The following is a 115343-nucleotide window of genomic DNA, read 5'->3' as shown; positions in this document are numbered from 1 at the left end:
CCCGCAGGCGCAGGCACAGGTCCACGTCCGCCCAGCCGTTCTGGTCGAGGTCGAACCTACCGAGGGCGGCGAAGTTCTCTGCCCGGATCGCCATCGCCGCCGCCGTGACGGCAGGCACCTCGATGTGGGTGCCGACCCGCCGCGCGTCCTCCGCCGGGTGGCGATCGAGGAAGTGGACCGGCAACGTACCGCGACGCGGAAAGACCATGCCGGCGCTGCGGACGGTGTGGTCCGGATGGACGAGCAGGGGTTGCGCCGCCAGGACGTCTGGCGCGTCGAGCGCCCGGAGCACGGGCGGGAGCCAACCAGGCTGGACGATCGCGCTGTCATCGAGGAACACCACGATGTCACCCGTCGACTGGGCGTACGCGAGATTGCGGGTCAGTGTCGCGGACTGGTGGATGTGGTGGCGTACGACGTGGATGCGCGGGTCGGTGGCGCCGGTCGCCGCGAGAATGGTGCCGACCGAGCGACGGGACGCATTGTCCACCACGATGATCTCGAGATCTCCCGCGTCGGTCTCGGCCAGGAGCGCGGCAAGGCACTGGCGCGCACGCTGCCAGTCGCCCGTGGCCCGGACCAGGACGCTCACCCGGCCCACCACTCGCTTCGTCTCCTGAGCCGTCCCATTGGTGAGGTCGCCGTCTCGGCGGCCCTCCCGCCGTTCCCCGCCGAGCAGGAAGTCACGCGCCTCGCCCCAGGTGATCGGTGTCGGCGTGTGCTCACCATGCATCGGGACGACAGGCAGCGGTGTACCAGAGTGCGCTGTAGCGGCGAAGTGGCCCAACGGCCCGTACGGATGGGATCGGGCGGCGGGCGTGCTTGCCAGATAGGCGCCCCCGTCGAACCAGGGGTGGGTCGCCGTCGTCCAGTTCTTCGGGTCGCGAAGATACCTGGTCAACGGATCAACGGGATTCGTCCGCCAGCCGGTCGGATCGACGTACTCGGGCTCGAAGAGCGGATGCGGCGACAGGTCTCGGACCCGGCCGGCCCACACGTAGTGTGCGGTCGCCTCCATGCGTGACATCGTGCTGGCGCGACCCAGCTGCCGGCTGTACCAGACAGGATCGACCAGCCCCGACCGCGCGATCACGGCAAAGGCCAACGACCGCTCCGCCTTGCTTCTGATCCGGTGAAGATCCTCTAACGGCCCGAGTGATCGAATTCGCGGGAACATCCAACCCTCCCCACGACGACAACCCGCTCTGCCAAGCCAATGATGGCGAGCGATACGCAGACGGCTGTGACCTTTCCTTCCCACTCCTTATAGACACCAATCCGATGGCCATCCGCCCAGTTGTTTAGTCTGCCCCCGGGTGAATCGCTGGATAGCGAAGGCGGAAATGGTCCTGAGGGCGGGGTTCGGGCAAGTCGGCGCACTCGCCGCGCGGCACGCTGATGATCGAGATCCGTGATCAGCGTACGCAATCCAGCAGCGCGACAGTACGCACCTGCGTCACCCACAGCACGCACACGTCCGCAAAACACGCGCGCAAGCGTGCAGGGGTCGGCGTTGGAGTATCCGCCTGCGGCCAGCGTGCCGTCCCAGATCCAGGCAAGCCTGCCGCTGGCAAGCGGATCCTGGGACAGGATCGCACCATTACGACCACGGCGAGAAACCCGAGAACTGAGGTGTCAACGATCTTGGACAGGTCCTCGTTGTTGATCATGCAGCGGGTGCTGCGGTTTCGAACTCGGTGAGGGCTTCGTGTGGGTGCGGTAGCCGAGTGTGGAGTGCAGCCGTTGCCGGTTGTAGGGGACTTCGATGTACTCGGCGACGGCGAAACGTGCCTTGGCCTTGGGGGTGAACCTCTGCCGGTGGCGCATCTCGTTCTTCAGTGCGGCGAAGAATGACTCGGCGGCGGAGCCCAGCCGGCCCAGCGCCGAGCACAACAAGATCAGCCGAGGTCCCGACAGTGCATTCGCCAGCCACAACAGCTTCTCCTGTCGTCAGTTGTCGAAGGCGTCGATACCCACGGATGCGAGTCGGTAGGCTCGCCCTTATCCTTCTTTAGGAAGCTTGGGAATGGCCGATCAACAGGCCCATGCTGCCGGCTCCCTTCGAGCGAAGTCGAATGTGCCGTAGAATCTAAAGAGGCGCGTTGCCAAATCTCGATGGCCGTTCCGAACACCGTGTGCCGCGTCCAAGTTGGTCCAGGGCGGCACCATCATGGCCGACGCAGAGGCGCTGCGACGGCTGCGCTTTGTCGACCTGCCATCCGGGGTCGACACGGACGTGCTGCGGCGCGCACGATCTGCTGGGCGCGAGATCTCGTGCACTGTCGAGGCTGGCAATCCGACCGCCGGTTTGATGCGCTGGGCAGGGGGAAGGTGACACTCCTGGCATCCTCAGCGAACAGTCGATCTCGATGGGCGGGGAGCCCGCAGCCGTGGGTCGAGTAGCCGATTGTTGGGCCTGTCGGCCTTCTGAGCCAGTGCCCAGATTGGGTCGCACTCAGTGAGAGGTAGGGTAGCCATGGACATGGCGAACCTGCAATGTCCCGAGACTGGCCTTCCATTACGTCGTCTCAGGCGCGCGGATGCCGAACAGATCACCGGCCAGCTGCTTGCACGGAGAGGTGCCTTGTACGAGAAGGCCGATGATCTCCTCGTGCGTATCGACAACAAAGCTGCCTACCCGGTGATCAAGGGAGTGCCGCTCCTCTTGGTGCCGGAAGCTCAGACACCTTTGCGGAGGGACGTTGACCTCAGCGATCCCCGATGGGGTGAGGCGTATGAGGAGATGGATTTCTACAGCCGCTCTGCCACTGCTCACCTCGAGGCGATCGATGGGCATATAGCCGCACTGGAAAGTCTTCGCAACATCACTTGGCCGTCGCTACGTCATGTTGACGCAGCGTATGACGCCGCCTCGCAATGGGACGCGTATAGTCACCTAGGCGCATTGTCCGGTCAAGTAATGATGCAGCTCGGCGGATCGGGGTTCGCGGCCATGAAGACTCTGATTGCGGGAGGCGGGGAGTCGTGGCTCGTGACACCAATGTTGTCAGAAGCGCTCTACGCTCGTGAACTGAGTAGAAGACTGGGAGTCCCTGATCGCTTCCACGCTGTGGTCGCTGTCGCTGAGCAGCTCCCGTTCGTCGCGGGCCGGTTCGATGCTATCTATTCCGGTGGCTGCTTGCATCATATGGCCACAGAGTTTGCCGGTCCTGAGATAAGCCGTGTGCTTGCGGTAGGTGGCCGTTTCGCGGCCGTTGAACCATGGCAGACACCTCTACACAAGTTGGGGACCAAGGTCCTCGGGAAACGTGAGCCAAATGCCTATTGTCGGCCGCTGACCATGGAACGGTTGGCACCGATGCGTGGTAGCTTCGGGAGCTTTGAGGTCAGGAACCACGGGCCGCTGCTCCGCTACGCCGCCTTGGCTTGGTTGAAGCTGTCAAAGTGGGAGATCAAACCGGAAACTGGCATGCGTATGACATGGCTCGATGACCGCCTGCCCCTGCCGAGGAGGCTTGGCGGATCCGTAGCGGTGCTGGCCACCAAGGGCGCTGAGGCCGTATCCTCCAGCCTGTCTGCCTGTGAAGTGTTGGAGCGGGAAGCTCGGAGCCGTTGAGTCCCAGCGTCTGCGTCATCATGCCGGCGACGCACCTCACGAGCGCTGCGCCCAGGGGCACATGAAGAAACCGCGATTGAGGGTGAGCATCTCGATGCTGGCCCGCCACGACTGGACTCCCTCGACCTGAGCGAGCGTGGATGTCGTGAAGGTGAACAGGGAGCGATCTCGAGCCACAACAACACCTCGGTCTCATAGCCCAGCAACGCGGCAGGCTCCAGCGTCACCATCTGCAGGCAGCCGCGCGAGGTCAGCGTCTCGTGGCGTCCGCGTACGGTCGACTCGTTGACGCCCAGCACCTGCGCCACAAACCTCCCGCACCCGCTGCATGGCGACTACCTGCGCGGCGAACGCATGGACACCCTCGAGGGCGCCGTCTCGGCCCATCTGAACAAGGGCGACGCCCTGCTCTTCGTCGACGGAATGATGCACGGCGGCAGCAGTCGTACGAACGAGGGGCGCCGGATCCTCATCTACGACGTCGGCATTCATTCCGGGGAGCGGTTCAACTTAATCTCGGCTCGAAGGAGCGACCCCAACAGCCACACCTGGAAGATCACCAACGACGAGCTCATGCGGAACCGTTAGACAGTGCTCGACGGTGAACCAACCAAGCAAGTCCTGTTCTGATGGCGACGGCGTGCAATACGCGCTGTAGACGGCCATGATGCGTACATTTCCGCAGAGCGCAGAGCGTTCTGTGGAAGGTACACGAAGATCATCAGGTGATGGCCGCGCCAGCTGACAGCGACACGCCGAACAAGATCAGACTCCGCCATCACTCCCAACGACGGAGGTCAAACGACAAGCTAAGATTCGAGAAAAGGTCCCAATTCGGCAGGACTCGGTAGTAGTCTTGGTTCGGTTCTGCTCTCACCCCCCGAACGACGATCTCGTCAACTCTTATGCACCTCATCGGAGAGGTCATGCTCACTCGGACCTGGCGTGGACGGATTATTGGCAGTGCTCCGCCGGTGGTGCGGAACCTGGCGAGAACGGTACGCCTGCGCCAGATGCGCAAGGTAAACGCCGCGAAATCGACAGGTGAAGTGTTCTCCGAGATCTACGCGACGGGTCGGTGGGGTGAGCCGTACAGCTCTGGGCCTGGCTCGTCCGGACGCGTCGCTGCCGCGTACGCGGACTACGTTCGCGAGCTACTCAGGACGACCGGCGCAAGGAGGGCGGTCGATATCGGCTGCGGTGACTTTGGCGTGGCCGCTCAGTTCGTCGACGCGCTAGAGTCCTACCACGGCCTGGATGTAGTGGCAGCCATGATTGACCGAAACACCGCACACCATGGGGGACCCGGCATTAACTTCGAGGTCCTTGATGCCAGCACCGGTGTCCTTCCTCCAGCAGACATCTGCTTCGTCAGGCAGGTGCTCCAGCATCTGTCAAACCAGCAGATCGCCAAGATTCTCGACCGTTGCGCGGCGTACCCAATGGTTGTCGTGACCGAGCATTGGCCGGCCTCCGAGGCGCAGTCTCGCCCCAACTGTGACAAGTCACATGGCGCCGACACCCGGCTGGACCGTGGCTCCTGGGTGGACATCACGGCCGACCCATTCCGATGCCATCCCGTCGAGGAGGTGTTGCGGGTTCAGCCGGAGCACCATCTGTACCAGGCTGGTGAGACCATCCGGACGCATCTGTGGCGCCCAACCCAGCGCGACAGCACGGCATAACGCGACGTGTCACGAAGGTGGAGGCCCGCGTCGTGCGGAAGCATACGAGACGCCTACTCGTAACCTCAGGTCATCGGGGAGGCCGGCGGGCGATAAGCAAGTGTTGGCTGCCAATGTCGTCGTCACTCGCCCCACGTCCGGCTACGGGCTCGATCTGCACATCGGTGAGCCCCGCCTGACCGACCATGGCCCGTACAGACGCCTCGGTTCGCGCGAAGCAGCGCAGGCCGACCCGCATGCGCATCCGACCGGGGAGGCTAGTGTCGGCACGCCAGCTCGCCTCCTTCCGCCAGCCTGGAGCATCCAGCACGATGTGCAGGTACAGCAGGCCGTTCGGGCGCAGTGACCGCGCGATCCTGGCAAGAACAGTTCGTAGCACGTCATCGGTGAGGTGCTGGGCGACCGCGAATGAGTACGCGAAGTCCACCATTGCCGCCGAGGTCGCGAACCCGTCCGGCGTGTCGTATTTGACGTTCGGAGCCGGGTTCAGAACGCGGGCACAGGCGAGAGCTCCTCGGGAAATGTCGACCGCGTGTACGGTCCTGACGTGGGGAGCGACGGCGTGCGCGAGGTAGCCGGGTCCGCAGCCGTAGTCGAGTACGTCAAAGTCCGGATGCAGCTTGGGAAGCAGGATCTCATTTGCGAGTTGCTGCCGCGAGGTCCGGTTGCGCTCCGACTCCGCCTCCCGGTCGCGGCCATAGAAGTAGTGCGGACTCAACGACAAGAGCCAGAGTGCGACCGGCCGGCGCAGCGGGTTAGGCGCATGCTCCGCCAGAGCAGAGGTCCACCGTGCCCCAAGAAAGTTCTGGTCGCCAGCCATCGTGATGGCGTTCCTTATCAATCCGATACCTTTGAAGTTCATCACTGTCCTCGGGTGGCTGCTCGTGGCACTAGCGGTACCGGGCCGGGCCATGCGGCGTCCGCGGCGTCGGGTTCGTCGTTTGGTGGAAGACGCGACGTCGATCACCTCAACCGCGAGCGCCATCTGTCTGGGCGCAACCGCCGGCGCCTTGCCGTAATGCATAGAACATTCCACGTGGGATGCTCGACAAACAGAGAACGTTCCCGCCATGGGCACACAGCAGCGGCGCGGATGAGGTTCGCAGATCCGGCGGTTCGGTGTACAGCTGCGACAGGCTCCTGGCCGGACAGCGAGCGGAGCGAGCTTGCCGGCGGGCGTTGGACGGCACCTGCCGGTCGTTTCAGTGTGGGTCGCCGTGGCGGATGTGCCGGTTGAGCATGGTGCGTGGGACTCCCACCCAGGGTGAGTGCTGAGGCACGGAGCTCGATGGGCTTCGTGGGTGCCGGCGACCCATTAAGCAAACGACACGACACGGTGCGCCGACGCTTGACGACCGTCTGTCCTACCTGTGACGCTGCAACGACCAGTCGACTACCAAGGGTGCACGTCGACGTTCCGCCCACGGAGGGCTGGCATGACAAACGGAGTGTACAGGGCGCTGTTCTGGACGATGGTGTACGCAGGCCGGCCAATCGGTGGGATCCGGCCGCGCCGGATCACCTATTGGCTGCAGCGCAAAGCGTTTCCCCGTGAGGCGTTCTCATCCGCGGGCGCCAAGTGGCGGAAGGACCGCTGGGGTACCGAATTGCTGGTCAATCCCTACTACCTCCTCGATGCCAGCGTGATCGCCTTCGGGGCCTTCGAGCCGGACCTACACCAGTACCTCGAGAGGCATGTGCGGTCGGGGATGATCTGCTTTGACGTGGGCGCGAATATCGGTGTCGTCTCGGTGCACCTGGGGCGCCTCGTCGGACAGTCTGGGCGGGTGCATGCCTTCGAGCCAGTGCCAGCCATACTGGAGCGCCTGGACCAACATGTGGAGCGCAACGGCATGACGCAGGTCGTCAACGTACATCCGATTGCACTGTCGAATCAGACGGGGACTGCCTCCTTCGCAGTCGCGGACAGCGATGCCTCCAACCAGGCGCAAGGTTCGCTCGTGACGCGAAACAACCCTTCACTGACAAGACTCCTGGACGTCACGACCGTCACGCTCGACGAGTTCGTCGAGCAACAGAAGGTCGACCGGATCGATCTGATGAAGATCGACATCCAAGGTTCCGAGATCTTCTTGCTGGAGGGTGGCAAGCGGACGTTCAGCGAGCTCGGTCCGGATCTGCTGATGGAAGTCTCGCCAGAAGACCTCGTCAACATTGGAAAGAGCAGTCAGGATCTGCTTGAAATGGTCGAGTCATACGGATACTTCGTCTTCGAACTGGCCCACGGGACGCCTTCGAAACGCGTGACATCCGCCAGCGTGCCGCCGGACTATTATAACCCTCACGTCCTTTGCACGAAGCGACGAGTCGAAGTATAGAGTCATCTGCGACACGATTCTTTGCCGCTGTACTGGTGCCTATACCGTGTACCCCGGCAGCGGGGCGGCTGCGACTGCCGTGTCACCGCCGCGTAGACACTCAGCCGAGAGAGTTCGCCCAAGATCGCCCGAACTCCTCAGCCAAGACAGTCCAGCCTGGATCATGCCGATCGACTGCGGTGGACTGGAACGGGGCTGCGTTCCGCTCCGAGGTAGTCGTCGCAGCACTTCAGACTAGGCACTACTGATCGGTTGGAGCGACCGTAAATCGGACCGACGCCTGTTCCCCTGGTAACGACCGACTGACCGGTGGATCCTCGCTGAGCAGGGAAACATAGCTCCACCAACACAGCGCGGAGCCGAACAATGCCACTACAACCATTGCGTATGCGGCCCCATATGCCTGGAAAGCCAAGCCGCCAGCAACTACCAGGACAACGTACGCTCCGCCGATGAGGGCTCCTATCAGCAACGCCCTGCGGCCAGCTTGCTGTATCCGGTGCCCGTCAAGGCCTACGCGAGCGGCCATCGCAAGCATGCTCTCCACGGCGAGAGCTGCCAGAAGCGGCTGCGCAATCTGCCAGTTCGCCGCCAAGAGGGCCGTGCCAACGCTATCTGGCAGCATTGGAAGAATGAGCGCCAGGGGCAAGATCAGACCCGTCGCTAGGCCTGTCACTCGGAGCGAGGCCTGTAGCCGAACACGCTTGCTCGCTGCCTTACGTCGCGCAAGGTACGGGATCACGAGAGATGACGCAGCCACCTGCAACAGGGTTACGGGTGCAAGTACTGTGCGTGCAGCGGCGAGTGCCCCCACGACACCCGCACCGACCGTTACGGCCAAGGCTGTTGTGGCAAGCTGCACAGCCCCTGAAGTGAACATGAAGAGCAGACCGAAACTGGCGCATACCTTGGTCTCAGCGTGCCGAAGGCCCCACGCTGGAAGGATCCGACACCGTCGAAGGCGGGCTCCAACGAGCCCCAAGGCTGCACCCGAGCCCGCCCAGACCGTGAACAGAGCACATGGACTCACAGACAAGAACAGGCAGAGCAATACCGCTATGGCGGTCACGCCCACCCAGATGATCGCTTCGGCGAGCGCAGTCCCGGCTCTCCCCACGCCAAGACTTATCATCTTGTTGTAGTCGTACAGGACCAGGCCGGGCAACATCACACCTGTGATCGTGATGTATGGTGATCCCACGCAAGATCCAACAATCACGACCGCGGGCGCCACGGCGACACCAATTGCGCACGCCCTACCTGAGCCTTGGCGGAACGGCTCATTCGATGACTGAGCCGCGAGGACTCCATCCGTGACAATCGCCCGCGCTAGCCCGGTCACTAGAACGTAAATCGAGAACGCGACTGCAAACTCACCGACGACCGATATCGCTTCTGTACGCACTACCGCAAGCGACATCAGAAAGCTTCCCAGGCCGGCTAGTGCAGTGACGACTACAGCCGATAGGGCACGCCCCCTGGCGATGCGGCGAGCCGCTTGGAAAGCCACCAGGCCGGCCGCTCTGACTCGAGGCCGCGATGGAAGTGGCCGGCGTATCAGCACTTCTCACGACCGGCCGTGATTTCAGTACGGTCGGACTCACCGCCTGGTCGGGTCGACCGCGCCGTTGCGTGGAGAACTACAAACACTGGCACTGCCGCTACAGCATATTGCAGAACCATGATCATCGACTCTGGATACATACTTATCCAGGACAGAGGTTCGGCTATCACAAGAGAGAGCATGCACAAACGTAATGGCCCTGGCGCTCCTCTGATCCAGATCAATAGGGATGCGAATAGTGTCCAACCGGTATAGAACAGGGCCACTCCTGTGTCGCCCTCAAAGAAATATACGGTTCCCAACGCAAGGAAGGAGTAGGACGTGTTCTCAGCGCCCCCTCGAAACGCGTTAATTTCCATGCCCGTGGACAGGCGCGGGCGTTCCGGATCCAGCACCCGCGGTATCAAGCCGTACCGGACGATCTCTCTCAACCCAGCATGCTCAAGGGCCACTGGTACGTCGTACCAACTTGCCTCGGTGAGGAAGGTATCGAAACGAAGACGGCTGGTAGCGGTTACGTCCGCTGATACGTCGATACCGTTTGCCTCCCTCACCTCGTTGCGAAGTTCGAACATGGCCGGCCATGCAATAAGTACGATGGCAGCCACTGCAACGACCTGCTTCACTCGGATAACGCCAACAATGACGCCGAGGCAAATGACAAAGGAGAGGTACTGGACGAAGGGCGCCGTAATGGCATTCAGGAGTGCTGTGTAAACCTGGACCCCCACCAGTGCCGCTGACCACCCAAAGAAGCTCCGACGTCGCGAAATCCCTCCTATGTAGGAGGCGACGAGGAGGGCGAACGCCAGGTATCGCCATCCCTGTACACATGCAGTCAATGTGGCCAACGGTGATGTCGCGATCAGGCCGTCCACCTGCGTGGTAATCCTACCTCGACCAGCATAGCTTCCAATAGTGTCCGCCAGCATGCTTGCCGTCGCCACGACTCGGGCTATCAGAAATAGTCGGCAATCTCTGGAATTGGCTTGGACGAGTGCTCGTAGCCAATGGACCGAGGAAGGGACGGCTCTACGACGAACGATGGTCTCCACAACAACCGGCCCGATTGCCGCGAGTCCCAAGCAGTAGAAGATGAATCCAGTATCAGGATTGCCGTATATTAGTGCGACCGGGATAATGAACAAAAGGTAGGGCGCCGAGACGATTGCGGTAATCGGGTAGTACCTCAATAGCCTATGGGCCGCCAGCCTGGTATGCGGTGTGGCGGCATTGGCCGTCCCCAGACTACGGTGCGTCAATGCCATGAGACGCTCTCTCTGTCGCTCGCCTGGGGCTCCTGCCTACGAGCATGGCGCGATAGGTGTCGGTAAAGCGGTGCAGTGCGACGTCGGTGGAGAAGAGTGCCACGCAGCGTTCTCGGCCACGTGCACCCATCTCCTGGCCAGTTTGGTCAAGGACGTCCAGCACGCGCGCCACGAGCAACCTCCTGAGCGCTTCTGGAGAGGCATGCTGCACCAGCCATCCGGTAAGCCCTTGATCGATACACTCCTCCGCCCCGTGGGTTGCCGTCGCCACGACGGGCAGGCCACACGCCATCGCCTCCAGGACCGACAGTCCCAAGCCCTCCTCATAGGACGTCTGCAGGAACACCGAGGCACCGCGGTACAGATCCACCAGTTGCTCGGTGGACACGTTGGGGCGAACGAGCACTCGATGATTCAGTCCTTGCTCCACGATTAGCCTCTGCACGGACCGGGGGAGGTCGCCCCGGCCGGCCAGGACCAGGCGGGGCGCAGATGATCTGAAACGCACCAGGTCGCCATAGGCAAGGATCATCCGCTCCAGACCCTTACGGGGATCCCCAAGTCGGCACACCGAGAGCAGGTAGCCGTCACGGTGCCAGCCGATTGGCGACGGTGAGAAGGCCGTCGTATCGACACCCGGATGCGCGACGGCGACACGCGCCTGACCGATGGACCGCACCGCTCGAAGAATCGCACTGTTCTCGACAAGCACTACATCCGCCGCACGCAGGGCCGATCGTTCGACCCTGCCGGTACACCGGGTCATGACGCTCCGCCATGCGGTAAGCGGCGACACCGGCAAAGAAGGGTGCGATCCTCGTTCCCACGAGGCTAGAGATGCCATCTGCAGAACTACGGGCACACCAATCCCTACCACCACGCCAGCCCAGGCGGGTGAGCCGCAGACGACTTGCACCAGGTCGTAACTCCGAAGGCATTCAGTTATCTCTCGGCGCGGCCGGTACCGCATGAACTCGACCTCGACTGCGTTGGCCCCCCAGTGACTGCCGTCGAGGCCGTCACCGTCGCGTGTATGTAGACTCGACTTGAACCAGGTGGCAGGTCGGAGAATCCGGCGACTGGCGGCGTCCGCACTAGAAGTTGCCAGATCGTGGATGTCGACCGAGTAGTCCGCGGCGGACTCCAGCCCCTTGCACAGCCACTGGGCCAGGGATGGCACTCCACCGCCGGCACTAAGCCCATGAGTGACCAGTGCGATCCTCAACCGTGGCGCGGCGCCTTTGCCGTCACCCTGCGATTCCGTCACCACTTTTAACCCCTCCCTTCCATCGTGCCATTGATCGCAGACCTAACACCGCTACCGCCGGGATTCGGGATCTCCGCCAGGCGGAGCCGATCTAGAATATTGAGCTCAGAGCAATCCGAACGCCAGGCCATGTAGCAACGTCCCGCGGACTCCTTGGCCTGGCGTCGCTCCCTCGTCGACATTCCGGCAACCACCTCTATGCGAGCTGCGAGCGCAGCGGCGGACAGCTCGGGTAGCACTACCCCGCCACCTGACTCGAGGATCGACGACCATGGAGTCTCGTTCGAGCAGATGACTGGGCAACCCGCAGAAAGGCTCTCGAGAATCACATGGCCGAAGTTCTCCCCCAAGGTGGGAAAGACAAAGGCGTCATAATTTGCGAAGGTTCGACGGACATTCTCTGGTTGAATCTCTCCGCAATAAGCGACGGAGACATTCCTAGGCATTTTATTGACAAGACGCTTACACTTTTGCCAGTAAGCCACGTCCTCAATCGGCCCGTAGATGTCGAATTCTACGTGCCGTCGGACTTGGGAAAGCGCCTCTAGAACCAGCCGCAGATTCTTCTTCTCACTGATCCGCCCGATGAACACGAGCCTTACAGGCCCGCCATGAGACTCTGCTGTCGAGATTGGACTGGCTGGCACGGCACTACGTATGAAGTCGGCGCCACCAATCGCCACTTCCGCGTCTGGGAAGTGGACTCTGATGTGTCCGGCCTCTTGTTCAGTTGTAGGATTCCACACTATCGGCAGACCTTGCAGAACATGCCGCCAGATTGAGAGAAAGAACTTCTTCTTCGCCGCCTTCAGTGAAATGGCACCCGGTGAAAACTCCCCCCTCGGCGCGAGCAGGATTTTCCTCGCTTTGATCACTCGGAGTCGTACTGCCAGGATCGGCACTATAGAGAACTGTGACCAGACACTGTTGACGTAAAGTACGTCGAATGGCGTCGGGCCAAGCGTCCGCCTGAGTCGCATCCATTGCCCGAGTCGTCGAGCGTTGAAGTAGAAGACCCGGGCTCCACTGCGCTCGACGCAACGACCCGACAGGCCCGGGTATGGCGTACGAACTCCGAGGTCGCGGTCCTGGGTAACCAAGATCGCGTCGACATGTCGAGAGAGACCTTCAAGAATCTGCACAAGTGAGCGTATCGCCCCGCCGCCGCGGAACCCGGGCTCAAAGTAGCTAGACGTTATGAGAACCCGGAATTGCCGACGACTGTCTTGGAGATCGCCGAGGTTGGGACTCTCGGCAATACCAGGCTGCGGACGTTCCTTCACTCAGAAACTCCTACCCTGAGATGCGCTCCGATCTGACGAGTGAGCTCGCCTCGTCTAGACCGACACTAAATGGCTCGTGGACAGCAACTCGTATGCTCATCCGACGCACAGTCGGAGCGCCGTCGAGTGATCGGCATGGCGCCCATCACAACTCCGAGGTGCGCCACAGCTTCGGCCGAAGGCCAAGCCAGGTGGCGTGGACAGTGGAGAGACCCCGGATTAGTCGGCTGACCCGCACGGAGCAGTCCAGGACCTGGTAGCTACGAGGTATTCGCTGCCGCTCTCCTGCGTCCCACTGACGCACCACGAGGTCGACCGATTGTCCGATGTTGCCCGGCTCAATTCCGGTGAGGACAACCGTGCCGGTATCAAGAGCCTCCGGGCGCTCCATCGAGTTGCGGATCGTCACGGCGGGGAAGCCCGTAATCGCAGACTCCTCACTAATTGTCCCGCTGTCTGACAGCACACAACGCGCGCCACGTTGGAGTTTGTTGTAGTCGAGGAAACCGAATGGCTCCATGAACTCGACCAATGTGCTGTCTTCAACACCGCCGCGCTCCTCCAACTGTTTCCGCAATCGGGGGTGCCTGGTAACAATCACGCGGAGCCCCGATCGACGGGAAAGGTCCTCGATCGCGCGGAGCAGGATGTCGAGGTTGTCGGGGTCGTCGATGTTCTCCTCTCGGTGCATCGAGACAAGGAAGTATTGACCGGGTTGGAGCCCGAGCCGAACGAGTGCGTCTGATTGCTCAATCCGATCGTTGTACGCGGCGAGGACCTCGGCCATCGGTGAGCCAGTCACGAAGACACGTCGAGTCGGGAGGCCTTCTGCAAGTAGGTTGTGCCTGGCATGTTCGGTGTAGCAGAGATTGAAGTCGGCTACGTGGTCTATGACGCGTCGGTTTGTCTCCTCTGGAACGTTCTCGTCGAAGCACCGGTTGCCAGCCTCCATGTGGAATACCGGTATACCCAGCCTTTTGGCGATCAACACGGCTATGCAACTGTTGGTATCGCCCAAGACGAGGACAGCATCGGGGCGTTCCTGCAACAGGATGGGTTCGATGCCCGCAAGTACGCCACCCAATACGGCGCCGAGCGATGTTGCCGGGACGTCTAGCCAGTGGTCCGGTTGACGGAGGTCCAACTCCTTGAAGAAGACGTCACTGAGCTGGGGGTCCCAGTTCTGTCCCGTGTGAACCAGGCAATGGTCGACCTCCGCTTCAAGACGGTTGATCACGCGCGACAGCCGAATGATCTCGGGCCTGGTTCCAACGATCGTCATTACCTTGGTCATGCGCCCACCTCGGCGACCACGCCATCCCGGTCCACCTTCTCGGCGTAGGTGTCCGGGTTGTCGGGGTCGAAGATCGTGTGCGTCCAGAAGAACGTCACGAGCTCGTCAGCGCCGGTGTTCGTGATGTTGTGCACCCACATCGTCGGCATGTCAATCACCGCTGGTTCGTCGCCGGCCACGTCGAACGACACGACTTCATCGTGGAAGAGTCGCCGGAGCGAAATGCGAGCCCGCCCGCGGAGCACGAGGAAACGTTCGATCTTGCCCAGGTGGAAGTGCTCGCCTCTCGTCACGCCAGGAACCGTCTTGGAAATGAAGCTCTGCCCCTGGCCCCCGTGTGCGCGTACGCACTCCACCAGGTCACCACGGTGGTCGCTCTTTGTTGGGAGCGAGACTGGGTACGCGTGCGGGAACATCGCCGCCCGTAGCGTGTTGAAGAGGTCCACGTCGAGCTGCGTGGCCAACGGCGGGATGTCGCCCGATCTGTAGAGGCTGTGCGCCTCGCTCAGTGTCTGCCACACAGCCGCGACCGAAGTAGGTTCACCCTGGGGTCTGATCGTCGCGGCGCTAGCCACATCGATAGCGTCCATCAGCGCCTTCGCGGCCTGCTGGACGTGCAACAATTCGACCTGGCGGTCGTTGATCTCCGGGACCACACGGTTCGCCGCCGCGTGGGCGAACGTGGCGACGAACGAGTTGTATCTTGGCCGGCCGTGCTCTCCGAAGAGGTTGGGTAGGACGACATCGACGAACGGCGATCCAACGGATGTCGCGGCCGCCGCCAGGATGTCCCGCCCCTCGGCCTTCCCTCGACCGTACGGCGAGTCGTTTCCGCACATGATCGAGTTGGCAAATGCTAGCCGTGGAGCATCCCAGCTCTTCCGCACGGCATTGGCGACGGCATGGGCAAGTTCGACGTTGCCCTTCTCGACCTCGCTGTCGGATCCACGGTTCACACCGGCGACATGGAAGATCACGTCGGCGTTGCGCACCTGCCGATCGATGGTATCGAAGTTGCGCCGGTCGATGGGAACGATCTCGTGGCTGGTCAATGCGTGCAGACGCGCCCTCAGGTGCCAACCGAGAAATCCGCCAGCGCCCGTGACGACGACCTTCATTCGACTGCCTCCTCGAGTAGCGCTTGCATTTCAGGTAGCATCAGCAACAGGTCCTGCACTTCGTCGATGTCGAGTTGACTGGTGTTGTGGGACGTGTAGTCGTCCAGGCTCCGCTCCTCCGCCATCCCCTCGTCGAAGAAGAGCTCGTACTGCAACGAACGGGCGTCGAGCGGGACCCGGAAGTAGTCGCCCTTGTCGACCGCCCGGATCCGCTCCTCGCGGCTCAGGAGGGTCTCGAAGAGCTTCTCTCCATGGCGGACGCCAATCACTCGGATCTCGGGCTCGTCGACCTTCAGCAGCCTTGCGACCGCTCGGGCAAGAACCTCCACCGCGCAGGCCGGCGCCTTGCGGACGAAGAGGTCTCCGTTGTCGGCGTTCGCGAATGCGTACTCGACCAACTCGACCGACTCGTCCAGGCTCATCAGGAACCTCGTCATCTGCGGGTCGGTGACGGTGAGAGGTTGTCCGCGCCTGATCTGGTCGACGAAGAGCGGAATCACCGATCCCCTCGAGTACATGACATTCCCGTACCTCGTGATGGAGACTGTCGTCTGCGACTGTGCGTGCTGACGCGCTGAAGCCTGTGCAACCTTCTCCATGAGGGCCTTCGACATGCCCATGGCATTGATCGGGTAGACGGCCTTGTCAGTGCTGAGGCACACGACCGACGTCACCCCGGCCGAGATGGCCGCCTCCACGACGTTCGCGCTGCCGAGGATGTTCGTGCGCACCGCCTGCGCTGGAAAGAACTCGCAGCTGGGCACCTGCTTGAGGGCGGCCGCGTGGAAGACGAAGTCGGCGCCACGGACGGCGTCCTGGACGCTGTCCAGGTCGCGGACGTCGCCGAGAAGGAACCTCAGCCGCTGGTCGGACAGACGCCTGCGCATGTCGTCCTGCTTCGTCTCATCCCGGCTCAGAACCCGCACCTCACCGACCCCGGTGCGGAGCAACCGACGCACCATCGTCGAGCCGAACGACCCCGTGCCGCCGGTTACCAGCACGCAGCCCGAGTCCATCGGCGAGGGTGATTGGCTCATCTCGTTTCCCAGCTCGGTCACGAGCCGTCCCCCACTCGTACGTTCGAGTGCACCGTCGACGCCAATCGGCGCCAACCTTCCTTGCCCACAGGCGGCTGCCAACCCTTCGTCGCCAGCCAGCCCCTCTCCTGGTCCTGGCCGAACCACACCATCTCGAGCCTGCGTGCGTGACCCGCGATCCTGACGTGCTGCCTGCCGGCCCAGCTGGCCGCTGTCACCAGCCTTCGGGCGACACCTGTCGGGACGCGGCGCGGCTCGCGGCCGCCAAGAACTCGGAGCAGTCCGGCCGTCGTCAACCCTTCCCACGGCTGGAGGACGATCGGTGGCGGTGTTTCCAAACAGGTGGCGACAAACGCGACGGCAGCGCCCACGTTGTCGACCAGGACCTGTGGAGTCGGACTCTGGCCCTCTCCTGCGACCGATGCGGCCTTCGATGCGGCCAGGCGGGCCAGGCTTTGCGTGACGGACCGGCTGGGCCCGTGCACCGATGTGGGCCGGAACAGCACCGTGTGCGGGCGGGGACCCATGCGCTGCAGGCTCTCCTCGGCTAGCACCTTCGATCGGGAGTACGCGGAGAACGCATGCCGGCCGTCCGACTCATCGAGCCTGTGGCGTCGTCCCTGCACTGCGGCCGAACTCACGTGGATGAGTCTCTTCACCCCGACTTCACGGCACGCGCGTTGGACGACCAGTGGAAGTAGCGCATTTGCGCCGCACAGCGAATGCCAGTCGCCGCCAGTAGCATCCGCGACCCCGGCAGCGTTGACCACGCAATCAGCTCCGTCCAGGCAGCGACTGAGCTCGTCTATCAGGTCGTCTCGGGCTGACAGTTGCGCGAGCAGGTCATCGCTGGTCGTACCGCTGGAGGTCAGTCGTGGCGCCAGCACTCTGTGCACGTCGATTCCCGACTCGCGGAGATGTTCAGTGATCGCGGTGCCGACGAATCCGGTCGCGCCAAGGACAGCGACCGCCGTCATCGCAGCGCTCCTCGGTGAGCCCTTCGGGCAGCCTTGCGACCATGCCGGGCCGTGCTTGCCCTGGCCAGCGTGTCGGCCAAACGCGTGGCGCCCACCGATCGCGACAGGTGCCGGTGGTAGTAGGCGAAACCGTTGTCTCCCATGGCCGAACGCTTCTGCGTCGAGGCCGACGCCATGTCCGCGATCGCTCCTGCGAGTGCGTCCGGCTGGCCGGGACCAACCGAGATGCCGGCGTCTGCCTCGGCAACAAGCTGTGCCGCGGCTCCGGGTGCGGCGCAGACAATCGGTGCGGCACACGCCATCGCTGCCTGCACCTTGCTGGGCAGCGTCGTGGCCAGGAAGGGATCTCCGCGCAACGACACGAGCTGGGCGTCCGCCGACGCGATCACCTCGGCCATGTCGGACAGGTTCCGTGCAGGAGCGAACTGCACGGTCTTTTCCAGGCCGAGGTTCTCGACCCGACTGCGCAGCCCGGATTCGGCGACGCCTCGACCGACGAAGGTCAGGCGGACGTCGTCACGATCGCGCAGGAGATGCATCGCGTCGATGGCGTTGCCGAGGCCCTGGACCTCGCCGAGACCGCCGGCGTACATCAACTCAAACCGAGAGCGATCAGTGCGCTGATGTGGTACGGGCCTGAACACCCCTTCGTCCACCCAGTTGTAGACCGTGACCAGCTTGTCATCGTCGACCCCACGGTCCAGGAGCAGGTCGCGCATTGCGGGTGAGATTGCCACGACCGCACTGGCCAGGCGGTAGATGCTGTCGCAGTAGCGGGAGAGTTGGCGGGTCATGAAGCGGTTCGCACGCTGGCTACCGACGAAGCCGCTTGCGGTGACCGAGTCGGGCCAGAGGTCCTGCACGTACACAACGAACGGCACCCGAGCCAGCGCCTTCAGGAAGACGGCAGGAATGGCAACGGTCGCGGGCGTGCAGTAGACGAGGCAGACGTCGCAGCCCGCCAGCGCCAGCGACGCCGCGGTCGCCGACGCAGCGAACGACACATAGCTCGCGATCCGCTTCTTGGCAGAGTCATCGTGGTTCGGATAGTGCAGGACTCGGGTCAGGTGCGCCCCGTCGACAGCCTCCCGCCGGACCAGCCCACGCGGCCGAGGCTCGAGGAAACGCCCGGTCGGATAGTTGGGGAACGCCGTCAGGACGGTCACGTCGTGACCGGCATCGACCAACGCGTTCGCGACTGCGGTCGGATGAGCGGCCGCGCCCGGCTCGGGGCTGTACCACTGGGTGAGGAAGCCGATCTTCACTGCCTGGTCAACTCCCTGCTGCCAGGTTGGGCGGATCGGCTGTGGCGACCAGGCTCACTCCCTGAAGCCGGCATCATTCCGTGGACCGAGCGCGGGGACAGAACGACGCCATCCGGTTGGACCGAGGGAACAACCGGTGGTGGCAGGGAGGTCTGCGGGCCGTGGATCGCCTGCGGCAGGAGGAGGTAGCAGACGGCACCGATGACAAGGAGCAGCAGCCCGACCGCCACGTCCACACTGTTGGCCACCATCGACACCGCGCAGCACGCGAGCGCCGCGAACGCTGACAACATCGACGACTGAGTGTGGCTCCAGCCCCCGTCGACGAGGCGCTGGTAGACGTGGTCGCGGTGCGCCTGGCGCCAGGGCCGACCGGTGGCAATTCGGCGGGTCAGCGTCCAGCCGGTGTCGACGACGTACACGAGAAGCGGCGCGGCCGCCGACCACAACGGCACGCCTGCCACGGCCGCCCACAGGGCGAGACCGGCGAGCGACATGCCGATGGCGTACGCACCTACATCGCCGAGAAAGACCCGGGCCCGCGGCAGGTTCCACGGAAGGAACCCGGCGCCGGCGCCAGCGACGGCCAGGCCGAGGACGCCAAGCTGCTCGACCTGCCACTCCCAGCCGACATAGACATACCAGGTGCCGGCGACCACAGCGGTGAACGCCGAAATGCCGTTGATGCCGTCCATGAAGTTGTACGCGTTCGTGAAGCCAGCGAGCCAGAGTGCAGCGAGGAGGATCAGCGGGCCGAGCTCGAGCCCTGTCAGTTCCGGTGCGCCGGACCGGAACACCCACAGCGCGAGGGCAAGACCCAGCGCGAGCTGGATCGCCAGTCGAGTGAGTGCACCGACGCTCCGAATGTCGTCGGCGAGACCGAGCAGAGCGGAGAGGCCGAGAGCGACGGCGACGACCGCCCAAGGTATGGGCAGTCCGACGAGCCAACCGGCGATGACGCCCAGCCAAACGCCGCCCACCACCGCGATGCCTCCGCCGCGGGCCGTGGGCGACCGGTGTGAGGAACGCCCGTTGGGGACGTCGACAACGTACCGGCGCAGCACTGGCAGCAGCACTCCCTGCAGACTGATACAGGCCAGCCCGGAAGCCAGGACGATCGCTGCCGTGGTCACCGTGCCACCCCCTGTACACAACACCCACGCGTCACCAGACGAGCCCAGCGACACACTCCAGCGTGTAGTTGATTAACCACAATATGTAACCATTAAACGCCCGCACGGGGCACCAGGTTGCGAAAGGCGATCCGCACACTTCAGGCCAGTGCTCCCGATCGCTTTCAGCCGGTTGAGAGAGCTGCCGCTTTGGTGGTGCCTAGGGGAACGTCGCTGGGCACTCCGGTGCCGTCGACCATCTCCATGCAGGTCGCCCGAAGCGTCGAGGTCGCTGCCTGGGGTCCGCCGTTCACGTCGATCTTGCGAAGCGCCACGGGTGGAACCGGTGGCACGGTGACATGCGACACCAACGGGTGCATCGGGCGGTGGTCGCGCTCTCCGCCACCGAGCAACTCCTCATGCAATTTCTCGCCGTCGCGCAAGCCGGTATAGACGATCTCAATGCGCCGGCCCGACGCCTCGATCAGCTGGCGGGCAACGTCAGCGATACGGACCGGCTCACCCATGTCGAGAACGAGAGCCTCGCCGCCCGACCCTATGGCGGCCGCCTGGATCACCAGTTGCACAGCCTCCTGCACGGTCATGAAGTAGCGGGTCACGTCGGGGTGGGTCACAGTCACCGGTCCACCTGCCTCGATCTGTGCGGTGAACGCCGTGAGGACCGAGCCCCGACTCCCGAGCACATTGCCGAACCGGACACTGACAAAGCTGCCGTACGAGTCCCTCGCCGCGCCCGCCGTCAGCCCTTCGGCAATCCGTTTCGAGTAACCCAGCACGCTACTCGGGTTCGCCGCCTTGTCGGTCGATATGTTGACGAACCGCGCGACTCCCGCTGCCTTCGCCGCCTCCAGGACCGCGAGAGTTCCGCAGACATTCGTCTTGACTGCTTCAACGGGGTACTGCTCGAGCATCGGCAGGTGCTTGAGCGCGGCCGCGTGAAAGACCACCTCTGGGCACCGCTGCCGGAAGAGCCCCATCATCCGCTCCGCGTCGCGGATGTCGGCGAGGACAACGTCGGGCGTGTCCAGGAGTGCCACCCCCTTGACGGCGAGCTGGACCGCGTGCAGGGCCGACTCGTCATGGTCAACCATGATCAGCTCAGCGGGCGCGAACTGGCCGATCTGCCGGCACAGTTCCGAACCGATCGAACCTCCTGCGCCGGTAACAAGGACCCGTCGTCCTGCGAGGTATCCAGCGACCGCGCCGACGTCGGTGTCGATCTGGTGACGGCCGAGCAAGTCGGTCGGCTGGATCTCGCGGACGTCGGTGACCCCGACTCGGCCATCGAGGAGCTCAGCGACCCGTGGCACCACCTTGAGGTCAAGCCGGAGTTCCGCCGCTCGCTGCCCGATCGCCCGGATCAGCTCACTACTCGCACTCGGGATCGCGACGATCACGGTGCGGCAAGCTGTCTGCGACACGACGTGGTCCAGATCGCGGGAGGTACCAAGAACGGGAACACCGCGGATCCTCAGGTGCCGCAGCTGCCGGTCGTCGTCAATCAGACCTACCGGGAACCATCCGCTGGCGGGGTCTCGCATCATGGAGTCGACGAGCTGACGTCCACCATCACCCGCTCCGAGAATCAGCGCGGGTATGCCCCCCGGGCGTCGCAGCCGGAAGATGCCGAGTTCACGCAACCAGCGCCAGCCCGCCCTGCCCGCCGCTCCGAGAGCGAGTGCCATGAACGTAGCGGCAACCGGTACCGAGCGCGGCACCAGAAGTTCCTCCGCGAGCGCGTTGACAGTGACGATCACTATGCCAACTGAGCCTGTCACTGCGCCGAGAACGACCATCTCCTCGAAGCTGCCCAGCATGCTCCGGCCCTGATGAAGTCGTACGATCCAGCCGATCTGCACCTGAAGCGCGGCCGCGAGCCCGGCTAGGCCAAGTGTGCCGACCCACGGAAGGGGCAAGTCGACAAGGTCCACTCGCAGCGCCGCAAACGCCACCAGCGCGATCAGCCAGGCTATGCAGTCCAGCGAGGCGAGGACGACGACCCGCCATTTCCGTAGTAGTGCGTCGAGCTCGCTCGGCATCCAGCTCTCCCCCGTGTTACCGCGAATCAGTTCCCCGTACTACCCATCGCCTGGGGACGCCAGGCCAATGTAGCCGTGTTCGGCCTGTGCGTAGCCAAAGTCTCAAAAGCTTCAGAAGCCCGCGTTTAGCACGGAGGAGGATGCAGAAAACTCAAGTGGACCGGCGGTGTGCCGGACTACGGCAACGGGAGATCGGACGCCGCCCAGTGGACCTACGCGACTACCTCAAGGTGCTCAGGCGCCGTTGGATACTGATCGCCCTCAGCGGTCTGCTCGCTGTCGGCGCCGCCGCTGTCGTGACCATGCAGACGACACCGCAGTACGCATCGACCGTGCGGCTCTTCGTCTCGGTCCCGGAGTCCGACGCGGCAGCTGCGTACCAGGGCGGGTTGTTCTCCGAACAGCGCGCAGCCTCCTACGCCGACCTGGTGACCGGGCCCGAGCTTGCCGATCGCGTGGTCGACAGGCTCGACCTCGACCAGGATGCCGAGTCGCTGGGCAACCAGATCACGGCGACCGTGGTTCCCAAGACGGTGATCCTCAACGTCACGGTCACCGACCCTGACCGCATCCGCGCGAGCATGCTCGCCGGCGCCGTGGGCAGGGAGTTCGTCGCCTTCGTCGGCGAGCTCGAGACCTCACCCGGTGCCAAGAGCTCACGTCCAGCGATCAAAGCCAGCATTCTCGGCACTCCCCGCACACCAGATCAGCCAGTCTCACCGCAACCGGTCCGCAACATAGGCATCGCCGCATTGCTCGGCGTTCTCCTGGGCGTGGGCATTGCTGCACTGCGGGAGAGCCTCGACACAACGTTGCGCAGCGCGGACGACCTGGCCGAGCTCACCGAGGCGCCCGTGCTGGGCTCCATCCCGTTCGACCCGGAGGCGAAGGAGAAGAAGCTCATCACCTCCCTCGAGCCACACGCTCCGAGGGTGGAGGCGTTCAAGGTTCTCCGCACCAACCTGCAGTTCGTCGGCATCGACCAGCCGAACAAGATCTTCGTCGTCACCAGTTCCGTGCCGGGCGACGGCAAGACCACCAACGCGTGCAACCTCGCCGCCACGATGGCCCAGGGGGGTCAACGAGTCGTGCTGGTCGAAGGCGACCTACGCCGACCGCGGGTCGGCGAATACACCGGCCTCGAGTCGGCCGTCGGACTCACGACCGTCCTCATCGGCCGCACCCGGCTCGAGTCAGCCATACAGAGATGGGGACCGGACGGCATCCCCGTCCTCACCAGCGGTGCCCTCCCACCCGACCCGGCCGAGCTTCTGCAGTCCCGCGCACTCGCCGAACTCCTCGCGAAACTGCGGCAGCACTTCGACTCGATCATCATCGACGCCCCGCCGCTGCTCCCGGTGACCGACGCCGGCATTCTCGCCACCCAGGCCGACGGCACCCTGCTCGTCGTCCGCTACGGCAAGACCACGCGCGACCAGATCCGCGGATCCGTCGCCCGCCTGAACTCGGTCAGCGCCCGACTCATCGGCACCCTGCTCAACCGGAGCCCGCAGAAGGGCGACGGTGGAAGGTATGGCTACGGCTACGGCTACGGCACCGGCTACGCCCCAGTAACCCGCCGCCGACGAGCCGACAGTGACTACGTACGGCAGCTCGCTCGACCGTGGACCGGCTCTCCCGATCGGACGAGCGCCCAGAAGGGCGGCGCGCGGTCCGGCGCCAGCTGACCCTCATCAGTTCCCGCCGACGCCGCATGTGTGTTGGCCCTCGTCGAACGCTGTCCCCGCCGGGCGGGTGAGGGGATAGCCACCCGAGGGGTACAGATGTACCCTGCGGTGAAGCGATCACGAGGGGACATCCGCCATGACCGACGACATGTCACCTGGAGCCCGCCTCCGACTCTTCCGCGAAGCCGCCGGCCGATCCCGCCCCCAACTCGCCGGCCTCATGGGCTGCTCTCCCGAATCAGTCAAGGCCATCGAGACCGGCCGCCGCGAACTCACCCTCACCATGGCCGTCCGCGCAGCCCGCGCACTCAACATCAAAGACCTCTCCGCACTCTTCGGCGCCGACGTTGCCTACACCGTCCTCGAACGGCCCAGCCACGAAGCACTCCCCGACGTCCGCCGCGCCCTGCTGCTCCACCACCCCGACGACGGCTCGCCCCAGGCCACCGACTACATCCGCACAATGCTCGACTCCGCCTGGCAGACCTGGCACTCCTCGGCGAAACAGCGCACCGAGACCGGCAAGGTGCTGCCCAAGCTGATCCGCGACGCCCGCACCGCCGCCGCCGTCGGCGACGACCGCCGCGAAGCAAACCGGTTACTCGCCGAGGTCTACCACCTCACCCAGGCCTGGCTCGCCTGGCACGGCGACCGCGAACTCTGCTGGATGTCCGCCGACCGCGCGGTCGCCGCTGCCCAAGCCGCCGACAATCCACTCTCCCGGGCACGGGCATCCTGGTACTACGCCCACCTGGTCCGCGCCATCGGACACAACGAAGACGCCATCACCGAACTCGGCCACGCCATGCCACTCGTCCGCGACCGGATCGACTCCGACCGCGACTACGCAGCCGCCTACGTCGATCTCGAACTGTGCGCCGCGCTCACCCTCGCCCGTGCCGGCGACGAATCCGCGTGGTCCCACTGGGACGACGCCAAGCTCGCCGCCGAACGACTCCTGCCCGACGGCTACGCCCACCCCTACACGCGCGTCGGCCAAGCGATTGTCGACGTCTATGCCGTCATGATCGCCGTCGCCATGGGACGCGGCGACGAAGCCCGCCGACACGCCGCCCACCTCGACCCCGCGTCCATCCCCTCCACCGAACGCCGCGCACGCCACCTGCTCGAACTTGCACGCGGCTACCGGCTGGCCGGCGAAGACATCGGTGCTGTCCACCTGCTCGCGCAGGCCGTCGACGCCTCCCTGGAGACCGTGGTCTACTCGCCACCGGCGAGGTTGCTCACCCGTGAGCTGCTGCGGATCGTGCCGCCGTCGACTCGGGAAGATGTCGAGCGGATCGCGTCACGGATCAGCCTCCGCGACTAGGGGTACTCGCCGTCACCGGGGACAACGAGTACCCCGAAATCTGCTGAACCGCCTTTAGCGTCTCTCCCGTGACGCGGCGGTCGGATGTCCCCAGCATCACATCCCACGCCCGGCCGCTGCGTCGCATCCAACAGACAGGCGCGGCGGCCTGGAGGCGGGTCGCCGCGCCCGACACACGGGGAGGACTCCATGCGGTCCAGGCTGTGGAAAGCGGCCACGTTCACCATCTGGATGACCGTCGGCATCGCGTATGTGGCGGTGATCGGGCGATGAGCCACCCGATCGAGCCCGTCGACACCGGCAAACTCGACTGGATCTTCGATGGCACGCTCGCCGGTCGCGGCTACACGACCCACGACCTCGCCACCCTCGTACGCGTGATCTCTCGCCCCTGCCCGCACTGCAAAGCCCAGCCAGGCGAGTGGTGCCGCAACACCGGCACTGGCCGGCCAATCGAAGACCTCGACCGGCAGCACGTCGCCCGCCGCATCACCGGCGGCACGGCACACCGCACGCCGCCGCGAGCTCGTCCAGGTGCTGAGGATGCATCACCGCGTCCCGGAGGCTAAAGAAGCTGGGACCTACGGCCGCTGCGTACTCACCGCGCCGTCGCACTTGTACCGTGACGCGCGCCGCCGTCCACCTGTCATCTGTTGGGCCACCCGAGATCTGCCGCTGGAACCGTGCCGCCACACGTCGCCGAAACGCCACGGCCTGGCCGATCGTCGAGCGGGCGGGAAGGCGCGGCCGGGCCGTTCATTCTTCTCCGTGGCATTCTGCCGGTATGACTTCATCCGGAATGCTGTCGGACAAGGTCGCGCTCGTCACCGGCGCCAGCCGCGGCATCGGGGCCGCTGCGGCCCGCTTGTTCGCTCGGGAGGGCGCGACCGTCGTCCTCGCCGCCCGTACCGAGAGCGCCCTGACGTCCATCGCCGCGGAGATCCCTGGCGGCCTCGTACGTCGTCGCTGACCTCGGCGATACTGCGAGCATCGATCGGGCGGTAGCTACTGTGGTCGAGCGGCACGGGCGGCTCGACGTCGCGTTCAACAACGCCGGGGTCGGGGTGCCGCCACACCATGTCGCGGACTTTCCGGAGGACGACTTCGACCTCGTCATGCGGGTCAACCTCAAGGGCGTGTTCTACGCCGTGTCGGCGGAGGTGAAGGCGATGATCCAGTGCGGCGGCGGGGCGATCGTCAACACCAGCAGCGTGGGCAGCCTGATCGGAAACCCGGGGTTGCCCGCGTACGGGGCGGCCAAGCGTGCCGTCAACAGCATCACAGAGTCGGCGGCCGTGTCATATGCATCGGCCGGAATCCGGGTCAACGCGATCGCCCCGGGGTTGACGATCACCGAGATGGTAGAGGAGTGGAATTGTCATGACCCGGGGGTGATCGACCGGATCATCTCGAGCACGCCAATGGGCCGGGCCGCCGCGCCGGAGGAGATCGCCGAGTCGGCCGCTTGGCTGCTGAGCGATCGCGCGTCCTACGTGACGGGCGTGGTGCTGCCGGTCACCGGGGGCGCTGCCGTTTGACCCGACCGCCATCCGTCCGGGCGGTCTGCCGCGTACCCGTGCCTCTGGGTGGCCGGGCTCGTCGAGCAGGCCGTGGCGTTCATCGACAGTCGGCTGCCGAGCTCGACGAGCCACTCGGATTCTCCGAGCATCTCGCCCAGATCCGTTCCTGGCTTACGGGATCGGGCGCTCTCCATCCCGCGTAGCGTCTCGGTCATGTGCTGGCGCAGCTGGGCGAGCCGTCCGTCGACGATCTCCGCCTGTTCCGGGTGTTGGCGTACGGCCGCGCGTACCCCGGTCTCACCCGGGCCGTGGACGAAGGTGTGCCGGACGCGGGGGTCTCCTCCGCCGATCCTCCCGGCGTGAGTTCGTACGACCAGATCGACCCAGGCCGGTCCGGATCCTCGGCACCGTCGAGCACCACCCAGGCGAACCTGTGGGGGCGCTCGGCCTGTGTCACCACGCAGGTCACGGTGCTGACGTTCCCGTTGGCGAACCGGTTGTCGCCGGCGAACCTCGCACCGACCCGCGCGTACGCCCGCGTGGGCGCCGGCACCTGCGCGGGCGCCGGCACCTGCCCGGCACCGTGGGGCCATGCTCCGTGGACGCATTCCGGGCTCCACTCACCGATTCGGGTGACGTCGGCGATGAGATCCCAGACCTGGGACTGGGGAAGGGCATGGTGAGGTCGACGTGGGTCCGTGCGCCGGTGACCTTCACGTCCGCCACCTGGTCGCGGTCGCCTTGCGTACCCATCACTCACCCTCCCAGAAAGGCCGCACCTCGACGGTGCCGAACGTCGCGACCGGGTGCTTCGACGCGATCTCGATCGCCTCGTCGAGGTCGGCGCACTCGATCACGTCGTACCCGGCCAGCTGTTCCTTCGACTCCGCGAACGGCCCGTCGGTGACCATGAGCTCGTCCTTACGCACCCGTACCGACGTGGCGTCGCTGACACCACGCAGCCGATCACCGTCCAGCCGGACGCCGCGGCGCTCCATCTCCTCGACCCAGGGCGTGGCGTCGGCCTCCTCGGGCGGCACCTCGAGCCCTTCCTCGGCGGAGATCAACAGCATGTACTTCATCGTTCGCTCCTTCTCGTCGGCGGTCCTCACCGACGAGAAGGAGCGGGCACCGTCGAAATCGACAGACTCCTCGGGCGAAGTTTGCCCGGGCCGGCCGGCAGGACTTTGCGACGGAGGGCGCCCGGTGAATGACCACGCTGAGCATGCCTGCGCCCGGTGAATGACCATGCTGAGCAGGTCTGTGTGCGCAGGACAGGCGTCGACGCCCGTGCCTGGTGTTACAGGCATGCTCAGCGTGGTCATTCACAGGGCGGCGCCGGTGCCTGGTGTTACAGGCATGCTCAGCGTGGTCATTCACAGGGCGGCGCCGGTGCCTGGTGTTACAGGCATGCTCAGCGTGGTCATTCACAGGGCGGCGGCGCGGCCCCGACCACCTGACGGCACGCGGACTTGGACGCCACGACTGCCGGGGCTAGGCCGCCACGACTACCGAGGCCGCCGTGGCGCGCCGTCGCCAATCGCCTCTGCCAGATTCGCAGAGGTAGGGCCGGTCGGAAGGAGCCTCAGACGCCGAGGGTACGCAGGGCCTGCCGGCTGACGACGGCACTCTCGAGCGGCGTGGGCAGCTGCGTCACGTCCGTTTCGACGATGAGCCAGCCCTCGAAGCCTGCACCGTCGAGGATCCGCAGCACCTCGGCGAAGTCGATGCTCCCCTCGCCGATCTCGGTCCAGATGGCGTTCTTCTCGAACGTGGAATAGTCCCAGCCGGCCGCTTTGCCCTTCTGCGACACGCTTTCCACGATGTCCTTCAGGTGCATCGTCTTGATCCGTTCGGCATGGCGCCGGGTGAACTCGACGACGTCGACGCCTCCCCACGCCAGGTGCCCGGTGTCGGGACCGAGGAACAACACGTCCGGATCGACCGAGGCAAGCAACCGCTCGATCTCGGCTTCGGTCTCGACGAAGGTGCCGACGTGATTGTGGAAACAGCTGCGTACGCCGAACTCCAGGGTCGCCCGACCCACCGCGTCGAGCCCGGCCGCCAGGCGCGCGAAATCCTCGTCTGACAAGGAATCCTCGGGACTCGGATGGGCAGCGACCTCCCAGCGCGTGCGGCCGGAACGGGTCGGCTCCTTGAAACCGCCGTCGGCGACGTAGATCTCGGTCAGGCCGAGCTCGGCGGAGATACTCGCCACGCGCCTCGCCGACTCCACGTGTTCGTCGCGCTTGCTCTCGTCCCAGAAGCTGCCGCTGAAGTAGCCGGGCGCGGGAACCAGGTTGTGGCTTTCGTACAACTCCTTGACATCGCGCGCCGTCCGGCCGCCGCGGGCGCTCATCGGCGCACCTTCGTAGCCTGCCTGCGCGATGTCGGTGAGGACGGCCTCCTCCGAGCCGGTTCCCCGCCAGGTGATCTGACCGCATCCAAGCCTGACCTGCATCAGCTGCCTCCTCGGCACATTCACGATGAACCCGACCCGAGCCGACTGGGGCGCGACGCCGCGCCGGCACGCTGGACCGCCTTATCCGACAAGCGACTCGCGAGCCTCCGCCGACAGGGGCGGCGCGGGAGTACACGTGGTCGTCAGCTCCACCCGGCTGCCGGTCCGAGCCGACGTCACCAGACCCTCGATCATCTCCACGACATGGCAGGCGATCTCGGCACCCGCCCGCGGCGTCTGGCCCGCGCGGATCGCCCTGGCCATCTCCCCCACACCCAGACCACGCAGGTTGCGTGGCCAGCTTTCCGGTTGACGGCTGCCGGGGATCTCCGTCCGCGACTCCTCGCCGTGCTGACGGACGTACGCCGGATCGCCGAAGTTGTTCGGATTGGGAAAGTCGACCACGCCGGTGCTGCCATAGACGGTGAACGCCGGCACCTCGTGCCGGTGGTCGCTTCCCCAGACCAGTGTGACGTTCGCCAGCACCCCGGAGGCGAACTCGATGACTCCCGACGATGCGATCGAACCACCGGCCGGCGGCTCCACCGGGGTCTCGCCTGCGGACAGAGTTCGCGTGAGCCCGCTGATCCGCACCGCGGGGCCGAAGACATTCACCAGAGCGCTGAGATAGTACGGCGCCATGTCGAAGATCGGCGTCGCACCTTCGCTGTAGAAGCTCGCCCGGGTCATCGCGCTGCGGAACATCGCCGCCGACGCTGCCAGCGGACGCCCGATCGCTCCGCTCGCGACGACCTCCCGCGCGGCCTCGAAACCCGAACCCAGCAAGGTGTCAGGGGCGCAGCCGAACGCCAACCCACGCCTGCGTGCCTCGTCGACGAGTTCGCGTGCGGCGACCACACTGGTGGCGAGTGGCTTCTCCGAGTACACGTGCTTGCCCGCTGTCAAGGCCGCCTTGCTCACGTCGGTGTGCACGACGATGGGCGTGAGGTTGAGTACGACGTCGACGGCTGGGTCGGCGATCAACTCCTCCGCTGACATCGCCCTCGGCAGGTCGAACTCCTCCACCGTCTGCTGCGCGCGGGCCGCGTCGACGTCGGCGACCGCCACCACGTCGACGTCGGGAATCCTTGCGAGAATGGGCAGATACATCCGGCTGACATTGCCGCACCCGACGATGCCGATTCCGGTCGACTCCATCACTCACCTGCTCCCGTCGTCTCGGCTCGACGCTAGCAGTCGAACCGGGAACCGGTGTGTCCGAAACCTGACCCGGGCTGGCGGCGCTCATGGAGAGCTCTGGGCGGCTCCCTTGCCCTGATCTTTCACGTGACCGGCGTGACCGGCGTGACCGCGTGACCGCGTGACCGCGCAGTGGGAGCCGTCGCCCTCGGCCGTGACCCGACGCTCGTTGCGATCCGGAAGAAAAGCGTCCGGAATTGCTCCTATGGTCGTACTCATGAGCGAGGACAACCCTCTGGGTACGACAACACTGGGACTGCTCGGCGTTCCGTCGAGTGCGGCGGCGCACTGGCCTGGGCAGGAGAAGGCGCCGGCGGCGTTGCGCGACGCCGGTCTGATCCGCCTGCTGCGCGAGGCCGGGCTCGAGCTGGAGGACCACGGCGACCGCCCGGTCGTGCGGTGGCGGCCACACCCGACCGAGCAACGGCCGCACAACCTGAGCCGGGTCCTGGAGGTCCTGTCCGACGCCCGAGCGCAGATCTCCCGGATCGCCGAGGCCGGCCAGATCCCGCTCGTGCTTGGCGGGGAGTGCACGCTGGCGATCGCGCTCTACAGTGCCGCGGTGGCGTACGACGAGGACGTGGCGTTGCTGTACTTCGACGGAGGGTCAGGACCTGTCCAACGACCCGGACAACCCTGAGGGCGTGCTGGACGGGCTCGGAGTCGGCCACCTGCTCGATCGGCCGGGCATGGCTTCCGCCCTGGCCGACTTTGGACCTCGGCGTCCGCTGCTGAGCCCGGAACGGTTGTGCTTCTTCGGATACGGCGAGCCGGAGGAGGACCGGGACGGCCTGGTCCCGAGCCCTCGGTTCCCCGCTGGGGACGTCAGGGCCAATCCCCGAAAGACCGCACGCCGCGCGCTGGCGGCCCTCGCCGCGGATCGCTTCGTGGTGCACTTCGACGTCGACGTGATCGACTTCTACGACCTTCCCGTCGCCGACGTACCGCTGTACAACAAGGGGCTGACGACGGCCGAGGCGATGACGGCCCTTTCCGAGATCGTGGCGCACCCGGGCTTCGCGGGTATGACGTTCGCCGAGTTCAATCCCGACCACGGCGAACCGGACGGCTCGACCGCTCGCGTTCTCGCCGAGGCCCTGACTGGTGCGCTGAGACCGTTGGCGGGTAGGTGACTCCGACCGCTCACGCGTCAGCAGTACGCCCGTTCGAGCGTTCCAGTGTTCGGCGGTTTTTCGGCGGGCGGGCGATGGTAAGGGCCAGACGTGTCCAACCACTTCACCGGCCTCAGCCTCGGGCCGCCACTTGGCGACCAGCGGCTCGATCTGTGCGACCTGTACGCGTTCGCGGCACCCGACGATCCGAGCCGGACCGTCCTCATCCTCAACGCCAATCCGCGCGCAGATGCCCTGCACCCCGACGCCATATACCGCCTGAACGTCGACAACGACGGCGACTACCTGACCGACGTCGCCTTCAGCTGGGTCTTCAGCCCGCCGGCATCCAACGGTTCGCAGACCTACAGCGTCTTCATGGGCTCCGGTGCGGACTCCCGCAGGCCCGAGGCGGCCGGCACCAAGATCGTGTCCGACGCTGCCGTCTCCTTCGGCCCTCGGGCGAACGTGGTCAGCAGCGGCGACTACAAGGTGGCCGCTGGTAGCCGCAGTGACGCCTTCTTCTTCGACTTCGACGGAATCAAGAATCTGTTCGACACCAGCGGCAACAGGAATTTCACCGCACCGCACCTGGGCGGGAAGTCCCCGTGGACCGGCGTCGACTCCAACAGCACGGCGAACGTCTTTTCCATGGCCATCGAACTGCCGACCGCGGAGCTGGCGCCAAAGCCCGAGCTGCACATCTGGGGCAGGTGCAGCGTCCTACGCGACGGCGAACTCGTCCGCGCGGACCGGGCGGGACACCCGTCAATGAGCAGCTTCTTCAACACCGACGACACGAAGGAGGAGTACAACGCCAGCGAACCGGTCAACGACCGGGCCAGGTGGACGGACCAGTTCGTCCACCTGTTGGGCCACACTGGCGACTACTCACGCGAGGAGGCGATCACCGCGCTCGACGAGCACGGCCTCCTGCCGGACGTGCTGCACTTCGACCCGGCCAAGCCAGCCGCGTACCCCAACGGCCGGACATTCACCGAAGACGTCATCGACATCCGCGTCGCGTTCCTCACCAAGAACGAGGCGCCGCCCACCGGCCTGACGCCCCACACCGACACCCTGGACAGGTTCCCGTACCTCGGCGACCCGCACCCGGCAGGCACCTCCTGACGGACCCTCTTCGGTTACGGACCTTGCCCAGCTCGCGTGTGCCTGTCCCACTACGGCCGTTCTCCGGCCCGGTCGGTGAGAGCGGACTCGAGGAGGGCGGATCCGCTTCCGTCGTGACCGCGTTCCCCGAGATACCCGTACGTCTCCGGGTCGACGAAGAACTCGTACCCCTCGAAGTTCTGGCCCGGCGGCTGGGTCGACGGCCGGTAGCTGATCGTCACCGCTGCGCGCCCGGCCGGGTCTTCTCCGTCGACGGTGACCTGGACCTCCGGGATCCGCGCGAGCGCGCGGAACAGCGCGGCCTGCAGGTCGGGTGGCGGTAGGAGTCCGCCGGCACCGAGCAGGTCTCTCGCCACCCAGAACGCCTGGCCGTCGGCGGTCTGGTCGGGGTCGAGGTCGCCGAAGCTGGCCCACACGCCCAGCCGGCGAAGCTCGTCCAGCAGCCGGGCCGGATCGCGCGGCAGCGACTCGTGGTGGTGCCAGATCCGCTGCGGAGACAGCGTGCGCTCCTCGCCGTGACCGCCGTGCTTGCCGCGAGGTTCCAGCGGTGAGGACAGGAGGCCGTCCGGGCACTTCTCGCACTGGGGTACGAAGGTGACGGTCTGCCTGCCGTCGAAGCGCCACCATCGCTCGACCTGCTCGTCCGGCTCGCCGCCCGGCCAGGTGTTCAGCCGCTTCGTGTAGAGCCATGCGTTCGGACGCGTGCGTTCGACCTGTGGCACATCGTCGTCCACGACGGCCGCGGCCTGGCGCAGGAAGACGGCGGCGTCGGCGACCTGGGACGGCGAACTGCGCAGCGTGTCGGCGACCGTGACGCCCGCCGCCAGTGCCAGTGCCAGGCCGACCGTCACCGCCAGCCGCCAGCCAGGGCGGCGACGCGGTGGCACCATGCCGGCGACCAGACGCCGCCGGATGCCGGCGAGCCCACCCTGGGTGGGCGGGGGGACGGTTTCCCGCAGCTCGCGCAGGACCTGGAGATCATCCATTGCCGGACTCCTCGTCGATGATGGTCGGATCTGTCCCGCCCAGCGCCTCACGTACTTTCCTTCGGGCCCGGTTCAGCCGCGACCGCACCGTGCCGGTGGGAATGCCCAACGCCGTCGCGATGTCGGCGTACGACAGCTCCGCCCACGCGTACAGCAGCAGGACGTCACGGTCGCGTTTGGCCAGCCGGGCGAGCGCTGCCGCGAGGTCGCGGTGCATCCCCTGAGCGGTGACGCGGGCCTCGACCTGTTCGGCGTACGAATCCACCACGGGATCGACGCCGGTGCGGGCGAGGGCCCGGTAGGCGCGGACCTCCGCGCGTCGGTGCCGCCCCACCAGGTTCGACGCGATGCCGTAGAGCCAAGGCAGCGCATCGGGTCGGGTGAGGTCGTACCGTCTTCGCCGTCGGAACGCCGCGAGGAAGGTGTCGCCCACCACATCGTCGGCGGCCGACGCCCCCAGGCGCCGGCTGACGTACCGGTGGATCGGGCCGCCGTGCCGGTCGAAGAGCGCGGCGAACAACTCCGGCTCACGCCAGGAACGCTCGATCAGGACAGCATCGCTCGACTCGTTCGTCCGGTCGTCGGCGGCGAGCGCTGCGGTCATGCCGGGGCTCCATCCTGGTGAGCATCACGTGAGCAACGGGTGGTGCGGGAGGGGTTCACCTCCTCTCACCCGCTCAGCGCACGCGGGTTCACGGAATTCGCCGATCGGACGTTCTCCGGCCGTCATCGTCGATCGAGCGCGCAAGGTCCGGGCCGCTCGCAGGGTGTTCGTGCGGAGAAGAACGTTCGTGCACGGAAGGTCGGTGCACAGGAGCCGGCGTCGGCAGGAAACGCCCTACGCAGCAAGGAAAATGTGGCGCGGGCCCGGTGGACACGTGGGGCGGCTTCAACGTCCAGCGCGGCCGGCTTCACACCCTGCACCGGCACTTCGGATAAGTCACTCCCGGGCCCGCTGGCGATGATCGTACAGCACCTTTCTGTGCAGCGGTGGTCGCTGGGAAAAGCACCTTCGTGCGGCGTCGGTCGCCGGACGGGAATCTCCCCAGGCGCTGGCCGGAGAGGACATCCACCCGACGACTTGACCTCAACATTTGTTGAGGTCCTACGGTCGTCGAGGACGGCCGAAAGGGGCGCACTGGCGCACCGAAGACGCCGCCAACACGGGTCAGCGGCGAAGGGACAGAACGCACATGAGCGCAGGTGTGGAACGCACGCGCTGGGGACCGGTCACGGCCCTCGGGTTGGCCATGCTGGTGGTCACTTCCGAGATGACCATCGCCGCCGTCACGCTGCCGGGTCTTGGCCGGGATCTCGGCGTCGGTCCGGCCGCGACCGCCTGGGTGCTCCTGGCGTACGCCCTGCCGATGGCGGCGATCGCCATTCCCGTCGGCCGGTGGGTCGATGGGGCCGACGTCCGGGCGACGTTCCTGCTCTCGATGGCCGGCGTGGGTCTGGCCAGTGTGCTGGGTGCGGTCGCACCGGCGTTCTGGATCCTGCTCGCCGCGCGAGTGCTGCAGGGGATGGCGGCCGGGCTGGTCGTCGCCGTCTACATGCCCATCGTCCTCGGCAGCGTCCGCGAAGAACAACGCGGCCGTGCGTTCGGCGCCATCGTCACGATCATGACGCTCGGCGGCATGGCCGGGGTCCCCCTGGGTGGACTGGTCGCCGGTGCGTTCAGCTGGCGCGAGGTCTTCGTGATGAAGATCCCGCTGCTGTTCGTCGTTGTGTGGCTCGCGTTCCGAACGGTACGAAGCGGCCCTGGTCGCGGCCTTCCGTTGCCACGCCTCACGTTGCTCCACGAGGCGGTGCTGCTCGGCGGTGCCGTCACCGCCGTCCTGCTCGCCTTCGACCAGGTGGACGATCGCCCGGTCGTCGCCGGTGGGCTCACCCTCGCGGCGCTGGCGCTGGGCACGCGGTGGGCACGCCTGCCTTCGGCCCGCCCGGTGCTCACGTTGGTACGCGGGCGTACGTTCGCCGCGGCACTCATCGCGCTGTTGTGCATGAGCCTCACGATGGGGCTGATCGTGTTCCTGCTGCCGTACCTCATCGCCGATGTGTTGGCGGGAAGCCCGGAGCTGACCGGGATCGCGCTGCTGTTCTTCGTGGGTGTCATGGCACCGATCTCCCCCGTCGCGGGCATGCTTTCCGACAGGTACGGCACGATGCTGGTCGCCAGAGTCGGCAGTGCCGTCATGGTGGCCGGGATGATCACCATGGTCACGGTGGGAACAGAGGCAGGTCTGGTGGATCTCGCCTGGCGCCTCGCCGTGCTCGGTGCCGGTGCCGCGTTGTTCAACACACCGATCAACGCGGCGATCCTGGCCGCCACACCGGCCGGGATGGCGGGAACCGCCGGCGGCCTCGCGATGACGGCGCGCACCGTCGCCACCACCGTCGGGCCAGCGGTCGCTGCGCTGTGCTGGACACTCGCCGGAGGCGGCATCGCCGGTTTTCGTTCCGGTGTCGTGGTCCTCGCGGTGATCGCGTTCGGTGGGCTCGTCGCCCTCTGCGTGGTACCCCGCCACGTGACCGATCCCGTCACCGCGGCCGCGCAGAGCGTGGAAGCGGACGCTTCACCCGTAGCCTGAACACGCCCTCCACGACCGCGAACCTTCACCCGAGGAGTACGCAGTGACGTCCGAGGAACCCGTCCAGCTCGCGGTGATCGTGGGCAGCGTCCGCGAGGTACGGTTCGGACCCGTCGTAGCTACCTGGTTCGTCGGCCGCGCCAAGCAACGCGACGACCTGACCGTGGACGTCATCGACCTCGCCGACACGCCGATTCCCAGCGCCGGCTTCGCGGACCGCATCGGCGTCGCGGATGCGTTCGTGGTCGTCACACCGGAGTACAACCACAGTTTTCCCGGCCCGCTGAAGCATGCGATCGACAGCGTGCGTACGCAGTGGAAGGCCAAACCCGTCGGCTTCGTCAGCTACGGCGGACTGTCCGGTGGCCTGCGTGCGGTCGAACCCCTTCGCGTCGTCTTCGCCGAGCTGCACGCGGTGACGGTCCGGGACACGGTGAGCTTCCACGGAGGGCGGCGGTGCTTCGACGAGGCAGGGAACCCACGCGATGCCCACCAGGTCAATCTGGCCGCCACCATCCTGCTCGACCAGGTGACCTGGTGGGCACACGCGTTGCGAAGCGCCAGAGCCGTACGCCCGTACGCCTTCTGACCCTTCCAATCCGGCTGCTTCAATCCAGGTCGACGACGGTTCCGGCGCCGACCGTACGGCCACCTTCGCGGATCGCGAAGCCGAGGCCGGCGGCGAGTGCGATCGGCTTGCCGAGTTCGACGGTCATGTCGACCGTGTCGCCGGGCAGAGCCATCCGGCCCTCGCCGAGCAGGATCGTTCCCACCGTGTCGGTCGTACGAAAGTGGAACTGCGGCTGGTAGCCGTGAAAGAACGGCTTGCGCCGCCCACCCTCGTCCGCCGTCAGCACCCGGACCCGGGCCCGGAACTGCGTGTGCGGCCGGATCGAGCCGGGTGCGCTGACGACCTGCCCGCGGCGGACCTGCTCACGCTTGATCCCCCGCAGGAGCATCGCCGTGTTGTCGCCGGCCTCCGCGTGGTCCATCGCCTGACCGAACGTCTCCAGCCCGGTCACGACACTGGTCAACGGCTCGTCGACCAGGCCGACCACCTCGACCGCCTCACCGACACGGACCGCACCCTGCGCCACCACACCGGTCACGACCGTCCCGCGCCCGGTGATGGTGAGCACGTTCTCGATCGGCAACTGGAACGGCTTGTCCAGAACGCGCGGCGGCACCGGCACGTACGAGTCGATCGCGTCGAGCAGGTCGTCGATGCGGGCGATCCAGTACGGATCTCCTTGCAGGGCAAGAAGTCCGGACATCCGGACGGCAGGAACCTCGTCGCCGGGGAATCCGTACGCGGTGAGCATGTCGCGCACCTCGAGCTCGACCAGGTCGAGCAGGTCGGTGTCCTCCACGGCGTCCGCCTTGTTGAGCGCCACCACCATGTGGCGTACGCCGACCTGCCTGGCCAGGACGATGTGCTCGCGGGTCTGCGGCATCGCACCGTCCTCCGCGGACACGACCAGCACGGCACCGTCGATCTGGGCCGCGCCGGTGATCATGTTCTTCACGTAGTCGGCGTGGCCCGGCATGTCGACATGCGCGTAGTGCCGGGTCGCGGTCTCGTACTCCACGTGCGTGATGGTGATCGTGATGCCGCGGTCGCGCTCCTCGCGGGTACGGTCGATCTGCTCGAACGGCACCGCACGGGAGAGCCCGCGGTCGGCCAGCACCTTGGTGATGGCGGCTGTCAACGTCGTCTTGCCATGGTCGACGTGCCCCATCGTCCCGATGTTGAGGTGCGGCTTGCTGCGTGCGTACAACTGCTTGGCCATGGGTGTTTCGTCCTCACCTACGAGGGAATTCCCGGGCTCGCGCTCGCGAGTGTGCGGGAACGTGAGAACCACGGAGTACGGCCCGTTTGTTTGAGGCGGCCGGTTGATCCGGATCGAGTCGCCTGGTCGGTGATCCGACCCGGGCCCGTGCTCTGGTCCACCCCTCTCCGCTGGTTCTCCGGAGGGGACGGAGAGGGGTCAGCTTCGGGCGCCGTCGACCGGCGCGCACGCCGCGCAGGCAGCCGGCAGCGCGCTCAGCAGCGTCTTGGCTGCGAGCGTCAGGAAGCCGACCGGGGCGAACATGCCCACCAGCATAGGGATTCCGCAGGGCTGCGGTCGACCGGATTACGGATGGCGCGACGCCTTGCCGGCGATGGACGGCTCCACCGTCACATGGCCGACCGGCAGGCCAGCAGCTACCTGGCACCGGGCCGACAAACCGGCGCGAACGGAGAACGGCACCAGTAGCCTGTGCGGTTGTGACGATTCTGGAGATCCGACGCCACAGTCTGCGCAAGAACACCGGCGGTTCGCAGCTCTCGCAGCAGGGGGTGGACCTGGCCCGCAGGCTCGGCGAGTCCATGGGCCCGTTCGCGGTCGTCGCCACCTCCGTGGTCCCGAGGGCACGGGAGACTGCCCTCGCGATGGGCTTCGCGGTCGACCAGGAGGTGGTCACCCTTGCTTCGGACGAGGAAGGTCTCCACGCCGAGTCGGCGGAGTCGCAGTGGTGGCAGGCTGATCATCCGTTCGCCGCGTTGGCCGCACTGATCGGACAAGGCGGGGCGAGCTACCGCTATGCCCACGCGCTCGCCGCCGTCTGGCGTGACCTGCTGACGCCGTTGTCACACGACCAGGCCGCACTCGTCATCGGGCACTCCGGCGACCTGGAGTACGGGCTGGTCGCCTGCTTCCCCGACGCCGATCACCGCCGGTGGGGCCGGCCGCTCGGCTGCTGCGAGGGCGCCCGGCTGACCTACGCCAATCGCTTCTGTGGCGTGGAGTTCTTTCGTACGCCATGAGTTCGTGCCCGCAAGGTGCGCGTGGATCAGGTGGCCGCGACGAACGCCTCGTCGGTGAGGACAGGGACGGTGCCCGAGCCGTCGATCTCAGTGGCGACGGCCACGTCTTCGGCGAATCCGTACGCGATGAGCTCCCGGCCCGACGCGCAGTCGGCGACCGCGGACCCGACATCGGCCGTCGTACGGAAGCTGGCATGCGCGTTGAGCGCCTCCGGGGACAGGCCGTCGCGCCCGGCGTCGACGAGGGCGGCGATGACAGCTCCGGCACCGAGGAGATCCTCGACCGCTGGTCGGAGGGATCCGTCCGGCCAGCGCTCACCGGAGGCGATCACGGCGACCGGGCGTTCGGGTGACCCGAACCCGTTCGCGGAGAGCCAGCGTCCGGTGGCGCGCGCGTTGCGTAGGCTCCCGGCCACGACTGTCGCGCCGGCACTGGCAGCCGCCGCCGAGATCGTGGATCCGTTGGGCGAGGGAAGCACCAGGCGGTCGACAGTCGGGGCACGGCGAAGCGCGGCGGGAGACAGCGACCACGGGGACTCCTCCGACACCGCCTTGCGGCCGACGGCCAGCCGGGCACCCTTGTCCTTCGCGAAGGTGGCGGCCGTCTCGTCACGCCACGCGTAAGGGAACACCCGCGTCCCCGCCTCGACGACAACGGTGACTGCCGTGGTGAAGGAGAGGACGTCGACGACCACGACACAGGCGCAGCCCTGGCGGATCCGCTCCGCACCCGCCGGACCCCACTCGAACCGGATGCTGTACAGGGACTGTGCGTACCACGGAGCCTCTGACACGACCGCCAAGTATGTCACGAGAACGGCCCTCTCCTCAGAGCCACGATGTCGGGCGATGTCCGCGGTGGCAGTTGTGCGCGGTAGCGGTTGTCCGCGGCGGCGGTGGGCCCGCATTCCTGCGCGCACTCCTTCCCGTGATCATGATCGTGATCATGAAGGTTCTCGGGCGTATAGCGCCTCTCCCCCTTCATGATCATGGGACAGTCCTTGTTTTACAGGGATTCCGGGATTGGGCTGTCGGTGGTCTAGGTTTGGGATCATGGAAACGGCCACCACGACCGCGACCCGCGGCACCGCCACCGCCACAGAGGCAGGCCCTGACGGCACCGCTGCCGGGGCGGGTGCCTCAGGCTTCGGTGAGGCGGGCTGCGGCTCGACTGGTGCTGGCTTCGGTGCAGAGGGCTTCGGTGCAGAGGGCTTCGGTGCAGAGGCGCCGCGACACGGGTTGTCGGTGCTGGTGTCTCGGATGCGTGCCCGGCTTGGCGAGGAGTTGCCGCCGGTGTTGTGGTCGATGGCCAAGGACGAGTTGGTCGATCTACTTGTCGATCTGCAGGGTCTGCTCGCCCAAGCTGAAGCCGCGTCCCTGGCGGCGGTGCGCGAGGTCGACCGGCGCGATCTGGGCAGGACCGCCGGCGCCACCTCGACCGCCACCTGGCTGTCCGGGCTGCTGCGGATCCGTCCCGGCAAGGCCAGCCGACGCGTGAAACTCGCCCGCGATCTGGACACCACACTGGCGATGACCCATACCGCTCTGAACGCCGGTGACATCGACGTCGAGGCCGCCGACGCGATCGCCCAGACGATCCGCAACCTGCCCTACGAGGCCGGGCCGGACGTCCGGTTCGACGCCGAACGGGCCATGCTCGACCACGCCCGGGTCTTCCACCCCCAGGATCTCACCCGGATCGGCACCACCATTCTCGACACAGTCGACCCAGATCTCGCCGACCGGATCCTGGCAAAGAAGCTCGCCGACGACGAAGCCAGGGCAGCCCGCCAACGAGAACTGTCGATCCACGACGACCCCTACTCGACCTCGAGCTTCCTCCGCGGAAAACTCGACGCCGAAACGGCCGACATGCTCCGCACCGCGATCGAGCCATTGGCCAAACCGCGACCCACCGACGCCGACGGACCCGATACCCGCACCGCCAGCCAACGCCTCGGCGACGGTTTCCACGAACTACTTCGTCGCTATCTCGACTCCGGCGAATCACCCACCCACGCTGGCGAGAGACCCCACCTCGTCATCACCATCACCGACACCAACCTGGCGGACGGCACCGGCCACGCCACCCTGCTCCGCACGGGCACCCCGATTTCTGCTCGTACCGCCCAACGCATGGCGTGCGACGCGAAGGTCAGCCTCTGGGGCACGCTCAACGGTGACGAAGCGCTGACTGACGGCATTCGCCTGTTCGTCGGCAAGACCCGCCGCCTGCTGGAACTCCGAGACCGCGGCTGCGCCTTCCCAGGCTGCGACCGACCACCCGCCTGGTGCGAAGGCCACCACATCATCGCCTGGCTCCAAGGCGGACCCACCACCGTCGACAACGGCGTCCTCCTGTGCGGCCACCACCACCGCCTCATCCACCAAGGAGCCTGGCAGATACGCGTCGCCGACGACGGGCAGCCGGAATTCATCCCACCCGAATGGATCGACAAGACAAGGCAACCCCAACGCAACAACAGGCTTCGTACGTAGGAGCGCGCGGTTCTTCGTCTTGCACTGGTCGGACGAGACGACGGCCCGGACCGAGGCACGGGACTTTGCGTCCGTACTGGGCCAGCTTCCTTGACCGCCTGATCACCCTCACCTACCGTCCAGCACGCCCGGTCGGGATCTGGGCGTCGCGGGGTCTTTGCGTACGGACTCTCAGCTGGAGGCTGCCCCATGTCACGGTCCACTCCACGCCCCACGACCAAGGTGGCGCGCCGTCTCCGCCGTCCGCTCATCCGTCGTGGCGTGCGTAAATCCCTGCTCGGCATCATCGCCGCGCTCGCCGCGCTCACCGCCTTCGTCGCGGTACCACCATCGACCTCCGCCGACGGCGTCCGCGTACCGCACCCCAAGCACGTGGTCCTCATCGACTGGGACGGATTCGATCCCGACTACATCGGTCAGGCACCCATGCCCCACCTCGACGCGCTCATCAACCGAGGCAGCCTCTCGATCGCCCGCGGGACCTACAAGACCATCTCCAATCCATCCCGGGCATCGATGTCCACCGGCGCCTATCCGGAGACCCACGGCAACGTCGCGTACGTCTACGACCCACAGACCAACCGCGTCCAAGGTCAGAGCAGGTTCCTCGCCGCCGAGACGATCGCGCAGCGGCTCGCCGCCGAAGGCAGGACGTTCGCCTCAGTGCAGTGGTACATGGTGCAGAACTTCGGCGCGACCTACGGCGACCAAGAGCATCTCTACGTCCAACCTGGTGGGTCGTGTGCGGCCAGGGTCGACGCGGCGAGTGCCATCCTGCACCGCCAGCCGGTCGACTCCAACGGTGCTCCGGTCACCGTGCCGAAGATCCCCGACTTCCTCGCCGTCTACTGCAGTGACGTCGACAGCCTCGGCCACAACGAGGGCCCGAACTCGCCGAATCTCCCGCCCCTCCTCACCGAGATGGACCGCCAACTCGGCCGCCTCGTCCAGGCCACCAAGGACGTCGGCATCTACGGCGAGACCGCGTTCATCCTGACCTCCGACCACGGCATGACCGAGTGGACGCGGACGCTGCAACCCCAGGTCCTGCAGGCCATCGCTGAGCTCGGACACCAGCCGGAGATCGTCCCCTCCGGTACGTCGCCGAGGCCTGAGACCGACGTGATCATCGTCCCGTTCATCCGCACCGGCACGGTCGCGCTGCGTGGCGCCGCCGCCACCGACGAAGCACGGACGGCGATCGTCCAAGCCCTGCAGGCCCTGCCCGAAGTCGAACGTGTCCTCGACCGCGACGACCTCCGAGCCTTGCACGCCAGCGAGAAGGAGGGCGACCTCGTGATCGAGGCGAAGCCGCCCTGGGCGTTCGCGACAGGCGACCTTCCAGAAGGCAAGGAACAGGGCTCGCACGCCAGCCTGGCCGAGATCGAGGTGCCACTCGTGGTCTCCGGCACCGGCTTCTGTCGTCAGGTCGCGCCGCGTTCGCCGGAGCTGGTCGACATCGCCCCGACGATCGCGGCCCTGCTTGGCACGGAGCCACCGGCGCAGGCACAGGGCCGTCCGTTGTCGGAGGTTCTCGGGCCGCCCACGTGCCGTCCTGCTCCGTAGGCCGTGTCACCGCACGTTCCGGACAGCGCTGGCCAACGCCGGCCGGTACGCGTTGACGGGTCGGTCCGCCTCCTTCACCCTCCACAGGATGTCCGCCGCCACCGTGAAAGGCCCACCCATGTCTCGGCGAACGCACTCCCGTCACACCGTTGGCGACCCACCTGACCGCACCACCCGACGGGGCATCCTCACCGGAGCTGGCGTGGCCGCCGGCATGGCGGCCGGGCTTGGCGCCGCCGGAGCCATGGCCCCACGCCCGGCCCTCGCGGCACCCGAGCAACGACTGCGGTCCTACTACGACGTCCGCGACTTCGGCGCCACCGGCGACGGGAACGCCGACGACCAACCTGCTATCCAGGACGCCATCGACGCGGCGTCCGCCTCCGCCGACGGCCTTCCGCAGGGTGGCGGGGCCGTCGTCTTCCTCCCTTCGGGTCTGTATCGCGTCGGCCGTACGCTGCGGATCGAGAAGTCCAACGTGGGACTCGTCGGCATCGGTGCCGGCAGCGTCATCCAAGGCGCCGCTGCTGAGGGACACATCATCTACGCTGGTACGCCCGACCCGAGCACGCCAGTACGGAACGTTTTTTTCGAACACTTCGCGGTGACGGCGGCGGTGCGCAAGGTCTCGGGTGCCGGCATCTTCTGCGAACACGCCGAGCGTTACCGCATCGACGACGTGAAGGCCGCACCGCAGGAAGTCGGTCCCGGCCCGTTGCACGACGCGTTCTACTTCCGGTTCTTCGACACCTGCGTACTCTCCAACGTCATGGCGATCGCGCACCACGCAGGTGTGACACTGCACGGAAAGCCCAACCAGAGCTACGGTGCGGGGTTCTGGCTCATCGGTGGTTCGCGGGTCATCGCCGATCTCGAGAAGGGCAGCGTCGGTGTGCACATCGGTCGAAGCTCTGGCGGCATCGTCTTGGAGGATGTCGACGTCATCGTCAACGAGACCAACGTTCTGATCGACGACGCACTTAGCGGCACCATCAACCGGGAGATCTTCTTCAACCAATGCTTCATCGACAGCGCGAGCGGGCACGGTCTCGACGTTTCCGCGGGCAGTGTGGCATTGCTCCACCTCAACAACACCTGGGTCTCAGCCAGCGGCCGGAACGTCTTCGGAACACCGGATCCGCCACCAAGCGACGGATTCCCGCACGGCAACAACATCAACTACCGCAGCGACCCCGACGCCGCCGCACCGAACCGCCGAGGGCTGAACACCGTCATCGTGGACGGGTGCCGGATCTTCAATGCGTACGGCTCCGGAATTGCAGCCGGCTCCGGGAAGTGGATCATCACCGGAAGCAACGTCCTCTACAACGGACTCGGCAAGAACGGCGGACATGGGATCGCGCTGCTGGGCGACCAGGTCAGTGAGGCGATCATCAACGCGAACATCGTGTCGGACAACGGCTCCCCCGAGGGTGAACCGAACCGGCAACTCGGCGAGGGCATCCACATCGGACCAGGTGTACGCAACTACATCGTCACCCACAACATCGTGCGCGACAACGCCACCGGCCAGATCGTCGACAGGGGACGAGGAAACAAGATCGTCAAGGACAACCTGACGAACTGACGGGCCGGCGGCTAACGGAGGTGGCTGCCGAACGCGGACTGGAGCCAGGTGAGGTCGTCGGCACGGTCGACGCGGTACACCCCGCCGGTACCCGCGCAGTTGCCGTTGATGCCGAAGGAGGTGACTCCACCGACGACACTGGAGTTGCCGATGAAGTTGGGGCCGCCCGAGTCACCGAAGCACGTTCCGCCGGTGTTCGCGTTGTTGGACAGGAGGATGGAGTAGTCCCCGGTGAAACCGGTGTTGATCTGCAGGAGATGCGGACGGGCGACCATACGTACGCGCTGGTTGTTGGCGAGGAACGAGGCCTGGTCGGGGAAACTCTCCTGGAGCCCGTAGCCGACCGCGGTGAACGTGACGTCCTGGGCGCCGCGCCTGGAGGCCATCGCGTCAAGGACGTCCTGCTTGGGCAGCGAACCGTACGTACTCATCTTCATCGGCTGGCTCAGCACCACCACGCCGAGGTCGAACCGATAGAAGGCGTCCGGATCGTAGCTGGGATGGGTGTATGTCGTGCCACCAACATCACCCTTGTCGGGGTAGCCGTTGGCGGGGATGCCGGACTCGACGTCGGCATCGAACCAGATCTCCGCGTGGGCGGCGGGAGACTCGGTGCAGTGGCCGGCCGTCAGGAAGAGCGTTGCCGACAGGAGCGTGCCGCTGCAGCGCCACAGGGGATTGCCTTGGGCGTCATGCGCCACCATCAGACCGACGTACGGATGGCCGTCGCCGTCGAGCTCACCGTCGGTGATCGCAGCGGCGGGACTCCACGAGAGGGCGAGAAGGGCGAGAACGGAAACCGCGAGAGTGACGGCCTTCTTGACCATGTGAGCTCCTCAAGATCCACTCCTGCACGACGTGCGGCCACTGTAGTCCGCCACGCCATGGTGGAGTAGCACATTGACCGATGCGGTCGCCAGCCGGTCCGGGTGGGCGGGGGCCAACGTCTCGTGTTCTAGCGGCGGAGGGTGACTCTGAAGCTGTGACCGTACGCATGGCGGGTGTCGCACTCCACCCACGTACCGCCGGCGACGCGCCGCACCCGCACCCCGTCGTCCGCCGACACCACCGTCAGCGGGGCGCCGCGGAGCAGGACGCTCACCGTCGCCCGCTCCATCGTCGGGTCGGACGCGGCGACCCTTATCTCGCCACCCTGCCGCGTCTGCATGATCACCGAGGCCGGTCCGTCGATGCTCATCCCGGCCGCCTCATGCCGACCGTCGGCGAACACGTTGGCGGCGGTCAGCCCGAGCCCCGTGTGCTGGATCGCCTGGACGCTCCGGCTGTTGGCCAGCACGGTGAGCGGCCCGTCGGCGTACGACCTCAGCTGGCCCTCGCCGGCATTGGGCACGAGGGCGTACGCCAGCGACGACGGCGCGGCACCGGCGGGCTGGTCGATCGAGACGCCGAGGACCTGCCGGGTCACCTGCGTGTCCGGGTTGGACGTACGCACGACTCGGCGACTACGGGTCACGGTCTCCAGCCCGACCGCCACGTGACGCGGCGCGAGGAAGACGTACCCGACCGCGGTGCCCTCGCTCGCGTTGGCGTAACGCAACCACGCCAGCGCTCCCGTGCCCGGGCCCGACCAGGCGCCGCCGTCCCGCAGCGCGCCACTGATCGCGATCTCGTCCGACGGCGCCGCGGTCCGGGCGTCGACGCTCGTCGTCACCGCGCGGCCGGCCGGGTCGCCGACGTTCGCGGCCAACACCACGATCTCGTCGTCCAGCATGAACCACGACTTGGTGGCCGTGGCGTTCTGGTAGACCACGAAGTCGTCCGGCAGGATGCCGCTCTGCTTGTCGACGTACGCAACGTCGTCGGACTGCACCATCCCGGCCACGCCGTACGCATCGAGGGTGGCGCCGCCGCAGTGCCGGTTGGTCCCGCGCGGGAAGTAGACGTAGGTGTTCTGCGACTCCGACGACGAGGTGAAGTTCAACGGGTGGTCGGGGTTGTCGTAGTACGGCGTGCCGTAGAGCTCCGGAATCGTCCTCCGCTGCTCCACCGGCGCGGTGACGCCTGCCAGCGCGTAGGGCGAGACCGTCGAGAAGTAGTCGATCCCGTACGCCTGGGTCTGGTCCTGCCCGGCCAGGTAGAGGTAGTAGGCGCCGTCGCCCTGGAACCACGGCAGGAGATTCTCGCCGCTCATGTACTCGTACTTGCTGATCCGGTCCGAGCTCCGCGCCAACGCGAAGGCATAGCCCGGACGCCGGTGGACGTTGCGGTCCATCGCGTTGAACGCCACGGTCCGCGCCGGCGGGTTGAGGTCCGCCGGCGTGATGCCGGAATCGCCGAGGACGTCGGCGTAGCGGGCCACGCTGACCGGTGACACGAAGCTCGTCGGGTCCAGCGCGACGGGCGACGTCGACGCGATTGACTTCACGTAGCCCTGGAGTGCGGCCGCGTCCCCGCCGGCGGCGTAGTCGGCGAGGTCGACGATCGCCTCGACGATCGTGCGGACGTCGGCATAACCGGTACCCGTCCGCGACACGGCACGGCCCTTGACGACCTCCATCATCCAGCCCTCGAAGATCAGCGGTGCGAACCCGTCCCTGACCCAGCCCTGCACCACCGCGACCAGCTCCTCACCTCGGGCGTACGTCGTGCCGTCGAGGATCTTGATGGTCTGCACGACACGGGTGAGCAGGCCGCGGCCGTAGGAACCGGTGTAGGCGACCGAGTGGTGCTGGATGAACGACCCGTCGGCGTAGTAGCCGTCGGTGACACCGTGCTGCAGGTCGTACGGATCGATGGTGGCGAACACGGTGAGCTGGTCCGCGAGCGCCTTCGCGATCCGCGCGTCGTCGCCGAGCACCGCCCCCTGCAGGATCCGGTTGGTCGTGATGTCGGCCAGGTTGGCGCCGGTGTGGAAGCGCGAGTCGAGGTCGACGTCGCCGTCCTTGCCGTTGCGGAGGTAGGCGTCCATGGCGGCGACGTAGGTCTCGGCGAGGCCGGGGCGGTACGCCTGCACCTGGTCGGCGAGCAGCACCAGGGCCTTGCTGACGTGGGTGGAGATGCCGATCTCCCAGTTGAACCAGTTGCCGTAGTACCCCTTCTCCTGGTCGCCGTAGTAGGTGTCGTGCAGCCAGACCAGTCCGTCGATCACCCGGCGCTGCACGTCGAGGTTGCCGTCGAGGTCGGAGCCACTGCCCGGCGTCCGGGTGGCGAGCGCGATGTCGGAGAGGTTGCGGAACGACGTGGTGAGGTTCGGATCGCTGGTGCCGAGGGGCAGGCCGGCGAAGAGTTCGCCGTCGCCGGCGTTGTCCATCGCGGCGAGGTGCGTACGCGCGGCCCGGTCGATGCCGGCCAGCTTGGCGGCGACCTCGGGTCGGGCGTTCGACTCCGGGGTGCCGGCGAAGATGCCGCGCGTGTTGTCCAGCAGCCGCGCGCTGTCGGCGGCCGCGGTGGTGGAGGAGGCGACGGAAGTGGAGGAGGCAGTGGAGGAATCGGCGGGGGTGTCGGCAGGGGTGCGGGCGCCCGCCGGTCGCGGTGTGGCCACCGGCAGCAGGCTAGCGGCGGGCACGACGGACAGCAGGCTGCGACGGCTGATTCTCACGGGCACTCCTCCACGACTCCGGCCGGCGAAAAATCCTGACGACAAGAGACAAGCAGAGGTAACTATCTACGACAAGGCTCGTCGCCCGGCCGAAGCCGAACTATTCGTGCGCCGTCCGGGCGCGCACACTTCTAGGCTCGTTGGTGTGGTCATCGTCGGAACACGCGAGATCGCGGCGCCGGCTGAGCGCGCGTGGTCGCTCCTCGTCGACTGGGAACGGCAGAGTGAGTGGATGCCGGCGACGACCGTACGCATGCTTCCCGGCCCGACGCACGGGATCGGCACCCGGCTGGAGGCGGTGACGGGCTTCGGCCCGATACACGTGGCCGACCCGATGCGGGTCGTCGCCTGGGAACCACCGCGCAGGTGCGTCACACTCCACGAAGGACGGTGGCTCCGCGGAACCGGCACGTTCGCGGTCGAGCCGCTGGGGCGCGACCGGTGCCGCGTGACGTGGCGTGAGGACCTTGACCCGGGGCCGGTGCTCGGCCGCGTCCCGGGCGTTCCCACCCTGCTCGCCCGCGCGTCGCAGCCTTTCTTCGCCCTCGCGCTCCGCAGGTTCGGCACCGCACTCGCGGCGTACCCGTCCCCCTAAGGCGCTTCCATGGTCGACAGTTCCGCCGCCGCCGGCCAGCGGGGGGCGTTCGAGGTGGTGCTTCGCCGGCTCACCTACCGCCGCCCATAAGGGGATCTCGCCCACTCGAGTCGCCGACAGGCACGCGCTGAACCCTGGTCACTTGCGCCTGCCACCATACCCCCCTATGGTATGCGGGACAGCACTGCTCGAGGTTTGGGGACCACGATGACCGAGACCAAGCCCACGGCGCCACCAGGTTCCAGTACCCATGGCCCACTGCGCCGCCGCTGGCCCGCACTGGCGGGAGTCGGCTTCGCCGCCCTGGTCGCCTTCGATCTGGCGAGCGGCGTCGACCTGGCACCCGTCCTCGCCGCGTCCGCCGTGGTCTACATCGGCGCGGCGGCACTACGGAAGCCGGCCGCGGCGTGGCCGATGTTCTTCGCCACGGTCGTCGTCATCACCCTGGCGAAGCTCATCGACGTCCGCGTCGATGCCACCTGGATCCTGCTCGGCGGCGGTGTCGCCCTCGCGATCTTCGGACTGCTGAGCGGCGCGATCCGCCCCACGTACGGGCTGCCGTTACAGAGCATCGCCCTGCTGGGCTTCGGCGCGGCCGCGGTGGTCGCGATGCTCATCAACGCAGATCTCGGCGGATACCTCGTCGCGGCCGGGCTCCTCGGGCACGCGGCCTGGGACGCCCATCACCACCGGACCAACCGGGTCGTGGCCCGTTCCATGGCCGAGTTCTGTCTTGTGCTCGACACCGCCCTGGCGTTGGTGATCGTGCTCGTGACGGCCTTGGGCTAAAGCAGCCGGGGCGACGGCGTGATCCCGACCAGATAGCGCGTGACGTTGTTCTGCCGGCTGGAGCCGTCCGGGGCCAGCGAGCCCACCAGCGCCTCGTTCCTGCTCATAGGCCCAGTCACGCGGACGGCGTCCCCAGAGTTCGCCTTGTGTCGTCGCTCCACTCATGGTCATCCTCATGTTCTGTCAGTGGTGGCGCCGGCACCTGTCCCGGGGGTGGAGACACGCCCGCCCCGTACTCGTGACCGGTACGCACCGATCCTGGCTCCGGTTCGCGGTGGGCAGTCCCGGTCCGGAAGTGCTTCGGCGTTCCGCGCACTGTCGGTCGCATCGCCGGCGAGAGAGCCTGCATAGACTGCCAGACGTGCACAGGATCGCGGTCGTTTACAACGCACGTTCGGGTGCGCTGGCGTCGGGCTCCGCGGAGGCGGAACCTGTCGAGGATCGCCTGGCCGACCTGTTCGCGAGGCGGGGCATCGTCGCGGAGCTCCAGGCGTTCGAGCCGGCGACCCTGCCCGAGGACGTCCGCGCGCTGCTTGCCCACCAGCCGGATGCCGTGATCGTCGCCGGTGGGGACGGGACGATTCGGTCGGTTGCCGAATACACGGCGGGCAGCGGGGTACCACTCGGTGTGCTACCCGCCGGGACCATGAACCTGCTCGCGCGCGACCTGGGCATCCCCGAGGAGACGGACGCCGCCGTCGACGCCCTCCTGGCCGCACCGGTCCAGCTGATCGACGTGGCACGGGTCAACGGCCAGGTGTTCCTGTGCAGTTCGGCGTTGGCGATCATGCCGCACCTGGGCCGGATCCGCGAACGGTCCCGCGGGACGATCGGACTGTCGCTGCTCCGGCTGTGGGCGCGTGCGATCCGGATCTGGCGGCGGTACCCCCGGATGCGACTGGCCGTTGTCGTCGACGGGCATGAGCATGTCGTGCGTACGAGGGCGATGGTCGTGTCGAACAACCCCCTGACCCCGCGGCCGGGACCACCACACAGGGACCACCTCGACACCGGTCGCCTCGTCGTCTACGTCACCCGGGACCGGACCCGCTGGGACCTTCTCGGCATAGCGGCGAAGGTGCCCACGGGAACCTGGCTCACCGACCGTCGACTGCGTACGTACGAAGGCGGGACCGTGCAGGTGGTCTCGTCGCGGCTCAGGATGATGAGCGTGATGAACGACGGGGAGATCGTCCAACTGGAGATGCCCCTGCGCTACGACATCCAGCCACGCGCCCTTGCCGTCCTCGCTCCCGGTACCACGACATCATGACCGTACGCATCGCGCAGATCTCCGACCTGCACTTCGGTCGCGAGATCCCGCGGATCGCCGAGGTGTTGCTCGACGACCTGCGGGCGGCGCGCCCGACGGTGGTGGCGGTCTGCGGTGATCTCACCCAGCGTGCGCGGGAACGGGAGTTCGCGGCCGCGAAGGCCTTTCTCGACGAGTTGCCGGCGCCGGCCCTGGTCGTCTGCGGCAACCACGACCTGCCGGGATGGCGGGTGTGGTCCCGGTTCGCGCGGCCGTGGCGGCGGTGGCGCCGGCACATCACCGCCACCGACCCGAACGCGGCGGTCTCCCTCACCGCCGACGGGCTCGCCGCCGTGGGCGTCAACACGGCCCGCCGTTGGGGACCCCACCCGGACTGGTCCCGGGGCCGGATCAGCGCCCGGCAGGTCGCCGCCATCGAGGAGGCGTTCGACGCCGCGGCGCCCGGCGACCTGCGGGTGGTCGTGGCGCACCACCCGTTCCTGTTGACGACGGCCGGACGGTCCCGCGGCATGGTCGGCGGGTCGGCGCTCGCGCTCCGGCGCCTGCGGCACAGGGCGGACCTCTTGCTCGGCGGCCACGTCCACCTCGGATACAGCGGCGTGGTCGCCGGCATGGTCGTCGCGCAGGCCGGGACCGCGTTCTCCAATCGGCTCAAGGGCGAACCGAACGGCTACAACCTGATCGACGCCGACGAGACCGGACTGACCGTGACGATGCTGCGATGCGTCGAAGCGGGGTTCGAGGCGTACGACCGCAGCCGGTACGTCCGCGACAACGAGGGCTGGCGCGCCGCCTGACCCCTGCCCTCCATCCCCGCTGCCAGGAGACCCCCGACAGGGGGTGTCAGGGTGGCCGACTACCGTCCAGCCGTTGTGGCCCGGCGGTCGCATGGCCTTGAATTCGGCCACATCCACGCCAAGGCGGCGGAGGCAGGTGAGGCGGCAGCATGGAGAGCCAGGTTCGAGGTCGGCCACCCGAGCAGATCACGGTCGAGACGGCCCGCCGGATCGCGCTCGCCGCGCAGGGGTTCGCCGATCCGCGCCCGTCGGGTCGGGTGGACGCCCGGCACCTGCGCCGGGTGATCGACCGGGTGGGCGTCCTGCAGCTGGACTCGGTCAACGTCCTGTGCCGCTCGCACTACCTTCCCGTCTTCGCCCGGCTCGGCCCCTATCCGCAGGACCTGCTGGACCAGATGGCGTGGGGGTCGGGGCGTCGGCGCGCGCTGTTCGAGTACTGGGGCCACGCGGCATCGCTGCTCCCCCTGCAGACGTACCCCCTGGTGCGCTGGCGGATGGAGGCCGCGCAGCGGTGGGTCTGGGACGGTTGGACCTCCGCCCGGGTCCCCGGCCGACCGCCACCGGACTACGCGACCACCTGGGACGACGACATCATCGCGCCCTGGGCGGTCATCGAGGGGATGACGCGGCTGACCCTCGAGCGACCCGGCCTTGTCCACGAGGTGCTCGACCGGGTCACCGCCCACGGCGCCGTCGCCGCCGGTGCCGCCAGCCCGGACGGCCGGCGGAGCAGCGGCCCCACAGCCGAAGGCGGCCGGATGTGGAACTGGCAGGACGCCAAGATCGCTCTCGAATGGCTTTTCTGCACGGGCGCCGTCACGACGGCCACGCGGAATGGCTTCGAACGCATCTACGACCGCACCGAACGCGTCCTTCCCGCCGCCGTCCTGAACGCGCCGGCGCCGAATCCCACGGACGCCCAACGGGAGCTCGTACGCATCGCCGCCCGCGCGCAGGGCATCGCCACCGAGAAACAACTGCGTACCTACTTCGACCTGTCCCGGGACCAGGCAAAGGCACGTATCGCTGAGCTCGTCGAGACCGGCGAGCTCGCACTGGTACGCGTCGACGGGCTGGCCCAGCGGATGTACCTCTGGACCGAGGCCCGGGTGCCGCGACGGGTGACCGCGCGGGCCCTGCTGTCGCCGTTCGACTCCCTGATCTGGGACCGGGACCGCGCCCTGCGCCTCTTCGACTTCCACTACCGGATCAGCATCTACACGCCGGCCGCCAAACGTACGCACGGCTACTACGTACTCCCCTTCCTGCTCGGTGATCGGCTGGTCGCCCGCGTCGACCTGAAGGCCGACCGCCAGCAGTCCGCCCTGCTCGTCCAGGCGGCGTTCGGCGAACCAGGAGTACGTGAAGACGAAACAGCCGCCGAGCTCGCCGAGGAACTCCGGGCGATGGCGGACTGGCTCACACTCGACCGGGTACTCGTGAGCGAACGCGGCGACCTCGGCCCCGCACTCTCGCGCGCGATCAGCATGCCGAGGGGACGAACGGAGAAAGCCCATGATCGGTCGCCTGAATAACGTCATTCTCGAGGCACCTGACCCACACGCCCTGGCACTCTTCTACTCGGAACTGCCGCCCGGCCGGGGTTGACACCCTGGCGAGGTATGGGCGAGAGTCCGTGTCAGCGCGCTCTGGGGCGCCTCCTGTCCGCGGCAAGGGAGTCCTACTCCCGCCCATCGCCATGGTGCTGCGTTTCCGAACCTTCTTCTTCGCCTGACTCAGCGGACTTCAGGCACGTACCTGGAGGAAGGTTTCCATGACCAGGAACCTCACGTCCCGAAGCTCCCTCGCCAGCCTGAAGAGGGAGGCGAAACGCTGGCTCAGGACGCTCCGCGCGAACGACCCAGACGCCCGTGCCCGATTCGTCCGGGCCCACCCCCACGCCCCCGCCCACCCCGGGCTGCGCCACGTGCAACAGGCGATCGCCCGCGAGTACGGATTCCCCGGCTGGGCGGAGCTGACGGCCGAACTGTCCCGCCGACACGGTGACCGACCAGCGGCCGGCAAGGCCGACGTCGTACCCGCACTGCTCCTCGCGGCCGGTAAGGGCGACGTCGAACTGGTCGGTCAGATCCTCGACACCCACCCTGACCTCGTCGACGAGCGCGGTGCCCTGGGTCAGTCCGGCCTGCGTACGGCACTCCATTTCGGGGTCGCCCACGAGCCGGTCGTCAGGCTGCTGCTCGAACACGGCGCCGACCCCGACGTCCGGGACGAGGGAGACAACGCCACGGCACTGCACTTCGCCGCCGAGCGCGGCGACCTCGACGTCGTACGACTGCTTGTCGAGAATGGCGCCGACCCCACCGGTGAGGGCACGCACCACGAGCTCACTGCCCTGGGCTGGGCGACGTGCTTCGACTACGCGTACCACCCGGATGTCGCCGGCTACCTCCTCGCGCACGGGGCACGGCACACCATCCACACCGCCGTCGCCATGGGCGACACCGACGCCGTCCGGGACCTGGTGGCCCGCGATCCCGCCGACCTCGAACGTCCGATGGACGCGACGAACCACCACCGCCGACCGTTGCACCTTGCCGTCGCCAAAGGACAGGCCAGGGCACTCACCACCCTGCTCGACCTCGGCGCCGACCCGGAGGCCGAGGACGCGGCCGGGCTGACGCCGCTCGACCAGGCCGCGCTGAGCGGTGCCCGGGACCTCGCGGACCTGCTGGTCGCGCGTGGCGCGGTGGTCCGGTTGCCCGCCGCGGTCGGGCTCGGCCGGGTGACCGACGTCGATCGACTGCTGCGCGAGGACCCGGGCTGCCTGCGACCAGGAGGCCGCTGGGAGAGACTCGTCCTCCGGGCCAGCGTGCGCGCGTCCGGCGAGGTCATCGATGCGTTGATCCGGCGTGGCGCCTCGGTGGACGTCCGTGACAGTCCGCAGACCGCCGTCGACGGTACGCACGGCTACACCGCTCTCCACGCCGCCGCGTTCCAGGGCAACCTACCGGCGGTACGCGTCCTGCTCCGGCACGGCGCGAGCCGTACCGTACGCGAGGAGAAGTATCTCGCCACGCCCGTCGGTTGGGCCGACTATGCCGGCCACACCGAGATCCGCGATCTGATCCTCGACGGGCCGGTCGACATCATCGACGCGATCGCCTTCGACCGACTGGACCGCGTCACCGAACTCCTCGCGGACGACCCACCGGCGCTGGACCGGGCGCTCGGCGAGTTCATCCCCGGAGACGGCAGGCCGTCGTTCGACCTGTCGTGGACGCCGCTCGCGTACGCCGCCGCCCACGGCAAGGTCGATGCCGCCCGACTCCTGGTCGAGCGCGGTGCCGACCGCTCGGTCCGCGACTCCGAGGGACGTGGGCTGCGCGACATCGCCCTCGCGCACGGACATACCGCGGTCGTGGAGCTTCTCGACCAGTACGACACCTGACCGGGCTGCGGACCGGCCAGGGCCCGGAAGGCATGTCGGGAGCGGTGAACGTTGGCGTCACCCTCAAGAACACCGGAATCGGGCCGGTGGCTAGCGGGCTGCGGCCGGCCGGAGTTCAGGTCGTGAAGAACCATTGCTCCGCGCGGTGCGGATGCCAGAACCAGTTCGCCGCTCCCCACCACCGTGTCTCCTCGCCGGCGAAGACGCTGTCGGGGAGTACGTTCTGCAGATCATTGGAGACGACCACGGGCGAGGGGGCCTGGCCGACGACGCCGATCACCCAGAGGGTCTGGGCAATGAGGTCGTGAATTCTTCGAGCGAGCTCGTCGTACTCAGGTGTGCCCATCTCGTACAGCTGCCACTCGTGCAGTGCTTGGTCCAGTTCCTTGGCCTCCTCGGGAGGTTCGACACCGCTGGCACCGCCTGACCGCAACCAGGTGCGCCAACCGTTCGCGTACAGGATCGCGGAGTCCCCACCCGGCCCCAGCTTCGACGAGTAGGCACCGTAGGCGTACGCGGCTCGTTCGAGCTGGCGGTCGACGTGCCATGCGCTGGCATCATGGCCGCCGGCTTCGAGCCGGGTGAGAAGGTAGTTGCGGTCTCGTGGCTGGGCGGACACGTTCAGGCCGACGTCGCGCCAGTGGTTCACCACGAGTTCGGCAACCTCGGTCTTCGGCCCCTCGTGCGGCAGGAACTCCAACTGGAACGACAGGCGCCTCCCGTCGGGGCGCAGCCGGATACCGTCGGGGTCGCGGCTGCGGAGGCCCACTTGGTCGAGGAGGTCGTTGGCGAGGTCGGGATCATATTCCGCGAAGTGGTCGGCCCACTCCTGGCGAAAGAAGGTCGCCTGTTCGTTGATGGTGGCCTGACGTGGGGTTCCGCGACGGAGGAAGACAAGGTTGTTGATCTCTTCACGGTTGATGGCGGCCGAGAGCGCCTGGCGGAACCGCACGTCACGGAAGATCTCCCGGAGTGCCCGATCCTTGTGCTCCTGGTTCAGTGCCAGGGCCACGTCGGCGCCCCGCTCGCTGGTGAGCAGGGCAGCCCGGTAGTTGCCCTCCTCCTCACCCCTCTTGATGACGGGATAGTTGCGTACGGTGAGATCGAGACCGGCGACGCTGACGTCGCCCGAGATCGCCCGCAGATTCGTCACTTCGATGTCGCCCACGTAGTCGATGACGACCTCGTCGATGTACGGAAGCTGCCGGCCGTCCAGGTCGACCTTCCAGTAGTACGGATTGCGTTCGTAGCGCTGCCGTTGGTCACTCATCTCGACCGGCATCCACGGATCCAACACCGGCCGCTCCGGTGCCTGCACTCCGTAGTGGGCGGCCGCGAAGTAGCTGAACTGGTCCTGCCAGTTTCCATATCCCGCCGCCTTGGCCTCCTTCGCCGCGGCGGGGTTGTACTTCGGGTGATACTTCTGGAGAAAGTGTGCCGGAACATAGGGTTCGGCGGGAGCGCCGGTGTAGTTCAGCAACGCGAACGACGGAGTGGGAAGAGCGAAGTCGAAACGCACGGAGTAGTCGCCCGTCTTGGACACCCGCATCCGTTCACCGTCACGGACCCACTGCGGTGCGGTGATCGGGGAGAGGTCCTCGTCGAACTGCCAGTCGTCGAAATAGAAGAGCACATCGTCGGCCGTGAACTGCTCGCCATCCGACCAGCGCAGGCCCTCCCGCAACGTGATGACGCAGGTCGTGAAGTCCGCGTTGAACTCGAAGGACTCGGCGACTTCGGGTGCGCGCTCGGCCAGGTCGGCTGAGAACCGGAAAAGGCTCGGCACCATCGTCGTCTGCAGGTCGCTGGTCGTCGCCGGGGCGAGAGAGGTGCCCCGCAGGGTTCCGCCGTAGCGGCCGGCACTCTTCAGCGGCCGCACGACGAGCGGTTTTGCGGGAAGTCGCTTCCGCAGCGGAGGAAGGTCGCCGGCCGCGACGCGGCGAGCGAGCATCGGGGCTTCCTACGCGCCGTCTGGACCGGGCTTACCGCCCTGGTCGTCAGCGTCCGGATCGGTCGCCAGCGGGTCGCACCCGCTCGTGGCGAGCAGCGCGGCGCTGCCCGCTCCCGTGAGGAGGAGCCGGCGGCTCATGTGATGGTTGGCTCTCGGATCAGACGTCGTCATTCGCGTCGCCTCCAGACGGACGCATCGCGGTCGTGGACAGGCGTGTGCGCGGTGACCTGTGCACCGACGACGCTGTCCTGTCCGCTCGATGATCGACCCAGCGGACCTACCCTTCAAGGGCCGAATACGGCCGAACCCATGCGATCCCTCGAGGGGGTGGCCGCTTTCGCCCGGCAGCGCGGGCTGCGCCCGGCTTTCCGGGTCAGATTCCCAGGTCTTCCTCGATGGTGACAGTGGGAATCACCAGTACGCCGTCGAATGCCTCCGCCACCGGTGTATGCAGGTATGCGCTCTGGCTGCGGATGCGGTCCAGTCCCCGGACCACATCGGCAGGCGCCTGCCTGAGGTCGGCAAGACCGAGGTGGACGCCTGCGTCCAGCGCGGCCGCCTCGATGCTGCCTGGCGGAGGGACCTCGAGCGGCATGTCGACGACGGTGAATCCGACCGCTGACGTCGCGTCCAGTCGCATGTCCGGGGTGTGCTCGGCGGTGCTCGTGACCGCGAGCGCCAGGTAGTTCGTGCCGAGCATCCGGTCGAGGTGTTGTCCCATCGGCAGTGTGGTCAGCACGCCACCGTAGGCCACGGGCATCTTCTGGATGTGGTTGTTGTGCGCGGCAAGCACGATCCGGGTGCCGGGCTCGGAGTGGTCCAGGTGCCAGCGGATCGACTCGGCCATGTAGCGGTCCCTGATCGACAGGTCGCCCCGCAGTCCCGTGCCGGCGAACAGTCCGGACATCGCACGCAGCATGTACTCGGCATGCCCGGCCGCTTCGAGCCGGTGCAGCGCGACGTCGTAGTCGTAGGGGTTGCTGCGTTCGACATACAACGGTCGCAGCGCCCGGAACCGCAGCAGCAGCCGGGTCAGGGCCGCGGTGAGGCCGTCCTGCTCGGCAGGCTCGAGCTTCGCCCAGGCTGGTGCCGCCGAGGCGCCGGACCTGCCGGCGAACCGTTCCGCGGTCGCGATGGCGGATTCGACCAACGGCACGATCTCGACGTCGACGTCACGCAGATAGTCAGCGACCGGCAGCAGGGCAGGCAACAACGAACCGCCGGCCTCGGGAATGTCGATTCCGAGGAAACGCACCGGATGGCCCTTGCGGGTGCTCAGGTCACGCAGGAAGCGCATCAGGTTTCCAGCTCCCCAGGCGCTTGCCGCCTCGCTCACCCGCGACAGGTCGGCCTCGGCTCCCTCGCCTTGCACCCACCGGTCGACGCCGAACGCCTCGCTGAAACCGAACTCGAAAGCGAAGGCGGAGAAGCCACAACGTTCGACAAGGAAACGCACGATTCGCTGCCGTGCACAGGTGAACTCACTGATGAAGTGCGCACTCTCACCGACCGCGACCACCTGGGCGTCGCCGACCAGCTCGCGCAGCGGCTCGAGATCGTCCAGCGGGTCGTTGGGGTCAAGGGCATCCAGCCGAGTGACATGGGTACGTAGCCAGCCGGCGAAAGCGCCGTGTCCAGAAGGCATGCTGCCAGGCTAGAGCAACTCATCCGTACGACCTCGGCGGCGACACCACCTGCGTGCCGAACACCATGGTGTGACATTGCCCCGGCATCACAGTGAGATCGGGTCGCGAACCGGCAACGGGCATCAGGTTTCGGCGACGCCCAGCATCTTCGCGTGCAGGGCGCGCACCTCGTCGGCGAGCAGCGGGTCCGGTCCGGCTACCTCGACGTCGGGGGCGACCGCGTTGATCGGGAGGGCGCTCACGGGCGCGGGTGCCGCGCCCCAGCCCCGTCGCCAGGCGACTAGTTGTTCGGAACTGGAGGCGTAGACGATCCGTCCGAGTCCGACCCAGGCGTGGGCGGCGCTGCACATCGGGCAATGCTCACCGGAGGTGTACACGACGCTCCCACGCCTCTGCCGAGGTGACAGGTTCGCCGCCGCCCAGCGCGCGATCTCGAACTCCGGATGGCGAGTGGCATCGCCGTCCTTGACCCGGTTCCGATCCGAGAACCGTTCGACTCCCTCGTCGTCGACGAGGAGTGAGCCGAACGGCTCGTCGCCGGCCTCCAGAGACTCCCGCGCGAGAGCGACGCAGCGGCGTAGGAAACGACGGTCTTCTTCGGTGAGCTCACCAGGTTGTCGGTCTGCAGGCCCCATGCCCGGCAGGCTAGCAGTGGCGTCGCGGCGCGCCCTTCCTGCGTGGACGGCGGCCCACAATCACCGCGACGCTGACGGCGAACAGGCCTGCTGCCAGCGTGATCGCACCGGACGCGCCGGTAGGCCCGGAGACCGCCGCGAGGATCGAGGCGCAGATGATTTCTCCCACATACTCCGCCTGTGCAAGGAACGAATGCACGGTGGCCCGCACGTCGCTCGAAGTGCGACGGTTCACCCAGATCGTCGTCACCGTTCGGACCAGGGGCATGGCGATGCCAGAGGCGGCAAGAACGGCTGCGACGGCGAGCGAAAGATTGGGCGCAAGCCCCAGCAGGCCAAGACTGAACACACCCGCCGAGCACGCCAGAACCATTGCTCCGCGGGCACCATGCTCACTGTGGATACGGCGCTCCACCGCGTAGAGCGAGAGGGCCCCGGTGAGCAGCCCGCCGATCCCCAGCGTGGTGAACCACGCGGTTCCCGAACTCCCGGAGGGAAAGCCGAGGTCGGCCAGCTGGACGGGATAGATCCGCCCGAACGAATCGGCGGCGCCGTTGACCAGAACGGTCACCACCACGAGAACGAGGATGGTTCGATCCCGCACCGCCAGGCCCACACCTCGGCGGGCGACTGCCATCGACGCCTGCCAGCGCCTGGTACGGACGGGAGCGAAATTCCGCTCCGGAAAGGTCGCCGCGACAAAAGCTCCCAGGACAAGCATCGCTGCCCCCGCCATGACAATGGCGATCTGGCGTCCGGCAACCGACGCCAGGCCGCCTACCACAATGATGCCGACGGCCGCGCCGATGAGTTGCCAGCGCGCCTGTCGGGTCAGAACCAGGTGGATCTTCGTGGGTTGGTCGAGTTCATCGGTGATCCAGGCGACGTCCGCCCCACTGGAGAATGTCCAGGAGATGCCCCAGAGCATCTGCGACAACATCAGGGGAATGAAGTCTGGGAACAATCCGGTCGTGATCATCGCCGTACCCATGAGGGCGTGCGCCACCACGATCGCCCGCTTGCGGCTGACGGTATCCGCCACTACCCCGGCGGGAAGTTCGAAGATCATCGACGCCACGCCCTGGGCCGCGGCGATCGCCAGAAGCTGCGCGGGGGACAGCCCTGCGTCCAGGACCATGTAGAGGCTCACGACGAGCCACCAGCCGTTGTGGAGCACGGCGCGGGCGCCGATCCAGCAGAGGAACAGGGTGACGAGCCTGCTGCCGGTCAGCGCACGCCCGCGATCGTGCCGCGGTCGCCCCCACCAGGTCGGTCGCATGACGTTGAACTCCCACGCAAAGAGAGGGCACAGCCCATCTGCGAGTCGGGTCGGCTCTGGACCGTGACTAGGAGTTCATGGCGCGTCATGTTAGCGGCGGCGGGAAGCGGCAACAAACGACTTCCGCTGCCGTCCTCCACCGGTTGGTCAGCGGCGGTAGGTATCAGGCATTCAGGTAGGTGAGAGTCTCCCTACGCGGTGGCATGCTCTGCATGTTCGCGCTCGGCTCCCGTGATCGTTGCCGCCTCGACTCGACCCGCGCTCCTCGCGATGCTGATGCTCACGGCAAGCGTCCAGATGCTCCACAGGGCGCCCATGCTCGCCGTGGTCCCCCAGCCCTGCGCGCTGTAGAAGTCGGCGGCATCGTCACCGAAGTAGACGGCGGGAAGAAAAGCCAGGTTGACCGCCGCGAGCACATACGCCGTGCGGCCCACCCATTTCGGCAACAGCCCGAGCCGAAGTACCGCGAATCCGAACGCGATGGCGAAGAGTGCCATGAGGAGCCTGGAGATGCCACCCTGCATGAGATACTGCGCCGCCGCGAAAGGGCCTTCCGTGGTCGTATCGATGTCACGGTCCACCGAGATCGCGGCGCCGACCTCCATCGACTGCGGTACGAAGACCATTGCCACCCACACCAGGCCAGCGACCTGTGCAACGGAGCCGACCCATTCAAAGCCGGCATCGGCCTGGCGCACGATCTGGCGAACCCCGCTGAAGAACACCAGGAAGAGCGTGCAACCGGTGATGCCGACCAGGCTCCGGGTGAGGATGTTCCAGTCCGGCGGTGCCGCCGGGTAGATGAAGTACAGCGGCACCTGCACGATGATGAGCAGGCTGGCAACAATTCCGAAGGCTCCCGTGTACTTTCGCGTTTCCACTTCACTCACCGTCAGGCTCCTTCTCGCGCGTGGTAGATCGCCAATGTTTCGACAAGCAGCATTGCCGATGATGGACGCACGGCGATGCCATACCGATGCCGACGACCTGTCAGAGCGACAGAGTTGTCGTGATCGATACGACAGCGAAGCCCCTTGTCGTGCAAGGAACCTGGTCCAGTTTGTCGCCGTTGACGGGCGAATCACGCCGAGGCGAGGTCGGCGAGCAAGGTGCTGACCTCGTGCGTACGCCGATGATCGAGCCGAGCGAAGATGGCATGCGCTTCATCCCACATCTGGCGAGCGGCCTGGAGTTCACCACGTGCCAGGTGGGCTCGGCCGAGCGCGGTCAGCAGATCCGCGATCGCGTAGTCGTCCCTGAGTTGTCGGAGCCGGGTCAGGGCCTGGCGGCCGCAGTCCAGCGCCTCGGTGTGAGCGCCTCGCAGCTGATGGATTTCGGCGAGGGTCGCGGTGGCGTTCGCCGCTCTCCGATGCTCGCCGATCGACTCGAACGACGCCTCCGCCTCGCCGGCGTACTCAGCGGCCCGGCCGTAGTCGCACAGCGCCGCATAGCTCGTGGCCAGGTTGTAGACGGCTGTCGCCCGGCCTTCCGGCCGCTCAGCTCGTTCGGACGCCGCGAGTGCCTGTTCGTGATAGTCGATCGAGGCGGCGAAGTCGCCGTTGTCCCACGCGTTGACACCGAGGTTTCCAAGGATGGCCCACTCACCGTCGGTGTCGCCGATCGTACGGCAGATCTCCAACGCCTCATGGAGATATCGGGTGGACTCCTCGAACTCCTGGAGCGTGCCGTATACCCGACCGAGGTTGTTCGCCGAGCGGTATCGGGCGTCCGGATCGTCGAGACACCGGGCCGAGTCGCGCCCCGTACGGGCGGTCATCAGCCAACAGTCGTAGTAACTGCGCAGCGCGAGGAAGTTGCTCAGCAGCCAGGCCAACTTCCACGCGTGATCGTGCCAGCCATGGTCGTGGGCGTACAACACGACAGCCGACAACGTGGGGCGCTGCGCCTCGAGCCAGCGCAGCGCGTCGTCGTAGTCGGCGAACGCCTCGCCGCCGGCCGCGCTCCGCTCCTCGTCGACGACCAGACCGCGGACCGCGGGACGCAGGAGTACGGCGGCGCTGGCGGCGGAGTGGAGGTACCAGTCCAGAACGCGCTGGATGGCGTCACGGCGTTCGGTCACGCCGTCGTGCCGGTCAGCCAATTCGCGAGCGTAGGCGTGCACCAGATCATGAAGGTGGTACGTATCCCGAGCCCGATGTTCGACCAGGTGCACGGCCACCAGCCGGTCCAGCCACCTGGCCGCGTGATCGGTATCCACGCCGAGGAGTGAGGCCGCGGCCGCCAGGCCGACCTCGCCGGTGGGGTGCAGGCCGAGGCGGCGGAACGTTGTCGCCACGGCGTCGTCGAGCGCGTCATAGGACCAGGAAAAGCCGCTCGGAGGTCGTTCGCCACATCGTCTGTGTCGCCGAGAGCGTCGAGTCTGCGCTGCCGGTCGCGCAGCTCTGCCACCAGGTCGGCGAGCGGCAGGTCGGGGTGACGGGAGACGCGCTCACCAGCGATCAGGACCGCGAGCGGAAAGCGTCCGCACAGCTCGACCAAACTGCGTACGGCGTCGTGCTCCGCCGTGATCCGCTCCTGCCCGATGGCGGTGCCCAGCAGGACCGCGGCCTCGTCGGACGGTAGCGGTCGCAGGGTCACCCGATGTGCCGAGTCACGGATCGCCAGCCCACGGAGCTGGTTGCGGCTGGTCACGACGACGAGACAGCCGGTGCCGGGTAGCAGCGGGCGTACCTGCTCGGCACTGCGGGCGTTGTCCAGCACCACCAGCATCCGGCGCCCGGCGAGCCTGGTCCGCAGCAGTGCCGCCCGCTCGTCGACAGTGCCAGGGATCTCCCCCGCCGCGACCCCGAGAGTACGCAGGAGCCCTGCCAGTGCGGCCGATGGCGAGACCGGTCGCTCAGCGGAGTATCCGTGGAGGTCGAGGAAGAGCTGACCATCTGGAAAACGGTCGGCAACCCCATGTGCCCAGTGCACCGCTAGTGTCGTCTTGCCCACCCCGGCCGGCCCGTCGATCGCCACCACGCAGGTCGGCGCTCGCGACGCGGACACACGCTCGGCCAGCAATGCATCCAGGAGGGCCAGCTCCGGCTCACGGCCGACGAACCGCGTCGAGTCCGCGGGGATCTGGCGAGGACGTTCGGGCGGGCCCTTCGACCGGGGCGGGGACAGGCCCTCGGCGGTCGCGGTGGTCGCGGAGTTCGCGGTGGCCGCGGTGGCCGCGGTGGCCGCGGACGCCTCCATGCCGGCCGAGGTGTCCGCCCGCTGGGGCATGGCCATGCCCTCAGATGCGCCCGCACCCGCGTTCAGCATGTCACCGTAGAGGCGCTGCAGTTCGGCGCCGGGATCGGTGCCGAGTTCCTCAGCGAGCGCCTTCCTGCATTCCTCGTAGCATTCCAGGGCCTCCGCGTGACGGTCGGAGGCACGAAGAGCGTTGATCAGGCGTACCCAGAACGACTCACGCAACGGGTAGCGGACGGTCAGCTCACGAAGTTCACCGACCAACACAGCGGCATCGCCCGCCGCGAGGTCGAGGTCGATACGTCGTTCCCATGCCAGCAGGCGCCGCTCTGTGAGCCGCGGCCGCTCCGTGCTCTCGAGCACGGGACCCAACCCCTCGAGTGCCGGGCCGCGCCACAGGTCCAGGGCCTCTGCCAGCAGCCTGCGCTCCCGCACCTCGTCGCCGACTCTCGCGGCGGCGTCCACGAGGTCGAGAAAGCGCAGGGCGTCGACCTGATTCGGCTGGACCGCCAGCACATAGGCGTCCGGAAGCGTGACGATCGCATCGTCGCCGAGGATCCGGCGCAAGCGCAGCACGTACGTGGCCAGACTCCCCCGCACACGAACCGGAAGGTCCTCGCCCCACACGTAGTCAGCCAGAACTTCGACCGAGACCGGGCGACCTGCCGACAGAGCCAGTGCCCCGAGCAGGCAGCGCAACCGCCTCGACAGGGAAACGACACGATCTCCGATGCGCAGTTCGAGCGGACCCAGCAGACCGATTTCCACCCGAGCTCCCGGATACCAAGCACTTTCCTCGTGAGTTGCCACCATCAGTATGACAGGGCTTCTCGACAGAGGAGGAAGTCCCGTTCTCAGCACAGGCGGGGTTCCTCGAGGAGATCGTGAGCGACCTGACAGAACACGATGCCAGGGACGCCGGGTGCCCCAGAGGCCCCGCCCGCTACGGAGTGCCGGTCGGCAAGGGCGGGTTCGTGACGCATCCGGAACCCCGCAACTGGAATGCGGCGCGAGCCGCGTTGAGGTAGCCGCAGCCGTCCTTCACGTTGGGTTCGACGTAGCCTCCCTCGTGCCATTCGTTCCAGGCGTAGAGCAGGACCATGTTGTCGACGAGCTGTGGGCGCGTGGACTCCGCTATGTCCTGTTGAACGAATCCGAGAAGGCGCCGGAACTCGGCGAGGGACTGGTCCGGATACCACCGGAACGCCGCCTCGAGACTTTCGTCCGTGGCAGGCTGCGGGTCGGGTATCTGAATGGCGATCCTCGGTCGCTCGTCGAAGTGGGAGGTGGCGCAGCGGACCAGGATGCCTGGCCTGCTTGCGAAGAAGGCCCGCTGGTTGTCGACGTAGCGCGGGTAGGACCGGCTGGAGTCGAACTGTCCCTGGCACTGTTGGCCGTCGATGCCGGCAGCGGTGTCATCGAGACCGAGATCGGAGTTCCTCAGGATGAGAACATCCTCGCCCAGCTTGGCCTTTGCCCTGGCTCGGACCGCATCGGTGAACTGCCGCACCGCCGGAAGGTCGCTGCCCTCCGCCGATCCTGATCCGATGCCGCGAGTGTCGCAGATCTCGAGGATGGGGCGACCGTCGTTGGCGCGGAGGTAGTTCGGCTGAGCGAGGTACTCGTCAACAAGGACGTGCGCCGCCCTGTCGATCTGGGCAGCTGGAAGCTGGAGAGATGTCGAGCCGTCGCCCCAGGGGTGCAGGCACGGCATGACGGCGAAGTCGATGTCGGATCGGTTGCGTGCCTGCAGGAAAGCCCGCAGTCCAGTCACATAGTTCTCGTCGCCCGCGCCGGCGGGGTTCCAGTACCAGTAGAACGAGAAGTGGTCGAGCCCGGCGCCCTTCGCCTGTGCGACGTGCCTCTCCAGCGTCTCCGGGTCAGAGTCGTCGTAATAGCCGATCGACGGCTTCAGGTCTGACCAGTCCTCATCACTCCAGTGCCAGGTGCGTTGCGGTGTGTCGTGGCCGGCGAAGTCCTTGACGCCTCCCCACCAGTCTCGTCGGCCGTAGACGAGTTCGGAGTTGTCGATGATTCCCTGGTTTCCGTGTGCGTCCCAGGTCGCGAAATAGATCGCACCCACCCGGTGATAGGTGGGACGTACGTAACCGAGCGGACCGTCGGTCGCGTAGCCGCGTCCGGTGAACTCCTCGCGCCGGGATTCAGGTACGACCCGCCACTCGGTGCCGTTGGACATCCGCCAGAGCGCCGACGTGCCCGGCTGCCGGGTGCTTGCCGCATAGCCGAGGACGCCTTCGTCGACGAAGTCCCCGGACGCCACGAGCGCGGAGCGTTCCGTGGGCGAGGCGGTGAGCAGGTACGCCGAACGTGATATCAGCCGCAGCCGGTAGATCGGGTGCGAGCCGGTGAACTTCTGACGTCGGAGGTAGCCCAGGCGGGTGTCCTGCTGCACCATGCCGTGCTGCGTCACCGCCGACGCGGCTTCCCGTGCCGACAGCGTCCACAGCCAACCGGCGTCCGCACCCCCGCCGGTACGAAGCTCGAGCAGCGGAACCGGGTCCGTCACCTTGGCCTCAGCAGACCCGCCGACCGGAGCGACCTCCGAGGTGGCCGAATCGCCGAACCCGTCGGCGGCGTAACGATGGGGCAGAGCCACCGCCGACGAGGTCATGCCGGCGCCCGCCAGGACGGCAACGACAGCGAACGACAACGACCCGGCCAAGCGCATCAACCGGACACGATGACTGCTCCTCAGAACGTCCACATGTCGCAGTGCACCATGCGGCGTTCACATCTCGATCTCGAAGCGATGTCTTGACGATGGCACCCGCGTGGACGTCCTCGGCGACGTCGGTCTCGGGACCAGGGCCCTCGCCAATGCGACCGCGGTCGCCAGCATGGCCCGGGCCCTGCACGGATGCCGCGATCACGCCACCGCACCAGACGGCAGCCGATTGATCGCGTGGTCACCGGTCGCCCAGAGGTACTGCACGGCGTACGAACGCCACGGGCGCCACGCTGCGGCGTGCCTGGTGAGCGCGGCGGGTGTCAATGGCAGGCCGAGGGTGCCGGCCGCAATGCGTACACCCAGATCTCCGGGTACGAAGGCGTCCGGGTCGCCCAGCGCGCGCATCGCGATGGTCTCGATCGTCCAAGGCCCAAAGCCCGGCAGCGCAGCCAGGTGAGCCCTGGCCCGCTGCCAGTCGCTGCCGTGGCCGAGGTCGAGCGCGCCCGAGGCGAGAGCCGCCACCAGCGTCGTGAGAGTCCTACGCCGGCTGGCCGGCAGCGCGAGCGCGGCGGGGTCCATCGACGCCAGCACCTCGACGCTCGGGAACAGGTGTGTCAGACCGCCTCCGGAATCACTGACCGGCTCGCCGTAGGCGGCGACGAGCCGCCCCGCGTGGGTGCGTGCGGCGGCGGTCGACACCTGCTGACCGAGCACCGCCCGCACGGCGAGTTCGGCACCGTCGACGGTGCGCGGCACCCGGCGTCCAGGATTCTTGTCGACCCAGGGTGCGAGCACCGGATCGGCCCGCAACGTCTCGTCGACCGCCGTCGGGTCCGCGTCGAGGTCGAGCAGCCACCGGCACCTGGCGATCGCGAGCGAGAGGTCACGCAGATCGGTCAAAGCCAACCGGCAACCGATGTGATCGGCCCCCGGCCGTAGCGACACGACGCCATGGCCGTGCGAAAGCCGCAGGGTGCGGCGGTAGGCGCCGTCCCGCCGCTCCTCGACGCCGGGCGTCCCGGTCGCCGCCAGGTGTCCGAACAGGTTGTCGGGACACAACGGCGTCCGGTACGGCAGCCGTAGGCAGAGCAGTCCGGGCGTGGCTCCCCGGCGCCCGCCCGCTGCGCGCCGCCGGAGTTCGGTCGGGGTGAGACCGAAGACCTCCCGGACGGTGTCGTTGAACGCGCGGATACTCGCGAAACCTGCCGCGAACGCGACGTCGCCCATGGGCACGGTGCTGGTCTCGATCAGGATCCGCGCGGTCTGGGCACGCTGGGCGCGGGCGAGCGCGAGCGGACCGGTGCCGAGCTCGGCACGGAGTTGCCGCTCGATATGTCGGGTGCTGTATCCCAGCCGGTCGGCGAGGCCGGGTACACCGTCACGGTCGACGACGCCTTCCGCGATCAGGCGCATCGCCCGCGCCACAACATCGGCGCGGGCGTTCCACTGCGGGGATCCTGGGCTCGCATCGGGCCGGCAGCGCTTGCAGGCACGAAAGCCGTTCTGCTGTGCGGCGGCGGCGCTGGGATAGAACCTCATGTGCGCGATCTTGGGCGGCACCACCGGACAGCTCGGGCGGCAGTAGATCCCGGTGGTGAGCACGGCGGTGAAGAACCAGCCGTCGAACCGGGCGTCCTTGGACCGCACCGCACGTGCGCAGCGGTCGAAGTCGGCGTGCACCCGGCCAACGTAGCCCGTGGCCGTGCCGATGATGCGCAGGAATCCGACATCATGGTCCACCGAGACCACCCGGTCGGATTCCCGCCAGCCCGACGAGAGCCACGTCGGTTGACTGCTCGACATGACACCCACCGACACACCCGCCGACACTGCACGCCACTTCCGGTCCCTCCACGAGCGCGGCCGCCCGCTCGTCCTGCCGAACGCCTGGGACGTCGCCAGCGCACGTCTCGTCGAGCACACCGGGGCGGCGGCTGTGGCCACGACCAGCGCCGGCGTCTCGTGGGGCGTCGGAGTTCCGGATGGTGAACGCCTCGACCGCGACCGCGCGCTCGACCTGATCGCCCGGGTGGTCGCGGCGGTCCGAGCCCCGGTCACCGCCGACGTGGAGAGTGGGTACGCCGAGAAGCCGGCAGACGTGGCCGAGACGGTTCGCGGCGTACTCGCGGCCGGGGCGGTGGGCGTCAACCTCGAGGACGCCGACCACGGCGGGCCCGGGCCGCTGCGCTCGGTTGCCGCTCAGTCCGAACGGATCGCGGTGGCACGGCAGGCCGCTGACGCCGAGGGGGTGCCGTTGTTCATCAACGCCCGCGTCGACACCTACCTGTCCGCCGTCGGCGAGGCGGGCGACCGGCTCGCCTCGACACTGGACCGCGCCCGTGCGTATGTCGGCGCGGGCGCGGACGGCATCTTCGTCCCCGGCGTCACCGATCCGGTGATCGTCTCCGCCCTCGTCGACGGGATCGACGTCCCCGTGAACGTGATGACCGGACCGGGCGCGCCGGCCATCGCCGAACTGGCAGGCCTCGGTGTCGCCCGGATCAGCGTCGGCTCGGCGATCGCGCAGGCTGCCTACGCGGTCGTCCGTCGGAGTGCGCAGGAACTCCTCTCGGCAGGTACGTACGCGGCGCTGTCGGACGCTCTGGACTTCGCCGACGTCAACGCGCTCCTGCGTACGGATTGTTGAGCTCCCTCCGTCGAGGGCCAAAACTGGGGAAGGGACACCAGACACCTCCCGCCTCTCGGCCGCGGCGACGTGTGCGACGGTGGCGTCTCGAGGCACCGGGTGTGAGCGGCCGCCTTCGTCGCCACGACTGCTCGACAACTGGAGGTACGCATGACCGCCGACACCCTGACCGCGGTCGTCACCGGGGCAGCGAGCGGGATCGGCCGGGCGCTGGCCGAGGCTCTCCACGCCCGGGGTGCGCGTCTGGTTCTGGCGGACGTCAACGCGGACGGGCTGTCCACGACGGCGACACGACTGAGCGCGACCGGCATCGTCACCGACGTCTCCGACCCGGCCGCCATGCACGCTCTCGCCGCGCAAGCTCCTCAGGCACGCCTCGTCTGCCTCAACGCCGGTGTGGTGGGCCCGTCGCTGGGTGCGCCCTGGGAGGTCCCGCCGGAGGAATGGGACAGGGTCTTCGCTGTCAACGTCAGTGGGGTCGTCAACGGACTACGCGCGTTCGTCCCGCAGTTGCTCGCCGCGCGCGCACCGGCGCACGTACTGATCACCGCATCCCTGGCCGGACTCGCCGTCTTCCCCGGCGGCGGCGCATACGGCCCGTCCAAACACGCCGTCACCGCCGTCGCCCAGCACGCCGCCATGGCCCTTGCCGACACGCCAGTGAGAGTGAGCATGATCTGCCCAGCGCTGGTCGCGACCGGCATGTCGCCCGAAGGAATCGCGCCCGCGCTGGTCGCCGACGATGCGCTTCGAGCCGTGGACAACGGCGTCTTCGCGGTCGTTCCCCCAGACTGGCAGGCTGCCGTCGCGACCCAGGTCGACCAGATCGTCGGTGGCCGCCAGCCCACGCCTCCCGCTCCCTGGCCGGGGAGCTGATCGTGGACGGCTCGACGTGCCGGTCACACCACGTCGGTCACACCAGGCGGGACAAAGGACTAGGAGTCGGGTTTTGTGAGCCGCGCGACGCGGCGTCGCGAGTCGCGTACGAGTTCGTGGGTGCGGTCGATCATCTCGTGACTCTGATCGATCAGCTCTCGCCGGTCGGCGGGTCGCGGGCGCTGTCCACCCGGCGTTCGGTTCTGGTCCAATTCCAGAAGGAACCGCCTGGCTTCGGCTATCACCTTCAGGGTGGCGCGCCTGCTGGTCTCGCCCGCTGATGGCACATGGCCACTCTGACACAGCATCTATCGCAGCGATAGTGCGACCTCCGAGTGTCCATGTCAGAGGCACCGGAAGGGCGAAAGCGGGGGAATTGCACTCAATCAGGGGGCCAGTCCCCTCATGCAGGTCGAGCCAAATCGGACTTAGTTGCAGAAGTACCGACGCTGGGTCGATCGCCTCCAACGGAAAACCAGTGGCCTCCTCACCTGGAAGGTGTGCCGGAAGGCCCTGCACGTGCCTTTTGGGCTGGACAACGCTGAACCCGGGTGCAGCTCTGACTGGACACCTGCCGCGTCGTTCCGGGAGGTTGGCGTGAGCCAGTGGTCGGTGATCTACGACGGGTTCGATCCTGCCGCCGAAAGGGCTCGCGAGACCTTGTGCACCCTCGGCAACGGTTACTTCGCCACTCGTGGAGCGGTGCCGGAGTCGGCTGCCGACGGAGTGCACTACCCCGGAACCTACGTCGCCGGTTGCTACGACCGGCTCGAGTCCCACGTGGCCGGCCGTACGTTCGAGAACGAGGACCTCGTCAACGTCCCCAACTGGCTGGCGTTGACGTTTCGCGTCGACCAGGGCGACTGGTTCGACATGGCGGGCACCGAACTTCTGGGCAACCGTCATGAACTGGATCTCGAGCGCGGCGCCCTGACCAGAAGGCTGCGTTTCGTGGACCCGGCCGGAAGGACCACGTCGGTCGTCCAGCGCAGGCTCGTGTCCATGGCCGACCCGCACGTGGCGGCTCTGGAGACGACGTTCGTGGCCGAGGACTGGTCTGGTCGGCTGTGCGTACGAGCAGCACTCGACGGTCGGGTCACCAACCGCGGGGTCGAGCGTTACCGCGACCTGTCCGGTGCGCATCTGGAACCGGTCAGCTCCGGTCACGACGCGGAGGAGATTGCCTGGTTGCAGATGCAGACGGCGTCCTCGCGGATCCGGGTCGCCGAGGCGATGCGGATACGTGCTCCTGGCGCGATCAGTCGCAGGCTCGACTGCACTGCCTCCTGGGTCGGCGTCGACCTCGACCTGGACCTGAAGGCGGGAGTGCCGGTGACCGTCGAGAAGGCGATCGCACTGCACACGTCGCTCGACCGCGCCATCGGCGAGAGTCTCCTCGCGGCTACCACCCGGATCCGTCACGCGGGGGACTTCGCTCAGCTCCTCGACCAGCACGTCCTTGCCTGGAGACAGATTCGGCGCAGCGGACGTACCACGCTCACGGGCGCGCGCGCGATCGGCGAGGAGCCGCAGAAGACTCTCGATCTGTACGCCTTCCACATTCTGCAGACGTTGTCGACACACACGACCGACCTGGACGTCGGCGTTCCAGCGCGCGGACTGTCCGGCGAGGCGTACCGCGGGCACGTCTTCTGGGACGAGCTCTTCGTGTTCCCGTTCCTGACACTGCGACTGCCGGAGGTGGCCCGGGCGCTCCTCATGTACCGCTGGCGGCGACTTCCGCAGGCGCGGTGGGCGGCAGAGGCCGCGGGCTACCGCGGAGCGATGTACCCGTGGCAGAGCGGAAGTGACGGACGGGACGAAACGCAACAGTGGCATCTGAACCCACGCTCGGGACGCTGGCTCCCGGACAACTCCCACCTCCAGCGGCATGTCGGGATCGCCGTGGCACACAACGTCTGGCTCTACTACCAGGCCACCGGCGACCTGGCGTTCCTTTCCAGTCACGGCGCCGAGATGCTCCTGGACATCGCACTCTTCTGGAGCACGCTGGCGACGTTCGACGACAGCGACCAGCGTTACCAGATCCGCGGTGTGATGGGCCCCGACGAGTACCACGACGGATATCCCGCGTCCTCGACCCCCGGAATCGACAACAACGCCTACACCAACGTCATGGTCGCCTGGCTGATGCGTCGAGCCCTGGAGGCGCTCCGGTTGATACCGGTGCATCGGCGAGACGAGCTTCGCGAGCGCCTCGGACTCAGCGACGCCGACCTGAGCAGGTTCGAGGACATGACCCGCCGGATGCGCGTCGACTTCCACGGGCGCGGCGTCATCAGCCAGTTCGAGGGGTACGGCCAGTTGGCCGAGTTCGACTGGGCTGGTTACCGGGCGAAGTACGGCGACATCCGGCGGCTCGACCGGATCCTCGAGTCCGAGGGTTCCGACGTCCGGCTCTTCCAGGTGTCCAAACAGGCCGACGTCCTGATGCTGTTCTTCCTCCTGAGCAAGGACGAGTTGACGCGCGTCATGGCGGACCTCGGCTACTCGCTGAAGCCCGACGACATCCTGCGAACGGTCGAGTACTACCTTGCCCGGACGTCGCATGGCTCCACTCTCAGTGCGGTGGTCCACGCCTGGGTGCTGTCGCGTACCGACCGGCACGCCTCGTGGCGGTTCTTCCTCGACGCGCTCGCGAGCGACGTCGCCGACACGCCCGGGGGGACGACGGCCGAAGGTATCCACCTCGGCGCGATGGCAGGCTGCGTCGACCTCGTGCAACGGTGCTACACCGGACTCGAGATCGGCGGCGACGTCCTCCGGTTGGACCCACGACTGCCACGGGAGCTTGCCGCGCTCGAGCTGACGTTGCGATACCGGGGGCACTGGGGCGTCACCGTGCGGTGCACGCAGGAAGAACTCACTGTCGGGCTGCCGGCATCCGATGCGGCACCGATCACGGTGGCACTCGACGAGAAGACCGCAACCCTGCCGCCCGGAGAAACCTGGCAGGTACGCCTGACACCCGCGCGGTCTCACCGACGCCCACAGATGCCGCCCGGGTGAGTGAGGCCCGGCCAGGTGAGGAACTCGATCTCTCTCAGACGCGAAGGAGGAGGTGGGGATGACATCGGAGCGGACGAATCGAATCGTCGTGGGCCTGGACGGGTCGGCCAATTCCCTCGCCGCCGCTCGGTGGGCACGCAACGAGGCGCTGCTCCGGGGGGCCGATGTCGAAGCGGTCACGGTATGGGACCGGTCGCGACCCCGCCATCTTCCCGACCGAACCCGACACATGACCGAACGCGAAATCGTCGACGCGTGTGAGCGCATGCAGCAGCAACAGCTGGCTGACCTCCACGGTGGTGCTGTGTCCATCGTCCCGCGGGTCGCACAAGGTGATCCCGTGGAGGTCCTGACGGATCTCTCCCGGGCCGCCGACATTCTCGTGGTGGGCGCTCGGGGCCGCAGCGGTGTCGCCGGACTACTCCTCGGGTCGACCAGCCTGGCCTGCTTCCCACACGCCGCGTGCCCGGTGACGGTGGTCCCCGCCCACTACCCCGCGCACCGGGTGCACGCTCCGATCGTGGTCGGAGTCGACGGTTCACGCGCCTCACGAAAGGCCCTTCGGGTGGCCGCCGAGGAGGCTCTGATCCGAGATTGCCACCTCATCGCGGTCCATGCGGTGTTCGTGCCGCCGCCTTACGGGACGGAGATCTACCGGCCAGCGGACGATCACCTGGTCGAGGGTGGCCGTCAGCTCGAGGAGGCGATCGGTCCCGTCCAGATCGACTTTCCTGCCGTCCCGATCGAGCACAAGGTCATCGCGGGACATCCCGCGGTGGCCCTCGACGAGGAGGCGTCCGTGGCAGACCTTCTCGTCATCGGCTCGCGAGGGCACCGACCGCTACCCGCCGCCATCCTCGGATCCGTCAGCCTGCACCTGCTCGCCCACGCCGAACGCCCGACCATGGTGGTAACCGACCAAGGCGCGTCACCCTAGGGCCTGTCGGGGCCCGCGTCCTGCCGAGGCTCCCGCAGCGGGGCGACCTCCAGTGCGCGGTTCAGGTCGCTGACCGACAACAGCCCGACGAGTTCGTGCCCGGTGCCGCCGTCGACCACGAGAGCCCGGCCTGGATCCCGCTGCAGTGCGCGTGCCGCGTCGACGACCAGGTCGTCCGCCCGGACTGTGGGAACGTCCTGGCCGGCGAACATCACGTCCGAGACATGCACCGTGCGTCGCTCCTGCTTGGGCACGGCGGCAGCCCTCGACAGGGACAGCAGGCCAACCAGGTCGCCGTGCCGCACCACGGGGTACGAAGCGTGTGCGGGCCACCGCCCGATGTCCTTACTGAACTCGGCGATGGTGAGGCCGGGATCCACCGTCACCGGGGCATGGGCCATCAGGTCGCGGACGCGCAGGCCGGTGAACGCATGTTCCAGCCGAGCGGAGACCACCTCCTGCTGGACGGCCAGCAGGAGGAACCAGCCGAGCAGGAGGAACCAGATACCGCCTACGCCCCCGCCAGCCAGCAGGCCGGTCAGGCCGAGAAGGATCAGGAGCACCGCGAAGATCCGCCCACCCACAGCAGCCGAGATCGTGGCCGACGCGCTGTCCCCCTGTCGCCACCACAGCAGTGCGTGCAGGAGCCGTCCACCGTCGAGCGGTAGCGCGGGCACGAGGTTGAAGACGAGCAACAAGGTGTTGATGAGCGCCAGATAGTCGAGTACGCCTGTCACGGACGCGGGAAGTCCGGTCACATCCGCAAGCACCGCGAGCCCCGCGAACACCAGCGCGAGGACCGCGGTCGCGATCGGCCCTGCGATCACCACCCGGAACTCCGCACCGGGACCAGGCAGCGGTTCCTCCGCCCGAGAGACGCCACCGAACAGCCACAGCGTGATCTCCCGCACTCGTACGCCCTCGCGCATCGACTGGAGCGTGTGACTGAGTTCGTGCGCCAGGATCGAGGCGAAGAAGAGCACGGTGGCGACGGCTGCCATCGCGAGATGTGCCGATCCGGACAGATCCGGATATGTGTCCGGGAACAACACCGCCGCCAGCGACCAGAGCACCAGCACGAAGATCACCAGCCACGTCCAGCTGATCCCTACCGGGACGCCCTTGACGCGGAACAGGCGCACGCTACTCGTCAACACCCGACCACCCCTGCGCTCACGCCGGCCATGTTCACGCTACGTCGGTGGTCGGAGCAGGTCAGCGGGGCACGGTCATCAGCGCCAAGGACCTTCGGCCCCGTGAGTGAGCGCAGGCCCCCGCTCCCCCAGACGCTCTGGCGTTCGCCGTCGAACCCCGGGCTCCCACCTACACTGGCGATGAGCCCTCCACGCCTGTGACCGTCACGCACCGGCAGGGGTGAGCACGTTGCTCGACATCGACGGTTCCGCGCACTCGGGGTCGGGCATGATCGTGCGTCAGGCGCTGGCGTACGCGGCCATTACCGGTACGCCGTTGCGGATGTGGAACGTCCGCGCACACCGCCCCAAACCCGGACTGCAGCCCCAGCACCTGTGCGGCGTCCTGGCGATGCGGGACCTTGTTGGCGGCTCGCTCGAGGGTGCCCACCTGGGCTCGCGCGAGTTCAGCTTCCGCCCAGGCGAGGAGAGTCCACGTGGCCTCTACCGCTTCGACGTTGGTACCGCCGGTTCGGCCACAGTCCTTGCGCTTGCCCTTCTCCCCGTTCTGGCCACCGCGGTCGAGCACGTGCGGCTCGACCTGACTGGTGGGCTGTTTCAGGACCGGGCACCGTCGCCCCTCCACCTGCAGCACGTTCTCGTCCCGCTGCTCGGCCGGATGGGTCTCGCCGTAGAAGCGACCGTGCTGCGCCCGGGTTACGTACCGCGGGGCGAAGGCCTGCTGCGGTTGGAGGTTCAGCCCAGTGAAGGGTTGACAGCGTTGGACGCCAGTCAACAAGCTCCCGTGCACGAGATCTGGGGTATCAGTCTGGCGTCACACCTTCGGGCACGGCGCGTCAGCGCCCGGATGGCCGCGAGCGCGCGGGAGGTTCTCTGTGCGGCCGGCCACCAAGCCCGGATCGACGAGTACGACGACACCACCGCCGTCCAACCCGGAGCGGGGATAGCTCTGTTCGCCGATCTCGCCGACGGGATGCGCCTTGGCGCGGACGGTGCCGGAGCGGTGGGGCGTCCCGCTGAGATGGTCGGCTCGGCCACCGCCCACCGCCTGCTCGAGGACCTGGGGTCGGGCGCAACCCTTGATCGATACGCGGAGGACCAGATCGTCGTGTTCGCCGCGTTCGCCGCGGGCCAGACCCGGGCGCGCCCGGCTCTTGTCACTGAGCATCTCCGCGCCGCGCTGTGGCTGGCGGAGCTGTTCGGCGTGGCCTCGACCCACCACGACGCGGGGATGCTGGTCATCGAACCCCGGCGTGAGCGAAGGACGGGCGGCCTCACGTCCGGTTGAACATTCACCGCGGCGCAGGTCCCCGGTCCCGTCGGCGACGCCGCCGCCAGCGGCTGATCTCGTCGACTCCCCACACGATGAAGGGAAAGGGCAGGAGCAGGAGGAGAACCCAGCCCGGCAGAGCGGCCGTTCCGAACACCCGCTGGAGCGGTGGCAGGTAGATGAGCGCGGCCGCGAAAGCGATCTCGAATGCGCAGCCAGCGAGCAGCAGCGGGTTGCTGAAGATCCCCACGGTCCGCAGGGACGCGTGGTCGGTGCGAGCGGCGAACGCGGTACCCAGCTGGCATGCGACGATCCCGGCAAAGGTGGCGGTCGTCGCCTGGAGATAACTCCCGTGGAGCGCCGTGCCCGGTCCGGTTGCCGCGCCCGGATGCCAACCCGCGCTGACCAGGACGACGAAGAACGCACCGAGCACCAGGACCGCCGACACCAGGCCGAGCAGGCCCCAGGCGCGCCACAGCAGCCTGCGGTCGATGATTCCCTCGTGACGCCCTCGCGGTGGTCTGGCCATGACTCCCGGCTCGGCCGGTTCGCGGCCCAGAGCGAGCGCGGGCAGCGTCTCGGTACCGAGGTCGATCGCGAGGATCTGGAGCACCGTAAGCGGGAGGGGCACCGCCCCACCGGAGAGTGCGAAGAGGAGGAACGGCGCAACCTCGGGGACGGCGTGGGCGAAGATGTAGAGCACGAACTTCCGGACGTTGTCGAAGGCCCGTCGGCCCTCCTCGACCGCGGCCACGATGGTGGCGAAGTTGTCGTCGGTCAGGACCATCGTGGCGGCTTCCCTGGCGACGTCGGTGCCCGTACGCCCCATGGCGACCCCGATGTCCGCCCGGCGGAGAGCCGGGGCATCGTTGACGCCATCACCGGTGACGGCCACGACCTCGCCGCGGTGGCGCAGCGCATCGACGATCCGCAGCTTCGTCTCGGGCGAGCTCCGCGCGAAGATCAGTTCCTGACCTCCTGCGAGGAGTTCTCCGAGGCGCTCCTCACTCATCGCCGCCACGTCGGTTCCGGTGACGATGCGGTCAGCGCGCAGGCCGACCTCGCGGGCGACCTCGGCCGCGGTCTGGCCGTGGTCCCCGGTGACCACGTGCACGGTGAGGCCCGACTCGTGGCAGGCGGCCACCGCTGCCGGCACCTCGGGACGGGGCGGGTCGTGCAGCCCGGCAAGACCGAGCAGGCAGAGGTCTCGCTCGACCTCCTCACGGGCGAACTCGACGCCCCGCCTGCCTCCCGGCGCGACAGTTACTCGACTGGCGAAGGCGAGGACCCGGAGTCCGCGTGCGGTCAGTGCCTCCTGAACAGCCCTGGTACGCGCACGGTCTGCCTCGGTCAGGATTCGCGGAGCGCCGTCGAGGACGCGGGTGCACAGGGGCAGCACCGCCTCCGGTGCGCCCTTGGTGTGGACGACAAGCTGCTCTGGGTGGGGCGGAGAGCCGGCTTGTTCGTCCGACTCACCCGTGTCGTCGACGGTGGTCATCCGCGCCAGGCGTGGATCGAACCGGAAGATCGCCCTCCGCCGGCCTTCCCGACGTGACAGGTCGACGTCCGTACCGGTGTCTGCCGCGTACCGCAGCAGGGCGATCTCGGTGGGATCCCCTTCGTCGACGCTCCCGGGACCTCCAGCGAGGTCGGCGGTGTTGCAGGCGACCATCACCTCCCTCACCGGTCTCGTCGCCGCGTCTCCCTCACGAGGGCTCCACACCTCGAGGACCTGCATGCTGTTCGTGGTGAGAGTTCCGGTCTTGTCCGTGCAGATCGTGGTCGTCGACCCGAGTGTCTCTACCGCCGAGAGCCGCTTGACGAGGGCGCCCCGGACAGCCAGCGCGCGGACGCCGACCGCGAGCGCCAGCGTGATCGTCGGCAGGAGACCTTCGGGCACGTTCGCCACCAGAAGGCCGGTCGCGAACACGAACGCATCCGGCAGGGACAGCCCGGCCAGCGTGCCCAACGGCAGGAACGCCACACCAACGCCGAGAGCGACCACGGCGATCAGCCATGCGATCCGGCGAACCTGGCGTTCCAGCGGACTGGCTTCGGGTGCGCCGCGCTCAGACAACGCCGCGATCCGGCCCAGCTCGGAGTGCGCTCCCGTCGCGAACACCACCGCTCGGGCCGTACCCCCTGTGCAGGTCGTCCCGCTGAACACCACGTCCTGCGCCTCGACCAGCGCCGCCCGCGCATCTGTGGGACCGGCGGCCCGCGTCACTGCCAGCGACTCGCCCGTCAGCGCCGACAGGTCGACCTCGAGGCTGCCGTCGAGTAGCCGGCCGTCGGCGGAGATCCGGTCCCCCTCGTCGATGATCACGACGTCACCGGGGACCAGCGTCGCCGCGGGCACAACCTGACGGACACCGTCGCGGACCGCGGTTGCCTCCTGCGGGAGGTACGCGACCAGCGCCTCGACCGCCCGCTCGGCCTGCTGCTCCTGCACGAACGCCAGAAGGGCGTTCAGCACGATCACGGCGATGATGGCCCATCCCAGCACCGGCGTACCCGCCACGAAGGCGAGCAGCGAGGCGACCCACAGCAGCAGGGCCAACGGATGGACGAACTGGCGGACCAGCGCGCGGCCGAATCGCCGCTTGCCCCGCCGCCGCAACACGTTCGGGCCGAAGACCACCAGCCGCCGCTCGGCCTCCCGATGGGTCAGGCCGCCGGGTCCGCTGCGCAGATGCGCCAGCAGGAGGGCGAGCGGCTCGTGGACAGATGTCTCCTCGTCCTCTACTGATGGCGGACGTCCGGTCGTGCCCTCTCCCATGAACCGCTCTCAGCCCTTGCGCAGCCGGACCGCCGTGACCTTGTACTCGGGGCAGGAGGTCACCTCGTCCGTCTCGCCTGAGGTGAGCAGGTTGGCCGCCACGTCGGGGAAGGCGAAGGAAAGGAAGACCTCGCCGGGAGCCACGTCATCGGTGAGGCGGCCCGGCGCGGCGATGCTGCCGCGCCGGCTGGCGATCTCGACGAGGTCCCCGTCGCGCAGTCCGAGCCGCAGCGCGTCGTCCGGGTTGATCTCGAGGTGCTCGTCGGGGACCAGCGCGAGGTTCGGCGTCCGCCGGGTCATCGTTCCGCTGTTGTAGTGGACCAGTCGGCGGCCGGTGATCAGCGTGTACGGGTACGCCGTGTCGGGTGACTCGCCGGGCGGCGCCCAGGGAAGGGCGGCGAGTTGGGCGCGCCCGTTCGGGGTGGCGAACTCCTGCTCGTACAACCTGGCCTCGCCCGGGTCGTCCGGGCCGCGGCACGGCCAGTGCAACGCGTGCTCGCGGTCGAGGCGTTCGTGGGAGATGCCGGCGAAGACGGGAGTGAGGCGGGCGCACTCGGCCAGTGCGTCCGCCGGTGTGGGACAACCGAGGTCTCCACCGAGGGCCCGCGCGACCGCGGTCACCACCGCGAAGTCCGTACGCGCCAGACCCGGCGGGTCGAGCGCGGGGCGGACCCGCTGGAACCGCCGGTCGAAGTTCACGAACGTGCCGTCCTTCTCGAGGAACGACGCACCGGGGAGCACCACGTCGGCGGCCAGGGCGGTGGCGGAGGGAAAGATCTCCTGGCTCACCACGAACTCGGCGGCCTCGACAGCGGCCCGGACGTGTCCGGAGTCCGGATCGGTCTGCAGGATGTCCTCGCCGAACACGTACAGCGCCCGGACCTTGCCCGTGAGCGCGGCGTCGAACATCTCGGGGATCCGCAACCCCGGCCGCGGCGGCACGGGTGTCCCCCACCGTTCGCCGAAGCGTCGGCGCACCGCGTCGTCGGTCACCTTCTGGTAGCCGGGAAGAAGGTCGGGCAGCGCGCCCATGTCCGACGCCCCCTGCACGTTGTTCTGACCACGCAGCGGGTTGACACCGCCGCCGTTCGGCGTGCCCACGGCCCCGCGGAGGACCGCGAGGTTGGCGAGGGTACGCACGCCGTCCGTGCCGTGTGCGTGCTCGGTGACGCCGAGGCCGTAGACGATCGAGGGCTTGCGCGCCGTGCCGAACAGGCGGGCCGCCTCGGCGAGGATCGCCGGCTCGATGCCGCTCAGCTCGGCGACCCGTGCCGGCGGGTACTCGTCCAGCAGGGCGCGCAACTCGTCCCACCCGTCGGCGCGGGTCGCGAGGAACGCCTCCTCCACCCACCCGTTGTCGAGCAGGAGCCGGGCCAGCCCGTGGAAGACGGCGACGTTGGAGCCTGGACGTCCGCGCAGGTGGACGTCCGCGACCCGGGCGAGTCCGGTCCTCCTGGGGTCGATCACGACGAGCCGGGCGCCGTTCAGGGCCCGCTGCATGATGCGGGCCCCGATCACCGGGTGCGCCTCGGTCGGGTTGGCACCGACGAGCAGGATGCAGTCGGCGTCGTCGAGGTCGTCCGCGGCGTTCGTACCGCCGGCCAGGCCGAAGGTCGCGGTGAGGCCCGCGGCAGAAGGCGCGTGGCAGATCCTTGAACAGTTGTCGACGTTGTTGGTACCGATGACCGTCCGCATCAGCTTCTGGAGCAGGTAGTTCTCCTCGTTGGTCGACCGGGCCGAGGAGATGGCGGCGATGGAGTCCGGGCCGTGCGTTTCGCGGATCCGCGTCAGCTCCCGTCCCACGAGCGCGAGGGCGTCGTCCCACGTCGTCGGCTCGAGCCGGCCGGCGCGGCGTACCAGCGGCGTGGTGAGGCGGTCCGGCGAGCGTACGAAGTCGTAGGCGAAGCGTCCCTTGACGCAGGCGTGGCCACGGTTGACAGGTCCGTCGAGGGCCGGCGTGATCGCCACGATCGCCGGCTCGTCGGTGTCGGCCATCGGGTCGGGGATCGGGTCGGTCATCGGGTCTGGGATCGGGTCTGGGATCGGGTCGGGGTTGCTTTTCGCCGTACGGGTGTGGACGTCGAGGGCGCAGCCGACACCGCAGTAGCCGCAGGTCGTCCTGGTCACCGTCGCGGTCGGCGCCGCCGCGACCGGCAACGGGACCGGCCCGCTGATCGCGCCGCTGGGACAGCTGTCCACACAGCCGCCGCAGGCCACGCACGCCGACTCCACCCAGGGTCCGCCCGTCCCCGGAGCCACCACCGTGTCCGCCCCGCGTCCGACGAGCGTCAGGGCGAACGTGCCCTGAACCTCGTCGCACATCCGGACGCACCGGCCGCAGGCGATGCACAGGTCGGCGTCGAGCCGGACGTACGGATGGGAGTCGTCCCGGCCGAGCCCACGACCAGGTCCTTGTCCGGCGCCGTCGAACGCCTCCGGCCCGACGCCGAGCTGGTCGCAGACCGCGGCGAGCTCGGTCGGCAGGTCGAGTGCAGCCGCGGGCAGCCGTTCGACGGTGAGCTCCACGACGCGTCGCACCGTGGCGGCCACCGTCTCGTCGTCGGTACGGATGTCGGCGTCCTCGGCCGCCGGAGTCGTACATGCCGCGACAATCGCCGAGCCCGAGCGGACCAGACAGGCCCGGCACGAACCCGACGGGCTGAGGCGTTCGTCGTGGCAGAGCGTCGGCACCTCGAGACCGGCAGCGCGGACGGCGGCCAGAACCGAGCTGCCCTCGGGCACCTCGACGGGCGTGCCGTTCACCCGCACCCTCATCGCGGCGAATCCCCGCCAGGTCCGGGACCCGACCGACCCGCACCCATGACGCGCACCAGGCTGCGGACCGCACCCGGGATACGGCGTCCGAAGGGGCACAGGCTGGCGGTTTCCATCACGTCGAGCAGCGCGTCGTCCCGCGCCGCCGCCCCGGGCTGGCGTTCGCCGAGCCGGGTGCCCTCGCGGCACGGTGTACACGTGCCGCAACTCTCGCTCGCACCGAACTCCCACAGGTGCCGGAGCAGGTCGTCCGGGTCCACCTGGTCGTCGACCGCGAGCAGGCTGCCGTGGCCGAGCATCGCCCCCGCCGCCGTGAGTGCCGAGTCGAGCAGGGGAAGGTCGAGCTGGTCGGGTGCGAGGAAGCCGCCGAGCGGACCGCCCACCTGGATCGCCCGCAGCCGTCGCCCGCGGGGAAGCCCTCCGCCGAGCCCGAAGACGATGTCGCGCAACGGCGTGCCCAGCTCGACCTCGTAGGCACCCGGGCGTACGAACCGCTCGTTCAGGCAGACGACCAAGGTTCCCGTCTCCGGCGGAACTCCGCGTGCCGCGTAGGCCGCACCGCCGGCACGGACGACCGCCGGCACCGACGACAGCGTCTCGACGTTGTTGACCGCCGTGGGTCGCCCGAGCAGGCCGTACTCCACGGGGTACGGTGGCCGCGGCCGGACCGTCGCACGCAGCCCGGCGAGCGAGTGCAGGAGCGACGTCTCCTCCCCCGCGACGTACGAACCCGCCCCCATGACCACGTCCAGGTCGAGATCGACGCCGGAGCCGTGTACGTCGCGGCCGAGGTGTCCCTGGGCGTATGCCGCGGCCACGGCCGCCGCCACGCTCTCGTACGCCCGGGGGTACTCCGACCGCACGTACACGAACCCCGTCGTGGCCCCGCAGGCCAGTGCCGCGAAGGCGAGACCCTCCAGCAGCCCGGACGGGTCGCGCTCCATCAGGATGCGGTCGGCGTAGGAGCCGGGGTCGCCCTCGTCGCCGTTGGCCACGACGTAGCGCGGCCCGGCCGGACCCGCCGCCGACAACGCCCGCCACTTGGCCGCGGCGGGAAACCCGGCACCGCCGCGGCCACGAAGGCCGGCGGTCTCGACCTCCTCCAGGACACGACGGGGAGACCTGTCGTCCGCGACCAGGGCACGCCACACTTCCCACGCCCCCTCGTCGCCCTGGATCCCACGCAGGACGACGGGCGCCGTCGCCGCCCGTACGGACGGTTCCGGCGCCCGCGGACTGGAGAGTCCGGCGAGCTGGTCGGCAAGGTCGGCACCCGCGCGGGGCTCGTCGCCGTCGAGGGCGGCCGGGCCCGTGTAGCAGTAACCCAGGCAGTGCACGACCTGCAGCGACACGCTGCCGTCCGGCGCGCAGGTCCCCGCCCGTACGCCCAGCACCCGCTCCACCTCAGGGATGTGGCGCCCGCCCTGGCTCGCCACGAAGCATGCCGTCCCACCGCACAGCCGTACGTGCCGCTCGCCCTGGGTGCCGCGCAGGTCGGTGTAGTAGCGCGCGGCCCCATGCACCACGGCGACCGGTAGCCCCGTCCTCGCGGCGATCGCGCGCTCGTCGTCAGGAGTGATCCGACCGTGGTCGGCCCGCGCCGAGCGAAGCTCGGCCAGGACCCGGTAGGCAGGACCGTTCCGGCGCCGCTCGAGTCCCTCGACCGACGCGCCCGTCGGCGGCCTGCTCATGCTGGCCTCGACATCGCGGGGTTCGACCACGAGGTCATCGTGCCCACGTCTGGTGCAGTTCAGCCGACGATCGCGCGGGCCGCCTCAGGCGTGCTCGTTCCGGCCGGTCCCCCTCGCGGTGGAGGCCGTCGCCGACCGCTCGGAGTGCAGGCGGCGGTCCAGGCGCACGGCGAGATACCCGGCGAAGGACACCACGCAGACGAGGCCGAGGTCAGCGAGCGCCAGGGGTTCGGTACCCAACAGCTCCCGCAGCAGGGGAACGTACAACCCCGCCAGCATCAGGACGAAGGACGCACCCACCGCGACCAGCAGGAACGGGTTGTCGCGCGTCCCCGGGCGGGCGCGCGAGCCCAGGGCGACACCCAGCTGTGTGGTGGCGAGCGTGAGGTAGGCCATCGACTGCCACGGCCGCCCGGTCGACGCCGCCCAGACCGCCACCCCCAACGTCACGGCGGCGAGGACGACGGCAATTCGCGGGATCCGCTGCCAGAGTCCGGCACCGAGGATCCGCTCCGCCGGCGGACGTGGTGGCGAGCGCATCACGTCGGCACCGGCAGGTTCGGCGCCCAGCGCGACCCCTGGCGGGCCGTGGGTCATCAGGTTGATCCACAGGATCTGGGCGGGCTGCAGCGGAAGCGGGAGCCCGAGGAAGGGGCCGACCAGCATCACCATGATCTCCGCGGCCCCGCCGGACAGGCCGTAGACGAGGAACCTCCGCACGTTGGCATAGATCCGCCGACCCTCCTCGACCGCCGTGACCAGGGTCGCGAGCTCGTCGTCCGCCAGCACCAGGTCCGCGGCCTCTCGGGCGACCTCCGTACCACGCCGTCCCATGGCGACACCGATGTCGGCGCGGCGGAGAGCCGGCGCGTCGTTCACCCCGTCGCCCGTCATCGCCACGACCTGGGACCGTCGGCCATAGGCATCGACGATCCCGAGCTTCTGCTCCGGATTCGTTCGCGCGAACACAGCGCAGTCGCGCGGGTCCGGGACGCGCTCCGGATCCAGGTCGGAGCCGTCCATGACCACCGGGTCGTCACCGCCGATCCCGACCTGGACAGCGAGGGCGCGGGCCGTGGCCCGGTGATCGCCGGTGATCAGCACCGGAGTGAGCCCTGCCTGCCGGCAGGCGGCGATGGTGGCCGCGGCGGAGGCACGCGGCGGATCGGCAATGGCGACGAGACCGAGCAGGCGCAGCCCTTCCTCCACCTCAGGCAGGAGTCCTGGGGACGGACCGCCCGCGGCCGGGAGCGAGGATCGCTGGCCGGCGGCCACCGCGAGTACGCGGTAACCCTGACGGGCGAACTCGTCGGCACGGCGCTCCGCCCGCCGGAGCGTCGCGGCGTCGTCGCTGGTGATCGGCGCGCGCAGCACGACTTCGGGAGCGCCCTTGCAGATCACCTCGAAGCGCCCGGACGCTTCGCGGTGCACGGTGGTCATCCGCTTGCGGGCGTTGTCGAACGGGACCTCGCCGACCCGCGGCCACTCCCGCTCGAGCGCCGTTCGGGTCAGGCCCATCTTGGCGGCGGCGGCCAGGAGCGCCGCCTCGGTCGGGTCGCCGGCCGCGGTCCAGGACTCGATCGCGGCGTCCCCGCCTCCCCTGGCGCCGTTCGGGGTCGGTGGGCGAGGCGGAACAAGTGCGGCATCCGTACACAACGCACACGCGCGAAGCAGTGCGGCCACGTCCGGGGCGCGCTCTGGGTCCAGTGGCATGCCGTCACGCTCAACGCGACCCTCCGGTGCGTAGCCAAGGCCCGTGACGTCGGCCTCCCCGTCGACCGTCCACAGCTTCTGCACGACCATGGCGCCCTCGGTGAGAGTGCCCGTCTTGTCGGTGGCGATCACGGTGACGGATCCGAGCGCCTCCACCGCCGGCAGGCGCCGGACAATTGCCTGCCGGGCCGCCATCCGACGGGCACCCAGAGCCAGGGCCAACGACACGACAGCGGGCAGCGACTCGGGCACGGCGGCGACCATGAGGCTGACCGCGGTCAGCACCATCAACTCGACCGGTTGCCCTCGTACGACACCGAGGACCAGAACCACCAGGCACAGGACGGCCGCCGCCAGCGCCAGCGTCCGGGCAACACCGGCCAGGCGCTTCTGCAACGGCGTCAGCCCCGGAACCGGTGCGAGCAGGGCGGCAACCCTTCCCATGGCGCTCTCGGCGCCGGTCGCCGTGACCACCGCCCGGCCGCGTCCGCGTACGACGACAGTGCCCGCCGACACCTCGCCACCGGGCTCGCCGGCCGGGACGGCGCTCTTGTCCACCGGTACCGCCTCGCCGGTCAGCATCGACTCGTCCGCGGCGAACGCGACCGCCTGGACCAGCCGAGCGTCCGCGGCGACGATCTCCCCCTCGGCAAGGACCAGGAGATCACCAGGCACCACGGTGTCGATGCCGACCTCGCGCTCCACGCCGCCGCGGATCACCCGCGCCGCCGGCGCGGCGAGAGCGACGAGTTGCTCGACCGCCCGGTCGGCGCGTACTTCCTGTGTGACACCAACCGTCGTGTTCACGGTGATGACCAGCAGGATCACGGCCGCGTCGGCGAAGTCCGCCGTGACGATCGTGAGGACGGCGGCGGCGATCAGCACGACGATCAACGGGTCACGTAGCTGGTTTGCGACCCGCCGTACGAGGGAAACCCGGCCTGGTCTGGGCGGCAGGTTCGGGCCGACCTCCTCGAGTCGCCGGGCGGCCTCAGCCTCGGACAAGCCTTCCGAAGCCATCGGTCCTACCGATGGCACCGGCTCTTCCGATGGCATCGGTGTCGCTCCTTTGTCCAGCGGGCCCACTCACGCCTCCTGGGGTGTCCAACTCCTCTCCTCCTACGTTCCCGCACCCGTAACGTGTGGACCGGGAGACCGGCACATGCGCGAGAGTGAGTCCTCGACCGCGGCGCCTCCGGTGCAGGAGGTGCGAGCGGCGCTGACCGACGGGCGGATCGTGGTGGTTCGTCCGCTCGGGCCCGCTGATCTCGGCCAGCTTCGAGGCCTTCACGCCGGCCTGCCGGAGCGCGACCGCTACTTCCGGTTCTTCACCACTCGACCCGCCGGCATCGACCCGCTCCTGCGAAAGCTCGTGGGCACCGGCGACGCCCACCGGCTTGCGCTGGGCGGATTCATCGGCGGGTCACTCCTGGGTGTGGCGCACTACGAAACCCTTCCCGACCCCGCCGAGGCCGAGGTCGCCCTCGTGGTTGATCATCACCACCAGGCGCACGGGCTCGGCACCTTGCTCCTCGAGCACCTGGCGTCGGCGGCTCGGTCCCGCGGGGTGCGCCGCTTCGTGGCCGAGGTGTTCCGCGAGAACGCGGCCATGGTGAGGGTCTTCCACGACCTCGGGCTCCCCACCACCATGCATACCGAAGGGTCGTCGTACGAGGTCGCCGTCCAGCTCGTCGGCGGCTACCCGTCGGCTGTGGGCGAGCGGGAGCGACGCGCGGACGTGGCCAGCCTGCGTACCGTTCTGCGGCCTCGGTCGGTCGCCGTCGTCGGCGCCAGCCGGCGGTCCGACGCCATCGGCCACGCCGTACTGGCCAACCTGCGCGACGGCTTCGACGGCGCCTGCTACGCCGTCAACCGAAACGCCACCAGCGTGAACGGTCTTGCGGCGGTGGCCACAGCACGAGACCTCCCCTCCGGCGTGGACCTTGCCGTTCTCTGCGTACCGCCCGCGGCCGTCGCCCAGGCAGCGGAGGACTGCGGCGTCCGCGGCGTCCGCGCCCTCGTCGTCATCACCTCCGGCCTGGACGAGGAACAGGCGGCCGCGCTCAAGCGGGCCGTCCGCAGCCACGGGATGCGACTCGTCGGCCCGAACTGCCTCGGCGTCGCCAACACCGATCCGGACGTACGCCTCAACGCCACCTTCGCCAGCGGCCCGCTACCCGTCGGACGGATCGGCATCGTGACCCAGTCCGGGGGCGTCGGCATCGCTCTCCTCGAGCAGTTCCGTGCGGTGGGCCTCGGCATCTCCACTCTCGTCTCGACCGGAGACAAGTACGACGTGAGCAGCAACGACCTGCTGATGTGGTGGCACCGCGACGACACCACAGACCTCGCCGTCGTCTACGTCGAGTCGTTCGGCAACCCGCGAAAGTTCGCCAAGGTGGCTCGATCTCTGGCCGAGCGCAAACCGGTCCTTGCTCTGCGTACTGGCCGTACGGAGGCGGCGCAGCGCGCTGCCGCCTCGCACACGGCGGCGACCGCCACGCCCGTCGTCGCCAGGGACGCCCTGTTCGACCAGGCTGGCGTCATCTCCGTCGACAGCCTCGCCCAGGTGCTGGCCGTGGCGTGCATGCTGAGCTGGCAGCCGCCGCCCCAGGGAAACCGCGTCGCCGTCATCGGCAACGTCGGCGGAATCGGGGTCCTCGCGGCCGACGCCGCGGCCGAACGCGGGCTGTCGCTGCCGGAACTCGGTGAACAGACCCGCGCCGCGCTGGGGTCACTTCTGCCGCCGACGGCGAGTCTGGACAACCCGGTCGACACGACGGCCGGCATCTCCGACCAGACGTTCCATACCTGTGTACGCACGGTCCTCGACGACCCGTGCGTCGACATCGTGCTCGTCCTCGCCGCTCCGACCGCACTCGTCCGCCCGGACGTCGGACTCGCCGACAGTGTGGCCGGCGCCAGCAAGCCGGTGCTCGCCGTCCGGGTGGGCCAAACCGCGGTTGTCGAAGGGCTGCGACCGACGCGCTCCACCGACAGGACCGTGCCCGCGTTCGGCGATCCAGCGGTGGCAACCGACGCACTACAGCGGTGCGCCCGGTACGGGACCTGGCGAATCCGGCCGCCGGGCACGGTGCCGGACCTGCCGGGCATCGACATCGACGCGGCCAGGGCACTCGTCGACGACATCCTTCACAGGCAACCGACCGGCTGCTGGCTCGACCCGGACTCGGTGGCCGCCCTGCTCGGGCACTTCGGACTCCCGCTGCTCAGAGGCGTCGTCGTCACCGATCCGCAGGCGGCGGTCGCCGCGTTCCACGACGTTGGGCACCCGGTGGCAATGAAAGCGATCGCCGAGAACCTGCAACACAAGACCCGCGGCGGCGGCGTCGCCCTCGCCGTGGCGGACGAGACCCGGATCCGTACGACCTTCGCCAGCTTTCGGAACCGGTTCGGACCTCAACTGCGCGGCGTACTCATCCAGCCCATGGCCGAACCCGGGCGAGAGCTCCTGGCCGGCCTCCACAATGACCCCACGTTCGGGCCGTTGGTCGCCTTCGGCCTCGGGGGCGTGGACACCGACCTGTTAGCCGACCGCGCCTACCGGCTCGTACCCATGACCAGCCACGACGCCGAGGAGATGATCGCCGCCCTGCGCGCGTCCCCCATGCTGTTCGACCCACAAGCGATCCCCCGCCTCGACACCGAGGCTCTCGCGGACGTCCTCCTGCGGGTCAGCCGCCTCGGCGAACTCCTACCCGAGGTCGCCGAGATCGACCTCAACCCCGTGATCGCCTCAGGAGACGGCTGTCGCATCGTGGACGCAAGAATCCGCGTGGGGCCAGCCGAGCCGGTCGACCCGTACCTCCGCCGCCTACGCGCCTGACCACGGTCTTGTCCCGCACCTGACCGTGACTGAATCTGTACTTCTGCCTTCTCATGCCGAGAACAGGCGGGCCGCCTGGGAAGGCTCACCCGCCAGTGCCGTCGGCTAGTCCGTGATCTTGGGGTGGGCCGTGCCCGCATGAACAAGCCACACTGTGCGCCGCTCCTCGTCGAGCAGGTACCAGACGCGCGACTTGCTCGTGACCTCGATCTGCCACAGGGGCAGGTCTCGACCGTTGTGGCGACCTGTCTTGAGCTGCCCCTTGAGGCGGTGGTGGCGACTGGTGGGTGGGGCGGGGGCGGGGTTGCTGCGCACCTGCGACCATGCCCACACCGTGTTCGACTCCGCCTGCCGGCACAGGTCCTCCCACCCTTTGACAGCGTCGGAAGTCCCGTAGCGCACCTCCCACTCCCCACCGGCAGGCGGAGCGACGCCCTCTCCGCGCTTGGGACTCACGCGACGGTGCGGGGAGCGGGGATGGGACCAAAATCGCCGGTGGTGCCCCGAAGCAGGACGGCCGCGAGGTCTGGATCGGCGTGGACCTCCGCGGTGGCTCGCCACTCAGCGATGGCCTGGACTACCGGTGCAGGGTTGTCGAGGTCGGCAGATGCCTCGAACACCTCGGTCAACTCGGCCACGAACTCCCCGAGATCATCAGCGGGGAGGAACCGAACCCATGGGAAGACCTCGCGCATCAGGTCGAGCCCGAGCTGGGACCGGGTGACCGGGTTCCGCAGCACAGCCGCGAGCAACCGCGCCGCGGTGCTGACCACCTCGGCGTCCTGCTCAGCCCTGGCCGCCAGAGTCAGCACGAGGTCTTCATCTCCCCGGCGGCGTAACAGCAGCGCCCGACGCCGCGTCTCGCGCAGACGCGCCACAGTGTCAACCGGATGATTGACCAACTCCGAGAATGCCGCCTCATCTATCGCTCCCACGACTACGTAACTACCTTGAAAGTCGAGCGACGTCGAGAGCGCCTCACCGCGCATCTCTCGGACGAACCACCCATCTCGGCCGTCCCCCTACCATTTGGGGTCGGTTGCGGTTTCGCTAACGTGCCAGCGACATGGTTGAGGACCCGTACCGCGATGAGCGGTTCGTAGCGCGGTATGAGATCGACAATCCTCCGAGCGACGACCACGCGTACTACCGGACGCTCGCTGACGAGATCGACGCAAAGAAGGTCATCGACCTGGGCTGCGGCACCGGGCTCCTCACTCGTGCGCTCGCAACGCCAGGCCGGGTAGTGATCGGCGTCGACCCGAGCGCAACGATGCTGGACTACGCACGTCGCCAGCCGGGCGCCGAAGCCGTTTCCTGGATCCATGGCGACGCAACCAAGCTCGCCGGCTCCGGCGACGCCGATCTGGCCGTGAGCAGTGGGAACACGATGATGCACATCAGCCCCGAGGCCTGTCCGACGGTCCTGGGCTCCCTTGCGGCCGCGCTCAGACTCGGCGGGGTGATCAGCTTCGAAACCCGCGATCCGGACGCCAGGGAGTGGGAACGCTGGAACCCCGCTGAGACCTCGATCGAGCGCGACACCTCGTTCGGTCACGTCCGCGAGTGGCTCGTGTGGCGTTCGACGCGCACCACCACCGTTCTGTACTTCCGAACCGCCGAGGACATCACCGCCGACCTTGAACGTGCCGGATTCAGCGATGTCGACGTGCGCGGCGGTTGGCACAACGAACCCGTCACGGCCGAGTCCCGAGTTCTGGTCTTCCGTGCGACAAGGTGACCGTCCCGTTCGGCACCCAGTAGAGCCAGGGTCCGGTACATCGGACGAAGCCGGAGGAGCGGTAGAAGTGAGCCGCCTGGTCGTCGGCGGCTGAGACAAAGACGACTTCGGCGCCTGACGCTTCGAGCCACCTCCGACATTCGTCCAGCAGACTCCCTCCGGTTCCGACGCCACGCCCTTGAGCCTCCACTACGAGCTCTGCAACGGATCCATACGCCTCGCGGCCGTAGTCGACAAGCGTCGCGACCGCCACTCCAACCACGCGATCGCCGTGCGTGGCGACGAACGTACGAGCCTCCTGACGGACGTGAGGCAGGGTCACGGCGTCTACCCCATCCGGATGTAGTTCGAGCAGCACGCGCCGGATCTCGGCCTCATCCGCCATCGTGGCGGTGCGAACCGTGATGCTCGCGTGTTCATCGTGGCGTTCGGTCACGACTCAACTCCCTCGGGACAACGGGACTCGTTCCAGAATGCCTCGATGGGTGCGACCCAGCATCTTGACGCTCGTCGCGGGTGCGCATTATCGTCCCGAGCATGGTTAACCGGGTAACCACGCACGGACTGGCGATCCGCGATGAGTGAGCCACCGCGGGCGCCCACGGTGGCCGACGTCGCTCGGTTGGCCGGCGTGTCCAAGGCGACGGTGTCCTATGTCCTGAGCGGTCGCCGCTCCGGCAGCAGTCGGGTGAGTGAGGAGACCCGGCAGCGGGTACTCGACGCGGTTCGATCCCTCGGCTATGCGCCCAACCAGTCTGCCCGGGCACTGAGTCGTCGGCGGACCGATCGGGTGTGCCTGGTGCTCCCGCGACTAGGCGCACCGTATTTCGAGCAGCTCGCCTGGGATCTCACGACAGCGGTTGCCCAGCACGGCTTCACCCTCGTCCTCGCGATTGCCGATGAGGACGACGGGCGACCCGTCATCATGGAGCAGCTGCGTCGTCGTCTCACCGACGGCGTGGTTGTGGCTGAGGGCGTCCATCTGGCGCCGGATGACCTCGCCGCACTGGTCCCGCTGAACGTGGCGGTCGTCACCATGACGGACGATCCGGTGCCCCCTGGCATCGATGCCGTGCGAAGCGACGCCTCCGAGGCCTGTCGTGGCGCGGTCCAGTACCTCGCCGCAGAAGGGCACCGGCGGATCGCGTTCATCGGCCACTTCCTGTCCAAGGGCCGTCGCCACCGCAAGTACGACGACTACAGAGCAGGACTCCGCGCCAGTGGCCTCCCTCTGGATCGCGGGCTCGTGGTCGCCGGTGCCGCGTCGCGTGCCGAGGCGTACCGCAACGCGCAGAAGCTCCTCGCCCAGCCCCACCGACCCTCTGCCGTGTTCGCGGCGTCGGACATCGCAGCCGTCAGCACGATGTGGGCCGCACGCGACGCGGGACTTCGTGTGCCAGACGACCTGGCCGTCGTTGGCGTGGGCGACATCCCCGAGGACCTTGTGATGAATCCCCAGCTCACCACCGTGGGCCCTACCTCTGCCGGCGCAGCCATTGTCGCCGATCTGCTCATCAGTCGGCTCACAGGCGAGGCGCCGGCCGAGGGGAGGACTCGCCTGCAGACGTGGGAGCTCGTACGCCGAGGCTCGGCATAGCGCACGATCCGTGACCCAGCGAAGGGAGACACCTGTGCCGACAATGCGGCGCCGTGATCTGTTGAAGACGGTCGGACTTGCCGGAAGCGCCTCCATGTTCGCCGCCGGTATGTGGTCAGAAGTGGCTCATGCCGCAGCTGGCCATGCCCTCGAACGCGTCACGGTGTTCGAAAGAGGCGAAACCGCGGACTACCACACATTCCGCATCCCACTCATCGTGCGAGCCGCTGACGGTACGCTGCTCGCGTTCGCGCAGGGACGCGTCGACAGCGCCGAGGACTTCGGCCATATCCAGTTGGTGCTCAAACGATCCGCCGACGGCGGACGGACCTGGGGGCCGTTGCAGCTGGTCGCCGCAGACCCACCGAATCGACTGGCCAACCAGTCGGCCGTCGTCGACCAGGTGACCGGACGGATACACCTGTTCGTCGTCCGGACCGGAGGCGACGTCACCGGTGATGACATTGCGAACGATCGAGTCAGTCCGGAAGACGCACCCCGCCCGTTCGTGATGTACAGCGACGACCATGGTGTCACCTGGTCGGACTGGCGAGAGATCACATCCGACGTCAAAGTGGACGGCATGCGGCACTACGTGGGCGGGCCGACGCATGGCATCCAGTTGACCACCGGTCCTCATGCCGGACGGCTCCTCATGCCGGGCAACCACAACTTCCTTCCCCAGACCGACGAGCATCCCGCGGTCGTCGGCGTTCACGTGATCTACAGCGACGACCACGGCGAGTCTTGGCAGATCGGCGGAGCGATCGGCGAGTACGACGACGGGATAGTGGTTCCCAACGAGACCGCGGTGGTCGAACTTGCCGACGGCACGCTGTACTTCAACACGAGAAATCAGCGAGGCACGGCCTTCGGCAACCGCGCCGCGACGACCAGCAGCGACGGTGGCGCCACGTTCGACGGCCCGTTTCAGATCGTGCCGGACCTGATCACTCCCATCGTCTCAGGATCGCTGCTGGAGGCGACTCGCCGGACAGACAAGCACGAGCGGACCATCTTTGCCGCCCCGGCACACCCCTCGTCACGGGAACGCCTCACGCTCAGGTCGAGTCTGGACGGCGCCGCGTCGTGGCGGGAGAGCCTGGTGGTCTACGACGGTCCGTCGGGGTACTCCGACCTTGTCGAGATCGTCGATGACAACTCCAGCATGCTGGGCGTCTACTACGAGAACGGCCCGCGGCTGTCCGACGATTCGGCCCTCACCTATCACCAGCGGCTGAGCTTCGCCCGGGTGCCGATGGAGTTGCTCGATGTCCCCATCCCGTCGCCGTCGACGACGCCTGAGGAGTCAGGGCACGGGAACACGGCGGTGGTCAGCGGGAGACCGAGACTGGTCGCCGGGAAGTTTGGCAGGGCGTTGGACCTCGCCGGCGACTATGTCGAGATACCGCTCGACCCGTCAATCGATCTTGGCGACAATCCATTCACTGTGGCGTTGTGGTTCCGTCCCAGTGACCAGCGTACGCAGCGCATCGCCAACGCGTTCAACTACGAGTCCTTCCCACAGTGGCTGATCGACATCAGCCCGGCCAGGCTCCGCTGCCAGGTCCGCACCGAGACAGCGCTCGGCACGGCTCAGCTGGCGGGGAACTTCGCGGACGGCACCTGGCACCACGTCGCGATGCGGCGTGGTGACCAGCAGGTACTGACCCTGTATCTCGACGGTGAGCCGGTCGCGACCGCCGATGCGCCGGTTGGCGGCTCGGTGTCCGCGCGTGCGTTGGCCGGCATCCGCATCGGTGCCCGCATGGACGGCATCAACCATCCGTTGGTCGGGACCGTGGATGAGGTGTACCTGTTCGATCGTGCACTCACTGCGGCTCAGATCCGCGACCTGACAACGGACAACACCTACCCCGCAGGGACCGCGCTGGTCCACCTCCCGCTGGAAGTTGTGCAGTGACGAGGCAGGAGGGCAGCTCTCCCAACATCGTCCTGATCCTGGCGGACGACCTGGGATTCAGTGACATCGGTTGCTACGGCTCTGAAATCCGGACACCGAACCTCGACCGGTTGGGCCACTCCGGCGTTCGCTTCACGCAGATGTACAACGCCGCTCGTTGCTGCCCTTCGCGTGCCTCATTGATGACCGGGCTCTACGCGCACCAGACCGGTATAGGGCACATGATGGCCGACTGGGGATCCCCGGGCTACCGGGGTTTCCTCAACCGGAGTTGCGTCACCATCGCCGAAGCGCTGCGGGTACACGGCTACTCCACCTTGATGACGGGCAAATGGCACGTCGGCGGTCCCTACAACAGTCTCGACGCCGAGTCCTGGCGTGCCGGTGACCCTACGCATCCCATTCCCACGCAACGCGGCTTCGACCGCTTCTACGGCATCGTCGCCGGAGCGGCCAGCTACTTCTATCCGCGCACGCTCATGCGCGACGACGCGTTCATACCGCTGCAGACCTCCGACTTCTACCTGACCGATGCCATCAGTGACAATGCCGTGCAGATGGTGAAGGACGCCGCGGTGCAGGGCAAGCCGTTCTTCCTCCACGTCGCTTACACGGCGCCGCACTGGCCGCTCCACGCGCCCGAGGAGGACATTGCAGGCTACGAAGGCACCTACCGCCATGGGTGGGACTCCGTTCGTACGGCACGGCACGAGGAACTCAAAGGTCTGGGCATCGTCGACGCCGGCTGGCACATTTCGCCCCGGGACGAAGGGGCACCGGCCTGGGCGGAAACCCCTCACAAGGATTGGGAAGACCTGCGGATGGCGACGTACGCCGCACAGATCGCGGGCATGGACAGGGGCATAGGACGCATTCTCGATGAGCTTCGCGGTCTCGGTCTGGACAAGAACACGCTTGTCATCTTCGCTTCCGACAATGGTGGGTGCGCTGAGTTCCTCGCCGAGGACTCCCACCCTCACGAGCGTTTCCGTTACGACACCGATCCGCTCGACGGGCGTTCGATTCGCGTCGGCAACATCCCGGGCATGCGCTGCGGCCAGGCCGACACGTTCATGAGCTACGACCTGCCGTGGGCCAACGCCAGCAACAGCCCTTTTCGCCGATTCAAGCGATGGGTGCACGAGGGCGGGATCTCCACGCCGTTCATCGTCAGCTGGCCGGCCGGAATCGAACGGCCGGGCATCGTGCATGAGCCGACGCACTTCATCGACATCCTCGCGACCTGCCTCGATGTCGCTGGTGCGGTGTATCCCACCGAGTATGACGGCCACGAGATCACACCCCTTGCGGGGGAAAGTTTTCTCCCGCTCCTTCAGGGCAGGGATTGGACTCGGGAGCGGCCATTGTTCTTCGAGCACGAAGGAAACCGGGCGGTACGCCTCGGCCGCTGGAAGCTCGTCAGTGCGTTCGGGCATGACTGGGAGCTCTACGACATGGCCGAAGACCGCACGGAGCTCCATGATCTGGCAGCGAGGGACAGGTCCCGGGTCGCCGAGCTTGCCCGCTTGCACGACGAGTGGGCTCGGCGCTGCGGCGTCCGGCCATGGGATGGGTCCTGACACGCTGGGACAGAGCCATGATCGCGGTCCATGTTGGTGGTCATCCGGCCTGGACGCTCTGACCAGGTGGTGAGAGCGTCCAGGCTCGCACTCATCGACGACGCAGGTCATGCCGATGGCGCCGGCGTACCGGTTACTCGCCAGATCGTCGGGGTCCGTACGCCAGGTCGGATCTCGCCGCTCACGATCACGGTGTCGCCGCCCCACGTAACTGCGGGGGTTGTCACCTGCGGCGGTCCGGGGAAGCTGCCGACGACCGACCAGCGGTCCCGTCGCGGGTCGTAGCCGAGCACGTCGGTGTTGAACCCGGTGTGATGGTCCTGGATCCAGCTCAGGACGTCGTTGCGCCGGGCCCACTCCTGCGACCCGGCCGGTGCCTCGTCCCGCCAGGCTCCAACCTCCTGAATCCGGGTCCACCGGTCGAAGTCGCGGTCACCCGTGTACGCCACGAGCCCGGAGGTGTCCCCGGTCGCCAGGCCCGCGGTGATGCACCACGGCAGGTCGGCGATCCGGGTCCAGTGTCGACGACCCGGGTCGTAGGCGTAGGCGTCGGTGTAGAACTGCCACGACCTGTCGGCGCGCTGGGCCCGGCCGCTGAGCAGGTAGAACCGCCGTCCGTCCGACGCCGCGACAGCGACAGTACGGGGGTCGCCCGGCCACGACTCGAGCTCGGCCCAGCCGTCAGAGGTACGGGTCAGGTCGAGACCGAAGAACGAGCCGCCCTCCGCCACGTACACGGTGTCGCCGACCCGGGTCGCCGCGCCGTAGGACAGTGGCCGGGGAAGCGGCGGCAGGTCCTCCCGGGTCAGACCGCCGTCGTACCGCAGGTAGAACACGTCGGCGAACTTTTCGAGCGGCTTGACGGCCGTCCCGTTCGGGCCGCCCCGGAAGCCCTCGCCGCCGATGACGAGCACGCCGCGCTCGGTGCTGAGGCACGCCGAGTACGCCACGGCGTCGCCGAGCCGGTCGCCGACATCGAGCCACTCGTACGTCTCGCCGCGTCGGCGCAGCACGAACGCGTCGTCCCAGTACACCTTGCCGAGGGCGGGCTGTCGGTTGGCGGTGCGGCCTGGCTCGGGGAAGTTCGCGCCACCCGCGACGATCAGGAGGTCGCCGTGGGCGCCGGCGATCGGGCCGGCCAGGCCGAGCTGGTGCCAGTACGCCTCGCCGACCGGGATCTGGTCGGACCAGTCGGTTCGGTTGGCCGGTACGTCCGGCAGCCTCTGCCACTGCAGCCGGACGGAGCCGACCGCCGCAGCGGCGGCTCCTGTCGGGACGCCGGTGAGCAGGCCGCCGAGACCGACGCCGCCGGCCGCGAGGAGGGCGCGCCTCCTGGTTGTCATCGGACGCGGTGTCATCGGACGACCTCCTCGAGGGAGATCCGCTCGAACCGGATCGTCTCGTACGTGTCGTTCAGGCCGGTCTCGTACAACAGGCCGACGACCTGCCCGGGCAACTGCACCATGTCGGAGTAGGCGGCCCGGCGCTCGGACACGAGGTAGCGCTGTTCCCAGTTCTTGCCGCCGTCCTCACTCACTCGGATCGCCATCCGAGCCCGGCTGTTCGGATCGGACGGACCCGAGAAGAGCAGCGGCCAGCCCATCCCACGGACCTGAAGGACAGTGCCCTGGACGACGGGACCGACCAGGTCCGGCTGCGGCGCGTACGGTGCGACCAGCGACTCGCCGCCGTCCCTGGAGATCCCATCGGCTCGGGTCTCGGGTGAGGTGCCGTTCTGATCGCGGGTGTTGAAGTAGATCGTGCCGTCGGGTAGCTCGGCGGCCGTCGACTCGTTGGTGTTGAGAGCGCCGTCGAAGCTGTCGTCGCTGAAGCCGATCCGCCAGGTCTTGCCGCGGTCGTCGCTGTAGAGACTGTGCGCGCCGTAGTACTTCGGCTCGGCCCCGGTGTCGGTCGACCCCGGCGGCGGGGCACTCGAGTGGTTCGCCGGAACGACGAGCCGCCCGGCGTGCGGACCCTGGGTGAGCGCGATCGCATGGCCTGGTCCGGTCGCATACCAGCGCCAGTCGGGCTGCTTGGTGGTCGAGGTGATCTCCCGCAGCGGGCTGAATGTCTTGCCGTCGTCCCGGCTGACCTGGACGAACACCCGCCGGCTGTCCTCCGGTGGCACCTCGCCACGCAGGATCTCGGCCTCGGTCGCCGACCCGGCGTTGCGGGTGCTCAGCAAGACGAGGTCGCCTGTCGCAGGATCGACGACCGGCGCCGGATTGCCGATCGTGTTGTCGCCCTCGTCGGCGACGATCGCCTGCGTGCCCCAGGTGCAGCCGCCGTCGTCGGAGCGGCGGCGCACGATGTCGATCGACCCCGCGTCGGACCGTGACTCCCGCGCCTCGGCGAACGCGACCAGCGTGCCGTCGGCGGCCTGGATGATGGCGGGGATCCGGTAGATCTCGTAGCCACGCTCCCCGGAGACGAAGGGCACCGAGGCGGCGCACCGGCCGATGTCGTTCGCCGCGGTCGGGGCCGGCTGGCTGGCCGATCCCGTCGCGGGCGTGGCCGCCAGCCCGACCAGCGCTCCCACCGCCAGAACTGTTCCTCCTACGCGCAATGGGGTTCTCCGTCGTGGTCGCACGCTCATCGCCCTCCTCCTAGCTTCGCCTGGCCCGGGCCTTGCGGGCCTACGGCCAGATATCTGTACGTGCCGTCTTGGGCACCGGTCAGGGTGAAGTCGTCGGTGTCGTACGCGATCTCCCACAGGCGCCCGGTGAGTCGGCGCACGATGTCGGCGTACGCGGGGTCGCCGGCCAGGTTCACCTGCTCGGTCGGGTCGGCGGTGAGGTCGTACAGCTCGTCGAAGTCGAAGGCGTTGAACACGTACTTGATGCCGTTCTCCCAGAGGACGCGCTGGGTGTAGGAGAACCGCTGCCCGTGGAGCTCGGCGACCGCCGTCGTACGCGGCGGTCCACCCGCGCCGGTCAGTCGTGGCAGCAGGTCGACCGCGTGACCGCCGAGCCCGGTCCCACTGAGCTGCGCCAGCGTCTCGGCGACGTCATGGGACTGCACCAGGTCGTCGATGACCTGACCACCTTCGACAGCGGCCGGCCACGAGACGACCAGCGGCACCCGGTAGACCTCCTCGAACGCCGGCACGCCCTTGAGCAGCAGCCGATGCGCGCCCATCAGGTCACCGTGGTCCGAGGTGTAGACCACGAGCGTGTTGTCGAGCTGACCGGCCGCCTCGATCCGATCCAGCAGCCGGCCTACCTGGTCGTCGACCAGGCTGCAGGCGGCGTAGTAGCAGGCGGTGGCGGTGCGGAAGTCGCCGGTCGACAGGTCGGACCACACCGACTGTTGGCGCCGATAGATCGCGGGCCTGTCGGTCAGGTCGTCGTCGAAGCTGGCCGGAAGCTCGACCCGGTCTGGGTCGTAGCGGTCGAAGTACGGGCGAGGGACGACGTACGGCTCGTGCGGCGCCTTCGTACTCACCATCAGTGCCCACGGTTCGGGTCCGGCACATGCCTCGTCGAGGAACTCCAAGGCGTTGGACACCGTGTAGTGCTCGAGGGTGCTCTCGACCGGCTCCTCGGTGATGCCGTAGAGCAGCAAGTCGCGGTAGCCGGGCTGCGACACGATCCGGGACGGGTCCGCGACGACGGGGCGGTCGGCCAATCCCAGCCGTTCTCGGTGCGCGAAGTAGTCGGGGCCGGGACCCGCCTGGTACGCGGCCGAGCGGGCGAAGCCGAACTGTCCGAGGTCCTGGCTGCGCTCGACATGCCACTTGCCGTAGTAGCCGAGGCGATAGCCGGCCGCCATGAGCCGCTGGCTCCACATCGGCACCCCGTCGACCAGTGAGGCACGGTACGCCGGCACGGCGTGCTCGACGTCGACCATGCCGTGCTGGTGGGGAAGCAGTCCGGTCATGAAGCTGGCGCGAGCGGGCGAGCAGACGGGGCTCGGGGTGTAGCACCGGGTGAACCGGGCGCCCCGCGCGGCGAGCCGGTCGAGCTGGGGCGTGTTGCACGGGCCGTTCGGGTCGACGGTCGCCGCCTGCTGCTGGTCAGTCATGACGACGAGGACATTCGGCCGTCGCACGGTCGCGGGCGTCATGCCGTCGCCCGCTTCCTTGCGCTCGCATCCGTCAGGACCCGTCGCAAGGCAGGCGCCAGGGCGCTCGCGGCCGCCCGATCGCGCCCGTGAAGCGGACCCCAGGGGTTACGCGGCCTTCCGCAGTCGGGAGTGAGCTCGTTCATCAGCTCCTTGACGAAGCCGAGACCCCCATGCCGCCTGCTGGCTGACGCGATGTCGCGATACGGCCTGTGCAGCTCGAATGCGAGCGGGTGGTCGCCGGTGTCGAATGCCTCGGTGACTCGATGGGCGATCGGCGCCAGGCCGTTGTAGAGGCTGCCGATGACCGCGTCGGCGCCGAACGACAGCGCGGCGGGCAGCAGCTCGTCCCGGCCGAAGTACACCCGCACGTGGGTGCTGCTCGCTCGGGTCCGGTCGTACTCCATCAGGTCGCCGTCGGTGAACTTCACGCCGCGAAGAGTCGGAATCAACTCCGCAGCGCGGGACACGATCTCGCTTGGCCGATGTGTCGACCCGGTCATGCTCGGGATGTGGTAGTAGCACAAGGCGGTCGCGGGCGCCGCCGCCGCGATGGTGCGCAGGTGGTCGACGACCAGGTCGATGGTCGGTGCCTCGCCGTAGTACGGCGCGACCGACGCGATGAAGTCGAGGCCGAGGCCTTCGGCGTGCGCCGCGAGCTCGACCGCCTGACCCGGCTCTGTCCCTCCGACATGGGCGGCGAGGCCGAAGCCCACGGGCCGTGCCGCCGCCCATGCCTCGACGAGACGACGGCGTTCGTCCGTCGACATCGCGGCGAACTCGCCGGTGGTGCCGGTGACGAACGCGCCGTGCACCCCGCCCGCCTGGAGGTGAGCGACCTGGGCGGGCACGATCGACACGTCGAGTCGGCCCTCCGCGTCGAATGGCGTGGGCGTGGCGGCCCAGATCTCGAGTCGGCTCATCGTGGCCGCGGCCCTTTCGTGACGGCGTACGGGTGTGGTCGTGCTCAACTCTTCGTCGCCCCTTCGGTGAGTCCGGCCACGATGTAGCGCTGCAGGAAGACGAAGGCCACGATCACGGGCAGGGCAATGACGGCGGAGACCGCCATCAGGTCGTTCCACCTCGTGCCGAAGGCGTTGGTGAGGCTGGCCAGAACGACGGTGATCGGCTGATACTTCTCGTCGGTCGCCAGCGCCAGCCCGAACACGAACTCGCCCCACGCCGCCAGGAAGCTCACGACGGCCACCGTGATGACGCCCGGCGTGCTGATGGGTACGGCAACCCGCCAGAACGCGGTGAGCTCGTTGCAGCCGTCGATCTTCGCGGCCTCCACGATCTCGGTCGGCACGTTGAGGAAGTACGGCCGCAGGATGGTGACCGCGAGCGGGATCGCCAGCGAGCAGTTGGCGATGATCAGCCCGGCATAGGAGTTCACCAGTCCGACGCTCGAGAACAGGACGAACATCGGCAACGCGAGGTTCACCGACGGCACCATCTGCACGATCAGGAAAAGCATCAGGATGGCCGGAACAAACCGGATGCGCAGCCTGGCCAAGCCGTACGCCGCCGGAAGCGCCGCCACAAGCGTGATCACAGTGGTGCCGATCGCGATGACCGCGCTGTTGGCCAGGCCACGGGCGATGTCGGCGTCGGAGAACACTGCCTGTACGTACGACGCGATCGTCGGCGGCATCGGGATGAGGTCGGGCGGCACCGCGAAGATGTCGCCGGCCCGCTTGAACGAGGTGTTGGTCATCCAGTAGACGGGGATCAGGTAGACCGCCGTCACGGCGAGACCGGCGACGAAAAGCCAACGCCTACTGATGCGCTCGCTCATGCTCTCTCCTCCGCCCGGAGGGCGCGGAAGTACACGATCGCCAGCGCGAGCGGCACGAGCATGAGGGTCGTCGTCGCGACCGCGGCGGTGTCGAACCTCGAGAACTCGAAGGCCTCCTGGTACGCGTACACCGGAAGGATCTCGGTGGCGCCGCCCGGACCGCCTCCGGTCATCAGGAAGATCGTGTCGAAGGTCTTGAAGGTGAAGATGAAGATCAGCAGCGTGACGGTCAGGCTCACCGGGCGCAGCAGCGGGAAGGTGATGGCGCGGAACTGCTGCCAGGCGGAGGCGCCGTCGATCCGAGCGGCTTCGTAGAGGGTCGGAGAGATGCCCTGCAGGCCGGCCGACAGCAAGATCATGGCCAGCGGCCCGAAGCTCCACGCGGTCGCGAGGATGACGGCGGCAACCGCGGTGTTCGGCTCTCCGAGCCAGAACACGTCCCGGTCGAGGAGACCGACGGCCGCAAGGACGGCGTTGAGAAGTCCGTAGCTGCCGTCCAGCAGCCACCGCCAGACGTTTGCGCTCACCACGGTCGGCAGGACCCAGGCGACCAGGATCAGCCCGCGCATGATGTTGCGACCGCGGAAGGCACGCCGGAACAGCAGGGCCAGTCCGAGACCCGTCGCAAAGGTCAGGGCGACGGCCCCGAACGAGTAGACGATCGAGACCTGCAGGGCGTGCCAGAACTTGGCGCGACCGAACTGATCGGCGTAGTTGTCGAGGCCCACCCAGGTGGCGCCGCCCTGCGCCACCTCCCGTAGTCCAACGTCGAAGAAGCTCTGCACGATGTTGTAGAGCAGCGGATAGATGACAGTGAGGACCACGAAGGCGACGGCCGGTGCGAGGAACAGATATCCGCTGAGGGGCCGGCGCCGACGGCGACGTGCCGGGGACGGGGGCGCGGCCACCGCCCCCGGCAGGTTCTCCGACTGGCTCGTCACGACGGGACTCATGACCCCGACAGCGCCTCGTCGATGCCCGACTGCGCTGTCTGCGCGGCCTGTTCGGGGCTGCTGGAGCCGCTGATCGTGGCCTGCAGCGCCTCCTGCACGAGGGTGAACGCCTCGTTGGAGTGGGTGGCGAGATCACCCTCCGGCGCCCAGGCGTCCTCCAGCTGGTCGGCGAACTTCTGGCGGACCGGATCCTCGACCGCACCGGGCACGTCGCTCCGGGCCGGGAGCTTGTTGCGCGCCGGCAGGTACTCCGTCAGGACGTCTGGCCGCTGCAGGTGGGTGATCAGGTCCCAGGCCGCGTCGGCGTCGCCGCTGCCGGCCCCGATCGTGAGGTTCTCCGCGGACAGGAAGGTCTTGCTCGTCTCCTCGCTCGGCATCGGCGCGATGTCCCAGCTCAGGTCCGGCACCTCCTCGTGGAGGATGCTGACGTAGGTCGCCGAGTTGATCATCATGGCGGCCTGGCCGGTGGCGAAGTGGTTCTTGGCGTCCTCCTCGCTCCAGGTGAGGAAGCCCTTCGAGAGACCGCCGTTGTCGACCATCGTCTTGAACGACCGCAACGCCTCGACACCCGCGTCGCTGCCGAACTCCTCGATCGACCCACCGGCAGCGAGGGTCCGGAGTACGAGCCCGGTCGCTCCTTCGGCGCCCTCTCCCCCAGCGACCGCGAGGCCGTACTTCACGTCCCCCGCGAGCCTGGCCGCGGTCGACTCCATCTCCTCCCACGTCCTCGGAGGCTGAAGCCCGGCCGCGTCAAGCAGGTCCTTGTTGTAGTAGACGGCGTAGTCGTCAGCGACGTGCGGAACGCCGTACGTGGCGCCGTCGACCTGCGTGGTTTCCCAGCTCGTGGGGTAGTAGGCGTCCTGCTCGCCCCATTCGTCGACCCGGCCGCTGAGGTCTTCGATGATTCCGGCCTCGGCCATCGCCTGGGTGTCGAAGGCATTGATCAGGGCGATGTCGGGCAACTCGTCGGCGGTCGCGGCCTGCTGGAGGGTGCGGTTGAAGTCGTCGAACGGGATGTGGCGGGCGTCAACCTCTATCTCGTCGTGGTCCTCGTCGTAGGCCTCGAGCACTTTCTCCAACGGGATGTTGTGCGGCTCGCCGTAGTAGTGCCAGAACGTGATCGTGCCGTCGCCCCCCGACGACGCTTCGTCCGAGCCGCCGCCTGAGCCGTCGCCGGAGCCGCCGCCCAAGCTCCCGCAGGCAGCGAGCGATGCAGAGAGTAGGGCGGCGACCGAGACGGTCGCGACGCGACTGCGGACGCGATGAATGGGGTGCATGACTCGTCCTCCAGATGGCGTTGATGAGGAAGCTGCGACGTACAGCACGTGGATGGGTGGTTGCTTTGGTACGGGTGGTCGCCGCCGGCGGTGCGGGTCGCGGGCACGATGTCGTGTGCCGCGGGGCGGCGCGGCTACCGGGTCTGGTCGACGCCGGCTCGCCGAAGGTTGTCCATGGGCAGGTGAAGCAAGGCGCCGTCCGGCGGTGCGGCGTTGTCGTCGGCGAGGTCCTGGATCTCCGCGGACGTCAGTGCCCGATCGAACAGCCATGCCTCGTCGACGGCGCCTCGCAGCGGATTGTTGATGCCGTCGACACGGGCTCCGAACCGGATGCCGGTGCGGGCACCGTCGGAGACAGACCCGGTGATCGCGGCCGCGGTGGCGACGGGTGAGCCGTCGACGAAGAGCGTCACGTTGTCGTTGTCCCGGGTGAGCGCGACATGGTGCCAGGTGCCGTCGGCGTACTCACCGGGAGCGGTCACGGATCGGCTTGCGTCGCCTGTCTCCAGGAGCGCGCGGAGCCGACCCAGGTTGGGCTCCAGCCGGATCCACCACTTCGGCTCGCCCGAGGTTGTCGAGTGCGCCCAGACGATTGCCTGGTCATCGGATGCGCTGGTGCGGAACCACGCCGAGGCCGTGAACGACCCTCCGCCCACCGCCACCGAGTCGGACAGCGGTGCCTCGACATAGTCCCCGGCCAGCTCCAGCGCGGTGCCGAAGGCGCCCTCAACCGGCTTGGGGCTGCCGCTGACCAGGCCGTCGTTCCCATGGCCCGACTCGTCCGGGGTTGTCTGCCGCGGCGGACTCGGCACGTCGAGCATGCCGACCGGTACGCGGACGAAGCTGATCCGCTGGTGGTACGGCAATGTCGCATCCGGCGAGAGCCGGTCGCCATTCTCGAAGAGAACCCCGAGCGTCTGACCGTCGACCGACACCAGGTCGGAGTAGCCGGAAGGGCCGTCGTACAGCTGAAGACCGCGCCGCCAGGAGGCGGTCTGGTCGAAGCTGGACCAGAGAGTGAGGTTCTCCCGGGCGGTGGGGTGAGCCGGCGCGGAGAACACGATCCGGCTCTGAGATTCCGCCGCCTGGGACAGCTTCAGGACCGATCCCTGGATCTGGGTGGTGACGATGTCCGGGGCGGCCTGGTACGGCGCGTCGAAGGAGGCGCCGCCGTCGCTGCTGGTGGTGCTGACCCTACGCCCGGGGCTTGTGCCCCCCTGGTCGCGGGCATTGAAGTACACGGTCCCGTCGTTCAGCTCCACAGCGGTTGACTCGTTGGGGTTGTAGACGTCCTGCAGAGAGGTGTCGACGCCGCCCAGGTGCCAGGTCGTGCCGCCGTCATCGCTGTAGAGGCTGTGCGCGCCGAACAGTCGTTCGTCCAGGCAGTCGATTCCGGACCCCTCGGGAGGGGCGACGGAGTGGTTGCCGGGGATCACCAGTCGGCCCGCGTGCTCGCCGCTGGTCAGCTGGATGCCGTGCCCGGGGCCGCCGACGAAGTGCCGCCAGGTGGCCGGCTTCACGTCCGCGGTGATCTCGTTGGGCCGCGACCAGGTGGCGCCGTTGTCATCGCTGTGCAGGATGAACGACCGCCTGGTCTCCTCGTCGGTAACCCGCCCGCAGCGGACATCGGCCGTCGTCACGTTGCCACCGGTACGCGTCGTGTTGAGGACGATCCGGCCGGTCCTGCGATCCAGGATCGGCACCGGATTGGCGAACCGGTCCGGCCCGTCGTCGACGAGCACCTGCAACGGCCCCCAGGTAACGCCGCCGTCGGTGGACCGCTTGAGGACCAGATCGATGTTCCCGTCATCGCTCGGACTGTTGACCCGGCCCTCGGCGAACGCCAGCAGCGTGCCGTCAGCAGCCTTCAGGACCGCGGGAATCCGGAACGTGTGATAACCGTCCTGGCCGCGGGAGAACACGGTCGCGTAGCTGACGCCCTCGGTGACGCCGGCGTGGGCGGACGTGGAACCGCCGAGTGGATCCATCGCGGTCACCCCCACGAAGGCAGCGACGAGTCCGGTCGCGATCAGGCTGGCAGCGACTCTCGCGGAGCGCTGCCGATGGGAGTATCCGCGCATAGCCCGCCTCCAAAGTCTGCAAGATATCCTACAGATCGCGGAAACGTACGCCGACTGAGATTGCGTGTCAAGAGGGCAGTGGTACGGCGGTGAAGCCCAGAGGGGGCGCCGTCAGGGCGCCGTTGCCTCCGTGGCGGCCCCCGCGCCGGCCTCCATCGAGTCCTCGCCGCTGAGGCGGCACTCGATACCGATGTAATGCTCGTGCACCGCGTCACGGGCCTGCGCAGGATCGCCGGTAAGGACGGCGTCGAGAATCCTCGCGTGAGCCTGGTATGCCTTCATGGGGGTGCGCCCCAGCAGGGGCGGCGCGGCGTGGTGGAACGCGAGCCAGAACAGGTCGAACAGGCTGAGGAGCATCTCGTTGCCAAGGTCGGCGAACAGCAGCCGGTGAAACCGCCGGTCCTGCTCCGGAAACGGCTGACCCTGCTCGGCCAGGGCGTACATCTCCGCCAGAACCTCCCGCATGGCGGCGATGCTGGAGTCGGACACCACCCGCATCGCGTCCGCGATCAGGGCCGCCTCGAGCGCCTTGCGCAGTGCCAACAACTCGCTGACAGCGCGCCGACCCTGCATCAAGCCATACGGCAGATGGTCCAGCAGCGGGGCGAACGAGAACTCGCGCACATAGACACCGCTACCGCGACGCGTCTCGAGCACGCCGGTCGACTCGAGGGCCTTGACCGCCTCACGTACCGAGTTGCGGCTGACCCCGAAGATGCGCGCCAGCTCGGACTCCGGCTTGAGGGGATCACCAGGGCGCAGCCCCTGCTTGATGATGTAGTTCCTGATTTCCTGCTGCACGGTCTTGTGAAGCGGGGGAGCACTTTCCAGCCGCCGAAACGCCGGTTCCACACTGCCTCCTGACGGGCCTAAGTGACTCTTGACACCCGAACGTGGCTGATCCTACGGTGCAACTTGTAGGATATCTTGCAAAGGTCCGCCCCCCGCGGGCATTGGATCAGTCGTTCAACCTCATCGGCCGCCGCATGGGTCGCGCGACGCACGATCTCATCGACAACTGAGGATGGCGTTGACCATCGCGCCTGAAGGTGCCGAACGTACGAGCTGTCACCCATGGTGGAGCCTCTCGTGGCGACGGTGGCCAAACGGCCACACCCAGGACTCTCGCCCGGCGTGGTTCAGGCGCCCGTACGGGTGAACGTCACGTGCGTGACTCCGCTGGGCGAGGAGGTGGCCTCGACCGCGTAGTCCTTCTCGAGGCCCTCCAGTCCGTCCCAGAGGCGTACGCCTCGGCCGAGCAGGATCGGGACCACCACGATGTGCATGTGGTCGATGAGCCCGGCGGCAAGGAAGTCGCGGATCACGGTGGGACCTCCGCCGATGCGTACGTCCTTGCCGTCCGCAGCCTTGCGGGCTGTCGCGAGCGCCTCGGCAGGCGAAGTGTCGAGGAAGTGGAACGTCGTGCCACCTTCCATCTCGATCGAGGGGCGCGGGTGATGGGTGAGGACGAAGACCGGTGTGTGGAACGGCGGGTTGGGACCCCACGCGCCCTTCCACTCCGGGTCCTCGTGCCATCCGGGGTGGCCCCACTTTCCGGCACCCATGATCTCGGCGCCGATCCCCGGACCGAACTCCTCGGCGAAGACGTTGTCGACGCCGCGGCTACCGCCGGTCTGCTGCCACGCCCGGGTGGCGAACATCCATTGGTGCAGCCGGTCGCCAGCGTGACCGAAATGCGCGTCGTGGCTCTGACCCTCACCGGTGCCGAAGCCGTCGAGGGAGATGGCGAAGTTGTGGACGCGGGCGAGCGACATGGACGATTCTCCTTCGGTAATCGGAGCCATTTGTCGTACGTGGTAGGGAAACGGAGGTTGGTCGAGGAATGCTCTCGATCTTCTTGCTCGACCACGACACTGTGTCCGCTAGACACTGTGTACCATAGACGCAGTTATTCGAGAACCGCAAGAGGCAAACTCGACGGACGGAGCGAGAGCGTTGGCGGCACCGGACAGACGCGCGCCACAGGACTACCTCGGAGCCCTCGAGCTGCTGTGGGGTCTGCGCCAGCCGTCGAGCCTAGGACCGAAGCGGGCGCTGTCCGTTCGCCAGATCGCAGAGGTCGGCGTGGCGATCGCCGACGCCCAAGGCCTCGCCGCGATCTCCATGCAGCGCGTCGCGGCCGAGCTCGACTACACGAAGATGGCGCTCTACCGGTATGTCCGGAGCAAGGCAGAACTGCTCGCGGTGATGACCGACCTCGCCATCGGCGACCCGCCCGACCTCGGCCCACCCGAAGACGGTTGGCGTACCCGACTGGAGCGGTGGGCGCGACTGATCCGCGCGACCTGGAACCGCCACCCCTGGCTACCGCACGTCAGCGAATGGCAGGCCAGCCCCGGCGCGGTACGGCCGGTGAGCAACGACCGCATCATGGGTCCGAACGAGGTCGCCTGGGTCGAGACAGCCACCAGCACCCTTTCGGGCCTCGGGATGTCACCACAGGAGCAGCTTGACGCAGTGTTTCTCGTGAGTGCCCACCTTCGCGCTACCCAAGCGATGACGACCTACGGCCTGCTGCCATGGACGCTCGGGTTGCCTCACGAGGAGATGCTCGACCGCCTCCGAGGCGGCCACGAACAACGATTCCCCACCCTGTCCCGTCTTGCGGCCAGCACGCATGACCCAGCGCACAGCGCATTCGAGTTCGGACTCGCCCGCATCCTCGACGGACTCGAGCTGCTCATTGACAAGCGCATGCGTTGAATGCGGCAGTACCCACGCGACTTTGCTGGCGGGTGGAGGACCTTCGGGGAGTTCCTGACCGTCCGTGTGGGTGCAAGGCTGACGCTAGAAGGGTCGTGAGGGGAGGTGCATCCCATGGCGAAGTTCCTCGTGGAGGCGAACTACACGGCGTCCGGAGCGAAGGGTCTGCTCAAGGAGGGCGGCACGGGGCGCCAGGCCGTGGTTCAGGACGTATGTGCGCAATTGGGTGGCAAGGTGGAAGCACTCTATTTCGCCTTCGGTGACCACGATTTGTACAGCATTCTCGAATTCCCGGACAACGTCTCGATGGCGGCCGTCGGGCTCGCGGTGAAAGCTAGCGGTGCCGTCGACACCAGGACCATCGTCTTGTTGACGCCGGAGGAGGTCGATGCGGCCGCAAGGAAGCCGGTCGACTTCCGAGCGCCAGGCAGCTGACTGACCCCGCTGGGCGATTCGTCTGGGCCGCTAACACACCTTGCGTGCACCCTGGCCGAGCGCAGTGGCAAGCAAGTTTGACCGTTCACGCTGACGCTTGCCCATGCCTTTGAATTTCACGCCTATGTATGGGGTATGGTCCTCGCCTCCCATGGCCCCCAGCAGCGTTGCTCTCGCGCGGTCCAGCTACCTCGACCAGGTGGTGTGCCGCTCCGCTGTTCGGGCCAAGATCTGGAGAATTCCGCGTACCAAGTCCACGGCTAGGTCGACAGTGGAACGCGCCTAGCATGGTTCGTTGTGGGACGCCTTCCAGGGCTCAAGCGGTATGTAACCGTGGCTTTGCAGATCCTCGGCGTTGCGGTTGCCTATTACCTGTCTGCCCGCCTTGGGCTCTTGGTCGGATTGGTTCGCGGGCAGGTGAGCCCGTGGTGGCCAGCGACCGGGATTGGCGTGGTTGCCCTGCTTGTCGTGGGTGTTCGTGTCTGGCCTGGGATCCTTGTGGCGCAGTTCGTTGTCGAACTGATGACTGTTCCGGCAATCCATGCCCTGCCGTCCGCGGTGGGGACCACGCTTTCATGCCTGGTTGCCTATGTTCTGCTGCGTCGTGTCGGGTTCCGTGTCGAGTTGGACCGGCTGAAGGATGCGTTCGCGTTGGTGTTTCTCGCGGCCTTCGCCGCGATGCTTATCAGCGCCACGGCGGGTGCCGGCGAGCGCGTGCTTTCAGGCTTGGTCCCAGCAAGCTACTTCTGGGCAATGTGGTCGACCTGGTGGACAGGCGACGCAATGGGAGTGCTCCTGTTCGCACCACTACTCCTCGTCCTTCGTCGCCTTCGATGGCCCCTGGACGTGGACAAGTACCGACTGCTGGAATTCGCGCTGCTGCTGGTGGGATCCTTCGTCGTTGTCCTGGCGGGCACACAGATCATCGGCGCTGTCCTGTTCCTCGCTTTCCCGTTCTTGGGATGGGCGGCGCTGCGCTTCCAACTGGCCGGAGCCGCTCCAGTCGCGCTGCTCACATCCCTCGCCGCTGTCTACGCGGCCGTCCAGGGGTACGGCCCGTTCGCCGGACGAGACCTGCTCACCATCATGATCACCCTCCAGCTCTTCAACGGCGCTGTCGCTCTAAGCGCATTGCTGCTCGCCGCAACCATCACCGAACGGGACCGAGGCCGCGTCGAGATCGAGCAAACGGCCATCCGACTTGGCGAAGTCGTCAACCACCTCGACCGCAGCAAGACCACTCCGCGGGTGGAACCCCGACAGTTCGGCGAGGACTCCCCGAAAGACGACGGCCCATGACCGCCACCGTGCGACGTCTCGGGCGGGCAGAAGGACCAGCCCCCTCTCGAGGAGTCGTCTACGTACGTCGCTCTCCGCGCACATTGACCCAGCGGGGGCACGTTGACTGGCAACGTTGGGGTCAAGTGCGGCTGCCATTGAGGGCTTGGTGAGGTCGCCCCACACGCTTGTGCAGGTCACCGTAGGTGGGCCGCCTGGGGATCGAACCCAGACGATCACGACGAGGATCCGTTTCCCATCGATGTCGACGTACTCCGGTGTCCACCGCACGGCGTCGCCAACATAGGCCCGTATCTTGCCGATCAAGGTCTCCGGGTCAACGGTCGCCACGCCGTTAATGGCGCCGGGCTCGACCCCGACGAGGCGGTAGCCGTGGCCGCCGGCCCATTGCGCGGCGGCGGATGGCTGGCACCCGGATGGAGGAGGCGTTCCCGGAGATCGTTGGCGCGCTGTACGCCCACCTGCCGGCCGGCACCATCCTCGACGGCGAGGTCATCAGGTGGAGCCCATCAGGCCGGCTCGACTTCGCCGCACTCCAACACCGCTACGCCAACCGACGCCGGGCCAAGACGCTCGCCCAGACCGAGCCAATCGGTGGAGTCGGATATCGCGAGGTGCGGAATAGCGGTCGGGTCGGTTGGAGGCAGGGTAGGACTCCTTGCCGGTGCCCCTTGCGTCTGTGTGCGACGGCGGTGTCTACTTCGTTGCCTTCGGGGTCGGCGAGTGTCCACCAGGCAGGGGCATGGAATACGTATGCCTCGCTCGGTCCCGCCAGACGCGCCGCCGGGCCCGGGGTGCGAAGCTGTCGCGGTGGACTTTGAGACGAACCGTGACGAACGTGGGCAGTGGGACCGTGAGTCGCCCGGCACATCAATGTCTTTCGTCCCGGTTTCTGGATATTGGCAGGGATTCGCGGTGTACACGGCCGTGTAGCTTCCATCGCTATGGCGTTCTTGAAAGTTGACGGGATCCGGCATGCATACGGCGAGAAGGTTGTGTTGGAGGCTGTGTCATTCTCGCTGGAGGCGGGGCAGGCGCTGGCGGTGACCGGCTCGAATGGTTCGGGCAAGTCGACCCTGTTGCGCTGCCTGGTGGCGGCGGAGAAAGCTGCGGCGGGTTCGGTATGGATTGGCGATCGGGCGCTCGAGGAGACGGACCCTGTTGTCCGCAGCGTGGTGGCGACGGTGTTCGACGACATCGACTTCTTCCCCGATCTGACGGTCGCTGAGCACCTCGATCTCTTGGCCCGTGCGCATGGTGTGGCCTCGGTCGAGGATTCGGTGGATACCGTGCTGTACGAGTTAGGGCTGGATCGGGCGAGCGACCAGTTCCCGAGCACGCTGTCGTCCGGGCAGCGGCATCGACTTGCGCTGGCAACGGCGCTGGTACGTCCTCGTCGTCTGCTCCTGCTCGATGAGCCCGAGCAGCGGCTGGACGACGCCGGCCGGGCATGGCTTGCCGGTCGGCTCAACGCGGAGAAGGCCGCCGGGGTGACGATCGTCTTCGCGAGCCACTCGCGGGAGCTGGTCGAGGCGGTCGCCGACTCCGAGCTCTCCCTGGAGGCCTTGTGACCGAGCTTCCCGCGGCCGCGATGCCAACGGCGCGGGAGATAACGGGCGAGTTGAGGCGGGCACGACGGGGGCACTCCGATACCACCGTGTGGCAGGCATTGGAGGCGGCCTACCTGTACGCGTTCGCAGTGTTCATGGTCGGCTCGATAGCTGCAGCAGCGATCGTGGGGACCTGGCGGGAGCTCTCGGCGTGCGCTGGCGACTGCAGCGCGGAAAAGTCCTCATTGTTCCTGCTGTTCTCGGTGGCCCTGGCAGCGCTCTGGTTCCGCGGACTCCTGTCCATGGGGCCACTAGTGGGTGGGCGGGCCACGGCAACCTTCCTCCTTTCCACCCCCATGCCTCGCGGGCCGTTGTTGCGGGGCCGGGCGTTCGCGCTGTTGTGCGCAGGACTGCTCCTCGGCGCCGGTGTGTCCAGTGCGCTTACCTCGATCGCCTCCGGTCCGTCTGTCCTCGCGGGCGTCGCGGGTGCGGTCTGCGGCCTCTTCTTGACCGGTCTCGCGATCCTCGGCCAGCCCCACGCCGTCCTTGGCCGCACCCTCCGCCTCATCAGCGACATCGTGCTGGCCGTACTGGTTGCCGCGGTGCCGCTTGTCCTGGCCAGAGTGCTCGATCCCGCGCAGCTGTTGCCCGGGTTGTGGCCGGCCCAGAGGGTCGCAATGGCGGTCCTCGGTCTGGCGGCCATCGGGGTGGTCGTGGCCGCTGTCAGGTCACTGCCCGCGATTCCGCGCCGCGATCTGGTCGCGGGTGGCGACCTGCTCGAGGGCCTATCGGGTGCGGCGGCGTCTCTGGACACGTCGCTGATCTCCGATCTTCTCCACTACCGGCGATTCCGACGACTCGGTGCCCGCCGATCCTGGCAGGGCCGGGGCCGGGGACTCGCGGCCATGGCGTACCGGGAGGCACTGCGTCCACTGCGCTCTCCATGGCGGCTCGGAATCGCTGCGGCCCTGGTTCTCCTCCAGTACGCCGCGGTCCGCGTCGGCCTGCCGACCATCCTGCCGGTCGCGGCCGCTGTCGGCGGATATCTCGCCGTGCGACCTCTGGGTGCTGGACTGCACAGCGTCGAGCGCTCACCCGGGCTGGCGCGAGCGTTTCCGCAGCGCCCGGCCTCACGTCAACGTGCGTTCGCCGTTCCGCTGCTGCTCGGAGCCGCGATCTGGGCGCTTGCCGTGACGCCGGCTCTGCTGGCTGCCACGAACATCGCGGCCGCCCCGGGTTCGTCCGAGGTCGTGCCAGCGCTGTCGGGGACGTCGACGCTGCCGGCGTACCTCCTGCCCGCCCTGACCTGGGCGGCACTCGCGGCGACGATCGGTGCCGGAGTGGTCCGCTCGGTGACCAGGCCACCGGTGAGCTATGAAGGGCCGCTCATCTCGACTCCCGCTGGCGTACTCCCGGCCGGGTTCGTCGCGCAGGTCCTCCGCGGCCCCGACGCCGTGGCGGCAGGTTCGACCGCCCTATTGCTCGGCATCCGCCCGGGACCCTCCTCGCTGCTACTCCTGGTACCGCCCGTGATCCTGCTTTACCTGCTCGCGTTCCCCGCCCGGCGTTTGGCACTACCTGGCGGCGCTGGATCGACCGGACGGATCGGACCGTCACGTATGCCGCGGCCGCGGTAAGCGCGAGGCGTGATCCAGGGTTCTCTGGTGCTAGACCGTCGGCGTCCTTGAGTTTTGGCCGGCTGCTCGCCGTTGAAGCTCGGCGGCGTAGTTGGCCCAGGAGCTACCGGATCGGTCGACCCAGCGGGCGGCGCTGCGTTGGCTGATGCCGAGGAGGCGGGCGAGGGCTGCGGCTGGCAGTTGGGTTGTGAGGTCGAGGAGTGCGGCGGTGCGTCCTGGTCGGGAGTGGATGCCGAGTTTGCGGAGCCCGTTGCCGAGGTGGCCTGGGCTTATGTGGCGGCCGCGGTGGACTCCGGGGAACCGGCTCCGCGTCCATGTTTGGCGCGGGCACCTATCCCCGGCTGCGTGGAGGCGGCGCTTACCGTGCGACTCTGGCTGCCCGGACGCGCTGGGCCCGGGACCACGGCGTAACGGTCCTGCTGGTCAGCGGCCGCCTCGCCACCTCTGCCCCGATCATGGAACGGGTCGGCTTCACTTTGCATGGCTACACCCAGTCCATCGCCGCGCCAACACGGTAGGGCCCAGACGGTGCCGGACTCCATCGCGCCCCGCTCCTTGAATCCGTGGATCGGCCGTAGCACCTACGTGAGGCAGCACGGCCATCGCCCATAGGAAAGGCAGATCCGCGGGTTCAACGACCCTGACTGTCACCATTAGCGCAGCTTGACACCTCCGCGTCAGGCAGCGCACGCCGGTTTGCGGTTGATCCCCCTGACGTGCCCCCAGAACGTCCCTCGCTAGCCTCTCAACACCACACCTGCCAGGAGCCCCACGGTCAGGTGCAGCGGAATCGAGGCGCCGCCTGGCCTTGGCACGGAAACCCCTCGCAACGCGCAGGTCGACTCCGGCTTTCCGCATGCACAGGCATCAGCCGCGATGCCCCTCAACGATCCACACCGCGCGTTGTGGACGCGAAGACGTACGTTCCGTTGCCGCCAGTCTCCGCGGCGGGTGCGGTCCGCTCCTAGCCACAGGTTAGTGCGTTGCTGCCCGGAAAACTCGGCAGTGCCGGGCATCAAGTGCAAAACGTGCCCTGACCAGGCGTTTTACGGGTGGGCCGCCTGGGGATCGAACCCAGAACCCGCGGATTAAGAGGACCGGGCGGGCTGATTTCGTGCGGCCGAATCACGCTCTTTTAGTGCGTATTTCGCGTGCACAACATGAGCTATTGGTGACGGCCGTTGGGGTCACACTGGGGTCAAAAAGCGCGCCACCGCGGCGAACCTGACTACGCACTACGAGTCGGTGGCGACCCCGCGCAACGCATCCCTTGGCACGCCTACAGTTTGTCCGCCGGCGTCGTCCACGGAAGTCCACGAACACGTACGTGCTTGGCTGCTCGGCGACCCCCCGTTGTGGCGCTGTGGCTTCCGGCCGGAACAACCCGGCCGAAACATCGGGAGCATGCCGGCGCTCGCCCAGCGCGCAGTGACGACGCTCCCCCACCAACACCCCTATGTTTCAGCACTCCCTCGCCCAGTCCAGTGTGACGCTGTGACATAGAGAGAGTGTGGGAAGGACAGGAACCTGACGACTGTCACTCCCCTGTCACTCGCGTTTCCGCAGGTCGAAGCGGGTTGAGTGACACAGTGACAGCTGTGACAGTGACGACCTGTCTTCTGTCACCCGGGCCCATCACGTACCACCGGATGGACGGCGGCCCCTGTACAAAGTCGGCCAGCGACGGGACTAGTGCTGCGTCAAGCAACGTTGGGTAGGTAATCGGGGCGGCGGATCTTGGAGTCGATCGCGAATCGTCGTTTCGGTCGTGCTCGCTTGTTGTGCCAGCGGAGGTACCCGGCGATTGCGGCTTGTT

The 115343-nt window shown here is 67.7% G+C and carries 92 protein-coding genes and 1 pseudogene (1 of these 93 running past the window's edge); 40 read left to right on the top strand and 53 right to left on the bottom strand.

The features are described from left to right. Both ABN034_RS22490 and ABN034_RS22485 read right to left on the bottom strand, forming a co-directional pair. Positions 1-1018 carry the 5' portion of a glycosyltransferase gene (locus tag ABN034_RS22490; RefSeq protein WP_349692984.1) on the bottom strand. It extends 1208 nt beyond the left edge of the window, so 1018 of the gene's 2226 nt are visible here — the first part of the coding sequence; the start codon lies at positions 1016-1018; its stop codon lies off the left edge, out of view. A gap of 617 nt (positions 1019-1635) precedes the next feature. Next, a pseudogene (locus tag ABN034_RS22485) lies at positions 1636-1884 on the bottom strand (IS3 family transposase); the annotation flags it as partial. Between the two features lie 592 nt (positions 1885-2476). Between ABN034_RS22485 and ABN034_RS22480 the strand changes: the two are divergent. Next, entirely contained in the window at positions 2477-3577 is a 1101-nt protein-coding gene (locus ABN034_RS22480; protein WP_349692983.1) for a methyltransferase domain-containing protein, read from the top strand. Between the two features lie 36 nt (positions 3578-3613). Here the strand turns inward: ABN034_RS22480 and ABN034_RS22475 are convergent, their stop codons facing one another. Next, entirely contained in the window at positions 3614-3754 is a 141-nt protein-coding gene (locus ABN034_RS22475) for a hypothetical protein (protein ID WP_349692982.1), read from the bottom strand. 108 nt (positions 3755-3862) lie between these two features. Between ABN034_RS22475 and ABN034_RS22470 the strand changes: the two genes are divergently transcribed. Both ABN034_RS22470 and ABN034_RS22465 read left to right on the top strand, forming a co-directional pair. Then, positions 3863-4165, top strand: a complete 303-nt coding sequence (locus tag ABN034_RS22470) for a phytanoyl-CoA dioxygenase family protein (RefSeq protein WP_349692981.1) — start codon at positions 3863-3865, stop codon at positions 4163-4165. 425 nt (positions 4166-4590) lie between these two features. Then, positions 4591-5262: a class I SAM-dependent methyltransferase gene (locus tag ABN034_RS22465; protein WP_349692980.1), complete on the top strand. Its 672-nt coding sequence runs from the start codon at positions 4591-4593 to the stop codon at positions 5260-5262. 70 nt (positions 5263-5332) lie between these two features. On the opposite strand, the gene ABN034_RS22460 is transcribed toward ABN034_RS22465, so the two are convergent. Beyond that, the gene (locus ABN034_RS22460) at positions 5333-6082 is read right to left on the bottom strand and encodes a class I SAM-dependent methyltransferase (protein WP_349692979.1); all 750 of its coding nucleotides are present in this window, start codon (positions 6080-6082) and stop codon (positions 5333-5335) included. 616 nt (positions 6083-6698) lie between these two features. Here ABN034_RS22460 and ABN034_RS22455 point away from each other — a divergent pair. Then, positions 6699-7601 (top strand): FkbM family methyltransferase, encoded by a 903-nt coding sequence (locus tag ABN034_RS22455; protein ID WP_349692978.1) that lies wholly within the window; start codon positions 6699-6701, stop codon positions 7599-7601. Positions 7602-7842: 241 nt separating this feature from the next. Here ABN034_RS22455 and ABN034_RS22450 read toward each other — a convergent pair whose 3' ends face one another. The 11 genes from ABN034_RS22450 to ABN034_RS22400 form a co-directional block, all read right to left on the bottom strand. Beyond that, positions 7843-9021 (bottom strand): MATE family efflux transporter, encoded by a 1179-nt coding sequence (locus ABN034_RS22450; RefSeq protein WP_349692977.1) that lies wholly within the window; start codon positions 9019-9021, stop codon positions 7843-7845. Positions 9022-9158: 137 nt separating this feature from the next. Beyond that, entirely contained in the window at positions 9159-10043 is an 885-nt protein-coding gene (locus ABN034_RS22445) for a hypothetical protein (protein ID WP_349692976.1), read from the bottom strand. Between the two features lie 370 nt (positions 10044-10413). Next, the gene (locus ABN034_RS22440) at positions 10414-11145 is read right to left on the bottom strand and encodes a glycosyltransferase (RefSeq protein WP_349692975.1); all 732 of its coding nucleotides are present in this window, start codon (positions 11143-11145) and stop codon (positions 10414-10416) included. A 560-nt stretch (positions 11146-11705) separates the two neighbouring features. Then, positions 11706-12983, bottom strand: coding sequence for a glycosyltransferase family 4 protein (locus ABN034_RS22435; protein WP_349692974.1), 1278 nt, complete (start codon positions 12981-12983; stop codon positions 11706-11708). Positions 12984-13128: 145 nt separating this feature from the next. Continuing rightward, positions 13129-14277, bottom strand: a complete 1149-nt coding sequence (gene wecB, locus ABN034_RS22430; RefSeq protein WP_349692973.1) for a non-hydrolyzing UDP-N-acetylglucosamine 2-epimerase — start codon at positions 14275-14277, stop codon at positions 13129-13131. After that, positions 14274-15395: a polysaccharide biosynthesis C-terminal domain-containing protein gene (locus ABN034_RS22425; protein ID WP_349692972.1), complete on the bottom strand. Its 1122-nt coding sequence runs from the start codon at positions 15393-15395 to the stop codon at positions 14274-14276. Before ABN034_RS22425 ends, wecB begins: the two co-directional genes overlap by 4 nt. Continuing rightward, positions 15392-16453 carry an SDR family NAD(P)-dependent oxidoreductase gene (locus ABN034_RS22420; protein WP_349692971.1) on the bottom strand — a complete coding sequence of 354 codons (1062 nt, stop codon included), beginning with the start codon at positions 16451-16453 and terminating at the stop codon, positions 15392-15394. Before ABN034_RS22420 ends, ABN034_RS22425 begins: the two co-directional genes overlap by 4 nt. Continuing rightward, positions 16450-17409, bottom strand: coding sequence for an NAD-dependent epimerase/dehydratase family protein (locus ABN034_RS22415; protein ID WP_349692970.1), 960 nt, complete (start codon positions 17407-17409; stop codon positions 16450-16452). Before ABN034_RS22415 ends, ABN034_RS22420 begins: the two co-directional genes overlap by 4 nt. Then, positions 17406-18674, bottom strand: coding sequence for a glycosyltransferase family 4 protein (locus ABN034_RS22410; protein WP_349692969.1), 1269 nt, complete (start codon positions 18672-18674; stop codon positions 17406-17408). The genes ABN034_RS22415 and ABN034_RS22410 overlap by 4 nt, the downstream gene beginning before the upstream one ends. Further along, a complete protein-coding gene (locus tag ABN034_RS22405) occupies positions 18671-19807 on the bottom strand; it encodes an MraY family glycosyltransferase (RefSeq protein ID WP_349692968.1) in 1137 nt (378 codons plus the stop codon). Before ABN034_RS22405 ends, ABN034_RS22410 begins: the two co-directional genes overlap by 4 nt. Positions 19808-19971: 164 nt before the next feature. Beyond that, a complete protein-coding gene (locus ABN034_RS22400; RefSeq protein ID WP_349692967.1) occupies positions 19972-21846 on the bottom strand; it encodes a polysaccharide biosynthesis protein in 1875 nt (624 codons plus the stop codon). Between the two features lie 140 nt (positions 21847-21986). Here ABN034_RS22400 and ABN034_RS22395 point away from each other — a divergent pair, with 140 nt between their 5' ends. The 5 genes from ABN034_RS22395 to ABN034_RS22375 all read left to right on the top strand — a co-directional run bounded on the left by ABN034_RS22395 (position 21987) and on the right by ABN034_RS22375 (position 26402). Then, complete coding sequence (locus ABN034_RS22395) at positions 21987-23534, top strand: tyrosine-protein kinase domain-containing protein (protein WP_349692966.1); 1548 nt, start codon at positions 21987-21989, stop codon at positions 23532-23534. 136 nt (positions 23535-23670) lie between these two features. Continuing rightward, positions 23671-24864 (top strand): helix-turn-helix transcriptional regulator, encoded by a 1194-nt coding sequence (locus tag ABN034_RS22390; protein ID WP_349692965.1) that lies wholly within the window; start codon positions 23671-23673, stop codon positions 24862-24864. A 269-nt stretch (positions 24865-25133) separates the two neighbouring features. Further along, entirely contained in the window at positions 25134-25433 is a 300-nt protein-coding gene (locus ABN034_RS22385; RefSeq protein WP_349692964.1) for a zinc finger domain-containing protein, read from the top strand. A gap of 215 nt (positions 25434-25648) precedes the next feature. After that, a complete protein-coding gene (locus ABN034_RS22380) occupies positions 25649-25834 on the top strand; it encodes an SDR family NAD(P)-dependent oxidoreductase (protein ID WP_349692963.1) in 186 nt (61 codons plus the stop codon). Next, positions 25809-26402, top strand: a complete 594-nt coding sequence (locus ABN034_RS22375; RefSeq protein WP_349693087.1) for an SDR family NAD(P)-dependent oxidoreductase — start codon at positions 25809-25811, stop codon at positions 26400-26402. The genes ABN034_RS22380 and ABN034_RS22375 overlap by 26 nt, the downstream gene beginning before the upstream one ends. 193 nt (positions 26403-26595) lie before the next feature. Here ABN034_RS22375 and ABN034_RS34515 read toward each other — a convergent pair whose 3' ends face one another. The 4 genes from ABN034_RS34515 to ABN034_RS22355 form a co-directional block, all read right to left on the bottom strand. Continuing rightward, positions 26596-27144, bottom strand: a complete 549-nt coding sequence (locus ABN034_RS34515; RefSeq protein ID WP_502879073.1) for an SRPBCC family protein — start codon at positions 27142-27144, stop codon at positions 26596-26598. After that, positions 27137-27466 (bottom strand): YciI family protein, encoded by a 330-nt coding sequence (locus ABN034_RS22365; RefSeq protein ID WP_349692961.1) that lies wholly within the window; start codon positions 27464-27466, stop codon positions 27137-27139. The genes ABN034_RS34515 and ABN034_RS22365 overlap by 8 nt, the downstream gene beginning before the upstream one ends. A 503-nt stretch (positions 27467-27969) precedes the next feature. Beyond that, positions 27970-28845: a TIM barrel protein gene (locus ABN034_RS22360; protein ID WP_349692960.1), complete on the bottom strand. Its 876-nt coding sequence runs from the start codon at positions 28843-28845 to the stop codon at positions 27970-27972. A gap of 81 nt (positions 28846-28926) precedes the next feature. Continuing rightward, the gene (locus ABN034_RS22355; protein WP_349692959.1) at positions 28927-30003 is read right to left on the bottom strand and encodes a Gfo/Idh/MocA family protein; all 1077 of its coding nucleotides are present in this window, start codon (positions 30001-30003) and stop codon (positions 28927-28929) included. Between the two features lie 259 nt (positions 30004-30262). Between ABN034_RS22355 and ABN034_RS22350 the strand changes: the two genes are divergently transcribed. The 3 genes from ABN034_RS22350 to ABN034_RS22340 all read left to right on the top strand — a co-directional run bounded on the left by ABN034_RS22350 (position 30263) and on the right by ABN034_RS22340 (position 32288). After that, the gene (locus ABN034_RS22350) at positions 30263-30685 is read left to right on the top strand and encodes an arginase family protein (protein ID WP_349692958.1); all 423 of its coding nucleotides are present in this window, start codon (positions 30263-30265) and stop codon (positions 30683-30685) included. A 4-nt stretch (positions 30686-30689) separates the two neighbouring features. After that, positions 30690-31178, top strand: a complete 489-nt coding sequence (locus tag ABN034_RS22345; RefSeq protein WP_349692957.1) for an arginase family protein — start codon at positions 30690-30692, stop codon at positions 31176-31178. 90 nt (positions 31179-31268) lie between these two features. Then, positions 31269-32288 (top strand): DUF4331 family protein, encoded by a 1020-nt coding sequence (locus ABN034_RS22340; protein WP_349692956.1) that lies wholly within the window; start codon positions 31269-31271, stop codon positions 32286-32288. 50 nt (positions 32289-32338) lie between these two features. On the opposite strand, the gene ABN034_RS22335 is transcribed toward ABN034_RS22340, so the two are convergent. Both ABN034_RS22335 and ABN034_RS22330 read right to left on the bottom strand, forming a co-directional pair. After that, a complete protein-coding gene (locus ABN034_RS22335; protein WP_349692955.1) occupies positions 32339-33274 on the bottom strand; it encodes a CU044_5270 family protein in 936 nt (311 codons plus the stop codon). Further along, positions 33267-33878 (bottom strand): RNA polymerase sigma factor, encoded by a 612-nt coding sequence (locus ABN034_RS22330; protein ID WP_349692954.1) that lies wholly within the window; start codon positions 33876-33878, stop codon positions 33267-33269. The genes ABN034_RS22335 and ABN034_RS22330 overlap by 8 nt, the downstream gene beginning before the upstream one ends. A 589-nt stretch (positions 33879-34467) precedes the next feature. Here ABN034_RS22330 and ABN034_RS22325 point away from each other — a divergent pair. Further along, the gene (locus tag ABN034_RS22325) at positions 34468-35865 is read left to right on the top strand and encodes an MFS transporter (RefSeq protein ID WP_349692953.1); all 1398 of its coding nucleotides are present in this window, start codon (positions 34468-34470) and stop codon (positions 35863-35865) included. A 43-nt stretch (positions 35866-35908) separates the two neighbouring features. Then, entirely contained in the window at positions 35909-36454 is a 546-nt protein-coding gene (locus tag ABN034_RS22320) for an NADPH-dependent FMN reductase (protein ID WP_349692952.1), read from the top strand. 19 nt (positions 36455-36473) lie between these two features. Here the strand turns inward: ABN034_RS22320 and tuf are convergent, their stop codons facing one another. Further along, a complete protein-coding gene (gene tuf, locus ABN034_RS22315; RefSeq protein WP_349692951.1) occupies positions 36474-37655 on the bottom strand; it encodes an elongation factor Tu in 1182 nt (393 codons plus the stop codon). Positions 37656-38134: 479 nt separating this feature from the next. Here tuf and ABN034_RS22310 point away from each other — a divergent pair, with 479 nt between their 5' ends. Beyond that, complete coding sequence (locus ABN034_RS22310; protein ID WP_349692950.1) at positions 38135-38674, top strand: histidine phosphatase family protein; 540 nt, start codon at positions 38135-38137, stop codon at positions 38672-38674. 26 nt (positions 38675-38700) lie between these two features. Here the strand turns inward: ABN034_RS22310 and ABN034_RS22305 are convergent, their stop codons facing one another. Further along, a complete protein-coding gene (locus tag ABN034_RS22305; protein WP_349692949.1) occupies positions 38701-39468 on the bottom strand; it encodes a 2-phosphosulfolactate phosphatase in 768 nt (255 codons plus the stop codon). A gap of 259 nt (positions 39469-39727) precedes the next feature. Here ABN034_RS22305 and ABN034_RS22300 point away from each other — a divergent pair, with 259 nt between their 5' ends. The 3 genes from ABN034_RS22300 to ABN034_RS22290 all read left to right on the top strand — a co-directional run bounded on the left by ABN034_RS22300 (position 39728) and on the right by ABN034_RS22290 (position 44327). Beyond that, positions 39728-41173 carry an HNH endonuclease signature motif containing protein gene (locus tag ABN034_RS22300; RefSeq protein ID WP_349692948.1) on the top strand — a complete coding sequence of 482 codons (1446 nt, stop codon included), beginning with the start codon at positions 39728-39730 and terminating at the stop codon, positions 41171-41173. Between the two features lie 261 nt (positions 41174-41434). After that, positions 41435-42739 carry an alkaline phosphatase family protein gene (locus ABN034_RS22295; protein ID WP_349692947.1) on the top strand — a complete coding sequence of 435 codons (1305 nt, stop codon included), beginning with the start codon at positions 41435-41437 and terminating at the stop codon, positions 42737-42739. A 118-nt stretch (positions 42740-42857) separates the two neighbouring features. Then, the gene (locus tag ABN034_RS22290; RefSeq protein ID WP_349692946.1) at positions 42858-44327 is read left to right on the top strand and encodes a right-handed parallel beta-helix repeat-containing protein; all 1470 of its coding nucleotides are present in this window, start codon (positions 42858-42860) and stop codon (positions 44325-44327) included. Positions 44328-44338: 11 nt separating this feature from the next. Here ABN034_RS22290 and ABN034_RS22285 read toward each other — a convergent pair whose 3' ends face one another. Both ABN034_RS22285 and ABN034_RS22280 read right to left on the bottom strand, forming a co-directional pair. Beyond that, positions 44339-45154 carry a trypsin-like serine protease gene (locus ABN034_RS22285; RefSeq protein ID WP_349692945.1) on the bottom strand — a complete coding sequence of 272 codons (816 nt, stop codon included), beginning with the start codon at positions 45152-45154 and terminating at the stop codon, positions 44339-44341. A gap of 128 nt (positions 45155-45282) precedes the next feature. Continuing rightward, on the bottom strand, positions 45283-47886 hold the full coding sequence (locus tag ABN034_RS22280) for a polysaccharide lyase family 8 super-sandwich domain-containing protein (RefSeq protein WP_349692944.1): 2604 nt from the start codon (positions 47884-47886) through the stop codon (positions 45283-45285). A 145-nt stretch (positions 47887-48031) separates the two neighbouring features. Between ABN034_RS22280 and ABN034_RS22275 the strand changes: the two genes are divergently transcribed. From ABN034_RS22275 to ABN034_RS22250, 6 genes are all read left to right on the top strand, one after another. Beyond that, positions 48032-48481, top strand: coding sequence for an SRPBCC family protein (locus ABN034_RS22275; RefSeq protein ID WP_349692943.1), 450 nt, complete (start codon positions 48032-48034; stop codon positions 48479-48481). Between the two features lie 207 nt (positions 48482-48688). Continuing rightward, the gene (locus ABN034_RS22270; protein ID WP_349692942.1) at positions 48689-49270 is read left to right on the top strand and encodes a hypothetical protein; all 582 of its coding nucleotides are present in this window, start codon (positions 48689-48691) and stop codon (positions 49268-49270) included. Between the two features lie 361 nt (positions 49271-49631). Beyond that, entirely contained in the window at positions 49632-50543 is a 912-nt protein-coding gene (locus ABN034_RS22265) for a diacylglycerol/lipid kinase family protein (RefSeq protein ID WP_349692941.1), read from the top strand. Next, positions 50540-51340 (top strand): metallophosphoesterase family protein, encoded by an 801-nt coding sequence (locus ABN034_RS22260; RefSeq protein ID WP_349692940.1) that lies wholly within the window; start codon positions 50540-50542, stop codon positions 51338-51340. The genes ABN034_RS22265 and ABN034_RS22260 overlap by 4 nt, the downstream gene beginning before the upstream one ends. A gap of 149 nt (positions 51341-51489) precedes the next feature. Then, the gene (locus ABN034_RS22255; RefSeq protein WP_349692939.1) at positions 51490-52875 is read left to right on the top strand and encodes a winged helix-turn-helix domain-containing protein; all 1386 of its coding nucleotides are present in this window, start codon (positions 51490-51492) and stop codon (positions 52873-52875) included. A gap of 239 nt (positions 52876-53114) precedes the next feature. Further along, positions 53115-54752: an ankyrin repeat domain-containing protein gene (locus tag ABN034_RS22250; protein ID WP_349692938.1), complete on the top strand. Its 1638-nt coding sequence runs from the start codon at positions 53115-53117 to the stop codon at positions 54750-54752. Positions 54753-54867: 115 nt separating this feature from the next. Here the strand turns inward: ABN034_RS22250 and ABN034_RS22245 are convergent, their stop codons facing one another. The 10 genes from ABN034_RS22245 to ABN034_RS22200 form a co-directional block, all read right to left on the bottom strand. Next, the gene (locus ABN034_RS22245; RefSeq protein WP_349692937.1) at positions 54868-56703 is read right to left on the bottom strand and encodes an ABC transporter substrate-binding protein; all 1836 of its coding nucleotides are present in this window, start codon (positions 56701-56703) and stop codon (positions 54868-54870) included. A gap of 9 nt (positions 56704-56712) precedes the next feature. Further along, a complete protein-coding gene (locus ABN034_RS22240) occupies positions 56713-56874 on the bottom strand; it encodes a hypothetical protein (RefSeq protein WP_349692936.1) in 162 nt (53 codons plus the stop codon). Positions 56875-57076: 202 nt separating this feature from the next. After that, a complete protein-coding gene (locus ABN034_RS22235; RefSeq protein ID WP_349692935.1) occupies positions 57077-58348 on the bottom strand; it encodes an erythromycin esterase family protein in 1272 nt (423 codons plus the stop codon). A 123-nt stretch (positions 58349-58471) separates the two neighbouring features. Beyond that, positions 58472-58984, bottom strand: a complete 513-nt coding sequence (locus tag ABN034_RS22230; protein ID WP_349692934.1) for a nucleoside deaminase — start codon at positions 58982-58984, stop codon at positions 58472-58474. A 10-nt stretch (positions 58985-58994) separates the two neighbouring features. Then, positions 58995-60263: an MFS transporter gene (locus ABN034_RS22225; protein WP_349692933.1), complete on the bottom strand. Its 1269-nt coding sequence runs from the start codon at positions 60261-60263 to the stop codon at positions 58995-58997. A 191-nt stretch (positions 60264-60454) separates the two neighbouring features. Beyond that, positions 60455-61153, bottom strand: coding sequence for a hypothetical protein (locus ABN034_RS22220; RefSeq protein WP_349692932.1), 699 nt, complete (start codon positions 61151-61153; stop codon positions 60455-60457). A 191-nt stretch (positions 61154-61344) separates the two neighbouring features. Next, entirely contained in the window at positions 61345-62364 is a 1020-nt protein-coding gene (locus tag ABN034_RS22215; RefSeq protein ID WP_349692931.1) for a tetratricopeptide repeat protein, read from the bottom strand. After that, positions 62340-64229, bottom strand: coding sequence for an AfsR/SARP family transcriptional regulator (locus ABN034_RS22210; RefSeq protein WP_349692930.1), 1890 nt, complete (start codon positions 64227-64229; stop codon positions 62340-62342). The genes ABN034_RS22215 and ABN034_RS22210 overlap by 25 nt, the downstream gene beginning before the upstream one ends. Before the next feature lie 175 nt (positions 64230-64404). After that, complete coding sequence (locus ABN034_RS22205) at positions 64405-66150, bottom strand: glycoside hydrolase family 99-like domain-containing protein (RefSeq protein WP_349693086.1); 1746 nt, start codon at positions 66148-66150, stop codon at positions 64405-64407. Between the two features lie 198 nt (positions 66151-66348). Further along, a complete protein-coding gene (locus ABN034_RS22200) occupies positions 66349-67953 on the bottom strand; it encodes an AlkA N-terminal domain-containing protein (RefSeq protein ID WP_349692929.1) in 1605 nt (534 codons plus the stop codon). Between ABN034_RS22200 and ABN034_RS22195 the strand changes: the two genes are divergently transcribed. The 5 genes from ABN034_RS22195 to ABN034_RS22175 all read left to right on the top strand — a co-directional run bounded on the left by ABN034_RS22195 (position 67952) and on the right by ABN034_RS22175 (position 73640). Then, entirely contained in the window at positions 67952-68797 is an 846-nt protein-coding gene (locus ABN034_RS22195; RefSeq protein ID WP_349692928.1) for an isocitrate lyase/PEP mutase family protein, read from the top strand. The genes ABN034_RS22200 and ABN034_RS22195 overlap by 2 nt on opposite strands. Positions 68798-68947: 150 nt before the next feature. Next, positions 68948-69673 (top strand): SDR family NAD(P)-dependent oxidoreductase, encoded by a 726-nt coding sequence (locus tag ABN034_RS22190; RefSeq protein ID WP_349692927.1) that lies wholly within the window; start codon positions 68948-68950, stop codon positions 69671-69673. Positions 69674-69810: 137 nt separating this feature from the next. After that, positions 69811-69954: a hypothetical protein gene (locus ABN034_RS22185; RefSeq protein ID WP_349692926.1), complete on the top strand. Its 144-nt coding sequence runs from the start codon at positions 69811-69813 to the stop codon at positions 69952-69954. Between the two features lie 316 nt (positions 69955-70270). After that, positions 70271-72703 (top strand): glycoside hydrolase family 65 protein, encoded by a 2433-nt coding sequence (locus ABN034_RS22180; RefSeq protein WP_349692925.1) that lies wholly within the window; start codon positions 70271-70273, stop codon positions 72701-72703. Between the two features lie 58 nt (positions 72704-72761). Then, positions 72762-73640: a universal stress protein gene (locus ABN034_RS22175; RefSeq protein WP_349692924.1), complete on the top strand. Its 879-nt coding sequence runs from the start codon at positions 72762-72764 to the stop codon at positions 73638-73640. On the opposite strand, the gene ABN034_RS22170 is transcribed toward ABN034_RS22175, so the two are convergent. After that, positions 73637-74797, bottom strand: a complete 1161-nt coding sequence (locus ABN034_RS22170) for a site-2 protease family protein (RefSeq protein ID WP_349692923.1) — start codon at positions 74795-74797, stop codon at positions 73637-73639. The genes ABN034_RS22175 and ABN034_RS22170 overlap by 4 nt on opposite strands. Positions 74798-75014: 217 nt before the next feature. Here ABN034_RS22170 and rtcA point away from each other — a divergent pair, with 217 nt between their 5' ends. Next, positions 75015-76082 (top strand): RNA 3'-terminal phosphate cyclase, encoded by a 1068-nt coding sequence (rtcA, locus tag ABN034_RS22165; RefSeq protein WP_349692922.1) that lies wholly within the window; start codon positions 75015-75017, stop codon positions 76080-76082. A 4-nt stretch (positions 76083-76086) separates the two neighbouring features. Here rtcA and ABN034_RS22160 read toward each other — a convergent pair whose 3' ends face one another. From ABN034_RS22160 to ABN034_RS22145, 4 genes are read right to left on the bottom strand one after another with little or no spacing between them, the layout of a single operon-like run. After that, complete coding sequence (locus ABN034_RS22160) at positions 76087-78843, bottom strand: cation-translocating P-type ATPase (protein WP_349692921.1); 2757 nt, start codon at positions 78841-78843, stop codon at positions 76087-76089. Positions 78844-78852: 9 nt separating this feature from the next. Continuing rightward, positions 78853-81618 carry a formate dehydrogenase subunit alpha gene (fdhF, locus tag ABN034_RS22155; protein WP_349692920.1) on the bottom strand — a complete coding sequence of 922 codons (2766 nt, stop codon included), beginning with the start codon at positions 81616-81618 and terminating at the stop codon, positions 78853-78855. Next, a complete protein-coding gene (locus ABN034_RS22150) occupies positions 81615-83339 on the bottom strand; it encodes an NAD(P)H-dependent oxidoreductase subunit E (RefSeq protein ID WP_349692919.1) in 1725 nt (574 codons plus the stop codon). Before ABN034_RS22150 ends, fdhF begins: the two co-directional genes overlap by 4 nt. A gap of 54 nt (positions 83340-83393) precedes the next feature. After that, the gene (locus ABN034_RS22145; protein WP_349692918.1) at positions 83394-86042 is read right to left on the bottom strand and encodes a cation-translocating P-type ATPase; all 2649 of its coding nucleotides are present in this window, start codon (positions 86040-86042) and stop codon (positions 83394-83396) included. Positions 86043-86184: 142 nt separating this feature from the next. On the opposite strand from ABN034_RS22145, the gene ABN034_RS22140 reads away from it, so the two are divergent. Continuing rightward, positions 86185-88869, top strand: a complete 2685-nt coding sequence (locus tag ABN034_RS22140) for a bifunctional acetate--CoA ligase family protein/GNAT family N-acetyltransferase (RefSeq protein WP_349692917.1) — start codon at positions 86185-86187, stop codon at positions 88867-88869. A gap of 105 nt (positions 88870-88974) precedes the next feature. On the opposite strand, the gene ABN034_RS22135 is transcribed toward ABN034_RS22140, so the two are convergent. Together ABN034_RS22135 and ABN034_RS22130 are read right to left on the bottom strand one after the other, a co-directional pair. After that, positions 88975-89271, bottom strand: a complete 297-nt coding sequence (locus ABN034_RS22135) for a hypothetical protein (protein WP_349692916.1) — start codon at positions 89269-89271, stop codon at positions 88975-88977. Positions 89272-89321: 50 nt separating this feature from the next. After that, complete coding sequence (locus tag ABN034_RS22130; protein WP_349692915.1) at positions 89322-89804, bottom strand: hypothetical protein; 483 nt, start codon at positions 89802-89804, stop codon at positions 89322-89324. Between the two features lie 131 nt (positions 89805-89935). On the opposite strand from ABN034_RS22130, the gene ABN034_RS22125 reads away from it, so the two are divergent. Beyond that, positions 89936-90610, top strand: coding sequence for a class I SAM-dependent methyltransferase (locus ABN034_RS22125; RefSeq protein WP_349692914.1), 675 nt, complete (start codon positions 89936-89938; stop codon positions 90608-90610). On the opposite strand, the gene ABN034_RS34510 is transcribed toward ABN034_RS22125, so the two are convergent. Beyond that, the gene (locus ABN034_RS34510; protein ID WP_502879076.1) at positions 90567-90995 is read right to left on the bottom strand and encodes a GNAT family N-acetyltransferase; all 429 of its coding nucleotides are present in this window, start codon (positions 90993-90995) and stop codon (positions 90567-90569) included. The two genes, ABN034_RS22125 and ABN034_RS34510, sit on opposite strands and share 44 nt — an antisense overlap. A 192-nt stretch (positions 90996-91187) precedes the next feature. On the opposite strand from ABN034_RS34510, the gene ABN034_RS22120 reads away from it, so the two are divergent. From ABN034_RS22120 to ABN034_RS22110, 3 genes are read left to right on the top strand one after another with little or no spacing between them, the layout of a single operon-like run. Continuing rightward, positions 91188-92207, top strand: a complete 1020-nt coding sequence (locus ABN034_RS22120; protein WP_349692913.1) for a LacI family DNA-binding transcriptional regulator — start codon at positions 91188-91190, stop codon at positions 92205-92207. 43 nt (positions 92208-92250) lie between these two features. Further along, positions 92251-94131 (top strand): exo-alpha-sialidase, encoded by a 1881-nt coding sequence (locus tag ABN034_RS22115; RefSeq protein ID WP_349693085.1) that lies wholly within the window; start codon positions 92251-92253, stop codon positions 94129-94131. Beyond that, on the top strand, positions 94128-95711 hold the full coding sequence (locus tag ABN034_RS22110; protein ID WP_349692912.1) for an arylsulfatase: 1584 nt from the start codon (positions 94128-94130) through the stop codon (positions 95709-95711). Before ABN034_RS22115 ends, ABN034_RS22110 begins: the two co-directional genes overlap by 4 nt. Before the next feature lie 107 nt (positions 95712-95818). On the opposite strand, the gene ABN034_RS22105 is transcribed toward ABN034_RS22110, so the two are convergent. The 10 genes from ABN034_RS22105 to ABN034_RS22060 all read right to left on the bottom strand — a co-directional run bounded on the left by ABN034_RS22105 (position 95819) and on the right by ABN034_RS22060 (position 107657). Next, positions 95819-97069: a galactose oxidase gene (locus ABN034_RS22105; RefSeq protein ID WP_349692911.1), complete on the bottom strand. Its 1251-nt coding sequence runs from the start codon at positions 97067-97069 to the stop codon at positions 95819-95821. Beyond that, complete coding sequence (locus ABN034_RS22100) at positions 97066-98250, bottom strand: sialidase family protein (protein WP_349692910.1); 1185 nt, start codon at positions 98248-98250, stop codon at positions 97066-97068. Before ABN034_RS22100 ends, ABN034_RS22105 begins: the two co-directional genes overlap by 4 nt. A gap of 53 nt (positions 98251-98303) precedes the next feature. Further along, positions 98304-99776 carry a sulfatase-like hydrolase/transferase gene (locus ABN034_RS22095; protein ID WP_349692909.1) on the bottom strand — a complete coding sequence of 491 codons (1473 nt, stop codon included), beginning with the start codon at positions 99774-99776 and terminating at the stop codon, positions 98304-98306. Beyond that, positions 99773-100744: a dihydrodipicolinate synthase family protein gene (locus ABN034_RS22090; RefSeq protein ID WP_349692908.1), complete on the bottom strand. Its 972-nt coding sequence runs from the start codon at positions 100742-100744 to the stop codon at positions 99773-99775. The genes ABN034_RS22095 and ABN034_RS22090 overlap by 4 nt, the downstream gene beginning before the upstream one ends. Then, positions 100741-101571 (bottom strand): carbohydrate ABC transporter permease, encoded by an 831-nt coding sequence (locus ABN034_RS22085; RefSeq protein ID WP_349692907.1) that lies wholly within the window; start codon positions 101569-101571, stop codon positions 100741-100743. Before ABN034_RS22085 ends, ABN034_RS22090 begins: the two co-directional genes overlap by 4 nt. Next, positions 101568-102512 carry a carbohydrate ABC transporter permease gene (locus ABN034_RS22080; RefSeq protein WP_349692906.1) on the bottom strand — a complete coding sequence of 315 codons (945 nt, stop codon included), beginning with the start codon at positions 102510-102512 and terminating at the stop codon, positions 101568-101570. The genes ABN034_RS22085 and ABN034_RS22080 overlap by 4 nt, the downstream gene beginning before the upstream one ends. Positions 102513-102520: 8 nt before the next feature. Beyond that, on the bottom strand, positions 102521-103801 hold the full coding sequence (locus ABN034_RS22075) for an extracellular solute-binding protein (RefSeq protein WP_349692905.1): 1281 nt from the start codon (positions 103799-103801) through the stop codon (positions 102521-102523). Between the two features lie 134 nt (positions 103802-103935). Next, complete coding sequence (locus tag ABN034_RS22070) at positions 103936-105882, bottom strand: exo-alpha-sialidase (RefSeq protein ID WP_349692904.1); 1947 nt, start codon at positions 105880-105882, stop codon at positions 103936-103938. A 111-nt stretch (positions 105883-105993) separates the two neighbouring features. Next, positions 105994-106734 (bottom strand): FadR/GntR family transcriptional regulator, encoded by a 741-nt coding sequence (locus ABN034_RS22065; protein ID WP_349692903.1) that lies wholly within the window; start codon positions 106732-106734, stop codon positions 105994-105996. A gap of 287 nt (positions 106735-107021) precedes the next feature. Beyond that, the gene (locus tag ABN034_RS22060) at positions 107022-107657 is read right to left on the bottom strand and encodes a dihydrofolate reductase family protein (protein ID WP_349692902.1); all 636 of its coding nucleotides are present in this window, start codon (positions 107655-107657) and stop codon (positions 107022-107024) included. Positions 107658-107838: 181 nt separating this feature from the next. On the opposite strand from ABN034_RS22060, the gene ABN034_RS22055 reads away from it, so the two are divergent. The 5 genes from ABN034_RS22055 (at position 107839) to ABN034_RS22035 (ending at position 113527) form a co-directional block, all read left to right on the top strand. Further along, on the top strand, positions 107839-108606 hold the full coding sequence (locus ABN034_RS22055) for a TetR/AcrR family transcriptional regulator (protein WP_349692901.1): 768 nt from the start codon (positions 107839-107841) through the stop codon (positions 108604-108606). Positions 108607-108720: 114 nt separating this feature from the next. Beyond that, positions 108721-109041 carry a GYD domain-containing protein gene (locus tag ABN034_RS22050; RefSeq protein ID WP_349692900.1) on the top strand — a complete coding sequence of 107 codons (321 nt, stop codon included), beginning with the start codon at positions 108721-108723 and terminating at the stop codon, positions 109039-109041. 297 nt (positions 109042-109338) lie between these two features. Beyond that, a complete protein-coding gene (locus ABN034_RS22045) occupies positions 109339-110340 on the top strand; it encodes an MASE1 domain-containing protein (RefSeq protein WP_349692899.1) in 1002 nt (333 codons plus the stop codon). A 944-nt stretch (positions 110341-111284) separates the two neighbouring features. After that, entirely contained in the window at positions 111285-111911 is a 627-nt protein-coding gene (locus ABN034_RS22040) for an ABC transporter ATP-binding protein (protein WP_349692898.1), read from the top strand. An 86-nt stretch (positions 111912-111997) separates the two neighbouring features. Then, positions 111998-113527, top strand: coding sequence for a DUF6297 family protein (locus ABN034_RS22035; protein WP_349692897.1), 1530 nt, complete (start codon positions 111998-112000; stop codon positions 113525-113527). The last annotated feature ends 1816 nt before the right edge of the window (positions 113528-115343 follow it).

The sequence above is a fragment of the Actinopolymorpha sp. B11F2 genome, assembly GCF_040195635.1.
Classification (GTDB): Bacteria; Actinomycetota; Actinomycetes; order Propionibacteriales; family Actinopolymorphaceae; genus Thermasporomyces.
Note: the sequence above shows the minus strand (reverse complement) of the source record. Positions and strands in the feature narration are given on the sequence as shown.

Coding starts and splice junctions, on each gene's coding strand:
- ABN034_RS22255 (WP_349692939.1), top strand. CDS start 51,490: ATGGAGAGCCAGGTTCGAGGTCGGCCACCCGAGCAGATCACGGTCGAG.
- ABN034_RS22250 (WP_349692938.1), top strand. CDS start 53,115: ATGACCAGGAACCTCACGTCCCGAAGCTCCCTCGCCAGCCTGAAGAGG.
- ABN034_RS22450 (WP_349692977.1), bottom strand. CDS start 9,021: ATGTCGCTTGCGGTAGTGCGTACAGAAGCGATATCGGTCGTCGGTGAG.
- ABN034_RS22205 (WP_349693086.1), bottom strand. CDS start 66,150: ATGCGCTTGGCCGGGTCGTTGTCGTTCGCTGTCGTTGCCGTCCTGGCG.
- ABN034_RS22465 (WP_349692980.1), top strand. CDS start 4,591: ATGCGCAAGGTAAACGCCGCGAAATCGACAGGTGAAGTGTTCTCCGAG.
- ABN034_RS22395 (WP_349692966.1), top strand. CDS start 21,987: ATGCAGAAAACTCAAGTGGACCGGCGGTGTGCCGGACTACGGCAACGG.
- ABN034_RS22175 (WP_349692924.1), top strand. CDS start 72,762: ATGACATCGGAGCGGACGAATCGAATCGTCGTGGGCCTGGACGGGTCG.
- ABN034_RS22480 (WP_349692983.1), top strand. CDS start 2,477: ATGGACATGGCGAACCTGCAATGTCCCGAGACTGGCCTTCCATTACGT.
- ABN034_RS22245 (WP_349692937.1), bottom strand. CDS start 56,703: ATGCTCGCTCGCCGCGTCGCGGCCGGCGACCTTCCTCCGCTGCGGAAG.
- ABN034_RS22290 (WP_349692946.1), top strand. CDS start 42,858: ATGTCTCGGCGAACGCACTCCCGTCACACCGTTGGCGACCCACCTGAC.
- ABN034_RS22425 (WP_349692972.1), bottom strand. CDS start 15,395: ATGAAGGTCGTCGTCACGGGCGCTGGCGGATTTCTCGGTTGGCACCTG.
- ABN034_RS22335 (WP_349692955.1), bottom strand. CDS start 33,274: ATGGATGATCTCCAGGTCCTGCGCGAGCTGCGGGAAACCGTCCCCCCG.
- ABN034_RS22415 (WP_349692970.1), bottom strand. CDS start 17,409: ATGACGGCGGTCGCTGTCCTTGGCGCGACCGGATTCGTCGGCACCGCG.
- ABN034_RS22190 (WP_349692927.1), top strand. CDS start 68,948: ATGACCGCCGACACCCTGACCGCGGTCGTCACCGGGGCAGCGAGCGGG.
- ABN034_RS22365 (WP_349692961.1), bottom strand. CDS start 27,466: ATGAAGTACATGCTGTTGATCTCCGCCGAGGAAGGGCTCGAGGTGCCG.
- ABN034_RS22455 (WP_349692978.1), top strand. CDS start 6,699: ATGACAAACGGAGTGTACAGGGCGCTGTTCTGGACGATGGTGTACGCA.
- ABN034_RS22325 (WP_349692953.1), top strand. CDS start 34,468: ATGAGCGCAGGTGTGGAACGCACGCGCTGGGGACCGGTCACGGCCCTC.
- ABN034_RS22050 (WP_349692900.1), top strand. CDS start 108,721: ATGGCGAAGTTCCTCGTGGAGGCGAACTACACGGCGTCCGGAGCGAAG.
- ABN034_RS22285 (WP_349692945.1), bottom strand. CDS start 45,154: ATGGTCAAGAAGGCCGTCACTCTCGCGGTTTCCGTTCTCGCCCTTCTC.
- ABN034_RS22195 (WP_349692928.1), top strand. CDS start 67,952: ATGACACCCACCGACACACCCGCCGACACTGCACGCCACTTCCGGTCC.
- wecB (WP_349692973.1), bottom strand. CDS start 14,277: ATGACCAAGGTAATGACGATCGTTGGAACCAGGCCCGAGATCATTCGG.
- ABN034_RS22060 (WP_349692902.1), bottom strand. CDS start 107,657: ATGTCGCTCGCCCGCGTCCACAACTTCGCCATCTCCCTCGACGGCTTC.
- ABN034_RS22085 (WP_349692907.1), bottom strand. CDS start 101,571: ATGAGCGAGCGCATCAGTAGGCGTTGGCTTTTCGTCGCCGGTCTCGCC.
- ABN034_RS22385 (WP_349692964.1), top strand. CDS start 25,134: ATGAGCCACCCGATCGAGCCCGTCGACACCGGCAAACTCGACTGGATC.
- ABN034_RS22200 (WP_349692929.1), bottom strand. CDS start 67,953: ATGTCGAGCAGTCAACCGACGTGGCTCTCGTCGGGCTGGCGGGAATCC.
- ABN034_RS22235 (WP_349692935.1), bottom strand. CDS start 58,348: ATGCCTTCTGGACACGGCGCTTTCGCCGGCTGGCTACGTACCCATGTC.
- ABN034_RS22140 (WP_349692917.1), top strand. CDS start 86,185: ATGCGCGAGAGTGAGTCCTCGACCGCGGCGCCTCCGGTGCAGGAGGTG.
- ABN034_RS22330 (WP_349692954.1), bottom strand. CDS start 33,878: ATGACCGCAGCGCTCGCCGCCGACGACCGGACGAACGAGTCGAGCGAT.
- ABN034_RS22240 (WP_349692936.1), bottom strand. CDS start 56,874: ATGACGACGTCTGATCCGAGAGCCAACCATCACATGAGCCGCCGGCTC.
- ABN034_RS22230 (WP_349692934.1), bottom strand. CDS start 58,984: ATGGGGCCTGCAGACCGACAACCTGGTGAGCTCACCGAAGAAGACCGT.
- ABN034_RS22380 (WP_349692963.1), top strand. CDS start 25,649: ATGACTTCATCCGGAATGCTGTCGGACAAGGTCGCGCTCGTCACCGGC.
- ABN034_RS22160 (WP_349692921.1), bottom strand. CDS start 78,843: ATGGGAGAGGGCACGACCGGACGTCCGCCATCAGTAGAGGACGAGGAG.
- fdhF (WP_349692920.1), bottom strand. CDS start 81,618: ATGAGGGTGCGGGTGAACGGCACGCCCGTCGAGGTGCCCGAGGGCAGC.
- ABN034_RS22260 (WP_349692940.1), top strand. CDS start 50,540: ATGACCGTACGCATCGCGCAGATCTCCGACCTGCACTTCGGTCGCGAG.
- ABN034_RS22225 (WP_349692933.1), bottom strand. CDS start 60,263: ATGCGACCGACCTGGTGGGGGCGACCGCGGCACGATCGCGGGCGTGCG.
- ABN034_RS22115 (WP_349693085.1), top strand. CDS start 92,251: ATGCGGCGCCGTGATCTGTTGAAGACGGTCGGACTTGCCGGAAGCGCC.
- ABN034_RS34510 (WP_502879076.1), bottom strand. CDS start 90,995: ATGGCGGATGAGGCCGAGATCCGGCGCGTGCTGCTCGAACTACATCCG.
- ABN034_RS22350 (WP_349692958.1), top strand. CDS start 30,263: ATGAGCGAGGACAACCCTCTGGGTACGACAACACTGGGACTGCTCGGC.
- ABN034_RS22300 (WP_349692948.1), top strand. CDS start 39,728: ATGGAAACGGCCACCACGACCGCGACCCGCGGCACCGCCACCGCCACA.
- ABN034_RS22270 (WP_349692942.1), top strand. CDS start 48,689: ATGACCGAGACCAAGCCCACGGCGCCACCAGGTTCCAGTACCCATGGC.
- ABN034_RS22460 (WP_349692979.1), bottom strand. CDS start 6,082: ATGGCTGGCGACCAGAACTTTCTTGGGGCACGGTGGACCTCTGCTCTG.
- ABN034_RS22400 (WP_349692967.1), bottom strand. CDS start 21,846: ATGCCGAGCGAGCTCGACGCACTACTACGGAAATGGCGGGTCGTCGTC.
- tuf (WP_349692951.1), bottom strand. CDS start 37,655: ATGGCCAAGCAGTTGTACGCACGCAGCAAGCCGCACCTCAACATCGGG.
- ABN034_RS22125 (WP_349692914.1), top strand. CDS start 89,936: ATGGTTGAGGACCCGTACCGCGATGAGCGGTTCGTAGCGCGGTATGAG.
- ABN034_RS22120 (WP_349692913.1), top strand. CDS start 91,188: ATGAGTGAGCCACCGCGGGCGCCCACGGTGGCCGACGTCGCTCGGTTG.
- ABN034_RS22075 (WP_349692905.1), bottom strand. CDS start 103,801: ATGCACCCCATTCATCGCGTCCGCAGTCGCGTCGCGACCGTCTCGGTC.
- ABN034_RS22070 (WP_349692904.1), bottom strand. CDS start 105,882: ATGCGCGGATACTCCCATCGGCAGCGCTCCGCGAGAGTCGCTGCCAGC.
- ABN034_RS22095 (WP_349692909.1), bottom strand. CDS start 99,776: ATGACGCCCGCGACCGTGCGACGGCCGAATGTCCTCGTCGTCATGACT.
- ABN034_RS22040 (WP_349692898.1), top strand. CDS start 111,285: ATGGCGTTCTTGAAAGTTGACGGGATCCGGCATGCATACGGCGAGAAG.
- ABN034_RS22390 (WP_349692965.1), top strand. CDS start 23,671: ATGACCGACGACATGTCACCTGGAGCCCGCCTCCGACTCTTCCGCGAA.
- ABN034_RS22355 (WP_349692959.1), bottom strand. CDS start 30,003: ATGGAGTCGACCGGAATCGGCATCGTCGGGTGCGGCAATGTCAGCCGG.
- ABN034_RS22145 (WP_349692918.1), bottom strand. CDS start 86,042: ATGGCTTCGGAAGGCTTGTCCGAGGCTGAGGCCGCCCGGCGACTCGAG.
- ABN034_RS22105 (WP_349692911.1), bottom strand. CDS start 97,069: ATGACACCGCGTCCGATGACAACCAGGAGGCGCGCCCTCCTCGCGGCC.
- ABN034_RS22360 (WP_349692960.1), bottom strand. CDS start 28,845: ATGCAGGTCAGGCTTGGATGCGGTCAGATCACCTGGCGGGGAACCGGC.